The organism is Maribacter flavus (assembly GCF_008386635.1).
GTDB classification, from domain to species: domain Bacteria; phylum Bacteroidota; class Bacteroidia; order Flavobacteriales; family Flavobacteriaceae; genus Maribacter; species Maribacter flavus.
Genome location: NZ_VUOE01000002.1, coordinates 57,672 through 173,014, shown reverse-complemented (window position 1 = coordinate 173,014; position 115,343 = coordinate 57,672). Strand labels below are relative to the sequence as shown.

Annotated in this window: 95 protein-coding genes and 1 other RNA gene (2 of these 96 cut by a window edge); 35 read left to right on the top strand and 61 right to left on the bottom strand. The window is 42.7% G+C overall.

Annotated elements, in window-relative coordinates:
- The 18 genes from F0361_RS11075 to F0361_RS11000 all read right to left on the bottom strand — a co-directional run.
- Nucleotides 1-397, bottom strand: partial view of a hypothetical protein gene (locus F0361_RS11075; RefSeq protein WP_154918678.1) — the beginning only. 605 nt of this gene lie to the left of the window's left edge; the window shows 397 of its 1,002 coding nt (coding positions 1-397); the start codon lies at nucleotides 395-397; its stop codon lies beyond the left edge, outside the window.
- Between the two features lie 18 nt (nucleotides 398-415).
- Nucleotides 416-1,528, bottom strand: coding sequence for a polysaccharide deacetylase family protein (locus F0361_RS11070; RefSeq protein WP_154918677.1), 1,113 nt, complete (start codon nucleotides 1,526-1,528; stop codon nucleotides 416-418).
- A gap of 27 nt (nucleotides 1,529-1,555) precedes the next feature.
- Nucleotides 1,556-2,626 carry a glycosyltransferase family 4 protein gene (locus F0361_RS11065; RefSeq protein ID WP_161598232.1) on the bottom strand — a complete coding sequence of 357 codons (1,071 nt, stop codon included), beginning with the start codon at nucleotides 2,624-2,626 and terminating at the stop codon, nucleotides 1,556-1,558.
- Nucleotides 2,627-2,639: 13 nt separating this feature from the next.
- A complete protein-coding gene (locus F0361_RS11060; protein ID WP_154918675.1) occupies nucleotides 2,640-3,869 on the bottom strand; it encodes an O-antigen ligase family protein in 1,230 nt (409 codons plus the stop codon).
- 22 nt (nucleotides 3,870-3,891) lie between these two features.
- Entirely contained in the window at nucleotides 3,892-5,403 is a 1,512-nt protein-coding gene (locus F0361_RS11055) for an O-antigen translocase (protein ID WP_211361165.1), read from the bottom strand.
- Between the two features lie 70 nt (nucleotides 5,404-5,473).
- Nucleotides 5,474-6,832, bottom strand: coding sequence for an MraY family glycosyltransferase (locus tag F0361_RS11050; RefSeq protein ID WP_154918674.1), 1,359 nt, complete (start codon nucleotides 6,830-6,832; stop codon nucleotides 5,474-5,476).
- A gap of 6 nt (nucleotides 6,833-6,838) precedes the next feature.
- The gene (locus F0361_RS18715) at nucleotides 6,839-6,985 is read right to left on the bottom strand and encodes a hypothetical protein (protein WP_161598231.1); all 147 of its coding nucleotides are present in this window, start codon (nucleotides 6,983-6,985) and stop codon (nucleotides 6,839-6,841) included.
- A gap of 255 nt (nucleotides 6,986-7,240) precedes the next feature.
- Nucleotides 7,241-18,931 (bottom strand): BspA family leucine-rich repeat surface protein, encoded by an 11,691-nt coding sequence (locus tag F0361_RS11045; protein WP_154918673.1) that lies wholly within the window; start codon nucleotides 18,929-18,931, stop codon nucleotides 7,241-7,243.
- Between the two features lie 356 nt (nucleotides 18,932-19,287).
- Nucleotides 19,288-19,428: a lysophospholipid acyltransferase family protein gene (locus F0361_RS18710; RefSeq protein ID WP_161598230.1), complete on the bottom strand. Its 141-nt coding sequence runs from the start codon at nucleotides 19,426-19,428 to the stop codon at nucleotides 19,288-19,290.
- 225 nt (nucleotides 19,429-19,653) lie between these two features.
- Complete coding sequence (locus F0361_RS11040) at nucleotides 19,654-25,005, bottom strand: T9SS type A sorting domain-containing protein (protein WP_154918672.1); 5,352 nt, start codon at nucleotides 25,003-25,005, stop codon at nucleotides 19,654-19,656.
- 38 nt (nucleotides 25,006-25,043) lie between these two features.
- Nucleotides 25,044-25,556 carry a phage tail protein gene (locus F0361_RS11035; protein ID WP_154918671.1) on the bottom strand — a complete coding sequence of 171 codons (513 nt, stop codon included), beginning with the start codon at nucleotides 25,554-25,556 and terminating at the stop codon, nucleotides 25,044-25,046.
- A 12-nt stretch (nucleotides 25,557-25,568) separates the two neighbouring features.
- Nucleotides 25,569-26,108, bottom strand: a complete 540-nt coding sequence (locus F0361_RS11030) for a peptidase associated/transthyretin-like domain-containing protein (protein WP_154918670.1) — start codon at nucleotides 26,106-26,108, stop codon at nucleotides 25,569-25,571.
- Nucleotides 26,109-26,401: 293 nt separating this feature from the next.
- Nucleotides 26,402-26,932 carry a 1-acyl-sn-glycerol-3-phosphate acyltransferase gene (locus F0361_RS11025; protein ID WP_154918669.1) on the bottom strand — a complete coding sequence of 177 codons (531 nt, stop codon included), beginning with the start codon at nucleotides 26,930-26,932 and terminating at the stop codon, nucleotides 26,402-26,404.
- A gap of 20 nt (nucleotides 26,933-26,952) precedes the next feature.
- Nucleotides 26,953-28,080 carry an iron-containing alcohol dehydrogenase family protein gene (locus tag F0361_RS11020; protein WP_246160872.1) on the bottom strand — a complete coding sequence of 376 codons (1,128 nt, stop codon included), beginning with the start codon at nucleotides 28,078-28,080 and terminating at the stop codon, nucleotides 26,953-26,955.
- A gap of 9 nt (nucleotides 28,081-28,089) precedes the next feature.
- On the bottom strand, nucleotides 28,090-28,788 hold the full coding sequence (locus tag F0361_RS11015) for an HAD family hydrolase (RefSeq protein WP_154918668.1): 699 nt from the start codon (nucleotides 28,786-28,788) through the stop codon (nucleotides 28,090-28,092).
- Nucleotides 28,779-29,492: a 3-deoxy-manno-octulosonate cytidylyltransferase gene (gene kdsB, locus F0361_RS11010; RefSeq protein ID WP_211361181.1), complete on the bottom strand. Its 714-nt coding sequence runs from the start codon at nucleotides 29,490-29,492 to the stop codon at nucleotides 28,779-28,781. The genes F0361_RS11015 and kdsB overlap by 10 nt, the downstream gene beginning before the upstream one ends.
- 19 nt (nucleotides 29,493-29,511) lie before the next feature.
- Nucleotides 29,512-30,081 carry a DUF4126 domain-containing protein gene (locus tag F0361_RS11005; RefSeq protein ID WP_154918666.1) on the bottom strand — a complete coding sequence of 190 codons (570 nt, stop codon included), beginning with the start codon at nucleotides 30,079-30,081 and terminating at the stop codon, nucleotides 29,512-29,514.
- A gap of 71 nt (nucleotides 30,082-30,152) precedes the next feature.
- Nucleotides 30,153-31,586 (bottom strand): ATP-dependent DNA helicase, encoded by a 1,434-nt coding sequence (locus F0361_RS11000; RefSeq protein ID WP_154918665.1) that lies wholly within the window; start codon nucleotides 31,584-31,586, stop codon nucleotides 30,153-30,155.
- 100 nt (nucleotides 31,587-31,686) lie between these two features.
- Between F0361_RS11000 and F0361_RS10995 the strand changes: the two genes are divergently transcribed.
- From F0361_RS10995 to F0361_RS10980, 4 genes are all read left to right on the top strand, one after another.
- The gene (locus F0361_RS10995) at nucleotides 31,687-32,337 is read left to right on the top strand and encodes a hypothetical protein (RefSeq protein WP_138259155.1); all 651 of its coding nucleotides are present in this window, start codon (nucleotides 31,687-31,689) and stop codon (nucleotides 32,335-32,337) included.
- Nucleotides 32,315-33,151, top strand: coding sequence for a DUF3822 family protein (locus F0361_RS10990; RefSeq protein ID WP_154918664.1), 837 nt, complete (start codon nucleotides 32,315-32,317; stop codon nucleotides 33,149-33,151). The genes F0361_RS10995 and F0361_RS10990 overlap by 23 nt, the downstream gene beginning before the upstream one ends.
- On the top strand, nucleotides 33,151-33,687 hold the full coding sequence (locus tag F0361_RS10985; protein WP_154918663.1) for an RsmD family RNA methyltransferase: 537 nt from the start codon (nucleotides 33,151-33,153) through the stop codon (nucleotides 33,685-33,687). Before F0361_RS10990 ends, F0361_RS10985 begins: the two co-directional genes overlap by 1 nt.
- 93 nt (nucleotides 33,688-33,780) lie before the next feature.
- Nucleotides 33,781-34,896 (top strand): DUF2914 domain-containing protein, encoded by a 1,116-nt coding sequence (locus F0361_RS10980; protein WP_154918662.1) that lies wholly within the window; start codon nucleotides 33,781-33,783, stop codon nucleotides 34,894-34,896.
- Here the strand turns inward: F0361_RS10980 and rnpB are convergent.
- Nucleotides 34,895-35,200, bottom strand: an RNA gene (gene rnpB, locus F0361_RS10975) — RNase P RNA component class A. The genes F0361_RS10980 and rnpB overlap by 2 nt on opposite strands.
- A 108-nt stretch (nucleotides 35,201-35,308) precedes the next feature.
- On the opposite strand from rnpB, the gene F0361_RS10970 reads away from it, so the two are divergent.
- Nucleotides 35,309-37,138, top strand: coding sequence for a DNA polymerase III subunit gamma/tau (locus tag F0361_RS10970; protein ID WP_154918661.1), 1,830 nt, complete (start codon nucleotides 35,309-35,311; stop codon nucleotides 37,136-37,138).
- Here F0361_RS10970 and F0361_RS10965 read toward each other — a convergent pair.
- Genes F0361_RS10965 through F0361_RS10935 form a run of 7 tightly spaced genes read right to left on the bottom strand, consistent with a single transcriptional unit; the run spans nucleotide 37,127 to nucleotide 43,896 of the window.
- On the bottom strand, nucleotides 37,127-37,480 hold the full coding sequence (locus F0361_RS10965) for a transmembrane 220 family protein (protein WP_154918660.1): 354 nt from the start codon (nucleotides 37,478-37,480) through the stop codon (nucleotides 37,127-37,129). The two genes, F0361_RS10970 and F0361_RS10965, sit on opposite strands and share 12 nt — an antisense overlap.
- Before the next feature lie 6 nt (nucleotides 37,481-37,486).
- A complete protein-coding gene (locus F0361_RS10960; RefSeq protein WP_154918659.1) occupies nucleotides 37,487-38,860 on the bottom strand; it encodes an alkaline phosphatase family protein in 1,374 nt (457 codons plus the stop codon).
- Between the two features lies 1 nt (nucleotide 38,861).
- On the bottom strand, nucleotides 38,862-40,055 hold the full coding sequence (gene eboE, locus F0361_RS10955) for a metabolite traffic protein EboE (RefSeq protein WP_154918658.1): 1,194 nt from the start codon (nucleotides 40,053-40,055) through the stop codon (nucleotides 38,862-38,864).
- Between the two features lie 11 nt (nucleotides 40,056-40,066).
- A complete protein-coding gene (locus F0361_RS10950) occupies nucleotides 40,067-41,227 on the bottom strand; it encodes a 3-dehydroquinate synthase (RefSeq protein WP_154918657.1) in 1,161 nt (386 codons plus the stop codon).
- 4 nt (nucleotides 41,228-41,231) lie between these two features.
- A complete protein-coding gene (eboC, locus tag F0361_RS10945; protein ID WP_154918656.1) occupies nucleotides 41,232-42,131 on the bottom strand; it encodes a UbiA-like protein EboC in 900 nt (299 codons plus the stop codon).
- Between the two features lies 1 nt (nucleotide 42,132).
- A complete protein-coding gene (locus tag F0361_RS10940; protein ID WP_154918655.1) occupies nucleotides 42,133-43,041 on the bottom strand; it encodes a TatD family hydrolase in 909 nt (302 codons plus the stop codon).
- A 6-nt stretch (nucleotides 43,042-43,047) separates the two neighbouring features.
- On the bottom strand, nucleotides 43,048-43,896 hold the full coding sequence (locus F0361_RS10935; RefSeq protein ID WP_154918654.1) for an EboA domain-containing protein: 849 nt from the start codon (nucleotides 43,894-43,896) through the stop codon (nucleotides 43,048-43,050).
- Between the two features lie 98 nt (nucleotides 43,897-43,994).
- Between F0361_RS10935 and miaE the strand changes: the two genes are divergently transcribed.
- The gene (gene miaE, locus F0361_RS10930; protein ID WP_154920212.1) at nucleotides 43,995-44,576 is read left to right on the top strand and encodes a tRNA-(ms[2]io[6]A)-hydroxylase; all 582 of its coding nucleotides are present in this window, start codon (nucleotides 43,995-43,997) and stop codon (nucleotides 44,574-44,576) included.
- A 13-nt stretch (nucleotides 44,577-44,589) separates the two neighbouring features.
- Here miaE and ppk1 read toward each other — a convergent pair whose 3' ends face one another.
- The 8 genes from ppk1 to pyrR form a co-directional block, all read right to left on the bottom strand.
- Nucleotides 44,590-46,659 carry a polyphosphate kinase 1 gene (gene ppk1 / locus F0361_RS10925; protein ID WP_154918653.1) on the bottom strand — a complete coding sequence of 690 codons (2,070 nt, stop codon included), beginning with the start codon at nucleotides 46,657-46,659 and terminating at the stop codon, nucleotides 44,590-44,592.
- Nucleotides 46,659-47,144 (bottom strand): SixA phosphatase family protein, encoded by a 486-nt coding sequence (locus F0361_RS10920; RefSeq protein WP_154918652.1) that lies wholly within the window; start codon nucleotides 47,142-47,144, stop codon nucleotides 46,659-46,661. Before F0361_RS10920 ends, ppk1 begins: the two co-directional genes overlap by 1 nt.
- A 10-nt stretch (nucleotides 47,145-47,154) precedes the next feature.
- Nucleotides 47,155-47,802: a pyridoxamine 5'-phosphate oxidase gene (gene pdxH / locus F0361_RS10915; protein WP_154918651.1), complete on the bottom strand. Its 648-nt coding sequence runs from the start codon at nucleotides 47,800-47,802 to the stop codon at nucleotides 47,155-47,157.
- Between the two features lie 102 nt (nucleotides 47,803-47,904).
- Nucleotides 47,905-48,405, bottom strand: coding sequence for a hypothetical protein (locus F0361_RS10910; RefSeq protein WP_154918650.1), 501 nt, complete (start codon nucleotides 48,403-48,405; stop codon nucleotides 47,905-47,907).
- A gap of 52 nt (nucleotides 48,406-48,457) precedes the next feature.
- Nucleotides 48,458-49,366 (bottom strand): ribonuclease Z, encoded by a 909-nt coding sequence (locus F0361_RS10905; protein ID WP_154918649.1) that lies wholly within the window; start codon nucleotides 49,364-49,366, stop codon nucleotides 48,458-48,460.
- Nucleotides 49,363-49,695: a ribonuclease Z gene (locus F0361_RS10900; RefSeq protein WP_154918648.1), complete on the bottom strand. Its 333-nt coding sequence runs from the start codon at nucleotides 49,693-49,695 to the stop codon at nucleotides 49,363-49,365. Before F0361_RS10900 ends, F0361_RS10905 begins: the two co-directional genes overlap by 4 nt.
- Before the next feature lie 8 nt (nucleotides 49,696-49,703).
- Nucleotides 49,704-50,630 carry an aspartate carbamoyltransferase catalytic subunit gene (locus tag F0361_RS10895; protein ID WP_154918647.1) on the bottom strand — a complete coding sequence of 309 codons (927 nt, stop codon included), beginning with the start codon at nucleotides 50,628-50,630 and terminating at the stop codon, nucleotides 49,704-49,706.
- 5 nt (nucleotides 50,631-50,635) lie between these two features.
- Nucleotides 50,636-51,175 (bottom strand): bifunctional pyr operon transcriptional regulator/uracil phosphoribosyltransferase PyrR, encoded by a 540-nt coding sequence (pyrR, locus tag F0361_RS10890; RefSeq protein ID WP_154918646.1) that lies wholly within the window; start codon nucleotides 51,173-51,175, stop codon nucleotides 50,636-50,638.
- Nucleotides 51,176-51,559: 384 nt separating this feature from the next.
- Between pyrR and F0361_RS10885 the strand changes: the two genes are divergently transcribed.
- A complete protein-coding gene (locus F0361_RS10885) occupies nucleotides 51,560-54,079 on the top strand; it encodes a TonB-dependent receptor plug domain-containing protein (RefSeq protein WP_154918645.1) in 2,520 nt (839 codons plus the stop codon).
- A gap of 105 nt (nucleotides 54,080-54,184) precedes the next feature.
- Here F0361_RS10885 and rpsA read toward each other — a convergent pair whose 3' ends face one another.
- Nucleotides 54,185-56,029, bottom strand: a complete 1,845-nt coding sequence (gene rpsA, locus F0361_RS10880) for a 30S ribosomal protein S1 (RefSeq protein WP_154918644.1) — start codon at nucleotides 56,027-56,029, stop codon at nucleotides 54,185-54,187.
- A gap of 265 nt (nucleotides 56,030-56,294) precedes the next feature.
- Between rpsA and F0361_RS10875 the strand changes: the two genes are divergently transcribed.
- Nucleotides 56,295-56,675, top strand: a complete 381-nt coding sequence (locus F0361_RS10875) for a LysM peptidoglycan-binding domain-containing protein (RefSeq protein ID WP_138259176.1) — start codon at nucleotides 56,295-56,297, stop codon at nucleotides 56,673-56,675.
- A gap of 45 nt (nucleotides 56,676-56,720) precedes the next feature.
- Here F0361_RS10875 and cmk read toward each other — a convergent pair whose 3' ends face one another.
- From cmk to F0361_RS10860, 3 genes are all read right to left on the bottom strand, one after another.
- Entirely contained in the window at nucleotides 56,721-57,416 is a 696-nt protein-coding gene (gene cmk / locus F0361_RS10870) for a (d)CMP kinase (protein ID WP_154918643.1), read from the bottom strand.
- Nucleotides 57,417-57,465: 49 nt separating this feature from the next.
- The gene (lon, locus tag F0361_RS10865; RefSeq protein WP_138259178.1) at nucleotides 57,466-59,916 is read right to left on the bottom strand and encodes an endopeptidase La; all 2,451 of its coding nucleotides are present in this window, start codon (nucleotides 59,914-59,916) and stop codon (nucleotides 57,466-57,468) included.
- A 185-nt stretch (nucleotides 59,917-60,101) separates the two neighbouring features.
- Nucleotides 60,102-60,674, bottom strand: coding sequence for a sugar O-acetyltransferase (locus tag F0361_RS10860; RefSeq protein ID WP_154918642.1), 573 nt, complete (start codon nucleotides 60,672-60,674; stop codon nucleotides 60,102-60,104).
- A 108-nt stretch (nucleotides 60,675-60,782) separates the two neighbouring features.
- On the opposite strand from F0361_RS10860, the gene F0361_RS10855 reads away from it, so the two are divergent.
- From F0361_RS10855 to F0361_RS10840, 4 genes are read left to right on the top strand one after another with little or no spacing between them, the layout of a single operon-like run.
- The gene (locus F0361_RS10855) at nucleotides 60,783-61,337 is read left to right on the top strand and encodes an RNA polymerase sigma factor (RefSeq protein WP_154918641.1); all 555 of its coding nucleotides are present in this window, start codon (nucleotides 60,783-60,785) and stop codon (nucleotides 61,335-61,337) included.
- Nucleotides 61,337-61,897 carry a hypothetical protein gene (locus tag F0361_RS10850; protein ID WP_154918640.1) on the top strand — a complete coding sequence of 187 codons (561 nt, stop codon included), beginning with the start codon at nucleotides 61,337-61,339 and terminating at the stop codon, nucleotides 61,895-61,897. Before F0361_RS10855 ends, F0361_RS10850 begins: the two co-directional genes overlap by 1 nt.
- Complete coding sequence (locus F0361_RS10845; RefSeq protein WP_154920210.1) at nucleotides 61,878-62,972, top strand: DUF4097 family beta strand repeat-containing protein; 1,095 nt, start codon at nucleotides 61,878-61,880, stop codon at nucleotides 62,970-62,972. The genes F0361_RS10850 and F0361_RS10845 overlap by 20 nt, the downstream gene beginning before the upstream one ends.
- 46 nt (nucleotides 62,973-63,018) lie before the next feature.
- A complete protein-coding gene (locus tag F0361_RS10840) occupies nucleotides 63,019-63,744 on the top strand; it encodes a head GIN domain-containing protein (protein ID WP_154918639.1) in 726 nt (241 codons plus the stop codon).
- A gap of 42 nt (nucleotides 63,745-63,786) precedes the next feature.
- On the opposite strand, the gene F0361_RS10835 is transcribed toward F0361_RS10840, so the two are convergent.
- The 4 genes from F0361_RS10835 to glgB all read right to left on the bottom strand — a co-directional run bounded on the left by F0361_RS10835 (nucleotide 63,787) and on the right by glgB (nucleotide 70,520).
- Nucleotides 63,787-65,118, bottom strand: coding sequence for an MFS transporter (locus F0361_RS10835; RefSeq protein ID WP_154918638.1), 1,332 nt, complete (start codon nucleotides 65,116-65,118; stop codon nucleotides 63,787-63,789).
- 151 nt (nucleotides 65,119-65,269) lie between these two features.
- Complete coding sequence (locus F0361_RS10830; protein ID WP_154918637.1) at nucleotides 65,270-66,079, bottom strand: M48 family metallopeptidase; 810 nt, start codon at nucleotides 66,077-66,079, stop codon at nucleotides 65,270-65,272.
- A 40-nt stretch (nucleotides 66,080-66,119) separates the two neighbouring features.
- Entirely contained in the window at nucleotides 66,120-68,519 is a 2,400-nt protein-coding gene (locus F0361_RS10825) for a glycoside hydrolase family 31 protein (protein ID WP_154918636.1), read from the bottom strand.
- A 102-nt stretch (nucleotides 68,520-68,621) separates the two neighbouring features.
- Complete coding sequence (glgB, locus tag F0361_RS10820; protein WP_154918635.1) at nucleotides 68,622-70,520, bottom strand: 1,4-alpha-glucan branching protein GlgB; 1,899 nt, start codon at nucleotides 70,518-70,520, stop codon at nucleotides 68,622-68,624.
- Between the two features lie 247 nt (nucleotides 70,521-70,767).
- On the opposite strand from glgB, the gene F0361_RS10815 reads away from it, so the two are divergent.
- The 4 genes from F0361_RS10815 (at nucleotide 70,768) to F0361_RS10800 (ending at nucleotide 74,090) form a co-directional block, all read left to right on the top strand.
- Entirely contained in the window at nucleotides 70,768-71,343 is a 576-nt protein-coding gene (locus F0361_RS10815) for a collagen-like protein (RefSeq protein WP_154918634.1), read from the top strand.
- A gap of 194 nt (nucleotides 71,344-71,537) precedes the next feature.
- The gene (gene msrB / locus F0361_RS10810) at nucleotides 71,538-72,035 is read left to right on the top strand and encodes a peptide-methionine (R)-S-oxide reductase MsrB (protein WP_154918633.1); all 498 of its coding nucleotides are present in this window, start codon (nucleotides 71,538-71,540) and stop codon (nucleotides 72,033-72,035) included.
- 332 nt (nucleotides 72,036-72,367) lie between these two features.
- A complete protein-coding gene (lpdA, locus tag F0361_RS10805; protein ID WP_154918632.1) occupies nucleotides 72,368-73,759 on the top strand; it encodes a dihydrolipoyl dehydrogenase in 1,392 nt (463 codons plus the stop codon).
- 58 nt (nucleotides 73,760-73,817) lie between these two features.
- Nucleotides 73,818-74,090, top strand: coding sequence for a DUF3817 domain-containing protein (locus F0361_RS10800; protein WP_138259190.1), 273 nt, complete (start codon nucleotides 73,818-73,820; stop codon nucleotides 74,088-74,090).
- On the opposite strand, the gene F0361_RS10795 is transcribed toward F0361_RS10800, so the two are convergent.
- The 4 genes from F0361_RS10795 to F0361_RS10780 all read right to left on the bottom strand — a co-directional run bounded on the left by F0361_RS10795 (nucleotide 74,082) and on the right by F0361_RS10780 (nucleotide 77,096).
- A complete protein-coding gene (locus tag F0361_RS10795) occupies nucleotides 74,082-75,257 on the bottom strand; it encodes a PQQ-dependent sugar dehydrogenase (protein WP_154918631.1) in 1,176 nt (391 codons plus the stop codon). The two genes, F0361_RS10800 and F0361_RS10795, sit on opposite strands and share 9 nt — an antisense overlap.
- 63 nt (nucleotides 75,258-75,320) lie before the next feature.
- Nucleotides 75,321-75,734, bottom strand: a complete 414-nt coding sequence (gene aroQ, locus F0361_RS10790) for a type II 3-dehydroquinate dehydratase (protein WP_154918630.1) — start codon at nucleotides 75,732-75,734, stop codon at nucleotides 75,321-75,323.
- 82 nt (nucleotides 75,735-75,816) lie between these two features.
- Nucleotides 75,817-76,335, bottom strand: coding sequence for a hypothetical protein (locus F0361_RS10785; RefSeq protein WP_154918629.1), 519 nt, complete (start codon nucleotides 76,333-76,335; stop codon nucleotides 75,817-75,819).
- A gap of 200 nt (nucleotides 76,336-76,535) precedes the next feature.
- Entirely contained in the window at nucleotides 76,536-77,096 is a 561-nt protein-coding gene (locus tag F0361_RS10780; protein WP_154918628.1) for a porin family protein, read from the bottom strand.
- A gap of 124 nt (nucleotides 77,097-77,220) precedes the next feature.
- Here F0361_RS10780 and xerD point away from each other — a divergent pair, with 124 nt between their 5' ends.
- Complete coding sequence (xerD, locus tag F0361_RS10775) at nucleotides 77,221-78,117, top strand: site-specific tyrosine recombinase XerD (protein WP_154918627.1); 897 nt, start codon at nucleotides 77,221-77,223, stop codon at nucleotides 78,115-78,117.
- Nucleotide 78,118: 1 nt separating this feature from the next.
- Here xerD and F0361_RS10770 read toward each other — a convergent pair whose 3' ends face one another.
- Together F0361_RS10770 and F0361_RS10765 are read right to left on the bottom strand one after the other, a co-directional pair.
- Nucleotides 78,119-78,637 (bottom strand): hypothetical protein, encoded by a 519-nt coding sequence (locus F0361_RS10770; protein WP_154918626.1) that lies wholly within the window; start codon nucleotides 78,635-78,637, stop codon nucleotides 78,119-78,121.
- Between the two features lie 84 nt (nucleotides 78,638-78,721).
- The gene (locus tag F0361_RS10765) at nucleotides 78,722-80,014 is read right to left on the bottom strand and encodes an NAD(P)/FAD-dependent oxidoreductase (protein WP_154918625.1); all 1,293 of its coding nucleotides are present in this window, start codon (nucleotides 80,012-80,014) and stop codon (nucleotides 78,722-78,724) included.
- 102 nt (nucleotides 80,015-80,116) lie between these two features.
- Between F0361_RS10765 and F0361_RS10760 the strand changes: the two genes are divergently transcribed.
- The 3 genes from F0361_RS10760 (at nucleotide 80,117) to F0361_RS10750 (ending at nucleotide 82,920) form a co-directional block, all read left to right on the top strand.
- Nucleotides 80,117-81,544, top strand: a complete 1,428-nt coding sequence (locus F0361_RS10760; RefSeq protein WP_154918624.1) for an amidohydrolase — start codon at nucleotides 80,117-80,119, stop codon at nucleotides 81,542-81,544.
- A 227-nt stretch (nucleotides 81,545-81,771) separates the two neighbouring features.
- Nucleotides 81,772-82,266, top strand: a complete 495-nt coding sequence (locus F0361_RS10755; protein WP_138259199.1) for an RNA polymerase sigma factor — start codon at nucleotides 81,772-81,774, stop codon at nucleotides 82,264-82,266.
- Between the two features lie 3 nt (nucleotides 82,267-82,269).
- Nucleotides 82,270-82,920 (top strand): hypothetical protein, encoded by a 651-nt coding sequence (locus F0361_RS10750; protein ID WP_154918623.1) that lies wholly within the window; start codon nucleotides 82,270-82,272, stop codon nucleotides 82,918-82,920.
- Here the strand turns inward: F0361_RS10750 and F0361_RS10745 are convergent.
- Complete coding sequence (locus F0361_RS10745) at nucleotides 82,917-83,726, bottom strand: lysophospholipid acyltransferase family protein (RefSeq protein ID WP_138259201.1); 810 nt, start codon at nucleotides 83,724-83,726, stop codon at nucleotides 82,917-82,919. The two genes, F0361_RS10750 and F0361_RS10745, sit on opposite strands and share 4 nt — an antisense overlap.
- Before the next feature lie 23 nt (nucleotides 83,727-83,749).
- Complete coding sequence (locus F0361_RS10740) at nucleotides 83,750-84,391, bottom strand: NUDIX hydrolase (RefSeq protein WP_154918622.1); 642 nt, start codon at nucleotides 84,389-84,391, stop codon at nucleotides 83,750-83,752.
- Here F0361_RS10740 and F0361_RS10735 point away from each other — a divergent pair.
- On the top strand, nucleotides 84,390-85,106 hold the full coding sequence (locus tag F0361_RS10735) for a peptidylprolyl isomerase (RefSeq protein WP_154918621.1): 717 nt from the start codon (nucleotides 84,390-84,392) through the stop codon (nucleotides 85,104-85,106). The genes F0361_RS10740 and F0361_RS10735 overlap by 2 nt on opposite strands.
- Before the next feature lie 4 nt (nucleotides 85,107-85,110).
- On the opposite strand, the gene F0361_RS10730 is transcribed toward F0361_RS10735, so the two are convergent.
- Nucleotides 85,111-85,716, bottom strand: a complete 606-nt coding sequence (locus F0361_RS10730; protein WP_154918620.1) for a trimeric intracellular cation channel family protein — start codon at nucleotides 85,714-85,716, stop codon at nucleotides 85,111-85,113.
- 7 nt (nucleotides 85,717-85,723) lie between these two features.
- The gene (locus tag F0361_RS10725) at nucleotides 85,724-86,440 is read right to left on the bottom strand and encodes an RDD family protein (RefSeq protein ID WP_154918619.1); all 717 of its coding nucleotides are present in this window, start codon (nucleotides 86,438-86,440) and stop codon (nucleotides 85,724-85,726) included.
- 33 nt (nucleotides 86,441-86,473) lie between these two features.
- Here F0361_RS10725 and F0361_RS10720 point away from each other — a divergent pair, with 33 nt between their 5' ends.
- Genes F0361_RS10720 through F0361_RS10695 form a run of 6 tightly spaced genes read left to right on the top strand, consistent with a single transcriptional unit; the run spans nucleotide 86,474 to nucleotide 92,585 of the window.
- Nucleotides 86,474-87,451, top strand: coding sequence for a stage II sporulation protein M (locus tag F0361_RS10720; protein WP_154918618.1), 978 nt, complete (start codon nucleotides 86,474-86,476; stop codon nucleotides 87,449-87,451).
- Entirely contained in the window at nucleotides 87,432-88,313 is an 882-nt protein-coding gene (locus F0361_RS10715; protein ID WP_154918617.1) for a hypothetical protein, read from the top strand. Before F0361_RS10720 ends, F0361_RS10715 begins: the two co-directional genes overlap by 20 nt.
- Nucleotide 88,314: 1 nt before the next feature.
- Nucleotides 88,315-89,052, top strand: coding sequence for a DUF4129 domain-containing protein (locus F0361_RS10710; protein ID WP_154918616.1), 738 nt, complete (start codon nucleotides 88,315-88,317; stop codon nucleotides 89,050-89,052).
- A complete protein-coding gene (locus F0361_RS10705) occupies nucleotides 89,045-90,265 on the top strand; it encodes a DUF4350 domain-containing protein (RefSeq protein ID WP_154918615.1) in 1,221 nt (406 codons plus the stop codon). The genes F0361_RS10710 and F0361_RS10705 overlap by 8 nt, the downstream gene beginning before the upstream one ends.
- Complete coding sequence (locus F0361_RS10700; RefSeq protein WP_154920208.1) at nucleotides 90,255-91,253, top strand: AAA family ATPase; 999 nt, start codon at nucleotides 90,255-90,257, stop codon at nucleotides 91,251-91,253. The genes F0361_RS10705 and F0361_RS10700 overlap by 11 nt, the downstream gene beginning before the upstream one ends.
- A complete protein-coding gene (locus F0361_RS10695) occupies nucleotides 91,254-92,585 on the top strand; it encodes a DUF58 domain-containing protein (RefSeq protein ID WP_154918614.1) in 1,332 nt (443 codons plus the stop codon). It begins immediately after the preceding gene.
- A 3-nt stretch (nucleotides 92,586-92,588) separates the two neighbouring features.
- Here F0361_RS10695 and F0361_RS10690 read toward each other — a convergent pair whose 3' ends face one another.
- A complete protein-coding gene (locus F0361_RS10690; protein WP_154918613.1) occupies nucleotides 92,589-93,056 on the bottom strand; it encodes a hypothetical protein in 468 nt (155 codons plus the stop codon).
- Between the two features lie 330 nt (nucleotides 93,057-93,386).
- Between F0361_RS10690 and F0361_RS10685 the strand changes: the two genes are divergently transcribed.
- From F0361_RS10685 to F0361_RS10670, 4 genes are all read left to right on the top strand, one after another.
- Nucleotides 93,387-94,100 (top strand): pirin family protein, encoded by a 714-nt coding sequence (locus F0361_RS10685; protein ID WP_154918612.1) that lies wholly within the window; start codon nucleotides 93,387-93,389, stop codon nucleotides 94,098-94,100.
- Nucleotides 94,101-94,229: 129 nt separating this feature from the next.
- Nucleotides 94,230-95,327, top strand: a complete 1,098-nt coding sequence (locus tag F0361_RS10680; protein ID WP_154918611.1) for a Gfo/Idh/MocA family protein — start codon at nucleotides 94,230-94,232, stop codon at nucleotides 95,325-95,327.
- 168 nt (nucleotides 95,328-95,495) lie between these two features.
- Nucleotides 95,496-97,691, top strand: a complete 2,196-nt coding sequence (locus tag F0361_RS10675; RefSeq protein ID WP_154918610.1) for a transferrin receptor-like dimerization domain-containing protein — start codon at nucleotides 95,496-95,498, stop codon at nucleotides 97,689-97,691.
- A gap of 57 nt (nucleotides 97,692-97,748) precedes the next feature.
- A complete protein-coding gene (locus tag F0361_RS10670; RefSeq protein ID WP_154918609.1) occupies nucleotides 97,749-97,976 on the top strand; it encodes a putative signal transducing protein in 228 nt (75 codons plus the stop codon).
- Nucleotides 97,977-98,013: 37 nt separating this feature from the next.
- Here the strand turns inward: F0361_RS10670 and F0361_RS10665 are convergent, their stop codons facing one another.
- Complete coding sequence (locus F0361_RS10665) at nucleotides 98,014-98,943, bottom strand: 3-keto-disaccharide hydrolase (RefSeq protein WP_154918608.1); 930 nt, start codon at nucleotides 98,941-98,943, stop codon at nucleotides 98,014-98,016.
- A gap of 332 nt (nucleotides 98,944-99,275) precedes the next feature.
- Here F0361_RS10665 and F0361_RS10660 point away from each other — a divergent pair, with 332 nt between their 5' ends.
- Complete coding sequence (locus F0361_RS10660) at nucleotides 99,276-102,683, top strand: HEAT repeat domain-containing protein (protein WP_154918607.1); 3,408 nt, start codon at nucleotides 99,276-99,278, stop codon at nucleotides 102,681-102,683.
- A 78-nt stretch (nucleotides 102,684-102,761) separates the two neighbouring features.
- On the top strand, nucleotides 102,762-103,283 hold the full coding sequence (locus tag F0361_RS10655; protein ID WP_154918606.1) for a DUF5004 domain-containing protein: 522 nt from the start codon (nucleotides 102,762-102,764) through the stop codon (nucleotides 103,281-103,283).
- Nucleotides 103,284-103,309: 26 nt separating this feature from the next.
- Here F0361_RS10655 and F0361_RS10650 read toward each other — a convergent pair whose 3' ends face one another.
- Both F0361_RS10650 and mnmA read right to left on the bottom strand, forming a co-directional pair.
- Complete coding sequence (locus tag F0361_RS10650; protein WP_154918605.1) at nucleotides 103,310-104,254, bottom strand: NAD(P)H-dependent flavin oxidoreductase; 945 nt, start codon at nucleotides 104,252-104,254, stop codon at nucleotides 103,310-103,312.
- A gap of 38 nt (nucleotides 104,255-104,292) precedes the next feature.
- Entirely contained in the window at nucleotides 104,293-105,483 is a 1,191-nt protein-coding gene (gene mnmA, locus F0361_RS10645; protein WP_154918604.1) for a tRNA 2-thiouridine(34) synthase MnmA, read from the bottom strand.
- Nucleotides 105,484-105,837: 354 nt separating this feature from the next.
- Here mnmA and F0361_RS10640 point away from each other — a divergent pair, with 354 nt between their 5' ends.
- The gene (locus tag F0361_RS10640; protein WP_154918603.1) at nucleotides 105,838-107,859 is read left to right on the top strand and encodes a fasciclin domain-containing protein; all 2,022 of its coding nucleotides are present in this window, start codon (nucleotides 105,838-105,840) and stop codon (nucleotides 107,857-107,859) included.
- Between the two features lie 415 nt (nucleotides 107,860-108,274).
- Here the strand turns inward: F0361_RS10640 and yidC are convergent, their stop codons facing one another.
- The 3 genes from yidC to F0361_RS10625 all read right to left on the bottom strand — a co-directional run bounded on the left by yidC (nucleotide 108,275) and on the right by F0361_RS10625 (nucleotide 112,125).
- Nucleotides 108,275-110,128 carry a membrane protein insertase YidC gene (yidC, locus tag F0361_RS10635; RefSeq protein WP_154918602.1) on the bottom strand — a complete coding sequence of 618 codons (1,854 nt, stop codon included), beginning with the start codon at nucleotides 110,126-110,128 and terminating at the stop codon, nucleotides 108,275-108,277.
- Between the two features lie 66 nt (nucleotides 110,129-110,194).
- Nucleotides 110,195-111,832, bottom strand: a complete 1,638-nt coding sequence (locus F0361_RS10630; RefSeq protein ID WP_154918601.1) for a CTP synthase — start codon at nucleotides 111,830-111,832, stop codon at nucleotides 110,195-110,197.
- A 59-nt stretch (nucleotides 111,833-111,891) separates the two neighbouring features.
- Complete coding sequence (locus tag F0361_RS10625; protein ID WP_138259226.1) at nucleotides 111,892-112,125, bottom strand: DUF3820 family protein; 234 nt, start codon at nucleotides 112,123-112,125, stop codon at nucleotides 111,892-111,894.
- Nucleotides 112,126-112,175: 50 nt separating this feature from the next.
- On the opposite strand from F0361_RS10625, the gene F0361_RS10620 reads away from it, so the two are divergent.
- Nucleotides 112,176-113,045 carry a hydroxypyruvate isomerase family protein gene (locus F0361_RS10620; protein ID WP_138259227.1) on the top strand — a complete coding sequence of 290 codons (870 nt, stop codon included), beginning with the start codon at nucleotides 112,176-112,178 and terminating at the stop codon, nucleotides 113,043-113,045.
- An 89-nt stretch (nucleotides 113,046-113,134) separates the two neighbouring features.
- Here the strand turns inward: F0361_RS10620 and F0361_RS10615 are convergent, their stop codons facing one another.
- A complete protein-coding gene (locus F0361_RS10615; RefSeq protein WP_246160871.1) occupies nucleotides 113,135-113,632 on the bottom strand; it encodes a DUF922 domain-containing protein in 498 nt (165 codons plus the stop codon).
- A gap of 96 nt (nucleotides 113,633-113,728) precedes the next feature.
- Nucleotides 113,729-115,343 carry the 3' portion of a LysM peptidoglycan-binding domain-containing protein gene (locus tag F0361_RS10610; RefSeq protein WP_246160870.1) on the bottom strand. Its footprint extends 608 nt past the window's final position, so the window shows 1,615 of its 2,223 coding nt (coding positions 609-2,223); its start codon lies beyond the right edge, outside the window — the gene reads right to left on this strand; the stop codon is at nucleotides 113,729-113,731.

Genomic DNA, 115,343 nt, shown 5'->3' with positions numbered 1-115,343 from the left:
AAAAAAAGTGAAAGGGACTACCTATCAAGGCTATGTATTTGTCTTTGAAATCCTCCTTACTGACCTGAGCCAGATCACTATCCAAGCTTAGGCAATACTTTAGATTTTGATCATAACAATACGAGTAATGTCCACTTTTGTCCAGATTATTGTAAAAATAATCGCTTGCCCTTTCTGATAGTTCACCGGAACCTATGACCCATAGATACTCATTGAAAAAACGAACATCCTTCAATGCCAGAAAAGTTTCCAGCAAATACGTTGTGCAAAAATCAGGTAATTTTCCCCTTAACCTTCCCAAATGAATCGTTCTCAAAATCAGGTCGTCCGAAACGGAAGAGCTAAGTTTAAAATGTTCAATTACCTTTTTCCTTACTAATTTATATTTCGAATTCAAAAATTGCACCCAATTCTATTATTGATTTTTAACTAAAGGTTTTACTGTTTGTTTTTCGATTGCGTCCCATAAACTATTGGCAGTTATAAATTCCAACCCATCATAAGCATTGTTGAGATGGTCAAAAAACCTTTCAATAGCATCAAAATTGTTCTTAAAATCCTTACTGTGTGTTTCAACTACAATCAATTTAAACCCATTGTCATTCCCCATGACGTAATCAAAGGACCTTTTAAAAGTCTTTTTGAGAAGCCAAAAAGGTTGGGCATTCATTTTTAAATGGGTTTTAAAGGGCCTTAGGGAGAGGGTAATTCTATCTTTGCCCTCAGTGGGATCTATATATTTTGTGTTCAATACTTTTTTGTTAAGGTCCAAGTCCTTATCATACGTTTTCTTAATGCTTTTAAACTTGCTGTGGAGATAATAACGTCCCAAATCAATCCAATTTAAAAAGGTAGGTGTCATGGGTACCACAATGGCGCCTTTTTCAATTCCTATTTTATTACAGTCCGTTTTGTCACAATAATAGGGAACCGTATCACTTTCCATATTGGAATAGTCAATTGCCAACCTAGGTATTTTTAAGCCTTTAACAGGGCCCAAAACGGTCTTTATGCCTACCTCATTGAACGTTTCAAATAGGTTTTGGAAGGGTTGAATACCCCAAGAACCAGTCCTAAAGGAAGTAATTGGATTGGTTATATTGGTCTTTTCTATGACGTCATTAAGATATGAAAGTGATTTCCTTACCAATTCTGTTTGGTCATTTTCACTTAATTGGCCAATATTCCATTCATCGGCAACCTTGATTTCATCGTTCTCCATACGGGCATTGACCCATTGAGGATGCAAGTGAAGTTGTACTTCCATATTGCATTGAAGCAGATGTTCTATAGTTTTTTCAATATAATCTGCTTGAAGGCCAAAATCCTTTATGGCCGCGTTTTTTCGTAAAAAAAGAAGATGGGCCATATCTACATAAAAGCTTGATTTTATTCTGTATTTTTTCAACAGCTCAACGTATTGGAGAATGGGCAAATATTGTCTATAAAACACATGACCCTGTCCGTTCCCTAAAATTTCTATATCGTCCTCGAACAATACGTAAACCTTGTCCGTTTTACCATCCATGAACTTGAAATTGTTAAAATGGTTCTACTATTTTTTGTTTAAATTCTCGTGCCCGGCATTTAAATATCGACCAACTCGTTTCGCAATATGCTCGGCCGTAAGGTTTTCATTCGCAAACTTACGGTTGTAAATACCCATTTCTTCAATCAGACTTTTATTGGACAACAACTTTTGGAACTTTCCCGCGATTTCATCGGAACTCCTTGAATTGACAAAGTATCCCATTTTCCCATCCTTGAAAAAATCCTTTAATCCTCCTACGGGCGAGGTAATGACTGTAAGGCCAAAAGCCATAGCCTCAAGAACCGTGGTAGGCAGTCCTTCCGTATAACTTGGCAGGCAATAAATATCGCTATTCCTTAGTATTCTCGCTTTTTCACTTCCAATTACATGCCCCTTAACTATGATATCCTTATCATCCTTTACCATTTCCTTTATATCATAAAGCTCCGTACCATCCCCTGCTATAATCAATTCAATATCATGGCTTTCTCTAATAGCCTTAAATGCGGCAATTGTTTCATAAATACCCTTTTCCTTTACCATTCTGGACATAAAGAGGATTGTGGTTTTTTGCTTTTCTTTTACATTTTTAAAGGAATCGATGTGCATTAGCAATGTATTGTCAACAGCGGTAGTTTCTATAATGACTTCACCGGTGTATCCCCAATGGAGCAATTTTGCTTTAAACTCCTCCGCAAGCACAATAATTTTTGTGGATTTGCCATAGCTCCAAAGAAAAAATTTTACAAATTTTTGCGAAACCTTTTTTTCAAATTCAAGGTCCCAGCCATGAAAAAAGGTAATGAACTCCTTTTTTCTTTTAAATAGCATTCTGGCAAAAAAGGCATCCCTGAAGAAACTTTTAAATCCAAGGGATGGATTCAATATCACAAGTTCTATATCGGCATCAACGGTTTTATAAAATCGCCATAGTTCGATAAATGGAGCTATTATGTTTTTGCCATATCCGCCAACTTCCATTGTCTTTATTGAAATATTGCCACTGGCCTTCAAATAAGGCAACAATGCATCCCAATAAAAATTTACACCGCCTGGAGCGCTTAGGTTGGGTATGGTTACAATTACATTCCTCATGAGCTTTACATGTTTATCCCACATAATTCAACTTACCTTTGGACTTTATCTCTAAATACTTTACTTGCCTAAAATAATTTCCTTCCAATTGCAGCTTGGCGAACACTAAAATCATAAACACATCCAGTTCGAACCACATGCCACCTTGTGTTAGCATTAAGGATAGATAAATAAAATAAACGGATAATGCCAACCTATAGGATGGCAGGTTTTTTCTTCTCCATATAAACTTTAATAGTGATACCAGGAATCCGAAAAAAAAGAAGATACCCAATAACCCGTTCTGGCCCAGTTGGGTAAAAATCTCATTATGGGCATACACTCTAAGGCCCGTATCTTCTTGAATCTTGTCCACAAGGGCATCAAACCCAAATCCAAATACCATTTCAAAAAGATTACCGCTATACCAAAGTTCAACGGCGGCCTGCCAGAAAATGAGTCTACCGGATCCAGCGGCAGTCTGTCTGCCATTACGGATGTCAAAAATCCGATTATAGAATGTTTCGCTAGTTTCCAACAAATAAAAAAAACCTGCCACGAATAGGCTAATGGCAAGGGTAGCCGTTATTACTTGCTTAAAAGAAAGTTTCTTGGGAAGGTATAGGAATACCAGACCTATGGCGAACATCGCATAACCTGTTCTCACAAATGTTAAGTAAATTAAATACACACCAAAAAGCGATAAGGCATAATTCAGTTTTCGATACTTGATTATGCTTGAATTCATCTTTAAAAAAGCCAATAATATAAGCACCGCCGCGGAGAAGGTTATGGAGGCACCATGGGTATTCTGAAACATGCCCGCAAAACTTTCCGATACATCATTTGCCATCGTATCTTTGGCTTTACTTTCTAAAATACCCAGTACAAATGGTAGGCCCGAAATAATAATAAACTGGGCAAAACCAAGTAAAGTCTTATCCAAGCTTCTCAAATCCTTAATTTTAAAAGAGACATACTCAAACATTAAGGGAAACATCATGTATCGAAAAAAATCTAAGCTGCCTACAAGGTAACTTACTGAAAAATTGGCCGTGACCAGGTTTTTTGCCGCTCTGGCATAGGACCACTTTATAAAATTTGGCTTCCTTCTATTACGAATGATCAAAACCTGCCAAACCAAAAAAAGAAAAAGGGGAATCTTCCAGAATTGGGAAAACGTAGTTGGGCCCACAGGTACAGGTCCTAAATAGATTAGAACGAACAAAACCCCATAAAGTGCCAGTTTTTTAATATCGCTCATTGTAATTAGTTCTGCCGATTGCTTATTTCTTACCCAAAAACCCCGAAATGAGTTGCATCAGACCTAGGCGTTTATCCAATTCCAAAAAGGAAAAATATCCGGATAAAAGGATAAGAAGGACGCCCAAGATATACATCCAAAGTGTATTCGACATAGTAATACCGACCAAGCACAGCACTCCAAAGATGAATTGCAAACCAAAAATCCTTGAGAATCCCTTTTGGAAGGAAAACTGATATTTTCTACTTGCTATAAAATAAACCTGCCCTAGGTAAACCACGTACGACACCAAAAAGGAAATCCCCAAACCTTCCAGCCCCCAATAATAATAACCTAGAATGTTGAATAGCAAGAGATAGAGATTGGAAATCAACTCGTTCCAAAAGAACAGTTTACTTTTTCCCTTCGCAATAAATATAAAGCCTATCACCCATGCGGGAACCTTAAAGAAGAGTCCTAAAAAGGCCCAATAAATCATTACGTTGGCTGCTAAGAATTCTGAAGAATACAGAATGATAATGACCCAATCGATAAATACCATTAACCCCACCAATACCGGTGCCAAAATCAACAAGGCTATTTCGGTTTGTTGGTTAATTAGTTCATTTGCCTTTGAATTATTTAAGGCCACGGAAGCAAGCCTAGGGTAATAGTCAGTTTCCATCGCTGTAAAAAGCAATCCAACATACGTAGTTATCAGGGCAATTCCTGCATTGTAAAGCCCTACTTCCTCCACGCCTCCGGAATAATTGATAAAAACCCTTAAAATATAGGATTCGCCCAATACCATAATTCCGCTGAGGCTCAATATAAAACCCATGGTCATCATGCCCTTTCCTTCCGCCTTCAATTCTTTGAAAGGTAAAGGAACCCGTTCTTTTTTAATGCTTTTACCAAAATAAAGTGCAACGATAAAAGTTGCTAGAGCGGTTATCACCAAACCTGGCACTATCCCTTCCAGACCCAAATAGTAGTAAAAAGGTATCGACAATGCAAGGCCAATGGCGGAACCGATCATATTGGCTTTTGCCAAGTCCTTAAGTTTCCGTAATCCTTGTAAAATCACAAAATGGCCACTGGCCAATTGCTTTAGAAGTACGGTTATGGACAACCAGATAAAGGCGATGGTATATTCTGTATTTCCAAAAGCCATTTGACTCAGCCATTTCGCCCCAAAGAGTGTAATCAAGGAACCTGCAACTCCTGTTAGCCAAATTAATCGGTTAAGTACGCTTATCGTTTTGGCCAAGCGGAATTCATCATTGGAATCTTTCGCCGTGGCAATGTCCTTTACGCCACTGATTCCAAGGCCAAAATTCGTCAACGAACTGATTAATAATATTGTAGTATTGAGCAATCCCAAAATACCAACGCCGGCAGGACCTAGTAGCACCGCCATAATTTTGGATCGCAAAATAGAAATTAGGATATTAAAGACCTGTACCCCTCCAAAAATGGAGGTAGCCTTCATGATCTGTCTATAACTGCTTCCTTTTTGCTTTTCTACTTTAGTAAGTTCTATGGATTTTTCCAACGCCTGCGTTTTATATTGACCGGCTCACGGAGCAATTTCTATTTGGTTTTATATGGCTAATGCCCTTCTATTAAAGGACACTGTCCTTATCCAATGCCTTGTCCTTTCTGTTCCTCAATTTTCCCTTTAACGAATTAAAGGTTTTGGTTCTGTCCTTTATAAATTCCTTCCCAATGGATTGACCCTTTACTTTATTGGGCATATCATTCAGATCAGATTTGAAAGTTTTGCTTTGGTCCGATGCAACCGAATCCTTTAAAGAAGCGACATCATGGGCATCACTTCCATTTACAAGTACCGACACAGTACTGGAAGCGTTTGATTGGGTACCATTTTTAATATCAAACACTTTCAAAAATGGTAGTAAATAAACACATGCACCAAACAACACCGATGCTACCAAATGAATATGAATATTCAGTTGCATCGTTAGGAACGCAAAGGCGATTACCAATGAATTAGCGATTACCAAGGTAAACGTGGCCCTTTTATGCGACAATCCCAACCGTAAAAGCCGATGATGTATATGGTTGGAATCGGCACTAAAGGGACTCCTTCCCTCGCGAATCCGTATTGCAAAGACCCGCAAAAGGTCAAACAGTGGATACGAAAGTATGGCCAACAAAATTACGGGGGAATTAGTAAAGTTATTGGTTGTTCCTATTTCCATATTGAGGTTTAGAAAATAAATACCTTGATAGGCCAAAAGGAACCCGGTTAAAAGAGATCCACAATCTCCCATGAAAATCTTTTTGTCCCTCGATAGATTATACTTTAAGAAGCCCAAGACCGACCCCACGAATATGGTAGCTACCAAAGACATCAGATAATTGCCTTTGATGGAAAAAAGTACGCCGAATGTAATGCTTCCAAGTATGGAAAGTGAACCTGCAAGACCATCAATACCATCCACAAGGTTAAAGGCGTTGATGACCAACATGAAAACAAAAATCGAAAATAACACGGAGGCAACGTAAGGCAACTCGTTTATCCCAAAAATACCTCCAAAATGCAATATTCTAATATCCGTAAGCACCACTACGTTTAAGACGGCAATCAACTGGCCAAGCAATTTCTTTTTAGGCGCCATTCCGGTCAAGTCATCCTTGATTCCCAAAAAGACCAAAATTATGGACGAGCCCATGATTGCCAGAAGTTTCGCTAAATCTGTAGGAACAAGATCGGTCAAAATTCCAAATACGATCATTGAAAGCGAAAAGGCCAGAAATATACCCAATCCACCCAAGTTTGGGGTTTTGGAAACGTGCATCTTTCGATGATCGGGATCATCCATCAAACCCTTTAATTTCGATACATTTATTATTACTGGATATAGATAAATACTAGTAGATAAAAAGAAAGCGGCAAAACCGGCAATCAAGGAAAGGTAAAAATAATTGGATAAAAAGTCTATCATACTATTGGGCATTCCTTTCTAATTTTCGTAACCATGATGAACATTTACTTTCTCATTGGCATTTACTCCCCAAATGAGCGCACCATTTTGCATAAATTCCTCTCTAGGGAGGTAATTCCAATAATAGTTCAAGGTGGAAAGAAGTTGGGTCAGTTTGGTTTTCAAGTTTATTTGTGGGATAAAAGTAAAGGGAAAGTAAATGGTTCAGAACAATAATCGTTATTATACCGTGTTCATCGGCAATCCGCTAAGCCCTATTTATAAAGGGATGTTCGACAAGAGGTATTGTAATCTTCATCTTACAAGCCCAAGTTGAAAACTAGCAATTGGAGGTGCCCCACCGTTATTCTAAGAAGTGTTGAAATGAAAAAAGCCCTTTAGGATTAATCCTAAAGGGCTTTTGGTCAAGTATTGATTTAATTACCTTTTTATGAATTTTTTTATTATATTGTTTGAACTGCCTCCGTTAGCCCTTATAATATAGACACCTGATTCTAAACTCCTAACGTCAATTTGTTGTAAGTTCCAAGAATTACCAGGAACACTTTTGACCAACTTACCAGAAATATCATAAAGGTCAAATCTGATTATACCTGAGGCCTTTGGAACCTCCAGGTTTAAGATTTCAACCGTAGGATTAGGCCATAACTCCATTTGAAAAGTTCGTGCCGTTGTTAGCAGATATGGGTTCACCATTCCAAATGTTGGTCCCTCTAAGTTACCACTGAACGAACTAAACGTATAGGGATTTGAGTCTAAATCATAGACCATACCGTCAGTATGGTCATTAATAGCATACCATGCATTTGTATTACTGTCTCTAAAAACCAACATAGGTTCAGCACCTGTAAACTTGAAGTCATCACCTCCCAGTTGTGTGCCAAATAAGAAATTTTCATCGCCTGTTGCGTCAGGAACGCCTATCGCATCCAAAACATTACCAAGATTTGAAATATCTGAATCCAATTGGCCGTCGTTATCACTATCAAAATCGTCAATACCATCTTGATAGTTATCGGTAAGGATTAACGTAAAACTTGGATTCTCAACATCAGGAATCGAAACAGTTAAAAGCCCATTTGCATCAAAGGTCCCAGAAATTTGCTTTACATCATTGACCCCTCCGGAGGCGTTTCCAGAATCAGAATCCAGGATTACTATCCATCCTGCAAACGATTGACCCGCAGGGCCTTTTAGTTCAATCATTTGTGTCGATGGATCGTTACCTGATGGATTTGGCTGAAATTCATTGATTAGTACCGTAAAAGGAACTGCTTCAAGAACGTTGACTACATCTGTCGCAGAATTGGAACAACCATTACCGTTTGTATAGATATAGGTCAATGTATGTTCCCCAAGTCCCGCAGCCACTGGGTCAAAAGTATAGGTGCCATCCCCATTATCGGTTACTCCAGGTCCGCTGTAAATCCCCCCATCCGGGCTACCCCCAGAAAGGTTGTATTGAATACCTGCATCTATACGTATTTCTCCAAAGGCGACAAACTCAACCGTTGGCAATATAACATCTTCATCGATGTCACCATCGCCATCATTGTCTACACCATCGCACTCCTCAACATCGCATCCATCCGGAATACCATCTCCATCAGAGTCTAGGCTATCGTCATATCCAGGACATTTATCCAAACAATCCGGCACGCCATCTGCATCCGTATCCATAGAAACCCCATTGGCATCAACATTATCCGGACAAGGTGAATCCATTTCTTGATCATCGCAATCAACAATACCATCACCGTCTGTGTCAACGGTATCGTCACAGTCGTCCATACAATCCGGGGTCCCATCTCCATCAGAATCAAGGTTGTCATCGTACCCGGGACATTTGTCAGAACAATCCGGCACGCCGTCCTGATCGGAATCCAAATTATCATCACAATCATCGAAGCAATCTGCAATACCGTCCATATCGGCATCGAAGCCCTCATCCACTTTGCCATCACCGTCGTTATCAAGACCATCACACTCCTCAACATCGCAGGTATCGGGCACTCCGTCACCATCGGAATCCTTGGTATCATCCCCATTGGGACATATATCCAAACAATCGGGGACACCGTCCTGGTCGGAATCAAGTCTATCATCGCAATCATCGAAGCAATCTGCAATACCGTCCCCATCAGCATCAAATCCCTCATCCACTCTACCATCACCATCGTTATCCACACCATCACATATTTCTTGTCCAGGTTGGGTTATGGTAATGCTGCATTGCGAGGTCGCCCCCTTGGCATCGGTGATGGTGACCGTATACATGCCTGCCGTTAGCGAACGGTTGGTCGCTTCCGTGGACCCATCATCCCATTTGAAGGTAAAAGGCCTGTACCCTCCATTGCCGCTCACTCGCGCCGCACCGTCCTGTCCGCCATATTCCGATACATTCTGTATCAGGTTCACCCAACAATAGAGTTCCTTGGCTATATCTATATACGACACGGATTCACAACCATTGGCGTCCGTAACGGTAACCGAATGCATCCCATAGGGCAAGGTGGTGGCCGTTTGGGTGGTCTCACCATTGTCCCAATAGTAGGTATAAGGTGCCGTTCCACCATACGGCGTTACCGTGGCAACACCGTCCTCCGTCAAGTGGTCTGTAGTAAGCTTAACCTGCTCCACATCACTTGTAAACTTGTCACACACACTTCCGGTAGGCTCCATTATAGTGATACTGCACTGCGAGGTCGCCCCCTTGGCATCCGTAATGGTCACAGTATGTATACCTGCCGTTAATGAATTGTTCGTCTGTTCGGTAGAACCATCGTCCCATTTGAACGTAAAGGGCCTGTACCCGCCATTTCCGCTCACTCGCGCGGCACCGTCCTGTCCGCCATACTCCGATACATTCTGTATCAGGTTCACCCAACAATAGAGTTCCTTGGCTATATCTATTTGACACATCGTTGCGCAACCGTTGGCATCCGTAATGGTAACGGAATGCATCCCATAGGTCAAGGTAGTGGCCGTTTGGGTCGTCTCTCCATTATCCCATAAATAGGTAAAAGGCGCTTTACCCCCGATTGGGGTCACGGTTGCCACCCCGTCCTCGGTCAAATGGTCCGTGGTAAGTATGTCCTGCTCTATGCTGCAGGTCAAAGGCTCGTTGTTGGTGACGATGAAGGCTTCAGACGTGGACTCGCACCCGAACTCGTTGGTCACAGTTACCGTATAGCTTCCCTCAAGGGCCGTAATGGTCCGCGTGGTCTGCCCGCCTGGTGACCAAAGATAGCTGGTAAAGCCGGCACCGGCATCCAACTCGACACCGTTCCCGTCATGGCAATAGCTGTCCTTGCCCGTTATCTCTACTTCTGGGGCCGGGTTCACCGTTAAGGTCGCCACTTCGCTGGTCACCGAGCAGTTGTCCGTTTCGTCGCCAGGGGTTTCGTTATCTGAGGTTACGATTACCCTATATTGGTTACCGTCCTGGTCCATGGATATATCGTTTAGGGTGACCGAATTGGAATTTTGCACCATCATTAGTGTCCAAGTAGCCCCATCGTCCATAGAAACCTCCCACTGGTAGCGTAAGCTTGCAGTACCGGTAGCGGAAACCTCAAAATTGATGTTTTCCCCCTCACATGAAGCAACGTCCTCAAGCTGGGTATTGATGGTCACCTCGCAAGCACTTTCTACCGTAACCTTGGCCGTGCAGATCGATACGTTCCCGGCCGCGTCCACCACCGTGAGCAATACCGTGTTGGCCCCTAGGTCGGCCTCCGTGAAGTCGATGCTTTGGGGCAGGGCACCTACTCCGCCGCCGTTGCCCACGATTACAGTGATTTGGGTCTCGCCCACCACGGCACCGGTGGCGTCCATCGCCTTAAGATAGATGTCATACGTGCCGTCCACCGTGGGGTCAAAGGCCTTGCCAGCAAGCTCGTTGAAGAAGTCCAGGTTCCATGAGTTCTGGGCCACGTTGTTCCCAGCCAGCAGCGCGGCATAGCCCGCAGCGTCCGTGGCCACCGTGCCACCGCCGTTCGCCGTGGCGTTGTCGCCGATGGCGTGGTCCGCAACCGGTTGGTTGATAGGGTCGAAGACAAAGTAGTCCGAACCGATGCTCGGGTCGAAGTCCATCCCCATCTCATAGGTGAGTCCGTCCAGCTTCGTGCCGGTGCTCCCCATGGGGTCCGTGTTCACGCTCCACTCGAAGTTCCAGAGTGCCCTGCTCGCAGGGCTGCCAGCACCAGCCAAGTGGCCGTACGTGCCGTCGCCGTTGCTGTTGAACGTGTTCTGGGGAACTGGGTAGCGCACCTTCGCCCGTAGGCCAAGTTCTACCGTGCCTGCTTGGTTCACCGTAAAGCCGCCGTTGGCGTTGCCCGAGCCGAAGATGGCATCCGGCACCACGTTCTGGTCGTAATCACGTACAACGTTCCTTGTAATACCGATCGCCGCGATGGCCACGTTGTCCGAGGAGCCGTTGTCGACATCCGATACGCTCACCGTTGCCGTTCCGTTGCCGTCCAGCTCCACCGTGATGTCCTGGCAAACGGCTGTAGGCGGGGTGGTGTCCATAACTTCAGGTAGACCTGGCGAACCTACATCGGCACCACTATTGCCTCCTGCCAATATACTTGTATACCCACCAAAAAGAGGAGTAACACCACCATCAGAGCTTAACGCCCAATTACTCCCTACAGTATTGTCAGCAGTTAAATCCGTTAAATACACAGAAGAAGAATTATTATCCGCAGGCCAGCCAGTTGTCTTATATGTTACCTGCTCAATTACATTGGCCTGTGTCACATTATTACCGGAATAACTGGCGAAACTATCCCATATTCCTATGGTATCACCCGTATTGTTCAATGACATTGCTGACCAATTTGTAACGGGAACAAGGTCAACATTGCCCCATGCAGCTAGGAATTCCGATTCAGAGATATCGTCGCTGTTGTATAGTATAACCGATTTACCGGCAGGAACGATTCCAGAAGCTATATTCGCGGATGAATGAGCAGAACCATTATTATCATCGATCACAAAACCGGAAATATCCAAATCCGTTGTTCCTGAATTATAAATTTCCATCCATTCCCAATCGTCCTCGGGACTACTTGGGTTGTACATAATTTCTGTGATGATTAGCGGAATCAAATTTGATGAGGCGCTTTTTAAAGAAATATCATTGCCATCACCACCGGCATAGGAGATGATACCATTAAAATCACCAAAGGATACGCTTGCCCCTTCGGCGAAATTATCAAAAGTGCCATTTATGGGATCCGTACCGTCATTTTGAATCAAAACGATTTCAGCATTGGCCCCGTTGGCATAACCATTCAGTAGGTTCAGGGTGGTGCCCGTTACAATGGTTACCGTACCGGTGACCACTATTTGGTCATGTTCTGTGCCCGGTGTTGGCCCGTCTACTTCAAAATTGTTGTTGTTATTATCCAATGTAAGGTCGCCCGTGTTCAAAATACCCGGACTCACCCCGGGAGCCAGATTAGAATCCACATTCATATTGACCACCCCAACGATGGTTCCTGTTCCACTTAAAGTAGAAGCTGCATCAAAATTCGCTGAAGTATCTATGGTTATGACCGATCCCGTGGTATCAAAACTGCCATTATTCACTTGTAGGGCGTTCAACTGTATATCTGTGCCATCGGCGAACGTGACATCAATATTGCTCAAGGTGAGCCCATTATCGGGCCCTGTAAGGTTGAATGCGGAATCTATGAGCAAGGTGTTCGCCCCTGCAGCCCCATCCAAAGAAATGCCATTGGTGATACTGGCTAAGGGAATCTCCACCGTATTGGGATCAATTTGCACAACACCACTTCCTGATATATTGATCGAAGCGGAATTACTGATCCGTAGATTGCCACCATTTAAGGACAATGTAAAATTATCATTGGTATCCCCGCCATTGGTGTCCAAAATGGTCAAGGCCCCATTGGCATTTAGGGCGATCTGTGTCTCCACCAATGCGCCAGTATATTCATAAATTACCACTTTCCCCTTTTGGCTATCAGCTTCAGGTCCTCCCAAGATAATCACATCACCCTCCTTATTCATGGCCACATCTTGCCCTGCTTGAACATAAATTGGCTGTCCTAATCGTTGCCATTGATTGTTGGACCATTGGAATACCCTAGTTGGTTGAAAGAAATCGCCAATCAATACCAAATCCCCAAATCCATTGATATCTACTTGATAACCTGGTTGTTCAAAGTCGTTAGATTCTGCAGGAATAGTATTCCCCAATTGAGACCACGCATCATTTTCAAATTCGAATACTTTGGCATAATCGCCAGCATTTGCGCCAACCACCAGTCTCTTTCCAGTGTCATTCAAACTGACGGATATACCGAAAAAATCATCGATATTATCACCAACAATATCACTGCCTAGCTGCGACCAACTACCATTTACCAAATTAAAAGTTCTCACAAGACCCTCTCGTCCCGGAGTAGTTGTGGTTTGTAACTGATAAGCACCCACCGCAAGTATATTTCCATCGCTATTTAGGCTAACATCCCTGCCAAAATAGTCATCTGTATTGCCAGTTAAGGATTGGCCCAACTGCAGCCATTGCCCACCTTGCAATTCATATACAACGGCTAAACCATTTTCATCATTAGCGCCGGCATAACCCACTGCCAAGCGATTTCCAGCGCTGTCAAAATCCACTTTTTGAACAAAAGCAGTACCGGCCGCTGGTATTTCAGCACCCAATTGTTGCCAATTTGAACCAGTAAACTCGTAAACTTTAACTTTGCCCAAATCTTGACTAGCCGCCAAACGGTTTCCGGCATCGTTTAAATCAACACCGCTAGAGAAACGGCCATTTTGACCACCCAAAACGGTATTTCCCTTGGGAACCCAAGTATTACCGGACCTTTCAAGAATGGTGACTTCTCCGACATTACCAGAGCCATTGGCATTGGGACTGACATAAGCAGCCACTGTACCGTCTGAATTGATACTCACTCCAGATCCCACATTATCAACAGCATTCTGACCTGTAATTTCAGGTCCTATATCAAACCAACAATCGCCCGTACCGGTAATGGATACGTTTTGGGTACAGGCCTCAGACACATTACCTGCTTCGTCTGTAGCCGTCCAGGTAATGGTGGTCTCACCAACAAAGAAGGGATCGGATAGCGCTAAGCCGTCACTTCGTACCCCCGCATAGGTAAAAGAGGTCGCGACATTGTCTGTGGCGGTAGGGTCTGTAAGGGTCACGTTTACCGTACAATTAGCGCCTGCATCTGCAACAATATCTGTCGGACAGGTAATTACTGGAGGCTCTGCATCAATAGAGGCATCAATACAGAATTGGAAGGAAAGCTCCGTGAGGAAATGGGCACCGCTAAAAAGTTCGATACCATTTTTTGATACGGTAAAAGATCCTTGTCCGGCACCACAACAGATACCGTCTCCAAATTGATCAAAAATGGTAAAGGTGTAGATGCCATCAGCTAAATTGGTGAACTGCTCCACTACCGTACTTCCCACCTGCTGGCTGGAATAATCTGGTGATTCATCTACCAGATTTCCTGCTTGATCCCTTAGTTCCCAAGATGTTTCATTGGGCCAGTCATCAAAGGTGATCTCCAAATCCACATTACCGGAGGTACATGGCGTATCGCCCAATGCGGTTGTTACTTGCCACGTTGAACCAAACCCCGAAATACCGCCCCATGGATTGCCTGCCAAATCCTCGAACAACCCAGATGGGATATCAAACGTAAGCACTTTATTGCCCGGAAGGTTTTCTGTAGGGGTCAATGTCAATGTGGAAACCGACCCATCATCTGTGAATTGAATTCCGCCATTGGCAACGGTAAGCACATCAACCGTAACAGTACCGCCATTGGGTAATAGATTAAAAATTGTAATTGCACCATTGGTATCGGTTATTTGTATCAATTCATCAAAGGTCAACGTAAACACCTGATCTACCGGAAGAAGACTGGTTTGGCTGGCTGGGTTAAATGTAATTGCGGCGGGAGCAGTACCATCTAAAGTGCCTATTAAGGAGACATCATTACCATCGCCCCCCACGTAACTTATAGTACCATTAAATCCACCAAAATTAGCTGCAGCACCTTCAGGAAAGCCCGAAAAGGTACCGGTTACAGCATCCGTACCATCATTATCAATTAAAATAATCTCATCCCCATTGGTATTGACATAGCCCCCTATGAGATTCAAAGTAGTTCCCGAAGCAATGGTCACCGTACCCGTTACCACTATTTGGTCATGTTCCGTGCCAGGGGTTGGACCATTGACTTCAAAATTGTTGTTGTTATTGTCCAATGTTAAATCTCCAAAATTGAGAATACCGGGACTTGTACCAGGGGCCAGGTTGGAATCTACGTTCATGTTCACCACACCATTGATGGTCCCCGTACCACTCAAGGTAGCGTCCCCAAAGAAATTGGCTTCAGTGGTTACAACGGTTGTGAGACCGTTGGTGTCAAAATCACCACCAGTAACGTTTAAGGCGTTCAATTGAAGATCTCCGCTACCCGTCAGTTGTACGTTAAGATTGTTCAGGGTCAACCCGTTACCCACTCCGAGGAGCGCCAACGAAGTATCCAGGTTTAGGGTGTTGGCACCCCCGCCCCCATCCAGTGTTAGGCCATTGGTAATTCCAGATAAGGGAATCTGCACCGTATTGGCATTTACTTGTACCACCCCAGGTCCTGATATAGCGATAGTACTATTGCTGCTAAAGACCAGATTATCGCCGTTGATACTCAAACTGTACTCATCATCCGAATCCCCCCCATTACTATCAGTAATGGAAAGGGTACCGTCTGGTTCCAGTATGGCTTCACTTTCAGGACAAGCCTCACCACCATCCCAAACAATCCATGAAAAATTGTCAATTAAATTCTGTCGAACGGTTGCACTGACACAATACGTTGTGCTTCCTCCGTTTAAAGAAATGTCAAACGGTATTTGGGTTTCCCCCGAATCGGTATCAAGCGTTCCCCAACCAAGCAATAATGCATCATAATTTTCAGAAGACAAACCAGAACCAATAAACATCTCAGCTGCTGAACCTAAGTCTGGCGCTCCCGGATCAATTTCTCTTGGCACGGCATAATCTGAAGCTAAACTGCTGATATCCCAATTAGCCAAATTTTGGTTGAAAGCACTGGCATTGGCGAACATACCGTTCATAGAGGTCACGTTTCTAACATCCCAGCTATCCAAAGGTTGATTGAATGAAGTTGCTCTTGCAAAGGCTTTTGTCATGTTAGTTACTAGACCTACGTTCCAATTGTTCAGGGGTTGGTTAAAGGCTTCGGCACTTCTAAAGATTTCGCTCATATTCCTAACCTGGCCAACATTCCAATTATTTAAATTTTGGTTGAAAAGCCTTGCATCATAGAACATACCCTCCATACTTTGAATGTTGGACACATCCCAATTTCCGAATGCCGAGGTACCTTGCAAGTTTTGACAAAAAGCAAACATGTTGGAAACGTTCGTAACCCCAGATAAATCTGGAACATCGGTGGCCACGACATCAAGATTGGAGCAATTTCTATAGGAACTGTCCATTCTTGACCACTGGATATTGCCCCACTGATTAACCTCAATAATCTTAAGTCGGAAAGCGCCAAAAGGTGCCAGATTGATTCCCGGAAATGTTCCTATAATAGATACCCTATGGTTTCCAGGAGTTGCATAGGTATGAAAGGCCTGCCCTGTCAGGTTTTGTTCAATGGTTCCGTCGCCCCAATCTATACTATAGTTATACGTTTGATTCGGATATACAGGTATACTGATCTCTTCATTGGCTGCCGTTGTCTGCCAGGTGGTGATAAATGCATTGGTGAAATCAATGGTCACGCAGTCCAAGGATTTACCACCATCCATAATTGTCCACCCAAAATTGTCTATCAATTCTTGCCGTTGGGACTCACTAGCGCAAAACTGGCTGTTGCCAGCATTTAAGGTAATATTTTGTGGTATCTGGGTTTCCCCAGCATCGGTATCCAGCGTACTCCAACCTAGTAACAGGGCATCATAATTGGCTACCGAAAGCCCGGCGTTTATGAACATGTCGGCCGCAGATCCTTGGTCTGGTCCATCTGGTAAACCTGTGAAGGGATCAAAATCAAACTCAGGTGTCAATCGGCCAATATTCCAGCTACTTATATCTTGGTCAAAAGCTATTGCCCCTTCGAACATATTATTCATTTTTTCAACATTGCCCACATCCCAGTTTCCTATGGGTTGGTTAAATGATGTGGCCCCAGAAAACATCGCGTTCATATTAAACACGCCAGAAACGTTCCAATTATCCAATGGTTGATTAAATGAAAACGCATTGAAGAACATTAAATCCATGCCAACCACTTGCCCTACATTCCAATTATTCAATGGTTGATTGAAAGCTGATGCCCCGGCGAACATCCTGTCCATCACCCTAACTTTATCAATAACCCAATTCCCTATGGGCTGGTTAAAGGAAGAAGCCCCAGAGAACATCCTGGCCATACTGATAACTTCACTGACATTCCATGCCCCAATATTTTGGTTAAATGATTCTGCCCCATCAAACATTCCCCTTGTGTATTTTATATTGCTGACATCCCATGAATTAAAAGCCGGGTTGCCAATCAAATTCTTACAGAGCTGAAACATATTCGTCAAGTCTGTTACTTGGGATAAATTAGGTGCGTCGGTTGCGGAAACATCCAAAAATTCACAACCTATAAAAGCTCTTTCAAAGGATGTCCACTCAGTAGCACCCCATTGTTTTACATCTCTAATATTAAATCTATTTGGATTGAATACAGTCGTATTAAAGAATATCCTTGGAAATTGACCTGTAATGGAGACATCATAGGTGCGAGATAAATCAGTATAGGTATGACTCGCATCACCAGTAAAACCATACTCAACAGTGCCATCTCCCCAGTCTACAGAATAATTATAAGTTTCATTACCCGCTGTGGGAATTGTGATTACACCAGTACCCGGAGAGGGCTGCCATGTTGTGATAAAGGCATTGGCATAATCTATAGTCACACAGTCCGGCAATTTACCGCCATCGGTTATTGTCCACCCAAAATTATCGATCAACTCTTGACGTTTGGCCTCACTGCCACAATATTGGGCATCTCCTCCGTGAAAAATAATGTTGGAAGGTATTTGGGTTTCACCTAAATCTAATTTGCCCCAGCCCATCAAAATTTTATCGTAATTATCGTCACCCAAACCAGAAGTTTCAAACATCAAGTCCATACTTGTGGCCGAGCTGATATCCCATTTGCTCAAATCTTGATCGAATGCCCCAATAGCTTGGAACATTCCTGAGAAATTACCTATGTTGGAAACATCCCAAGAACTAATATCTTGATTGAAAGACGAGATTTGAAAAGTTTCAATTGCAGTGGTTACCTTGGAAACATCCCAGTTATCCAACGGTTGATTAAATGAATATGCCGATCCAAATGTAGCATTCAAATTTTCTACCTTAGAAACGTCCCAAGCATTTAATGGTTGATTAAAAGTAAATGCGCCCGCAAACGTACGCTCTAGTGTTGTAACATTAGAAACATTCCAATTTTCGATATTTATATTAAATACGTGAGCATTTCCAAAAAGAAAGGATATGTTTGTTATGTTAGTAATATCCCAGAGTCCGAATGATGGATTACCCACCAGCTGAGTGCAGCTCCTGAACATGGCCTCCAAACTAGTTACAAACTCTAGATTTGGTGTGTCAGTCGCGGTCACATCCAAAAGATCGCAACCATAAAATGCATTTTCCATTGAGGTCCAGCTTATGTCTCCCCATTGATTAACTTCCAGAATTTTTCGCCTATCTCCTTCCCTGTTGAAATAAATTCTTGGGAATTCCCCTGTAATACTGATGGTCTGTGTTCCCGGAACGGCATAGCTATGCGTTGCATCCCCTGTTTGATTGGTTTCCACCATGCCATCTCCCCAGTCTATTGAATAATCATAGGTCTCACCGGGAAATGTAGGTACTGTGATACTTTCGTTTGAAGTGGTAGTTTGCCATGTTGTAATAAATGCATCTTGTGAGCAGACAGGCAAAAAACAAAAAGTAAAAAATAATAAGGTTAAAAAATGTAGTTGTTTTTTCATTTAAATGTACATTTTGGTTGACTATTTGTACCAAAGCACATTCATTTTTATGGCAAAGGAGCACCTATGAAAGGTCGGGGGAAGAAGCCTTTACTTTTTTGATTAAAGAGAAGTTAATGGCAGATTTTGAGGAATCTTTAACAAACATAGCCAACTAAGGTTTTAAATACAATACCCATTAATGGGTATTGTATGAATTACCAGTGTGTTTCATCGCTTAAGTGTGCATTTCATCGAAAAATTGTATATGCCTGAAATTTTGAGTTGCTTTCCAACTCAAGGATATCTAATCACAAACAACCCGTATGCACTGAAATTACAATCTAACCCCATGAATTAGCTATGGAATATTATTATTAATGCTTCTCCACAACACCCTTAAAATAAGAAGTGTACTTTTCTATATCGGCAACTTGATTGTCAGTTGGCATTTTAGGCTCGGAAAACTTCACTTTTTTCTGGCCATAATCAAAGGCGACCATGACGATGGGAACCATTGCTTGCTTAGCAATGTGGTAAAAGCTCTTATATAGAGGAATGATATGTGAATCATTATATCATTTTTATCTTACAAAATCATTGTGAGTATACCAATGCTTTCCCAAAAAGATATTTATCCAGTTTCGTACTTAGGGCAATATTGAACTTTCCAGTTCTATGGTAACTAAAAAATTTGAATACACAAGAACCCTTTCTTATGGAAAATTATTAATAAAAATACCTTATGGCCTGCGAAGCACCTTTAAAATCTGTTTGCCGCTACCTGTGGTAACATATACATAATACATTCCCGCGGGCAGTTCGTTCGTCCTTAGTCCGATCTCATTTCTACCTTTTTTCAGGTAGTAGTTTCCAAAAGTCTGGACTCTTTTACCGATGCCATCATATAGGGACAATTCGCTCTTCATCTCACTAGGGGAAATCACCACGAGCGTAAAGTCCTCCTTGAATGGTACGGGATACCCTGATAATTCCAAGGTTGGTGCCTGATATTTGGACACATCGTCCATAGGGCAGACCTCTGCATGAAGAATAACGTAAAATATGTCAGCATCCCCTGTACCTATGTCCTTGAAGGTATAGTTCGTGAAATCGGACCCGGGCTCATACTTGTGAGCATACTGCCCCGGAGCCACAGTGAGGTTGCCGTTGTTCGGATTTGTCGGTATTGGGTCCGTGCCTACATGCAACTGGGCCTCGGTCATTTTATAGCCGTTCAGAACCGATACCGTAACCTCTACGCTACCGTTGGAGTATACCACTTCCACGCTTCCCACCAGGGCCCCTTTGGAGATATCGCATTGGCCGGCCGCAGCATAAAGCTCCATTTCGTACGCACCGTTAATCGATGGAAACTCGTTGGTCCACCCCCATCGAGGTGAATTGAAATTTGGAATATCCTCAAAACAGGTAGAAGAGCCACTGCTCCTTGCAAATGCAGTTTCACATTTATCGATAGAACCTCCGGCGCAGCTTGGGTCACCATCTTGGAGGATGTCCCATTCACAGGTGTCAGAATTCCATATCGCCGTTTCATAACAGAGGGTTTCCGGCATCTCCGGCTGTTCTCCCTCTATCTCCCATTCACAGGTGTCTGGGTTCCATGTTGCGGTCTGGTAACATTCTATCTCAGGTTCTAAAGGCTGCTCGCCTTCAACATCCCAGCTACAGGTGTCTGGGTTCCATGTTGCTGTATCGTAACATTCCGTTTCGGGCATTTCGGGCTGTTCGCCGACAATGTCCCAGCTACAGGTCTGAGCGTTCCACTCAGCCGTTTCGTAGCATTCCGTTACGGGCATTTCGGGCTGTTCGCCAACAATGTCCCAGCTACAGGTCTGAGCGTTCCACACAGCCGTTTCGTAGCATTCCGTTACGGGCATCTCCGGCTGGCCGTCCACAATGTCCCAGCTACAGGTCTGAGCGTTCCATACCGCTGTTTCGTAGCATTCCGTTACGGGCATTTCGGGCTGTTCGCCAACAATGTCCCAGCTACAGGTCTGAGCGTTCCACACAGCCGTTTCGTAGCATTCCGTTACGGGCGTCTCCGGCTGGCCGTCAACGATGTCCCAGCTACAGGTCTGAGCGTTCCATACCGCTGTTTCGTAGCATTCCGTTACGGGCATTTCGGGCTGTTCGCCAACAATGTCCCAGCGACAATTATCGGGGTTCCAAATAGCGGTCTCGTAACAGGCCGTCTGTGGCATTTCCGGTTTTATACATACTACATCATCACAGGCATCGGGTATGCCATCACCATCCTTGTCGACACTATCATCACCATTAGGGCATTTATCATAACAGTCGGCAATACCGTCCCCATCAGCATCAAATCCCTCATCCACTTTACCATCACCATCGTTATCCACACCATCACATATTTCTTCATTGGGTTCCGTAACGGTGATACTGCATCGGGAGGTCGACCCCGTGGCGTCCGTGATGGTGACGTAATGTGTTCCCGCTTTTAAATTCGTATTCAACTGACTGGTAGTACCATCGTCCCATTGGAAGGTAAAGGGTCTATAACCCCCGTTTCCATGGACCATGGCCGAACCGTCGTTCCCGCCCTTCACGCTTACGTTGCCATAAAGGTTTATCCAACAATACAATTCCTTGGCTATATCTATATAGGACATGGATTCACAACCATTGGCGTCCGTAACGGTAACCGAATGCATGCCATAGGTCAAGGTGGTGGCCGTTTGGGTGGTCTCACCATTGTCCCAATAGTAGGTATAAGGTGCCGTTCCACCATACGGCGTTACCGTGGCAACACCGTCCTCCGTCAAGTGGTCTGTAGTAAGCTTAACCTGCTCCACATCACTTGTAAACTTGTCACACACACTTCCGGTAGGCTCCATTATAGTGATACTGCACTGCGAGGTCGCCCCCTTGGCATCCGTAATGGTCACAGTATGTATACCTGCCGTTAATGAATTGTTCGTCTGTTCGGTAGAACCATCGTCCCATTTGAACGTAAAGGGCCTGTACCCGCCATTACCGCTCACTCGCGCGGCACCGTCCTGTCCGCCATACTCCGATACATTCTGTATCAGGTTCACCCAACAATAGAGTTCCTTGGCTATATCTATTTGACACATCGTTGCGCAACCGTTGGCATCGGTCACCGTTACTGAATTCAGACCGTAAGTCAACGAAGTCGCCGTTTGGGTCGTCTCCCCATTGTCCCATAAATAGGTAAAAGGCGCTTTACCCCCGATTGGGGTCACGGTTGCCACCCCGTCCTCGGTCAAATGGTCCGTGGTAAGTATGTCCTGCTCTATGCTGCAGGTCAAAGGCTCGTTGTTGGTGACGATGAAGGCTTCAGACGTGGACTCGCACCCGAACTCGTTGGTCACCGTTACCGTATAGCTTCCCTCAAGGGCCGTAATGGTCCGCGTGGTCTGCCCGCCTGGTGACCAAAGATAGCTGGAAAAGCCGGCACCGGCATCCAACTCGACACCGTTCCCGTCATGGCAATAGCTGTCCCTGCCCGTTATCTCCACTTCGGGTAAAGGGTTCACCGTCAAGGTCACCACATCACTGGTAACCGAACAATCGTCATTTTCGTTGTCCGGAGTGCCATTATCTGAGGTTACAATAACCCTGTATATCCATCCATCTGCATTTTCAACCGCTCCTTGTGGGACAATAAAAATTGGTGTTTCTACTTGTGGAAACCATTGGAGCCCTTCATTTGGTGAAAATTCCCATTGATACGAAAGAGTTCCCGTACCGGAGGCTTCAACTTCAAATTTGAAAGGTTGAATCTCACAAACGGTGACATCTTGAGGTTGGATGTTAATTGATACTTCACATGGAATAATTACATTTACTTTTGCTCCATCCCCATCATCTTCATCGTCCGGGTCATCTACTACATTGCCGTCCCCATCCGTATCCACGCCATTTGCGGGAGAACTATCCACATCCGTTTCGTTAGCGGCTGTAATTTCAGCAAGATTAAGGTATTCTCCGGAAGCATTTACAGTTACCTCCAAAACCAAGGTTTCTGAATCTCCTGGGAGTATTGGGGCAAAACTATGCCATCTGCCAGGTCCAAAATCATACGTACCATTTGTGACACTTCCTGCTCCAGTAGCCGTATATCCGCTGGGTATCTTATCTATTACTTCAACTCCGGTCGCTATACCAGGTCCATTGTTTGTAATAGTCACGGTAAAGTTTATAACATCGCCAATATTTGGATTAAGATTGTCAATGGATTTTTCAAGTTCCAAATCTATAATGGGAGTTACCGGACACATGTATTTACTTCTGTCAACTTGAATATATGTCTCACAATAATCACTATTACCATTCACATCTTCTGCCCAAATCCGAACCAGAGTATTTTCTTCATCCTCACAACTCAGGGTTAGGCTCGTTGACTTTACGTCCGAACCGACACGAGATATCAAATACGTAACAGGACCACAAGCATCAACTGTTGGTGACGCAATAAAATCCGAAGCGAAAATTGTCCCAAGTCCTGTTGTAGCATCCAATTCCACCGTTAGACCATTGATACATATAGGCGTAGGAGCTTTATTATCCTCAATGGTAAGACCCATGTTACATGTGACTGAATTTCCTGCATCATCTGTAGCCGTAAAGACAATTACCGTAGTACCTGCACCATTGAACGTGGACCCAGCTGGTGGACTTTGTGTAATGATCGGTGAAGCCGTAACATTATCCGTTGCCGTAACCAAACCCGTATAATCTGGAACCAATACATTGCAATTGGAGTCTGCAATCAATATCTGGTCAGGAGGGCACGTTATTTCTGGTGGAGTGGTGTCACCTACTGGTTCAACTGTAAATGGTATTCGTAGTATGTTAATACAACTATTATTATCAGAATCAACATAGGTAAATTGAATATTGTAATCACCAGCATCTCCTATTGCTGGGGTGTAGGTTGCTATTGCTGTAACCGCACTACCTGAAAAACTTCCGCTAGGTGGAGATGGTATCATGGCCACAACCCCTGAGGTCGCCGCCCCACCCAGTAGACCTTGAAAGTTTACGGGTGCTCCATCTTCGGCAACCGAAGATGGTCCCGTTATGCTAATATCGGCCTCTGGATAGACCACAATGGTTTCTTGTGCCTCTGCAACACAACCAGTTGAATTCGTATGGGTATATACCAAAATATAGGTGCCTGCCCCTGCCGCTATCGGATTGAAAGTACCCGTTCCATTCCCATTATCAACCAATGTGTTGGTAGCTGGAATATCAGAACCAACACCCAAACTAAAGGTTCCACTACCTGTTGGATCAGGCGTTGAGCTACCCGTTAAATCTATGGTGTCAGGTGGTGAGAACGACAAACAAACCTCGGTTACAGAGGCTGTTAGCGTTGCTGCACATTCAGAAACAGTTGGCGTACCCAAACTAGCATCAACGGTACCTGGGTAAACATTATCATTATCACTGACCCAATTGGCAAGATTATGCACAATGGCCCTAATTTCTTCAGGCGTGCCGGACAAGGGGCAGCCCGCTATACCACAACTAAATTGAAAGTTATCCTGTTCAATTCCACCAGGACCGCTCAATCGAACCGCGGTGTCGCCCGTGGTCAAGGCATCCGGAAGCGCTGACGTAGTGTTGCTCGTAGCATCACCGTCCCAATTGGCATCGTCCGTGACCCCCGAAACCACATTAAAATGTAATCCAGCTATAAAGGTTGGGCTGGCAATACTGCCTTGTATGGCAAATAATTGATCGCCCAAGACCGTAAAGGAAGCCGCAGGTGGGGACAAATTACTAAAGTCCAACACCACTACCTCACCGGCCGTTCTTGCAGCACCCGAAATCCAGGTAAATTCACCATCACCGGCATAGGAAGAGAATCCCGTGGCATCGCTCCAGCCACGGTCCGTAAAAATGATCTGGGTCGCGGCATCGATATCCTTTAAAAGAATAAAGGCAAAGTTATCGTCCGAGTCCGTCGCCCCATCGGTATTTAGACCAACAAAGGCAATATCGCCGGCGCCTAGCGTGGTCTGTGCAAAAGCGGTACATAAAGTGAACAGTAATGTGCACAACAGCGTAATTTTTCTCATATCCCGACGGTTTTGATTGGTTTATGTCTATTTAGGTATTAATTTCTAGAAGGGTATATCCCTTGCAAAGCGATGATATAACTTACGCATAAGTAAGGTTGCATATTGTTTACGGACTGGCCACCTCCTGTATTCAAGGTCTGAAATGTCTTCATATTGGAGTCTGTAGTGGTACCGAAACTATCAAGACCGGCACCGGCAACATAATTATCGGCGGGTACATCTGCATTACCTTCTTCCTTGGAGGGTATGGAAACACCATGGGTATGCGGTGGTAGATGATTTACATTCAACGTATTGGTCTCCGTACCACTTCTTTGTCCTATAGGCCTTGGAGTTAATCCAGGACCACTGCCGGCATGCATAGGCACGCGGCCACGTAAATCCGGAAGGGCAAACGTTGTTCGGCCATCACCACCGTAGATTGTTCCTATAAGTGAAAAAAGTGCAGTATTGCTTGAAATGGGCAATAATGACCCATCACAAAACGCCCAGCCCCTGGGTGCAAAATTACCACCAAACATCATTATCTGTCCTATAAATGGTTCCATAGTTATCTAGTTTTATTGGTTGATTGAAAAATTAAAATTGATTTTAGTCTTGTAAATTGATTTTTCCAGTTGTGGAAAAAGAAGGTCGTTGTCTAATTCTTGATTGGATTCCCAATGCTTATCAGTAATGAAGGCGCCGAAATCTGAAAATTTTAGTTCCGTAACCAATTCCTCATTTTCCATTGAGACCCTAAAGTGGATGGTCGTGTGCTTACCCATTTCTCTAGACGGGTAATCAGTCCTTAAAAGGTATTTTCCTTCGGAATCCGTTATCAATAAGCCCTTGTGTCCAATTTGTTTCGAATTAGGGGAAAGGTGCCAGAATTCAACCTTCGCATTTTGAAGGGGATTCTTTCCTGAAACGTCGAATACCTGTCCAGAAATCTCCACTTGCTTGCCAAATAGCTTGGTCCGTATATCTGCCGTTGAAATTGAAGGGTAAGAAGATGATGATTCTTTTGCGAATAAATCGGTCGTAGGCAAAAGCATGGCACCTGTGGATGCCAATACGGAACCTTTAAGAAAGTTCCTTCTTTTTTGGTTGTTTTTCATTTTTCCTTTGGTGATTGGTTACAATGACCATAGGAAGCGGTTTGGTTCTTTGTATTGTGGGGTTACAAAAACCAGCTAGATTCTCCAGCTAATAATTATGTTAATGAAAGTTAAAGGTTTGTGAACCTAAATAGTCCCTTATGGGATGAACGGTACAAAATAATGGATGAAATGCAAGAAAATACATAAATCTATGTTTATTTAACAACATAAATAAAGTAAACAAGTAGATTAAAAAATATTCGTTTTTCTAAGTAAAAAAATAACTTGATAAGTTATTTATAACAAATTAATTATGAATGCTTCCCCCTCACACCCATAAAAAAGGACTCATATTTTTCCAAATCAGCTGATTGATTTTCGGTAGGTATTTGAGGCTTGGAAAACTTCACCTCCTTTTTTCCATAATCAAAGGCGACCATTACAATGGGCACATTGGCCTGTTTGGCAATGTGGTAAAAGCCCGTTTTCCATTTATCCACTTTTTTGCGCGTACCTTCCGGGGAGAGGGCCAATCTGAATTTATCCCTGTTTTCAAAAATTCGTACAATGGCACTTACGGTGTCGTTACTTTTGCTCCGGTCTATAGGGGCGCCGCCTGTCCAGCGAAAAAACCAGCCAAACGGGGAATCAAAAAGGCTTTTCTTACCAATGTAGTTGATTTCCTCATTCAATATTTTTCTCACCAATAGCCCCAAGAGAAAATCCCACCAACTGGTGTGGGGCACGACGATTATGACAAACTTATCCAAATGGGAAGGAAACGTACCTGTCATTTTCCAACCTAAAAGCTTGAAGTAAATAAAACGCGAAAGTCTCTGCATCTGGGTTTGGGAAGGATTTCCTATATTTTTCTATAGATGGATTTCAATTTGGCTGGAGTAATGACCGATTTCCAATTTGGCCCCAAGGCATTTTCCCATAAGGGTTCCATTCCCATGGCGATGTATATCATTGCATCCAAGTCATTTTCGGTCAAACCGGCACAAACACCTTTTGGAAGATCGATTTGGTGTTTTTTTCGCATCTCGTTGAATATTGACACCCCCTCCGGATAAAATTCCTCCAAGTACTGAAACACCAAACAATTGCCCAAACCGTGTTTGATGCCCAATTGATACCCCAAGCCGTAACTCATGGCATGCGCCACGCCTACCTGCGAATAGGCAATGCTCATACCCCCATGCCATGACGCCATCATCAACTTGTTTCGGGATTCTTCCTCAGCAATCGTGTCCAAAAAGACTTCCTTGCAGAGGTCCAACGCCTTTTCCCCATAGCTTTGGCTGAAGGCATTCAGATAGGTCCCGTTCAGGCTTTCTATACAATGGATAAAACAATCCATACCCGTGTAGAACCATTGTTCCTTGGGCACCCCTTTGGTAAGTTCCGGATCTAAAATCACTTGGTCAAAAGTGGTATAGTCCGAATTGATGCCCAACTTTTTTTCAGGTCCCAAAAGCACCGTGGTTCGGGAGACTTCGGCCCCGGTACCGCTGATGGTAGGGATTCCGACATGGTAGACCGATTCCCTATGTACCAAATCCCAACCCTGATAATCGGCCGCACTTCCAGAATTATTCAGCAATATGGCTACGGCCTTGGCAAGATCAAGTAAAGTACCTCCGCCAATACCCACAATCCCGGACGGCATTTCCTGAAAGGATTCCTTGATTTGCCTCACCAAGGCATCTACCTGCTGGGTCTTGGGTTCTTCATCCGCAGAAATGAAAATAATTTGATCCGAAAAAATCCGGGGTATCCTGGCATGCAGTTCTGAGTCCTCAAATACATCGTCCACCAAGAAAATAATGGGCGCGTCCGAATTTTTGCGTTTCGGTAACAAAATATCCCCCAATTGGTCAAAACTGCCATTTCCAAAGACCACTCTGGGTACCATGGGAAAGTTTCGAAACTTTTGGGATGCCCTTGTAGGTATATTTTTTATTTCCATTTCCTTGCTTGTCTCCATCCGTTCTATTTAAAGGTAATTCAAAACATCCGTAAGTTTCGATACCGTTATATATCCTTTTTTTTCCCTGGGCTCCGCCACCTCTTCATGCTGCCATGTGGTATGGAAGGGCACGTGAACCGCCTTTGCACCGATATTCACAAGCGGTAGAACATCTGATTTTAAGGAATTTCCGATCATCAAAAAATTCTTCACATCGATTTCCAAGTGGTCCAAAAGGTCCTGATAGTTTTTCTCCTTCTTATCGCTCAACACCTCAACATGATGAAAGTATTCCGATAGGTTGGAGCGTTCCAACTTTCTTTCCTGATCTAAGAGGTCGCCCTTAGTCAATACGATCAACCTGTATTTACCTTGTAGTTTTTCCAGCACTTCCACCACACCATCTAATATTTCCACCGGATGCGAAATCATACGTTTGCCCAAATCCAGAATTTTAGAAAGTGTTTCTTGCGTTACCTCATTATTGGACAGTTCCAAGGCCGACTCAATCATGGACAACATGAAGCCTTTTATACCGTATCCGTACAAATCCAAGTTCTTGATTTCCATCTTAAAGAGCTCTTGGTCTATCTTGTTCTTGGTCTCATAGGTTTCCAAAAGGTCCGCAAAGGCTTCCTCCGCCTCGCGGAAATAGGTTTCGTTCACCCAAAGGGTATCGTCCGCATCAAAACCTACGACCTGTATGTCCTTAAAATTTATTTCCATGCCGCCTTTGCCCTTTCCAAATCCTCCGGGGTATCTATCTCGATACCGGTTACGGTAGTCTCTACCATTTTTATTTTTTTTCCGTATTCCAAATAGCGTATAGCCTCTATTTTCTCCGTGGCTTCCAATGGCAACATAGGCAATCGTTGAAAATCCATCAAGGCGCTTTTTCGAAAGGCATAGATTCCTTTGTGCTTATAATACCGTGTGTAATCGCCTGTGGCCCGTGGGTACGGGATGGGTGACCTGGAAAAATAGAGGGCAAAATTTCGATTGTCAACAATCACCTTTACCGTATTGGGGTTTTTGATTTCATCTTCATCCGTTATCCTGACCATTAAGGATGCCAAATCGATTTCCTTTTCAAAATCTTGCTTGAATACCTCAAGGACTCCGTGTAGGCTCTCCCGATCCGTAAAAGGCTCATCACCTTGTACATTTACGATGATATCAACGTCCATATCCGTGACCGCCTCGGCAATTCTGTCACTACCACATTCGTGCTCCTTTTGGCTCATGAGCACATTCCCGCCTTCGGCAAGAATCGTTTGATAAATGATATCGCTATCCGTTACCACATACACGGCATCAAAAAGTCCCGTATTCACCGCCGCTTGATAGGTCCTTACTATGACGGGCTTGCCCGATAGATCCTGCATCAGTTTTGCCGGAAACCTTGAGGCCGCATAGCGCGCCGGAATCATTGCAATTATCTTCACCTTCTTATGTTTTTGCCTTGGGCCTTAGACTTCTATAAATTCTAAAAATTACTATTAAAATGATGATGACCAGTACCGCGGCCAAAATGGGGGCGAATATGGATGCGATACTCACCACCGTAGCGGTTCCCGTTTCCACGGTCGCCAAAATGGGATTGGCCAGACCTCCCGTTGTCGTAGAGGATGCCAACCTGCCCGTGGCGCCCGCCCCCCTGATGGCAGTAGCCGTTCCCCCGCCGGCAATAATGGCCAAGGACCACGTTACCACAGGGTCTAAATCGGCCACCGTGGAGACCATTACGGCCGTACCCGCGATGGCAGCCAAAGGCACTGCAAAACTATCCAATAAATTGTCCACCCAAGGAATAAAATAGGCGAATATCTCCACCAAGGTAGCTACTCCCAAGGTAATCAAGGCGGCCAAACTTCCGATCCATTGCCAGTTATCGTTCAATTCCCACACATTAAAATAAGCAGCCAAACTCAAAGCGAACAATGGCAAAAATACCCGGAAACCAACGGAAGCGGCGAGCCCAATACCGAGAAAAATACTTATGATGGTTTCTGATGTCATATTGTTCCTTTCTTAAACCGGACTTTGAAAATCTTCGGTCTATTATATTCCAATACTAAAGTAACGGTTTCCTATTCAAGAAAAAAATCACTTTTAAAGCCGATAAGGTATAGCTTTTCCTTGGCCCTGGTTACGGCGGTATACAGCCACCTTAGGTATTCTTTGTCCGGACCGTTTGGCAGATAGGGCTGCTCCACAAATACGGTGTTCCATTGCCCTCCTTGGGACTTATGGCAGGTAATCGCATATGAGAATTTTACCTGAAGTCCATTGAAATATTTGTTGTTTTTTACGCCGAGAAACTTTTTGTACTTGGATTTCTCATGGGCATAATCCTTCATCACTTCTTGATATAGCCTATTGCCATCCTCATAAGAAAGGGACGGGGATTCCGCCTTTATGGTATCCAACAGTAAAACCGTCTCAAAAGGTTTCATATTGGGGTAATCGACCATTTGAACCTTGACTTCGGCAAACTTGAATCCGTAAAGATCCTTGAAGGCAAAAATTTCCAATACCTCTATGATATCACCATTGGCTATGAAGCCTGCTTCAGAATTGGGTTTAAGCCAGAAATAGTTGTTCTTTACGACCATCATAAAATCACCTGCTGCCAACTCGTGCTCCAAGAACAGGATTCGCTCCCTAATATTGAGGTTATAAAGGTTCGCCCTTTTATTGGAACGTACGATAATCGCCGTTTCCTCTTTTCCGTTTTTGGAATAGGATTCGTCAATGGCTTCCTGAATGTCATGCCCGTCTATCAATCGGACAATATCGGAATACGGGCCCACATCAAACTGAAAGCTGTCAAAATAACTTCCATTCAACTGCTCCCTTAACATGGTGGCGTTCACCAAGATTCCTGAATCTTCGGCTTGCCTCACAACTTCATCCAATTCCAATCGGACTATCTCCTTATTATAATTTAGGGCGAGTTTGTCCTCGTCCAAGGCGGGACTCAATTCCAAATGGACGGGCGGTAACTGTGCGGTATCCCCGATCAAAAGTAATTTGCAGTTATGACCGGAATAAACGAACATGAGGAGATCATCCAATAGGGAACCATTTTCGAACAGTTTGGAATCTGCCGGGGTATCGGGAATCATAGAGGCCTCATCCACTATAAATACGGTGTCCCTATGTTTATTGGGTGCCATCACAAATTGAACCCCGCCCCCACTTTGCTTTTTGGGGTAGTATATCTTTCGATGGATGGTGAATGCCTGTGTTTTCGAATAGTTGGACATGACCTTGGCCGCCCTGCCCGTGGGTGCCATCAAAACCGATTTCATCCCGGTCTTCCATAGGCTATTGACCAAGGTACCAACCAAAGTAGTCTTTCCTGTACCTGCAAAACCCTTTAAAACAAAAACCTCGTCCTTCTTTTTGGAAAGGATAAAGTTGGACAGTTTTTCAAGGGCTATTCGTTGTTTTAGGGTCGGCTCATGTGGAAACTTGGTTTCCAACTCTTTAAAAAAAATAGCAGGTGTCTGTAACTTCATGGAGCCCCAAATATAAAAGGATTTTTAGGGCAAAAACTTTTGCGATTAAAAAAAAATTGTAGATTTGTGACAACCACTAAATTAAATTAACACTTAAGAAATGAAGACCATAATACAGATTGTACTTTGGATTGCATGTATCGGTTTAGGCTATTTGATTTACAAATCGGTAACAGGGCCAATCGAGTTTAACGAGGTTAAAGTTGAACGTTTTGGCAAAGTTATAGCGAAACTAAAAGATATTAAAAATTCTCAGGAAGCCTATAAAAGTGCCAATGGTAAGTATGCCAACGATTTCCCTAGCTTGATTAAATTCATAGACACTGGTAGTTATGTGATAACACAGCAAAGGGATTCTTCTTTCATGCGATACGATAAAACGTATCAAATTGACCTTCAGCAAGATACTGTTATTGTGGATACTTTAGACTTTGTATCTGTTAAGGATTCACTCTTCAAAAGTGACACAAGGTATAAGGATTTAGCAACCGTACCTACTGCTCCAAATGGCGAAACATTCACAATGAAAGCTGATATTATCGAAAAGAGTGGTTATAGGGCACCTGTATATGAAGTGAAAGTTGCCAAAAGTGTTGTTTTATATGACCAACCAAAGGATTTATTGGCAAAGGAGAATTCTTTAATGAGTGTGGAAGAAGTGAGTGGATCCGAAATAAAGGTGGGTTCCTTGACAGAAGTTAGTACCAGTGGAAACTGGCCTCCTATCTATGACAAAAAAGGCGATCAATAAGGATATTGACATAGCAGATAAAAACTTTAAGAAATTGTCCATTCAAGTGAGCTTGAATGGACTTTCTTTTTGTATTGCGGATACCGTTTCGCACAGGGTACTATTATCCGATAGTATTTTATTTTCCGAAGAACAGCACCCCGAAGCATTACTTAAGGAGGTAAAAACACTTTTGGGAAAGCATACATTGACGGGCAAACAATTCGATGAGGTAGTCGTTGTTCATTCCAATACGCTGTTTTCATTGGTACCGAAGCCCCTTTTTAATGAAGAATCCCTTTCAGAATACCTGAAGTTCAATACCAAATTATTGGCTACGGATGCGCCTGCCTTTGACATGTTGGAGGGTTTTGATATTGTCAATATTTATGTTCCCTTTACGAATGTAAACAACTATATCTACGAGCTTTTTGGCGAGTTTACATTTCTGCACAATGGTTCCGTACTGATCCAATCCTTATTGGATAACTATGGCAATCAAGGAGAGAGTGTCTGTTATGTCCATGTGGGTCAAAGACAAATGGATATTACCGTTTTAAAACAAAAAAGTCTAAGCTTCTATAATAGTTTCCCTTACCAGACCAAGGAGGATTTTGCCTACTATCTCCTTTTTGTGCTGGAGCAATTGGATTTGGACACGGAAACCACGGCGGTCAGATTTTTCGGTACTATTGAAGAGGACGATGAAATATTTCAATTGTGTTACTCCTATATAAATGATTTGACCATATTTGCGCCCTCCTCCCCCAATCATTTGAATTTGGGAATACCGGAAACTTCGTCCATAGACTTTACCGTTATCAGCACCCTATAATGCGAATAATCTCAGGGAAACATAAAGGCAGGCAGTTATTGGCACCAAAAAACCTACCGGTCAGACCTACCAAGGACATGGCCAAGGAAGGGCTATTTAACATCCTAAACAACCGATACTATTTTCCAGACCTTAAAGTGCTGGACCTATTTGCGGGAACGGGCAACATTAGTTTTGAATTTGCCTCACGGGGCGTAGACGATATTCTGGCCGTGGACATGCACTCCGGTTGTATCAATTACATCTCAAAAATAGCCAACGAACTTGAAATGGATATCAAAACCGTTAAGAGTGATGTCTTTTCCTTCCTTAGTCGCAATACGGAGAAATTCGATGTCATTTTTGCCGACCCATTTTACGATATGGAACTTGGTGAATTCCAAAAACTACCCTCTTTAATCTTTGAAAACGAACTTTTGTTGGAAGATGGCGTACTTGTTATCGAGCATTCAAAACAGACCAATTTGGAATCAATTCCCCATTTTGATAATTCAAGAAAATATGGGAATAGCGTATTTAGTTTCTTCAAAACCTAGAATTGAAGAAACACATGAAGCAAGCCAAAATACATATTTTCTGAGCCTAAAAGGAATTACGAATCGACCTATATTTAAGTTTTCAAAATACCCATGAAAAGGTTCCTGGTACGGTATCGTAATAGTAAATTTCGGAGATTTATCCGTAAGCATGGAAAGTATGCCCCTTTACTGTTTTTTATAGGAGGGTTCCTATTTGATGTGCTTACCCTTGGACGCATAGACCGTACCTACGATTTGGTAATGCTATGTCTTCACATGACCAACCTTAGTATTACTTTATATCTCTATAATTTAGCCGATGATGGCACGTGGAAAAATACCTTTCTGGAAAGTTGCGAGGAATACTTCCCATTGGCCATCCAATTTTTCTTTGGGGCATTATCAAGCGCCTATGTGATTTATTTTTCAAGAAGCGTATCCCTGTCAAAGACCGTTTCATTCTTTTTGATCCTCATGGTCCTATTGGTTGCCAATGAATTTCTAAAACAAAGGATATCCAACAAATACTTACAGTTCAGCGTCTACTTTTTCTTGAGCTTTACTTTCTTCGCCTTCATGATTCCGGTAGTTACAACAAAAATGAGTCCCCAAGTATTCTTTATTTCTGGATTCATAAGTCTTTGCTGTACGCTAGCCTTGATAATTTTGATTTATGTTATGAGTCCCAGCACACGAAGGGAAATACATATAGGCAAGTTGCTTTCAATCATTATATCCATATACGCCTTTATCAACCTGTTTTATTATTTTAGATTAATTCCACCGGTTCCCCTTGCACTCGATGAAGGTATTGTAGCCCATTATGTTGAAAAAATTGGAGATACCTATACAGTTGCCTATGAGAAAAACGACACGTTTATTTTTTGGCGGGATCATAGAACAAAATTTATCTTTAAGCCGAACGAAAATGTGTATATTTTTTCTTCCGTTTTCGCCCCGACGGATTTGAAAAAATCCATTCTTCACCGATGGAAATGGTTCAATGAAGAATCTTTGGAGTGGGAACTGGTAGAGGATATCGGGTACGAGATAAAAGGCGGTAGGGACGATGGTTTCAGGGGCTATACTTATAAAAACAATATTTGGCCGGGCCAATGGAAGGTAGAGGTCATCACGACGGAAGAATTGGTATTGGGCGTTATTGATTTTGAAATATCCATCGATGAGAATCTTGAACCTGTAAATCTGGTGGAACGCAAATTCTAAAAAAAGCAGGCCATAAGCCGGATTCTGTTTTCGTTGAACGAAACCTTATCATTTATCTAGACCATGGGTTACCCCATGGTTCCAACCGCCTACCCTTCGGCTCGAGCGTGCAGCCCTCAAACACCGATTTACATGACGTTTCACCGTATAGAGTTTACCTGATTTCACTACAGCCTAACTGTACTTGCTTTCTGTTGCACTTGTCCTCACCTTACGGCGGACGGGCGTTACCCGCTATACCGCACTATGGTGTCCGGACTTTCCTCCCCCGATATAAATCGGGAGCGATAAGGTGGCCTGCTCAGCGCAAATGTACTCCAATTGTTGATAACTAAAGATGATCTACGATGTAAATCCACCATCAAATAAACCGCTATTTCTATATTTGTAAGCATACAAACTTGTCTATATTTTGGAACCGTTCATAGTTTCTGCCCGCAAGTACAGACCCCAGACCTTTAAGGATGTTGTGGGGCAGCAGGCTATTACAAATACGCTCCAGAATGCCATAGACAACAATCACTTGGCACAGGCCCTTTTATTCTGTGGTCCAAGGGGCGTAGGAAAAACGACGTGCGCCCGTATTTTGGCCAAACAGATAAATTCTGATGGCAGCGAACGCGAAGATGAGGATTTTGCATTCAATATTTTTGAACTGGATGCAGCTTCCAACAACTCCGTGGATGATATTAGAAACCTAATCGATCAAGTGCGTATCCCGCCCCAGGTTGGAAAGTATAAAGTTTATATCATCGATGAGGTCCATATGCTTTCCCAATCGGCTTTCAATGCCTTTTTGAAGACCTTGGAAGAACCGCCAAAGCATGCCATTTTTATACTTGCCACCACGGAGAAGCATAAAATAATACCTACCATACTTTCCAGATGCCAAATATTTGATTTTAAAAGAATTACGGTAAACGATGCCGCAGAGTATTTAAAATACATTGCGGAAAACCAAGGAATAGAAGCTGAGGAAGACGCCCTACATATCATTGCACAAAAGGCGGACGGTGCCATGCGGGATGCCCTCTCCATTTTTGACAGGGTCGTTAGTTTTTCCGGTAAGGAACTCACCAGGAAAGCGGTGACGGAAAACCTGAACGTGCTGGACTACGACACTTATTTTGAAGCGACGGACCTCATCCTGGACCATGATATTCCCCGCTTATTGATTCTATTCAATAAGACACTTTCCCTGGGCTTTGACGGTCACCATTTCATAGCCGGTCTTGCCTCCCACTTTAGGGATTTAATGGTGTGTCAACATAAGGATACCATTTCACTTTTGGAAGTTGGAGAGAACGCCCAAGAAAAATACCGGGAACAATCCAAGAAGGCCTCCCCAGGTTTTCTCTTACAGGGACTTGATATTGCCAATGACTGCGACCTAAAATATAAGTCGAGCAAAAATCAGCGACTTCTCGTAGAACTAACTTTAATGAAATTGGCCTCCATCGACTTTGATGGAGAAAAAAAAAATCCTGAATCCCTAGCCCTTCAAAACAGGACAATCGATTTTATCGCACCGGCCGAGTTTTACAAAAATTTCCAAAGAAATCCGGAAGAAAGAAAACCGATAGCCGTTTCTGTCTCCACCAATATCGCAGGCAAAAAGGAAGAATCCCCATCCTTACCTTTAGAAAATGTATCGGATGAAAAAGAAAATCGGCCCACCTTATATGATACCATTAAAGAAGAAATAAAAGAGGTTGAAACCGATGTAACGCAAGCTGTTCAAGAACCGGTATCGCAAAAAATCCAAATTAATCCCTCTAAAAAAAGAGTTTCTGGATTATCGCTATCCAGTTTAAAGGCCAAGAAGGAGCACGAACTCAACAAAATTGAAGTGGTCATCGATGAGGAGGATTTACCCAAGGATGATTTTACCGAGGCCGATCTACAAAGACATTGGTCCGATTTTACGGAACAAATAGACAAAAAAGGGCAAAAGATTCTGGCATCCAATCTAAATACGGACGTTCCCAAACTTGGAAAGGACTTTACCATACATATTGAGCTTCCCAACGGTACGATGAAGAAGGAAATAGAGCGTGAAAGTTTTGAGCTCATGGGCTACCTGAGAACCAAACTTAACAATCACTTCATCCAATTGATTATAAAGGTAAATGAATCCAGTGCCAAGAAATTCGCCTTTACACCTGAGGAAAAATACGAGAAACTACGGGAGAAAAATCCAGCAATCGACCTATTGAGAAAAGAGTTTGACTTAGATCTTTAACATCCTTCGTAACCTCACGGTATAGAAGAACATCACCAGGGCAATTATCAACAATCCAAAGGCTTCACGGCCCAATTCAACGGTTTCAATGGGACCGTCCTCCAATCCAAAACCTTGGAAATCGGTCGGGTATAGATACATAAAGCCTATAAAACAAGCTGTTCCCAATACCAATGGAACCACGGCTCTCAATCGGTTGAGGGAAAAAAGTACGGATATGATAGCCGCCAACGCATAAATCAAAATCCAAAGGAAAGAATCAGGGTCATTATATTGGACAATGGCACCTACCGCAAAAAGTATCGCAAATACATATCCTATCGTCTTAAAAAATAAATTCATTACAAATCAGCTTAATACATGGTTTTTAATTAAGTCATAGACCTCCACGGCCGCTACTTCAGGGGTATCGATTTTAGTTGCCCGATTGGTTATGAATATGGGGTAATCCTCCTTATCCTCAGGGAGTCTACCATGGGAGCCCTTAATCAAGGAAGCGTCCAGGGGAATGATATCCAAAACGGTTCTAAAGCCTAATCTCTTTTTCAAAAGTTTCCAAGCCACTTTTACCATAACAAGTTTATCCTTGGGGTCGGTCATCATTTCTACAGGGTCGTACCCTGGTTTTTTATGGATATCCACCATTCTGGAATAATCCGGAGCTACGGCATCATCCAACCAAAAATAATAGGTAAACCAAGAGTCGGCATCCGCAACGGCAACCAAATCCCCACATCTTTCATGATCTAAATGCTCGACAGCTATTTCACTATTTGAAAGTACCCTTTCAACACCGGGAACTTTGGCGATCAAGCTTTTGATGTTTTCCAACTTGTTTTTATCCTTTACGTAAATATGGGCGACTTGATGGTCCGCCACGGCAAAGGCATCACTGGCGCCGGCATCCAATAGTTCCAAGCCCCTCTCTATTCTCACATTTACAAAGCCTTCACGTCTCAAAACTCGGTTTAGGTGAATGGGGTTTTTTACATTGGTAATTCCGTATTCAGACAATAATATAATGTGGGCACCCAGTTTTTCGTAATGATGTACCAATTGTTCGACCACCCCATCGATTTCATTTAAATCCCTTGAAATTTTGCCGAAATCCAAACCATGACGCTGCAAGTTATAATCCAAATGCGGAAGATAGATCAGGGTCAAGGTGGGATCGTATTTTTCATCGGTTTTTATGGCGCCGTTCGCAATCCATTGGGAGGAGTTAATGGTCGTGCGAGGTCCCCAAAACTCGAACAGCGGAAATTTACCAAATTCCTTTTGAAGTTCATCTCGCAATTCAGCCGGATAGGAATAAATATCGGGGATTTTACGTCCATCCGCCAAATAATTGGGTCTTGGCGTGATGCTATAATCCACATTGGAATACATATTGTACCACCAAAAATGATTGGCACACGTAAAGGTAGTATCCTTTTCCTTTAACGCATCCCAAATTTTGGGTTGTTGTACCAACCTATTGGATTGTCGCCAAAATTTTACTTCCAACTCGTCCTTAAAATACCAACCGTTTCCCACGATTCCGTGTTCCGATGGCCATTTTCCTGTTACATACGTAGACTGAACGGAACAGGTTACGGCAGGCAACATGGGTTTTATAAACGTATGTCCACCATTTTCCAAAAACGATTTTATGAAGGGTGTATACTCACCTATAAGGCGTTTGGTCAATCCAACAACATTGATGACAACTGTCTTTTGCATGTTATATGTGCGCTTTTAACCATTCTATTTCACGGACGATGGAATGCGATAGATTTTCCTTTAACCCTTCCGGCAGTACATCCCACGTATAGGTTTCAATTTCCAAATGCTCCGTCAACGAATCCTTTTTTAAATAATCCAAGGTATCCAAAATTTGATCTTGGGTAGAGTCCAACGCCCCAAATCGCTCCAAAAAGATAGGCACATGATAGTGGGCCCGTAGTTCGTCCACCTCCTTTTTTGCCTCCAATACGATGGGAAGATCGTTATAGGTTTTTACCCGCTCCCCTATTTTTTCAGTTACCTGATGCAAATAGACCGGTTCGTTGAATTTTTCCAGAACCTTCCATACCTCCTCCCGATTCTTTCCTGTGAACAGAATCTTCAGTGCGGCACTCACCTGGATTTTCCCAACTTGGATACCCGCTTCCTTAAACTTGGCAAAGGTTTCACTGGGATGCTCATACGCCAGGGAAAAATGGCAAATGTCATAACAAATGGTAATATATCGTTTTACCAATTCTTCCAACTGGGAGGCATCCTTATCCAAAGTTCGGGACAATTCCTGTTGGGCGATGGGAATTAGATAGTCCGAATAAAATGAAAGGACCTCCTCCGTATTTTCCAAAAATCCATCAGGTTCCGGTTCAATGTCCAAATGGAGATAGGTACCTGTCCTTTGTTCCAGTTCATAGAGTTGAATTGCGATTTGGACCATGTGCTTGGCACCTTTTTTAAGAGCGATATCCTTTTCCCTTTCCGAAGCAAACCAATGCTTATAACTAATGGGCGATGTGGATATTCCGCCATTGATTCCTTTTGGAAGCAATGCCGCCAATTGTTCAAACAATCGTTGGGTATATGTCAAACGTTCCTTGGTGGTCCAATCCGGCGTGTGGACATCGTCCTTTACACGTTCATTGTGAAAATTTCCATAGGGAAACCCGTTCATGGTGAAAATATACACTTCCTCCTCCTGCAACCAATTCATGAATTCCGTCATATGGTTTCCCAATGCCAGTTCCTCACTAGCCTTGTTTGAAAGTCGTAAACCGAGACCAAAGGGGCTATCCGGTGAAACCGACTTCTTAATACCTGGAACATGTTCCTTTATACTGGAAAAGGTGCTTTCCCAATCCTGACCAGGATGTATGTTCGTACAATAAGAAAGGTGGTATTTGTTTTTTATAAACATAAGGGGATTCGCTATTTAAGGGCCATCTGATGATTAAGCTGCTCAATGGACCGTTTCATTATCGACCTGTCAATTTCATTGACATCATGTTTCTTTCCCAATCCTGAAATTAATGTGATGGTCAATCTACCGCCCAAATGCTCCCTAAATTCCTCGATACCGGCCAAAAGCTGGTCCACTTCCTTTTCAGAGTACAGTGGTAAGGATAAATCGAAACCGATTTTCTTCATTACATCAAGAATGGTCCTCAATTCTTCCTCAGAAATCAACCCGATCAACTGTGCATAGGTAACGTCCAATGCTATTCCCTTGGCTACGGCCTCGCCATGTCTTAACTCGTAATTGGTCATAAACTCCAATTTGTGGGCCGCCCAATGACCAAAATCCAGCGGCCTGGAGGAACCGGACTCAAAGGGGTCACCTCCCTGCGAAATGTGTTGCATGTGCATTTCGGCACATTTATAAATTACATATTGCATAGGTTCCAAACGCCTTTCCTTAAGGGCAATGGCATGCTTTGCAATATATCCGAAGAATTCCTCGTCCTTGATCAAGGCAACTTTTATGGCCTCGGCGATTCCGGCTATCCAATCCCGCTGCTCCAAGGTCGCCAAGAAATCACTATCGTTGATAATGGCATATGGCGGAGCGAATGTCCCCAGAAAATTTTTCTTCTTAAAGATGTTCACACTGTTCTTTACGCCTACGGCGGAATCGTTCTGTGAGAGCACCGTGGTTGGAATCCGAATCAATTTTACGCCCCTATGGGCAATGGCCGCAGCATAGCCTACCATATCGATTACCGCACCGCCTCCGATCACCACCACAAAGGAGTGCCTGCAGATAGCATTTTCATTAATTCCTTTCAGCACAAAGTCAATATATTCTGCATGATTTTTGGACTGTTCCCCTCCGTCGATCACCAAAGTATCGGTACAGTTCAGGTTCACGGAATACAAACTGCAATAGACAGAAATTTTGTTCAATAGATTTGGGTGGCTGTCCGCCACTCCTTTGTCGACTACAAAAAACAACTTTACAGGCTCGTAGTCCTTGTATCCTTTTATAATATTGACGAACAGCGGGTTATCAACATGAAACAAATCCTTTGTAAAGTGGAGTTGGTACTCATATTGAACTGAAAACGACTGCTTGATAGGTTTTAATTCCATAGCACTAGGTAACGGCAAAAATTCTTGAAAGTAACAAAGATAAAGGCAAAAGTAATAAAACCAGCAGTCCCACATACCAGTGGCTAAAACCGGCTACCCAACAGGCATCCATAACAATGAGGGACAAAACCCCGGCCATGACCGCCTTTTTAATATTCCTTGGGGAGTTTTCCCTGTAGGCTCTTAATAAAGGCCTAATCACCAAAAACCCAAATAGGACAATAAAAGGTAGGGAAATAAGTATTCTATCGGTATTCAAAGTAATGGTAATCGCAATAAAAGCCAATACCAACATATATAAAAAACCGGCGATCGCAATATGGTTTTTGTTATCGCCATGGACCTCGCCCCTACTGATCAGCGTGATGGCGAAAATATAGATCATGGGTACCACGGAAACCCACCATACCTCCAACTGTCCCAAGATGGACATCCCCAACAATAGGTTCAATCCCCTGCATATTCCCATGACCAAGGGCCCAAAAAAGGAATGCTTTTTGGCCAAGGCATCGTAGACAAGGATTGAAAATATCAAAATACCTGCAATACTGCCACTTACCTGATGCACCGAAAATGCCAAGTAAAGCCCGATGAAAAATAAAAACACACCCCATAAGGCAGCCTGGTTTTTAGGTATGAGTCCGCTGGGAATAGGCCTTTCCGGACGCTCAACGGCATCCAATTTGGCATCGAAGACATCGTTGAAAACCACACCTCCGGCGTACAAAAACACCGATGCAAAAACCAAGGAAAGAACAGCAGTCCCGTTCGCCGAAAAAAAATCAGGAATTGCTATACCGGAAGAAAAAAGTGCCAAACTTATACCGGCAAAGATATCCGCTGCCGCCGTAGGTAAATTGGCAGGCCTTGCCAGTCTGGCAAAACCCATGATTTTTTTCATCATTCTAAGAGATTTGTTCGGAATCTATCCGAGGTGTCTGCCCTCTTAAAACGCTGTTATCATTAAAAAGTTGTGATTGGTCGATGCCTTTTGGCTTTAACCAGTGTTCCTCCTTCATGCGTCCATTTTTGCTAAACGCATCCAATGCGTTTTGGTAACAGGTTTTCACTACATCTTCACGTGAAATCCCCCGTTTAAGCATTAAGGAAGCAGTTTTTGGCACGGCCAACGGATCACTTACACCCCAATCCGCGGAGCTGTCAACTATGATATTATCGCTACCAAACTTTCGAACCACCTCAACCATACGTTCGTTGCCCATTTTTGTCTTGGGATAAATGGTAAATGCGGCGATAAAACCCCTATCCAAAACCTCTTTTACGGTCTCCTCGTTATTATGGTCGATAATTACATTGGCGGGGTCCAAACCATGTTCCAGACATACTTCCATGCTCTTGATGGTGCCCGCTTTTTTATCCCTATGCGGTGTATGCACCTGTACGGTCATATCCAATTCCTTGGCCAGTTCCAATTGCATCCTAAAATATTTGTCCTCTGCGGGAGTTTGATCATCATACCCTATCTCTCCAATGGCGACCACATTCTCCTTATGCAAATACAACGGCAGAAGTTCCACCACCTGTTCCGCCAAGGCCTCATTATTGGCTTCTTTTGAATTTAGGCCAATGGTACAATAGTGCTTGATCCCAAACTGGCTGGCCCTGAAGGGTTCCCAGCCTACCAGGCTACTGAAATAGTCCTGAAAGGACCCGACCTGAGTTCTGGGTTGGCCCAACCAAAAAGAAGGTTCTATTATAGCTACCACGCCCGCTTGCTGCATGGCCTCATAGTCATCGGTCGTTCTGGATGACATGTGAACGTGTGGGTCGATTATCATCAATTTATCCTGCATATTTCTTTAATTCTTTAAGTTATTCCAAGTTAGTTTTCCTGCTGCTATCTGCTGTTTCAAGTCGGGTCTACGATTCAAAATTTCCATGGCTTCGGTAGTACCGGCATAATAACAGCACAAAGCCCCGGCCATATTCTCCAGGGCATCATCGGTCTCCATCAAATGTTCCATATCCTGAAGCAACACCGGATTCAAAAAGCCCGAAACCGGCCTCCAGAACATAGGGTCTATTTTTCGTGAAGCAGCCCAACGCTCGTGGGCATAATCCGATATGATCCTTGCCAAATCCACGTTGGCACGTTCCGCTACCGATGGTATTTTCGAGAGATCTCGTTCCATAAACGCAGCTTTTAGATACATCTGGTTCCACTGCTGGTCGTTGAAGTATTTGGCTGGATATGGATTGTTCAAGGTAATGGCATCAAAAATAACGGATATGTTCGTTCTCAAGGCTTCTACGGCCGTAAATAGGAACATTTCCGGGTTTGGCAATAGGTCCAGAAACTTTAAGAAGGTCTCCAATTCCGTTATATCGGCCACCTGGATGATGTTGGCCACTTTGGGCCCATAAAATTCGGTGTCGATTTCCAAAACCTTGATAAGCAGGTAAATTCTGGCTACCTCCAACAAGTTTGCATCTCGGGAGGTTAAAAATTCGAGTGTTCCTTCATCGGCATTTGCTACCTTGAATGTAGTGCTCTTGTCAAATTTTGAAGCCAAGAGGCTGTACGTCATGAACAGGTCCCGTACGGATTTATCCGATTCCAGTTTTTGGGTTTTTTCCGTCAGCCATTGCATTGAACCTGAATCCGCTTGGACTCCTAGCGCTTCCTTTATCCGTTCGCTTACCTGCATTGTACGTGTATTCTAATTTCTCTCCTCCCAAAAATAATTATTAAAACCCACAAAGCCTTATTTTTACATAGTAAACAAGGTAAATAAGCGTTAAAATGATGTTAGGTTTAAAATTACCCACCGATCCAAGATGGGTAAATATTGTGGAAAAGAATATCGATGAAATCTTGACGGACCATGCCTATTGCGAACAAAAGGCCGCCAGTACGGCCATCTCCCTGATTGTCTCATTTCCAGAATACACGGAATTGGTTGAGGAAATGGTGGCATTGTCCCGTGAGGAAATGGGGCATTTTAAAATGGTGCACGACCTGATTTTGGAACGAGGTCAAAAATTGGGCAGGGACCGAAAGGACGAATATGTGTTGGAACTGCTTAAATTTTTTCCCAAGGGCGGAAGCAGAACCACCCAATTGGTACACCGACTCTTATATGCGGCGTTAATTGAAGCCCGAAGCTGCGAGCGCTTTCGACTTTTATCCGAAGAACTTCCAGATAAAAAATTGGCCGATTTCTATCATAAACTCATGATCAGCGAAGCGGGTCATTATACCATGTTCCTAAAATTCGCCCGCAAATATGGGGACCGAAAAGAGGTGGATTCAAAATGGCAGGCCCTGTTGGAATACGAAGCGGATATCATGAAAAACCTAAGCAAAACAGAAAAGGTACATGGGTAAAGCTAGGTGGCCTTTACTTCTCCTTTAACTTCTTTACGTAGTAATCGTACGTTTCAAACTGCGAACGGTGTTTGGGCGTTTTGGCCTTTATGTACGCGTTGTCCTGTTTCTCGGAGAAAACCCTTGCTTTTAGGTTATCCCGCCAGCAAATTTCAAAAGTATCCATCAGTTCCTGCTTGATATCCTCATCATAGATGGGGCAACCAACCTCAACCCTATAATCGAGGTTTCGGGTCATCCAATCCGCAGAGGAGATATAGACTTTTGGATTTCCGGCATTGGCGAACACGAACAGCCTGGTATGCTCCAAGAATTTATCGACAATACTGATGGCCTCAATGTTCTCGCTCATTCCCTTTACGCCGGGAACCAAACAACAGATTCCACGAACGATCAATTGGATCTTAACCCCTGCCCTACTTGCTTCGTACAGTTTATCCACCATCTCGTAGGAAGTGAAACTGTTCATCTTTATTTTGATGTAGGCCTCTTTTCCCACGATAGCATTGGCGATTTCCTGTTCAATAAGCCTATGAAATACCTTTTTTGTATAATGTGGCGAAACGATCAAATGCTTGTACTTATTTATCTTGTAGGTCGTTTCAAAGAAATCAAAGACCTTGTTCAACTCCTTAAGAATTGGTGCATGGGAGGTAAACAAGGTATAATCGGTATAAATACGCGCAGTGGACTCGTTAAAGTTTCCGGTACTGATAAATCCGTATCGTTTTAGACCTTCGTCCTCTTCGCGTTCTATCAGGCAGATCTTGCTATGGACTTTTAGTCCAGGAACCCCAAATATCAATTTTACACCTTCCGCCTGCAACTGCTCTGCATACTCAATATTTGCCTGCTCATCAAACCTAGCCTGCAACTCAATTTGTACCGTCACCTGTTTTCCGTTCTTTACGGCATTGATAAGCGACGCGGCCACCTGGGAGTTGTTCGCCAACCGGTATACCGTGATTTTAATGGTGCGCACTTTTGGGTCCAAGGCAGCTTCCCGCAGAAACTTAAGGATATAGGTAAAGGTATGGTATGGTGTGTATTGTAGGTAATCCTTATGGGTTAGACTTTCCAAAATACTCCCCTCAATGCTCAGTCCCTTTACGGGCAGTGCCTTTATTTTATCATACAGTAAATCGTTCCTGTCCAAACTTGGAAAACCCATATAATCCCTTTTGTTGTGGTACCTACCACCGGGAATCACACTATCCGTATCCTCAATTTGCATTTTCTCCTTCAGAAAGGCCAAGGTGTCCTTCGCGATACTTTTATCATAAACAAAACGTACAGGGTCGCTTATTTTTCTATGCTCCACACTGGAAGAAATCTTCTCTATAAAACTTTTGCTCAAGTCATTGTCCATATCCAGTTCCGCATCCCTTGTAATCTTGATCATGTGGGCGGAAATGGATTCATATTCGAACATGGTAAAAATATTGCCCAGGCAATACCTGATCAAATCGTCCAGGATTATGATGTAATTTTTATCGCCTTCCTTTGGCAGTACCACAAATCTGTCCACTCCTTTTGGAATCTCAATTAGCGCGAAGCGCTTTTCCTTTTTTCCGTTGTCCCCCTTGATTATCATTTTTACGGCCAAATAAGCGGCCGTATCCTTTAAAGTAGGAAAACGTGTAAGGTCGTTGAGGATGATGGTCATTAGCTGCGGACTCACATTCTGAAGAAAATACTCCTTTACAAATTCCTTCTGGTTTTTGTTCAAGGCGGTTTCCCGAATGATAAAAATGTTCTCCCGCTCCAACTCTTCCTCTATATGTTTTAGGATAACCAAACTTTTACTTTGCTGACGTATAACAATCTCTGTAATCTCTTCGAGTAGGTCCTTTGCCTTTTCACCTCCCAAAACACTTTTACCGGTCTTGCCCGCTTCCACGATTCTTTTCACAGTGGCATATCGTACCTTGAAGAATTCGTCCAAATTGTTCGAAAAAATCCCCAAGAATCTTAAACGCTCAATGAGCGGGACATTTTTATCCGCACTTTCCTGCAGTACGCGTTCATTGAACCATAACCAACTTATCTCTCTATTTACGTACTGATTGTTGAATTTCACCATTATTTTATGTGCTTAGGAAAAATCGTTTCTACTATTTTGCCCTGGGAAATGTTCGCCCAAGAATCTTGCTTGAACCGTATGTGGACATAACCACTTGTTGGAACGTTGTCAATATAGGAATCTCCAAGGGAATTTACCAAATGGGTAAAGGCATGATTATGTCCAAAAATCATGACCGTACCCAAAGAATCATCCATTTTTTTCACAAAATCAAGTACTTGGTTCCCTGAAAAATCATAAAGATCCATTGCAATTTGAAACTTGGTCATGGGAAATTTCAGGTTCCGCAAACATATCATGGCCGTATGCAAGGCTCTATTTGCGGGACTTGAAAATACGAAGTCCGGATTCAGATTCGCTTTTGAAAGGTTATTTCCCACCCTATGGGCATCCGTAATGCCCCTTTGTGACAAAGGCCTGTCCTGGTCGCCAACATCAAGGTCCCATGAAGATTTGCCATGGCGCATAAAAAGTAGATTCTTCATTCTTTATTGCTTAAGGTGCCAAGCGTTCCATTTTCCAATCCCAATCCTCTTGCAAGGTAAACCGGATCCTATCGTGTAACCGATTAGGTCTTCCCTGCCAAAATTCAATGGATATGGGCCTCACCAAATAGCCGCCCCAATGATCTGGTCGTGGCACTTCCTTATTTTTGTAGGTAGCCTCAAGTGTTTTAAGTTCCTGTTCCAGGACATCCCTAGAGGCGATAACACTGCTTTGGTTGGATACCAAGGCTCCCAATTGGCTTCCTTTTGGCCGGGATTCAAAGTATCCATCGGATAGATTCTCGGCAACCTTTTCCGCTTTTCCCTTTATGATAACCTGACGTTCCATATTGGGCCAAAAAAAAGATATACAAATGTTGGGATTCGCCGCGATGGCCTTACCCTTTTCACTGGTATAATTTGTGTAGAAAATAAAGCCCTCATGGTTGAACCGCTTCAACAAAACCACCCTGCTTTTGGGAAAGCCATCCAATCCAATGGTAGAAACGGTCATCGCGTTGGGTTCATCGACACCATCTGACTGCTCCACTTCATGGAACCATGTTTTAAAAAGCTGCATGGGATTATTGGATATACTATCCTCCATCAAGGCACTTTTCTCATACGATTTCCGATAATTCCCTAGGTCTTTCTGCATGCTAAAAACTAAAAAAATCAAGATACTCAAAGATCACTAAAAATAACAAGACCCCAAAAGCTTTAATCACCTTTGGGGTCTTATTAAACAATTAATTTTAACCTATTCCAACCTTTTAAAACTCATTTGGGTCTGTACTGGTGCATCGGCAGGATATGAAATATAATACAAGGTCAATGTTTCGTTCTTTATGGTAAACCGATTCCCATAAGCCTCTCCATTCAATAAGATGGTCTCGGGCTTCGGCTTAAATCCTTTTTCCCAAGAAGTATTTTCAAAAACCCTAATAAATACACTATCATTGTTAACTTCAAAAGTTCCTTTATTTTCAGATTGCCCCATTAGTTCATTTGGGTTCTCATCCTTAAAACCATAGTAATTCACTTTATAGGTGTAGGTTCCATCCAACTCAAAGGTGTGCAAAGTCTCTTCATCGAAATACCGATATTCCTCTCGTATACCGCCACTAGGTATTTCATCGAAACGGTTCCAAGTACCGATGATGGAACTACCTCGTAACTCAGCGTTTATTCCATCTTCTTTTTCACAAGAAATTGATAGAATAAGCACAAAAAATAAACTAGGTAAAAATGAATTTTTCATGATAGGCTTTACTTAAGGATATTCGAGCTGCCTAAAGGTTGCGTAGAAAGATTTAACCTATGTGGAAAGATTTACCATCATCTGCTAATTCAACTGGTTCGAATACCACAGATGCTTCCTTTCTAAATAACTCCAAGGAACTATATCGTGTTGAATAATGGCCCAATATCAATTTACCAACGGAAGCTTGTTTTGCTATTTCGGCGGCCTCTTTGGCCGTTGCGTGTTTTGTCTTTTTGGCCAAATGAACTTCGGATTCCAAAAAAGTAGCCTCGTGGTACAAACAGTCCACCTCCTTTATCAGGGGAACAATACTAGGATGATAAGCCGTGTCGCTGCAAAAAGCATAGGAAGTCGGTTTAGGTGGATCGAAAGTCAATTCCCTGTTGGGAATGATTTCGCCTATTTCGGTAACAATATCCTTTCCCTTTTTGATAGTATTGAAATATGCCTTGTCTATTTCATAATATCGAACGGCCTCAATGTTCAAGGTGCGTTCCCTCTCCTTTTCCCTGAATAAAAATCCATTGGTATAGACCCTGTGATTTAAGGGTATCGTTTGTACGGTTACTTTTGCATCCTCAAAAATAACCTCGCTATCCAAGGAGGTCAATTCATGAAAACGCAAGGGATAATTTGTCCAGGAATCACCCAATTTTAACAACATGGTAATAACTTCCTTTATCCCTTTAGGGCCATAAATATGGAGTTCCTTTTCCCTTCCCAATAACCTAAAGGTGGAAACCAGGCCCGGTAGTCCAAAAAAATGATCGCCGTGTAGATGCGAAATAAAAATGTGGTTGATGCGGGAAAATTTGATTCCGTGTTTCCTAAGCTGGACTTGGGTACCTTCCCCACAGTCGATTAGAAACATATGATTTTTGACTTCCAGTACCTGGGAGGTTGGGTTGGTCAAAGTTCTGGGCGTGGCGGCATAACACCCTAGGATGGTCAACTTCAAAGCTCCAAATCCCTTTCAATTTCCTCCATTTCAATGATATCCTTTGCTTCCTGTAAGGTAGGTGCCACAATAATTTCATCGGGGACGTCGTCATACGAAACCTTATTCGTAACGATTACAAAGGATTTGCCCGACTTACGATGTCTGTTGGAAATGTCCAAAAACTCCATGACATCCCCAGAGGTCAATGTATCAAACGAAAAAAGATTGATTATGAGGTTGTCATTTTTGACTTCCGAATATTTTTCATCCAAGTTTTTCAAAAAGATGGATAGTGATTTTTTTTCCTGATATATTAGGGTCGTAGTTCCGTCCTTATCAAAAATCATACTTACAATTATTTAATTTTTGAAGCTAACAAATAAATGACCGCCATGCGAACGGCCACACCATTTTCTACTTGATTGAGTATGATGGACTGTTTGGAATCTGCCACATCACTTGTTATTTCCACGCCGCGGTTGATGGGACCGGGGTGCATTATTACGATTTCCTTGTCCAAACTGTCCAGCAATTTCTTATTTACCCCAAATTGTTGGGTGTACTCCCTGGTTGTTGGGAAGTAGCTTATATCAAGTCGTTCGTTCTGTATACGCAACATATTGGCAACATCGCACCATTCCAAGGCCCTTCTTAAATCCATCTCAACCCCTACCCCTAAGGATTCTATATATTTGGGCATCAAAGTTTTTGGTCCGCATACCTTTACATTTGCGCCTTGCAGTTTTAGCGCAAAAATATTGGAAAGTGCTACCCTGGAATGCAAAATATCCCCAACGATGACCACGTTCTTTCCCACAACATCACCCAACTTTTCCCTAATGGAATAGGAGTCCAACAAGGCTTGGGTAGGATGTTCATGGGCTCCGTCCCCGGCATTTATTATAGAAGCCTTGACATGTTTGGCCAAAAAAATACCGGCCCCAGGATTGGGATGTCGCATGACCACCATATCCACTTTCATGGAGAGGATATTGTTTACGGTATCGATAAGTGTTTCGCCTTTTTTAACCGAAGACTGGCTTGCCGAAAAGTTCAGGACATCGGCGGAAAGTCTTTTTTCGGCCAATTCGAAGGAAAGCTTTGTACGGGTACTGTTTTCAAAAAAAATATTGGCGATGGTAATATCGCGCAAGGAAGGAACTTTTTTAATGGACCGATTGATTACTTCCTTAAAATGATCCGCAGTTTCAAAAATGAGCTGAATATCCGATTCTTTCAAATATTTGATTCCCAACAAGTGATTTACACTCAGTTCGCTCATTTGTACTATCTATTTATCAAATAAATTATGTCTTCCCCATCATTTTCCTCCCACATCACTTTTACCTTTTCGTTGTCTATGGCATCCACCTGTCTACCTCTGTAATTGGGCTGTATGGGCAGATGTCTGCTGAATCTTCTGTCAATCAGGGTCAACAGCTCAACTTCCTTGGGCCGACCGAAGGATTGTAAGGCCGTTAAGGCTGCATTGATACTACGCCCTGTATACAGCACATCGTCAATTAGAACCACCTTTTTGTCCTCCACCAAAAAATTGATTTTCGTCTTGGTCGCCTCCAGTGTTTTTTCCCCTCTTCTAAAGTCGTCCCTATAAAAAGTAATGTCCAAAAAACCGAGGTCTATATGTTTAACCTTGTATTCTTCCAATAAAATTTTGGTAAGCCTTTGGGCTACATATATTCCTCTGGGCTGTATTCCGATTAACACGGTGTTTTTGAAATCCTCATGGTTTTCAAGCAGTTGACAGGCCAAACGGTGAAGGATAATATTGATTTCCTTTTTGGAAAGTAGGACTTTTTGACCCATAATTCGTCACACATGCTTTAAGCAAAGCAAAAATAGGGAATTAACTTCAAATAGATCGAGATCAATTTCTATTCGATTTTAGATAAAGGTGTTCGGATTAAGTAAGAAGAAACTTACTTATCAGAAAAAACAATAAAATTTAGTAGCGGTAAATCTAAATGTTCAATGAGGATTTTTGATTCTGTGTTGAGAATTAAAATTAAAAGTATTTACCGAAAAAATTGTTAAATAGGTAAAAATATTATCGATTAATTATTAATTTCCTACAAATCAACAGGTCTTACTGTAAAACTTAAAATACTAATAAAGATACCTTTAAAGAATACCTTTGGAAGGTATCGTATTTTAATAGTTTGAAGACAACGCACTTAAAAAAACAACGATATGAAAAAAATCCTTGCTTCCATCATTTTAGGCTTGGTCACAATTTTCATGGTGCTGTCATACTCCAAGATTTCCCAGGAATACGTATTGTTGGAAAAAGTAAAGACCAAGCTCATCGATTACCGGCAAAGACTCGCTCCTGAAAAAACCTACCTGCATACTGACAAGGACGTATACACCAATGGCGATACCATTTGGTTCAAGACCTATCTTGTGGATGGAATTACCCATGAGGTTTCCAATAAAAGCAAAGTTGTCTATGTCGATTTGGTAAATGACCGGGATAGTGTTGTGGCCCAGCGCAAGTTGTTCGTGAACGACAAGAGCGTTGCAGGGGATATTGAAATAGCCTATAAAATCCCACAAGGAACTTACACCCTACGTACATATACGAAATATATGCTCAATGATAAGGAACCTGTGATATACCAGAAGCAGATTCCCATAATCGTCCAAAAGTTGGAACAAGGCCCAAGTTTGGATAACCCTATGTCAAATAGAACCTTGGAAGGGTTTGGAGTCACTGCATCCAAATCAGTTTCAGGTATCCCCAAAATCAAATTCTATCCTGAAGGTGGCGATTTGGTCACAGAACTTCCAGGAACTATTGGTATCGAGGTTTTGGACGGTAACGGAAACGGTGTAGCCCTGAAAGGCGACATCATAAGTTCCGAAGATGAAATAGTAACAAGCTTTGAGTCCCATGAATTCGGTTTGGGAAGGGTTCGGTTCATCCCAAGGGAAGGCAGAAAATACCGCGCCAGTTTTACCGTGGATGGCAAGGAATATGCCTACCCTTTGCCTGAGTCGGTTTCCTCCGGGTATCTATTAAATCTCCAAAACAGGGAGGACCACATCTTGGTCCAAGTGGCCAGTAGTCCTGACCGTACTTTGGAAGGCACCCTATTGGTAGGACATCTGCGTGGAGATCTCATTTTCAAGAGAATTGGGGAGCCTTCGGACAAATCGTCCTATGCCACAAAGATTTTTACGAGTGAGTTGAAGGATGGCGTTGCACATTTTACCTTGTTCGCTTCCAATGGGGAACCACTGGCGGAACGCTTGGTATTCATTGATCATCCTAACAACGATGCTGAGATTTCTTTCTCAGCTCCGGGCAAAGTTTATGGGAAAAGGGAAAAGGTGAATCTGGACGTGGTACTGACCGATGCAAATGGCAGCCCCTTAAAAGGGGATTTCTCCGTGGGGGTCGTTTCCAAAAATGGCATTGACCAAGGCCATGTCAACTCATTTAAAAGTTGGCTGCTTCTAAATTCTGACCTGGGGGGAAGGATAGGCGATCCCGACTTTTTCTTCAAAGACGGTTCCAAGCACCGTAAGTTTCTATTGGATGCCTTGATGCTCACCCATGGCTGGCGTAGGTTTGTCTGGAAAAATATGCTCTCCGACACTTTAGTCAAAATGCCGAAAATATCCCCGGAAAAAGGTATCATGGTACGTGGAAAGACCACTAAGTTTAAACTACCGAATAGGCCAAAGGAGACATTCGTTATCCTGAATTTATACGGAGTTGATCTAATCAATTCAAAGCAAAAAACCAATGAGCAAGGCAAATTTTCCTTCGGCCCCTTTTATTTTACCGATACCTTGGAAGCAACCGTGGAGGCCTATGATTCCCTTGCTAAATGGGATTCGAAAAAAAGTAATTTTTCCATTGCCCTAGATGAACAATGGCCAAGGATGGCCACAACGATAAAGGGGCAACAGGTCCAAAACACAATTCAAATATCAAAGGAATATGCCAAGGAAGAATACCAAAGAAAGGTTACGGACTATTTATACGATCCGGTAGGTGTGACCCAATTGGAAGAAGTAACGGTCACCGATAAGGACAAAAGGTTGACCAGACACGAAATGGCGACCAATTCGAATCCTACCGCTAGAATGACCACAGGGCCATTTTCAAGTCGGCTTTTCAGGGAAGATGTACTAGGGAACGAAGCAATGAGTGCTATGGATTTGTTGGCCAGAACACCAGGTGTAAGAGTTACTGGGACTTTTCCCAATCAAAGACTAGTAATATTTCAATCAATTGGAAATGGCGACCCATTAATTCTTGTAAATGGTACTACGGCAACAGTAGATTTTCTCCAACAATTAAGGGCGATTGAAGTCGAATTTATAGACGTAGTTAAAGGTCCTGATCTAACTATCTTTGGTTCCAGAGGTGCGGGAGGAGTAATCGGCATTTACACGAACAAATCCTATGAAGAGCTAGTCGCTCAGGAACAATACCCTGGTGTAGTTTCGTTTAAAGTTCAAGGCTTTTACAAAACGAGGGAATTCTATACACCTGACTATTATGAAGAAGACCCAAAAAAACCTGATTATCGTACGACCCTGTATTGGAATCCGGATTTGGCCTTTAGCGATGCAGGGCTATCCCAAATCGATTTCTTTACAGGTGACAAAACCGGAATGTTCCAGGTAAGGGTGGAAGGCATCACAGAGGATGGAAGGCCCATGGCCGGTCTATATGATATTGAAGTGGTCGATTAGGAATCAAAACACTTATATAGAATAAATTTGGCTAAAAAAGACGAAACAAAAAAACCTTGACCAAATGGTCAAGGTTTTTTTCCTGTTAACCTCTGAAGAAAATAGTTACTTCTTCTTTTTGGAATCTGCTTCCATTTTATCTTTTAACGCTTGTAGAGCATCATTGGCATCCCCTAATGTTGGTTTTGCCTCTTCTGACGCTGCAGACTGCCTTTGGGCCGCTGCTTTTACATTGCGTTGTTCCTCTTCCCTGAAGATAGCAGTGTGGCTAGCCACAACGCGTTTGAAGTCTTTATTGAACTCAATAATCTTGAATTCCGCCTCATCGCCTCGGCCTAGTTTTTTACCATCTTCCTTTTCAAGATGACGCTGTGGAACAAAGGCCGTAATATCCTCGTTAAAGTCTATAGTAGCTCCTTTATCCACTACATCGGTTATGGCAGCTTTGTGAACCGTACCAACAGCAAATTCCTCCTCGTACTTATCCCAAGGGTTTTCAGTGGTCTGCTTGTGACCCAAGCTCAACTTACGTCCTTCCACATCCAATTCCAATACCTCTACCTCTAAAGTATCACCGACATTGGTGAACTCCGAAGGATGTTTGATTTTCTTGGTCCAAGAAAGATCGGAAATATAAATAAGTCCGTCAATACCTTCTTCCAACTCAACAAAAACGCCAAAGTTGGTAAAGTTACGTACGATACCTTTGTGTCTGGAACCTACAGGATATTTAGAAGTGATATCTGTCCATGGGTCCGGAGTCAATTGCTTGATGCCCAAAGACATCTTACGATCTTCCCGATCCAAAGTCAATACAACCGCTTCAACCTCATCCCCTACTTTCACGAAATCCTGAGCGGAACGCAAGTGGGTGGACCAGGACATTTCAGAAACGTGGATCAAACCTTCTACACCTTCAACAACCTCAATAAAGGCGCCGTAATCTGCTATAACGACAACTTTACCTTTTACTTTATCACCAACCTTGATTTCATCGCTTAGTGCTTCCCAAGGATGTTTCTCCAATTGTTTAAGACCTAGTTGGATCCTGGATTTGTTTTCATCAAAATCAAGAATAACAACGTTCAATTTTTGGTCAAGCTCAACAACCTCGTTCGGGTGGTTGATTCTGCTCCAGGAAAGGTCTGTAATATGAACAAGTCCGTCAACACCACCAAGGTCGATAAAGACACCGTAGGAAGTAATGTTCTTGACTACACCTTCCAATACCTGTCCTTTCTCCAACTGGCTGATGATCTCTTTTTTCTGTTCTTCGATATCCGCTTCAATAAGCGCTTTGTGCGAAACAACAACGTTCTTGAACTCGTGGTTGATCTTGACCACCTTGAACTCCATTGTTTTGTTCACATATTGATCGTAGTCCCTGATAGGCTTAACGTCAATCTGAGAACCTGGTAAGAACGCCTCGATACCAAAAACATCGACAATCATACCTCCCTTGGTTCTACACTTCACATAACCGGATACGATTTCCTCCTTGTCATGAGCGGCATTCACCCTATCCCAAGCTTTGATGGTACGCGCCTTCCTGTGAGACAATACCAACTGTCCGCTTTTGTCTTCACGGATATCAATCAATACCTCTACCTTGTCACCTACCTTTAAATTAGGATTATATCGAAATTCGTTCAATGAGATGACACCTTCTGACTTGGCATTTATATCAATAATTGCCTCCCTATCGGTCAAATACACTACCGTTCCTTCCACTACTTCCTCATCGGCAGTATCAACGAAATTTTCGGCAACCAATTCTTCGAATTCCTTTAGCTTGGAATCGTCTACTCTTTCGATTCCTTGCTCGTACTTTTCCCAGTTAAAATTTTCCAAAAACTCCTGTGGGTCCTGCTTTGGGGTCTCCTTTGCAGTTTCTTGTGTAGTAGCTTCCATAGTTTCTTCTACTTCAGCCGTTGTTTTTTCTTCAGCCATGTGCTGATATAAAATTTGTATTCCATAACCCAATCAAGATGTAAGCAATGATTATGAAAGTTATTATTGATCTATTTTCTGTCCCTTTTCCATCTTGATTCGCTTGCTAAAAAAGGAGTGCAAAACTACAACTAAATTCCTTAATACACAACTTGTTGAAATCCTTGCTATGCGCTGATTACAGTATTTTGTGAATTTGGAAAGGTTTTGAACAATAATTAGTACCTTAACCGCATAAATATTAACCGTTAAATTGAAATTAATTATGAGCGTAAAGGCAAAGTATCAACCCGTTTTGGACCTGGGGGAACAACTTGGTATCAAAGATGGAAATGTGACCGTTGAGGGCGATGTCCTTAAGGTTAAAGGAATGGCGAAGACCCAGTATGAGAAAAACATCATTTGGGACAAAATAAAGGAAATAGGTGGCGAAAGTCCGTCCGATATAAAAGCGAACATTACCGTAGAAGATGACTCCGTGTATCACAGGCATACCGTTAAAAGTGGAGAATCGCTTAGCAAAATCGCCAAGCACTACTATGGAGATCCTATGAAATACAAGCAAATTTTTGAGGCCAATACTGGCATTTTGAAGAATCCGGATCTAATCCATCCAGATCAGGTTTTGGTCATTCCAAATTTGTAAAATCAAAGAATCAAAAAAAACCGTCAGTAAATCTGACGGTTTTTTTTATTTATTTTTTTCAATGACCCTAAGCGCATGTTCATAAATTCGCTCAAATTGTTGTACCAATCCCATATCACTGTTATCGAATTCAATGGCACCTCCCGCCTTTTTTAAAGGGGAATTTTCCCTGTGCGAGTCTATATAATCCCTTTTTTGAACATTTTCCAGGATATCCTCATATTTTACATCCTCGCCCCGATCTAGCAATTCCTTGTAACGCCTTACCGCCCTTTTTTCGGGGCTTGCAGTCATAAAGATTTTGAGTTCGGCATCGGGAAAAACAACGGTTCCAATATCCCTACCGTCCATGACCACACCCTTATCCTTGCCCATATTCTGCTGTAGGGCGACCAGTCTGGTCCTTACTTCCTTGATTTCGGCGATCTGACTCACATAATTGGAAACTTCCAATGTCCGAATTTGTCTTTCCACATTTTCACCATTCAAATACATTTCGGCAAAACCCAAATCCTGATTAAATACAAATTTCAACTCAATACTATCCAAATCCTCAATAAGACCTGCTGTATCAATTTCACCATCTACTACAAAGCCATTATTCATAGCATATAACGTTACCGCCCTGTACATGGCACCGGTATCTACATATATATACTCCAATTTTTTGGCCAGTTGCTTTGCCAAGGTACTTTTACCCGTGGAGGAAAATCCATCGATGGCTATGGTAATCTTATTCATTGAATGTTTTTATTGCCGATTCCATTTTCTAAGAGGATACAGAAATAGATTATAATTTTTTGGCATTTTTTACTTTCTGATTTGTCAACGCTATGTCGATTACTTCAGACATTTCAGTGACATAATGGAATGTCAACCCTTTTAGATAGGATTCCTTGATTTCCTTTACATCCCGTTCATTATCGGCACAAAGTATAATTTCCTTGATCCTTGCACGCTTTGCCGCCAATATTTTCTCCTTGATACCGCCAACGGGCAAAACCTTGCCCCGAAGCGTAATCTCCCCAGTCATAGCCAAACTTTTCTTAATGCGCTTTTGCGTGAAGAGCGATACTAAGGATGTCAACATTGTGATTCCGGCACTAGGCCCGTCCTTCGGAGTAGCTCCCTCCGGAACATGGATATGTACATTGTACTTCTCAAAAATCGAAGCGTCCAAACCAAACCTATCGGCATTGGATTTAATATACTCCATGGCAATTGTGGCCGATTCCTTCATCACCTTGCCAAGGTTTCCCGTAATACTCAGGTTCCCCTTACCCTGAGACAGAATGGATTCAATGAATAGGATATCCCCACCAACACTGGTCCAAGCCAATCCCGTAACCACGCCGGCAACTTCATTATTCTCATATTTGCTGCGTTCCATTTTTGGAGGCCCCAGCACTTCCTCAATATCCGCGGTGCTAATCTTTACATTATAGTCTTCCTCCGTTGCGATTGATTTGGCCGCATAACGCACCATTTTGGCAATTTGTTTCTCCAGCGATCGTACCCCGGATTCCCTAGTGTACCCCTCAACGATTTTCTCCATTTGGGGTTTACCGATCTTCAAATGACCGGAATTCAAACCATGTTCCTCCAGTTGCTTGGGTAGTAAATGCCTTTTGGCAATTTCAACCTTTTCCTCTATGGTATACCCGCTTACATTGATGATTTCCATACGGTCCCGCAACGCTGGCTGTATATTCCCAAGATTGTTCGCGGTAGCAACGAACATGACCTTAGAAAGGTCGTAGCCCATTTCTAAGAAATTATCATAAAAATCATTGTTCTGTTCAGGGTCCAACACTTCCAACATCGCCGATGATGGATCGCCTTGATGACTGTTGGACAATTTATCAATTTCATCCAATATAAAAACAGGATTCGAAGTACCCGCCTTTTTGAGGTTCTGAACGATCCTGCCCGGCATGGCACCAATGTAGGTCTTTCTATGACCACGAATTTCCGCTTCGTCCCGCAGGCCTCCCAAGGACATGCGGACATACTTTCTACCCAAGGCCTCCGCAATGGATTTTCCCAAAGAGGTCTTACCTACCCCTGGAGGTCCATAGAGGCAGAGAATGGGGGATTTCATATCGTTACGCAATTTTAAAACTGCCAGATATTCTATAATACGTCGCTTAACATCTTCCAATCCGTAATGGTCACGGTCTAAAATACGTTGGGCCCTTTTTAAATCGAACTTATCCTTGGAGAATTCGTTCCATGGCAAATCCAAAAGCAGGTCCAAGTAGTTTCTCTGAATGGAATATTCCGCTACTTGGGGGTTCATACGTTGCATTTTGGCAAGTTCCTTTTCAAAATGCTCCTTTACTTTTTTGTTCCATTTTTTCTTCTTGGCACGTTCGCGCATTTCCTCAAATTCTTCATCATAGGAAACACCACCCAATTCCTCTTGGATGGTCTTCATTTGTTGATGAAGAAAATATTCGCGCTGCTGTTGATCCAAATCGCTCCGCACCTTGGACTGAATATCATTCTTCAGCTCCAGTTTTTGAAGCTCAATGTTCATGTATTTTAAGGTAGCCAAGGCCCTGTCCTGCAAACTCCCGATTTCCAATAACTCTTGTTTCTCCTTTACCGCAAGATTAAGGTTGGAGGAAACAAAATTTATCAAGAAGGAATCGCTCTGAATATTTTTGATGGCAAAAGAAGCTTCACTTGGAATATTTGGATTGTCCCTAATAATTCTCAAGGCCAGATCCTTGATGGAATCTATGATGGCCATGAACTCACTATTGCCCTTTTCTGGCCTAAGTTCCTCGGTTTCGCGAACAGTAGCGGTTATGTAGGGCTTTTTGGTAAGCACTTCGGCTATTTCAAATCGCTTTTTTCCTTGAATGATTACCGTGGTATTTCCGTCGGGCATTTGCAATACCCTTAAAATACGGGCCACGGTACCCAAAGTGTTGATATCCTTTATATCCGGGTTCTCCGTTTCCTCGTCCTTTTGGGACACCACCCCGATCACTTTACTACCATTGTTCGCATCTTTTATCAATTGGATGGACTTGTCCCTCCCGGCGGTAATGGGAATTACCACGCCTGGAAAAAGGACCGTATTCCTAAGGGGTAGGATTGGTAAGGTTTCCGGCAATTCCTCACTGTTCATTTGCTCCTCGTCCTCCGCGGTAAGCAATGGTATCAACTCGGAATCCTGATCGATGCCCTGTAAGGACATATTGTCAAAATTTGAAAATTTAGAATCTCCCATACTCATATATCGGTCATTCTGTCATTAAATTGGACAGCAATTTTTTTATCGTTCAAATTTATAAACCCTTGAAAGACCTTGCTAACAGGGTTTTTATCGTTTTTTAGTCTTTACTTCACCTCTATATTTCAATTCCTATGCCATACCTATAACAAATAACGATAGAAGTTTGGGATTAGAAAACATTATAGCTCCCTCAGAACCTTGCACGGATTACCAACGGCAACCGCATTGTTTGGAATACTCTTGGTAACTACACTTCCTGCACCAATGGTAACATTATGGCCAATTTCAACCCCGGGACAGATAACACTATTACCGCCTATCCATACATTGTCCCCTATAGTAACGGGCATACTTGAAGTAACGTACGAAGCACCATCCGAATTTTCAACTATCCTGTCCGAAGCCTTCAACGGGTGTGACGCAGTATAAATCTGCACATAAGGCGCGATGAGCACATTCTGACCGATACTGATGGCATTATCGTCCAAAAAGGTACAGTTCATGTTCACAAAAGTGCCATCGCCAATGGATATGTTGTTGCCATAATCGCAGAAAAAAGGAGATTCTATCCATACTCCCTTGCCGATACTCTTAAAAAGTTTAGACAACACCCGATATTTTTCCTCGGTCAATTCAGCATCCAAATTGTTGAATTCCTTCAAAAATCTTCGGGCACGGAAATACATTTCCAATAATTCCGGATCCCGGGAATTATAAAGCAGGCCCTGAAGCATTTTTTCTCTTTCAGTCATAAACTAAAAATTGATGAAGCATAAATACCGCTCAATTTAGAAAAACTTTTCGGCCAAAACTGTAACAATGGGTAAATTGGATCATCTCTTAGACAAACCAATCACTTTTTGAGCCAAAGTAAGGTACATATTGATGATTTATTGCAATCGTGCAAGGAAGGTAAACAAAGTGCGCAACTAGAGGTTTACAATCGGTATTACAAAGCCATGTACAACACGGCTTTACGGATCGTAAAACACAGTGCGGAGGCCGAAGACATTATGCAGGAATCGTTTTTGAACGCGTTTACGAAACTGGATACATTTAGAGGCGAGGTTACTTTTGGGGCATGGCTGAAAAGAATCGTTGTGAACAACAGTATTTACCATTACAAAAAGCAACTGAAAAAGAATGAAGTTGCGCTGGAAGATTTAATGTACAAGGTCGAAGATAATGACGGAATTGCTTCGGATCATGTGTTTGCCGAACAAAAGGCTCAAAAAGTAATGGAAACCATGAAACGCTTAAAGGACAATTACAGAATTTCTTTGACCTTACATTTGATCGAGGGGTACGACTACGAGGAAATTAGCTCCATAATGAATTTGAGCTATGCCAATTGTAGGACCACCATTTCCAGGGCAAAGGAAAGTCTTAGAAAAGAATTATTAATTGCGAACTGATGGAAAAAGATAATCTAGAGGATCTGTTCAAAACACTTCAAGGCCGTTTTGATACGGAAGAACCAGCTTTGGGACACCAAGAACGTTTTTTGGCCAAACTGAACCAATCTAATGGCACCGTTTCAACGGCCAAAACTAAATTCAACTGGTGGAAGCCCTTGTCCATAGCGGCCTCCTTGGCCCTTATGGTCGCTTTGGTGTACCCCCGGTTAGACCTGAACAAATCCATAGAGGAACAAGTTGCCGAGATTTCACCCGAGGTTGCCAATACCCAGTTTTACTTTGCAAGTCTCATCGAGCAGCAAGTAAAGGAGTTGGAAGCTGAGGAAACCCCTGAAACAAGAAAAATAATTTCAGACACCATGGACCAGCTTAAAAAACTGGAACAGGACTATAAAATGTTGGAGAATGAGTTGTTAAACGGGGGTAACAGCAAATTGATCCTCAGTGCTATGATAACCAATTTCCAAACAAGAATCGATTTATTGAACGATGTTCTAAATCAAATTGAAACAATTAAAAATTTAAAAAATTACGATGATGCGAACTATACTATTTAAATACGGCCTAGTTATACTTTTGCTTTGCCCGGCTTTTTTATTGGCCGATAACGGTGGAAAACTAAACGGAAAGTACACAAAGGAAAAGACCATAAAAAAGGAGTTTAATGTAAATGCCGATGCTCTTTTAAAGGTAGACAACAGCTACGGCAATCTCAATATTACCTCGTGGAACGAAAATAGGGTCATGATCGAAGTCCATATTAAGACCAACGGTAACAACGAGGAAAAAGTGCAACAAAAACTGGATGAGATATCTGTTTCTTTCGATGCAAGCAGTTCCATGGTCTCAGCAAAAACGGAATTCAACGATAATAAAAATGGTTGGGGCTGGAACTGGGGCAGAAACAACAATGTAAACATGCAGATCAATTACACCATTAAGCTTCCCGTCAAAAACAGTATAAATCTTGACAATGACTACGGATCCATAATATTGGACAGAATAGACGGCCATGCAAAGATTAGTTGTGATTATGGAAGGCTGGAAATTGGGGAACTACGGGGTAGAAACAATCAGTTGAATTTTGATTACACCTCTAATTCCACCATAGGATTTATGAACAGTGGCGAAATCAGGGCGGACTATTCTGGATTTACCGTTGAAAAGGCCGGAAACCTAAAAGTAATCGCGGATTATACCAACACCAAAATAGACCAGATGGAAAATTTGGATTATAGCAGTGATTATGGAAAAATGGAAGTTGGAAACGTGCGGAATATTCAAGGAAACGGTGACTACATTACCGTAAAATTGGGAAGTGTGCACGGTAATGTGGATATAGCATCAGACTATGGTTCCATACGTATTGAGGAATTGTCCGAAGATGCAGGGAATGTCAATATACGATCAGATTATACAGGGGTAAAAATTGGTTACAACGCCAATTATCATTTCGATTTCGATATTACCACTAGCTATGCAGGTGTGAGCGGAAAAGACGATTTTGTTATCAATATCAGTGAGGAAAAATCAACCTCCAAGCACTATAAAGGGTATTATGGAAGTAAGGGAAGTGGAAATATGATTACTTTAAATAGCGATTACGGCAGCATCAGTTTTACCAAAAATTAATATCAATCAAAAGCTGAACGATGTTCAGTTCAAAATCAATTAAAAAATGAAAAAAATCACAACACTAGCCATTGTTTTGGCCATGACAGTTTCCTGCTCTGCACAATGGGGCAAAAGAATTAACGGTAACGGAGACCAGGTTACTATCGATAGAACTACCAGCGACTATGATGCCATTGGTGTATCGGGTTGGTTCGATGTACATTTGGTAGAGGGAAATGAAGGTAAATTGACACTTACGGGAGAATCGAATTTATTGGAATACATTATTACAGAAGTGAAAAACGGAAAATTGGAAATTAAGACCGAAAAAGGGGTCAACTTAAAGCCTTCTTCTTGGAAAAATGGTATAACAATAACCGTACCCGTTGAAAGTATTGATGCCATTGCACTCTCCGGTTCTGGGGATATTGAAGGGAAGACCACAATAAAAACGGACAATTTGGAAACGACCATGTCAGGTTCTGGTGACATTACTTTGGATGTGGATGCCAACTCCGTACGCGCAAGTATGTCGGGATCAGGGGATATCACATTGAGCGGTAGCACTAAGGATTTTCAGGCAACCATTTCTGGGAGCGGAGATATCAAGGCATTTGATATGGATGCCGATAATGTGGATGCTACCGTTTCAGGTTCGGCTGACATAAAGGTAACGGCCAATAAGATGTTAAAAGCAAGGGTTTCCGGTTCAGGGGATATTACCTACCGCGGAAATCCTGAGAAAATAGACACGAAAACTTCCGGTTCCGGGGACGTTTCAAAAGGATAAAATCAAATAGCGAACAATCAACAACTCTGAAAAGGCCTCTAATCAAAGGGGTCTTTTTAGTTGTTTCACCCTTGTAAGTAGCAACATACCCACCAGGAAAAATATTCCCAAGAAAAAAATGGCATTACGCATACTGCCGGTAAATTGGGCGATAAAACCATAAAGGAAAGTTCCTATGATAATACCTATTTTTTCGGCAACATCGTAAAAACTAAAAAAGGAAGTGGTATCCTTGGTTTCAGGAATGAACTTGGAATAGGTGGAACGGGACAGGGCCTGAATGCCGCCCATAACCAATCCTACGCATCCGGCAGCAATATAAAAATCGGTCGGTGTAATCAAAAAATACGCATATACACATATGACGACCCAAAGTGCGTTTACCACGATAAGCGTTTTTATATTTCCAAAATTCTTTGAGGCCCATGCCGTTACCGAGGCCCCAAGAATGGCCACGAGTTGAATGACCAGAATACTCACGATCAAACCTGTGGTGCGTTCAGCATCCGAACCCCAACCTATTTCCTCCTCGCCAAAATAGGTCGCGATCAACATAACGGTCTGTACGGCCATACTGTATACAAAGAAAGCCCCTAAATATCTTTTTAATCGGGTTTGGTTTCCCAATTCGTGCCAGACGCCCTTCAACTCCCTAAATCCGTTCAGGATAACATTGGTTCGAGCCCCTTCACGTTTATTACCTTTGGGTAAATAGTAAAAACTATATTGTGCGAAAAGTATCCACCAGAACCCAACCGAGACAAAAGAATATTTCATGGCCTTGATTTCGGCTACTCCACCATCATCGGAAGTGATTCCAAAAACTTCTGGTTTCATCACCATGGCGAGGTTCACCAACAAAAGAAGAACGCTCCCAATATATCCTAGGGAAAACCCTTTCGCACTAACGGCATCCTGTTGTTCCGGATAGGCCACATCAGGCAAATACGAATTGTTGATGGCAAAGCTTACCCAAAATCCTACAAGTCCAAAAAAGTAACAAAGCAATCCAAAATAGATGTTCTCTAGGGAAAACCAGTTGAGGCCAATGCAGGATAGACCACCCATATAGCAAAAGAACTTCATGAATATTTTCTTGTTACCAATATAATCCGCAATGCCCGAAATCAAAGGGGTGATTATTGCTATAAATACAAAGGCCAGGGATGTGGTATAACTAATTAGTGGAGCCCTTGCGATTTCTACTCCAAAGACGGTCACCTTTTCTATCTCGGCCACCCTAAAAAGTGCTCCGTAGAATATGGGGAAAACGGCTGATGAGATGACCAAACTATAAACGGAATTGGCCCAATCATAGAACGCCCAAGCGTTCAACAGTTTTTTGCTTCCCTTTAAGACCAAGGTTCTTGCCATTCTTGTAAACTAACTCGGGCCAAGCCCATGATGCATTTATTGGAATAAGTATAAATTTCTCGGCAAGCATCGGGGCATTATACCCTTTGGCGGTGCCCATAAATAAAAGCCGTTCAAAAGAACGGCCTGAATATACAATAAAAAGTATGTATTATTTGAAACTGGTCACCCCAAATTTAGCGGCTTCTGCCGCTGCTTCAGGAGCCCAAGCCGTTAGGTTGTTAATTCTGGTATCGTTAGACGGATGGGTACTCATAAATTCCGGTGGCGCCTGTCCCCCGCTCTGTGCCTTCATTCGTTTCCAAAGCTCAGCGGCTTCATAGGGGTCATACCCTGCAATGGCCATAATCTGTAATCCGATACGATCTGCTTCGGTTTCATGGCTTCGGCTAAAGGGCAACATAGCTCCCAATTGGGAACCTATACCGTATGCCTGGTTGAACATATTTCTTTTTTGGGGATCCTGAATGGCTATATTTCCAGCGACCGCACCCAATTGCTGCAAAGTACCCGCACTCATTCTCTGGGCTCCATGGTCTGCCAAGGCGTGTGCAACCTCATGTCCCATAACCACCGCTACACCGGTTTCCCCATCACAAATGGGCAATATTCCCGTATAAAATACAATTTTACCACCGGGCATACACCAGGCGTTTACGGTTTCGTCCTTAACCAGGTTGTACTCCCATTTATAATCGTTCAAATACCCTGGGTATCCGTTGGCCGACAACCATCGCTCCGCGGCCGAGGAAATTCTTTGTCCCACCCTGGTAATCATGTGTGCCTCGGAAGTTCCCTTAACTACATTGTTTTCACCCAAAAACTGGTCGTACTGGGCAAAGGCCATTGGAAAAATTTGACTATTGGGATAAAAATTCAATGTTTTCTGACCCGTAAAAGGATTGACCTTGCAGGCAGAGACTGCCAGAAACAGGGTCAATATCAAAAGTATTCTATTCATGGTTTTAGTGTTTTACTATGTTGCGAAAATTACAAAATTATTATTTCGAGGTTATGTGCAAAAGCGTAAAGTTTTTGTCGATGAGCATGGAATTGTCCCCATTGGAACGTACAGTTTTCAAATTTACTTCCTCATTGTCCACCTGCACTTTACCAATTTTAAAAGGCAGTCCGTAGATATTGAACCTAAATTTTTCATATCCAGTTACAAAGCTACCGTCCTTGAATTGTTGGATGGTCAAAGACTTTTCCTTTCCCGTCAATTTAAAGTTCCGCAATGAATACCTACCCTTTTTATAATCGTATCCATCCTGTGCATCCTCATAAACCTCAGAAGTCTCTACCCCAACAGTAAAATAGGTTTCCAATACTAATTCCTTTAATTTTAACTGACCAACATATTGTTGAACGGGATACTTTGGTATTACGGCACCGGCCTTAACATAGATGGGGATCATATCCAGTTCTGCGGTCACCCAACGTTCCTTACCTCCATTCAAACATTCTTGGGTCCAAAAATCATACCACTTTCCTTTTGGAAAATACATTCTCCTACCTTGGGCATTGGGTTCCTGAATAGGACATACCAATATTTGGTTTCCAAAGATAAACTCATCCGTTCTAAAATGTGTCTGGGTATCCTCTTGGTCGTAATACACCAAGGGCTTAAGCATGGGTATATGATCTTTGCTATACTTGTAAAACATCGTATATAGATAGGGCAATAGCTGATATCGTATCTCCACAAATTTTCGAACGATATCCGTAATATCACTACCAAAGGACCAAGGTTCCTGATCTCCATGGTCACCACTGGAATGCACCCTACAGAAGGGATGAAAAACGCCCAATTGGATCCATCGTGCAAAAAGCTCCCCATTGGGTTGCTCTGCAAATCCACCAATATCCGAACCCACAAACGAATAGCCGCTCATACACATACGCTGCACCTGAACGTTGGCAATCCATAAATGCTCCCAAGTAGCAACATTATCCCCTGTCCAGGTTGAAGAATATCTTTGAGTCCCTGCAAAAGCTGCCCTGGTTATTACAAAAGGTCTTTTGGGATATACATACTTTTTGACACCCTCGTAGGTAGCCCTTACCATCTGCATTCCATACACATTGTGAGCCTTTCTGTGGGTACAGGGATATCCATCGTAATCATGACGAGTGTCCAATGGAGCGGTTTTGCTGGGAACCTCCATAACGGCGGGTTCGTTCATGTCATTCCACACGGCATGAACCCCAATGTCCGACATAAATTCCCTATAAAGTTCTGCCCACCATTCACGGACTTCAGGATTTGTAAAATCCGGGAAATTACATTCCCCTGGCCAGACTTTCCCGTGCATCAAGGGACCGTCTCCACGTTTGCAGAAATAGTCGTTTTCCAAGGCCTCTTGATACACCCAATAATCGCGATCGATCTTGATACCTGGATCTATCATCACAACGGTCTTGAAGCCGTCCTGCTCCAATTCGGAAATCATTCTTTTTGGGTCGGGAAAATGGTTCTTGTCCCATGTAAAACATCTGAAACCATCCATATAATCGATATCCAGATAAATGGCGTCACAAGGGATTTTGTGCTCCCTAAATTGATTTGCAATTTCCTTCACATTACTTTCCGGGTAATAGCTCCATTTGGATTGATGAAAGCCCAAGGCCCACAGAGGCGGCAGCTCCGGGGTACCCGTTAAATTGGAATAGGCCGAAACGACCGTGGACATATCCGGACCATAAAAGAAATAATAGTCCATGGCGCCCCCATCCGCCCAAAAACTCGTAACGGTTCTTTTCTCATAGGCAAAGTCAAAATGCGTCTTGAAGCTATTGTCAAAAAAGATGCCATAGGCCCTTCCCCTATTTAATCCAATGTAAAAAGGTATTGCTTTATAAAGAGGGTCCTGATCCTTCCCGTAAGCATAGGAATCCGTCACCCAATTCTCCACCCGTTTTCCTTTTAAATTGCTATGGGTGGATTTATCGCCCATACCGTAGTAGCTTTCACCGGTAGGGGTCATTTTACTCATCTTTACGGTATTGCCCCCATACTCATAGTTTTCCTCCCAGTGGAAGCCTGCTTCGTCCTCATTGATGATAGTTCCATCGAGGTCTGAGATCTGGGTGCGTAGGGACATTTTATCCACCAAAAGCTGTAACCTGGCGGTCTTTACCAAATACTCGGTATCGTTTTCGGTCACTTCCAGGACACTATATCCCAACGATGCCTCTTCGTCTATGGCATAGGAGAAATCGGGCTCAAAGACATGGTTTGTTGCGTATCTGAACCGCAGTACGCTGCCGCGTAAAATAGTTACTTGAAGGATTACTCCGTTTTCCGTGGTAAAATATAGCTTGTCGTTGTCCTGTTTAAATTCGACTATATGATTGGGATATAAATTTCCTTTATATTCCAGTTCCGTATTCGTAATCATATCATTTTGGTTATTGATATCCGCAAAAGAAAAACAATATCGGATAACTTAAAAAACTTTATTTTAAAAATATACCGAAAAGATTGCCTCCTTTAATCGGCGTTATTTCATGATTACTACACCCAAGGGAGGAATTGTAATCTCCACCGATTTTTTATGACCGTGCCACGGTTTATTCGAAGTCTTAATGTTGGGATTTACTTTGCCCGTTCCACCGTATTTAACATCATCACTGTTCAATACCTCTTTCAACTTCCCTTTTTTTGGCATACCGATTCTGTAATTCTCCCTGACCACCGGGGTAAAATTACAGGCGATAACAAGGTCGTTTTCAGCATCATGACCCTTTCTGATGTAGGTAAGCACGGAGTTCTCATGGTCCCCATAGTCTATCCATTGAAAGCCTTCCGGACTAAACTGCTTTTCGTACAAGGCCGGGGAGCTCTTATACAGTGCGTTCAGGTCCTTTACAAATTGCTGTACGCCCACGTGCACCTGGTATTGTAACAAGTGCCAATCCAGACTGTTCTGAAAGTTCCATTCCGCTGTCTGGCCAAATTCCCCGCCCATAAACATCAATTTGGTCCCCGGATGCGTAAACATATATCCAAACAACAGTCTTAAGTTGGCAAAGCGTTGCCATTCATCCCCAGGCATACGATAAACTAGGGACTGTTTGCCATAGACCACCTCATCATGTGAAAATGGTAGCATAAAGTTCTCGGTAAACGCATAGGTCATACTAAAGGTAAGGTCGTTCTGATGGTGCCTTCTGTAAATTGGCTCTTTCTTGAAATACTCAAGGGTATCGTGCATCCAGCCCATCATCCATTTCATCCCAAAACCAAGCCCCCCGTATTCCACCGGCCTGGATACACCGGAAAACGCCGTTGATTCTTCCGCTATGGTCTGGACCGCTCCCTGAAAACTTGCCTGCACTTCCTGATTGAGTTCCCTTATGAAGGACATGGCCTCCAGATTCTCGTTGTTGCCATACATATTGGGTTCCCATTCGCCGTCCTCCCTGGAATAATCCAGGTACAACATGGAGGCAACGGCATCTACCCGTAAGCCATCCACATGGTATTGATCCAGCCAAAAAAGTGCATTGCTGATCAAAAAGGCACGTACTTCATTTCGGCCATAGTTAAAGATCAAACTTTTCCAATCTGGGTGGTAGCCCTTTCTTCTGTCCGGATGCTCGTACAGGTGAGAACCATCAAAGAAGCCCAATCCATGGGCATCTTCGGGAAAATGGGAAGGTACCCAATCCAAAATGACCCCAATATCGTTTTGATGGAAAGCATCGACCAGAAACTTAAATTCCTCAGGGGTGCCAAACCTGGAAGTTGGGGCAAAGTAACCCGTTAATTGATATCCCCAAGAGGGGTCGTACGGATATTCCATCACTGGCATAAACTCCACATGGGTATAGCCCATTTCCTTTACATAGGAGACCAGTTCCTTGGCCAATTCCTTATAGCTAAGCACATTATTGCTTGCATCCCTTTTCCATGAACCAATATGTACTTCGTAAACAGAATAGGGCCTGTCCAATCCGTTTTTGTCCTTCCTGTAGCCCATCCAAGCGGAATCCATCCACTTGTAATCGGCAGACCAAACGATGGAGGCCGTTTTTGGGGGATGCTCGCACAAACGGGCAAATGGGTCGGCCTTCTCTGTCCAGATGTCATTATTGTGCGACTGGATTTTATACTTATAGATAGCTCCTTTTCCAACCTTTGGGATAAAACCTTCCCAAATACCGCTGGAATCCCATCGTACGTTCAATCTATGTGCATCTGCATTCCAATAATTAAAATCCCCAACGACCGATACGGATTTCGCGGAAGGGGCCCAAACGGCAAAATAGGTACCCTCAATACCGTCCAATTCTATGATATGGGATCCCAATTTATCATATAACCTATAGTGCTTACCGCCTTTAAAAAGGTTTATATCAAAATCCGTAAATAGCGAATGTGGTATTACTTTGGACATATGCGAGCTTTTGGTTTTCCTGTAAATCTAATCAACTTTACGTTAAAATCTAACGAGAAATGTTTTGAAGACAAATCCAGAAACAAAATTTAACTCCTTTGGTTTGATATTATAGAGGACTACGGACTGTCAATCAAGCGAAAAAATTTGGTTCTATCAAAAGGATATTTATGTAAACACCAAAAATGGAACGCTTTTTGAATATCTTGGTTAAATTAATAATGGTGAACCAATAAAATTAAATATCATGAAAAAAGCAACAATTTTATTCAGTACAATATTGGCATTTTTATTTATGGCCTGTGAAGGACCCCAAGGCCCTCCGGGTTTCGATGGTTTGGACGGTCGTGACGGTCGTGACGGTGTCGATGGCCAAGACGGAATAAACATCTTGGGCAAAGTAATCGACATTGAAGGTACTTTTGATGCTGGAAACGACTATTCCATATTCTATGAGTTTCCGCAATCCATAGAGGTTTTTGAAACCGATGTTGTTTTGGTGTACCTGTTATGGGACCAAACCGAGGATGGCAATGGCGATCCTGTAGACATATGGAGGTTAATGCCGCAAACCAGAATCATCGACCAAGGCCTACTACAGTACAATTATGATTATACGTTTTTTGACGTGAGTATCTTCTTAGAGGCCGATTTTGATTTGGCAACCCTACTGCCCGGCGATACAGACAACCAAGTATTTAGGATAGCCGTTTTACCTGCCGAAGCTGCACAGAGCGGAAAATTGGATTTTAGCAACATACATTCCGTAATGGGCAGACTTGGCGTCACCGAAAAGGATGTGCAAAAAGTGATTTTAAAATAAATGCCAATATTATAGATATAAACCCCGAATTATCGGGGTTTTTTATTTTAATATATTTAGAAAAACTTAACGAACCTGTAATTATTTGTATCCTATCTTTGTAAGGAATCCTTCCAATTAGCGACCCAATGTAGGTGCAAGCAAATTCTTGCGAACAGTAAATAGACACGATTATTCACCAAAAAAATAATGAAATGAAATTTACAGTTTTAATAGGGGTCCTAGTGGTAATGACAAGCTGCAAAGGCATTTCACAGGAAAAAGATACGGCCAGAGATAAGGGCCAAGAAAAAACGAAGGAATTTAAGGTCCAAAAAACGGAGGCGGAATGGAAGGCAGAACTCACCGATGCCGAATTTTACGTGCTACGGAAAGCGGCCACCGAAAATCCCTTTACCAGTGAGCTTCTGGATAACAAGAAAAAGGGGACCTATGTCTGTGCAGGGTGCGGCACACCACTTTTCAAAAGCGAGACAAAATTCGATTCAGGCACTGGATGGCCCAGTTTTTATCAAGAGATTGAGGGAAATGTTGGGTACGATGTCGATTACAAGATTGGATACAAAAGAACCGAGGAACACTGTGCCACTTGTGGTGGGCACTTGGGCCATGTATTTGAGGACGGCCCTGCCCCAACGGGTCTAAGACATTGCATTAACGGAGTGGCCTTAAATTTTGTAGAGAACAAATAATTTTAAAGAATACCAAATTACCAAAAATGCGGCACCTTACATATGTCTTTTTCTAGATAAAATAATAGTATCCGAAAATTAATCAGCAAGGTCCAAATACCACAATGGAATAATTCTTCGAGGCGCTGACAAAGGCTTTGGAATTGAATAAATGGGAAGATACCCTTTAGGTTTTTTAGTCCTTACAATAACCTATAAATTTCGAAATACCCTAATGACTACTACTTTAAACAAGTAGGCTTTTAGAATTTCTTTATTTCTCTTCAAGGTCAGAATTCCGATTTGGTTTTGTATTTTTGCACCTCAATTTTCAACCTCAAAAAGAAATTTATATGAGCACTTTTGATGTCATTGTTCTGGGTAGTGGACCAGGTGGTTATGTTACCGCAATTAGAGCTTCCCAATTAGGTTTTAAGACCGCCATTATTGAAAAGGAAAACCTAGGAGGTGTCTGTCTAAATTGGGGATGTATACCAACCAAGGCATTGTTGAAGTCGGCTCAAGTATTCGAATACCTACAGCACGCCGGGGACTACGGTCTCAAAGCAGAAGGTGTGGATAAGGATTTTGGAGCCGTTATCAAAAGAAGTAGAGGTGTTGCCGATGGAATGAGCAAAGGGGTTCAATTCTTGATGAAAAAGAATAAAATAGAGGTTATAAACGGTTTTGGTACCTTGAAACCGGGTAAAAAAGTTTCGGTAACATCCGAAGATGGTAAGGAAACTGAATATAGTGCGGACCATATCATAATTGCAACTGGGGCCCGTAGCAGGGAATTGCCCAGTCTGCCACAAGATGGAAAGAAGATAATCGGTTATAGGGAAGCCATGACCCTTTCAGAGCAGCCAAAGAAAATGATCGTTGTGGGAAGTGGGGCCATTGGTATCGAGTTCGCCTATTTCTACAATTCCATGGGCACCGAAGTTACCGTTGTCGAATACTTGCCCAACATAGTGCCCGTTGAGGACGAAGACGTTTCCAAACAATTGGAGCGCAGTTTCAAAAAGGCGGGAGTAAAAATTATGACTTCTGCGGAAGTAACATCCGTGGATACCTCCGGTAATGGTGTAAAAGCGACCGTAAAGACATCTAAAGGTGAAGAGGTTTTGGAAGCGGACATCGTCCTTTCCGCCGTTGGAATCAAAACAAACATAGAAAATATAGGTCTGGAGACGGTTGGTATTGCTACGGACCGGGACAAGATTTTGGTAAACGATTATTATCAGACCAATATCCCTGGATATTATGCCATTGGGGACGTTACCCCTGGACAGGCCTTGGCGCATGTCGCATCGGCAGAAGGCATACTGTGTGTTGAAAAAATCGCTGGAATGCATGTAGAACCCTTGGATTATGGAAACATCCCCGGATGTACCTATTGCAGCCCTGAAATTGCTTCCGTAGGACTTACGGAAAAACAGGCCAAGGAAAAAGGGTTTGACATCAAGGTTGGCAAATTCCCCTTCTCCGCAAGCGGAAAAGCAAAAGCCTCAGGAGCTTCAGACGGTTTTGTGAAAGTTATTTTTGATGCCAAATATGGTGAATGGCTAGGTTGTCATATGATCGGGGCAGGTGTGACCGACATGATTGCGGAGGCGGTAGTGGCCAGAAAACTGGAAACCACCGGTCACGAAGTCTTAAAAGCGGTACACCCACACCCAACCATGAGCGAAGCGGTCATGGAGGCGGTGGCGGATGCCTACGACGAGGTAATTCACTTATAAATAACTTGAAATGCGAAGTGCCCTGGCACTTTGCTTCTCTTTAATTTTTTCTTTTGGTATGCTCAAAGCCTTTAGAATCACTGCCATTTTAGAAGGAATATCCTATTTGGCCCTATTTGGAGTAACCATGCCCTTGAAATATTGGGCGGAAATCCCGGAACCGAACAAATGGGTGGGGTATGCGCATGGCTTTTTGTTCATCGCCTTTATACTATTGGCCATAGGTGTTTGTTACACCAAAAAATGGGGCTTTAAACGATTGGCAATTTTTGGAATCGCCTCACTTCTTCCTTTTGCCACTTTTTATGTGGAGGAAAAATATTTACGGTAGACGTTGTTCTACGATCTTGTAAATTTTACCATCGAAACTACAAATATATAGTTCGTTGTCCTGGTCCGTTCCAAAGGAGGCTATGGGCAAATTGGTTTCAAACAATAACTTGTTTGTGGGCGTAGTGCTGGATACATTGTCCAAAGCCCATATCCTGCCCGAAATAAAATCCCCATATATATAATAACCGTTCAGAGAGGGATTTAAGCTTCCCCTGTACACATATCCACCGGTTACGGAACGGTCATTGTTTCCATGACCATATTCAAAAACAGGTGCGATAGTTCCGGCCGAATCACAATCCTGGGCATTATAACAAGATGTCCCTTCCAGGATATTCCATCCGTAATTACCTCCCTTTTCTATAATATTGATTTCCTCCTTTTCGCCTTGACCTACGTCACCGGACCATAAATTACCGTTTTGGGTATCAAAAGAAAAGCGCCATGGATTTCTAAGGCCATAGGCATAAATTTCAGGTCGGGCATTTTGAGTAGCAACGAAGGGGTTGTCGTTTGGTACGGAATAGTTCAAATTGGTATCCGTATTATCAACATCGATACGCAGGATTGCACCCAAAAGGTTTTCCAAATTTTGTGCATTCCCATCCGGGTCTCCGCCAGAACCTCCATCCCCGGATGCAATGTACAGATACCCGTCAGGACCAAATCCAAGCTGGCCCCCATTATGGTTTGTATAAGGTTGGGGAATTTGTAATAACAAGGTCTCGCTATTTGGGTCGGCGATATTTGGGTTGTTATCCATCGCTTTAAAACGGGAAACCACGCTTAAACTGCTCGATGGCGTATAACAAACATAAAAGAAGCCGTTCTCCTCAAAATTAGGGTGAAAGGCAAGGCCCAACAACCCCAGTTCATCGGAACTGGTGACACTGCCACTTATACCGAAAAAGGTGGTGGCATCAGCAACATCGGTATCATTTTCAAAAACTTTTATGGTACCCCTTTGTTCCACCACAAAAATCCTATTGGTATCATCATTGGGACTTTGTAAATCCAAGGGCCTTGAAAAGGAAAGATTGGGAAAGGCATTTACTATTGATATGCTTTCGTCCTCGATCGGTGCAAGATTTATATCATCGGAATTACTGCAGGATGAAAGGAGAACTATAAGAATAAGGGTTAAATGGGGAAATAAATTTTTCATAGCATAATTTTTAATTATGTACGAAAAACTAGGTGCTCTTGGATCGACTTTACGGATTTGATTTTATAAAAAACTGCGGATGGCCAAATCGTAACTTTGAAGTCCGAAGCCCAATATCACCCCTTTTGCCCCAGGGGAAATGTAGGAAACATGCCGATAATCCTCCCGATTGTACGTGTTGGAAATATGCACCTCAACAACAGGTGTAATTATGGCCTTTACGGCGTCGCCCAATCCAACCGAAGTGTGCGTATAGGCCGCGGCGTTTAAAACGATGCCATCGTATTCAAAACCTACCTCCTGTAACTTGGTAATCAACTCCCCTTCAATATTGGATTGAAAATACTCCAATTCCACTTCCTTGAAGCGAAATTGCAGTTCTGAAAAGTAATCCTCGAAGGTTTTATGACCGTATACTTCGGGTTCCCTTTTCCCTAGAAGGTTTAGATTGGGACCATTGATAATTATTAGCTTCATGCCGCTAAAAGTACTAATTATTTGAACAAAAAAAGTGGCATTCCGTGAATACCACTTTCACATATATACTTTTTAAACGCCATTAAAACAGGAACAAATATCCCAAAAGTACGGTCCCAAAAGTTACATCGTCCGTAACGGCCATATAGGATATATTCAATTCTGAGGACCCCCCGCTTAAATCGATACCAATGGACGGTCTGTAGTAAAATCCGCCGTCATTTCCATCGTTTAAGCCGATAGCATAGCCCGCATCCGCGCCAAATTTGAACCCGGAGGTCGGGTAAATACGTACCGAAGCACCCGCTGGAATAAATTGATAATTATCAAATTCCGTTTCTACTGAAATACTGCCATTGGTAATGGTTTGTTTTTCTCCAAAGGCATTCATAAATCCTGTAGTAAGACCTAGGTCTATCTCCCGGGAAACACCCCAGTGGTGGTAAATATCCAAACCTAGGTTTAGGCTATAGGCTTCAGAAAAGTCGCCTACCACGATACCACCAACCAGACCTGCCCTAAAGTTTGTTCTGTCTACATACTGCGCACTACCATAGTAACCTATTCCCAGTAGAAACAAAATCGTAAGCAATCCTTTCATTTTTGTTGTTTGTTGATTAAGCGTTAAACTTAACCCCATTTTAACAATTGACTAATTTTAAGTTGTGACGGATAAAATAATGGTGGTAAAAAAGAGAATAATAAAGGTTATGAATGGAACTGGATACCTAAAAACTTCTTTTTTCTTGAAACAAAAAAGGCGAAGGAAATCCTTCGCCTTTTATTACGTATGAATTCTCGCTATAGAAAGTACACCGCGGAAATCGCAAATACCCTGTTCTTGGAATTCACATTTTCTATTACGTTTATAAAACCGGCAGAGTATCTTGCCTGAAAATAAAAGTTTTCGTCCAATCTATAGCCTGCTCCAATCCCTAAACCAATGTCAATTCCGTTTGTTGCATCAAAACTTGCACCGGTTCCGGATATATTACGATCTACATTGTTGGACAACAACAACCCCAAATAGGGACCAGCCTCAACATAAAGTTCATCCCAAACATTGTATTTGGCCATGACAGGAACGTTCAAGTACCAAAAGTTTAAATCATCTTGGAAAAATCCGCCACTACCTTGATATGATATTAAAGCTTCCGGTTGAATAATTAATTCATCACTAAAAGGTATCTCTAAAACTCCTCCAATGTGGAAACCCGTTTTTGCATCATAACTTAAATTTGCATCGCCGCCCAAAGAGGATACATTCAATCCAGCTTTTGCTCCAAACCTCGTAATATCCTGTGCGTTCGTCGCGTAGCATCCCATGAGTACGAAGGACACCATAAAAACTACTTTTTTCATGTTCAATTTGTTTAATGGTTGCTCTCAAAGATATGAATCTTTAATAATTTAGTTATCTACTATATTTAAAGGAGAGGACGTAATTATAAAGAAACCTATTCTAGGATTAAATGTATCTTTAGGTATGAAGTGGGAAAAGGCCTTAAAAGACTATGGACATTACTTAAAATTGGAGCGTGGATTGGCCCATAATTCCATTAAAAATTACATAATGGACGTGGAAAAGCTTATTGCTTTTCTTGAAGATTATCAAATAAAGGAATCCCCAATAAACATTTCAAAGGATATCCTACAACAGTTCATTTACGAGGTTGCCAAAGTGGTAAATCCCAGATCGCAGGCACGTATCATATCCGGATTAAAAAGTTTTTTCAATTATTTGGTATTTGAGGATTATAGGCAGGACAATCCGCTGGATTTGATAGAATCTCCCAAAGTAGGAAGAAAATTGCCGGACACCCTTTCCGAAGCGGAAATTAACAAGCTTATAGAGCATATCGATTTGAGCAAACCCGAGGGCGAACGTAACAGGGCCATGCTCGAAACGTTGTACGGTTGTGGCCTTCGCGTATCGGAACTTATCGGTTTAAAATTATCCGACCTTTTTTTTGATGAGGATTTTATTAAAGTTACGGGGAAAGGAGAAAAACAACGCTTTGTACCCATAAGCGATATCAACAAAAAATACATTGATATTTACCGTAATGAGATTCGTGTACACCAAGAAATAAAGAAAGGATTCGAAGACACTCTATTCCTGAATAGAAGGGGAAGGCAATTGACACGGGCCATGGTCTTTACCATTGTTAAAAACCTTGCCGAGAAAATAGGCCTGCATAAAAATATTAGCCCGCATACCTTTCGCCATTCCTTTGCCACCCATTTATTGGAAAATGGTGCCGATTTAAGGGCCATCCAACAGATGTTGGGTCATGAAAGCATCACGACGACGGAGGTATACATGCACGTTGATAGAAGTCATTTGGCAGAAGTACTAAATAAATTTCATCCAAGAAAGTAACTTAAAATTTGAGCTTTCCTTTTAGCGTATATACTTGGGGTATTGGTATCAATGGTTCCCCAAAGGCACCCACGGAAGAACTGTTTATTTGGAAGTTGCCCCTTGCCTCCACTTGAAAATTTTTATTGACCTCATACCCAATTCCGGAGACCACACCAATTCTTGGAGGAACCTGCTTTTGGGATTCTAACCCTGGATACTTTTTAATGCTGTATTCTGCTTCCATTCCAGAAAACAAATACCAGTTTTCATCCAAATAGTGCTTAAGTAGTATGTTGGACCTAAATCGATTGGAGAGCATGTAAGTGTCGTAAAAAGCACTGAGATCTGCCGAAAAGGTGTTCGTAATCGGATAGCTTAAACGAAAGGACGCATGTTGCTCTCCACCCAGAAAAACAGGGTACCCAAATGATTCCAACTTCAAGCCATCTGTTGGTTTGGGCTCGTTTGCCAATCCAATTGTCTGTGAAGAACCTAGGGAGCAAATAAAAAGGAAAATTATAAAAAGATAGCTCTTCATAGGATTCGCCTTTTCTTTAAAGGAAAAGAAAAATCCCGTTTAGAGTTCCCAACTTATGAAAAATTTAACGCAGCCCGTTGAAAATCAATCCCTGAACTGATCGTAGTTTCTCTTAAAAGGTCGGATAATGAGTCGGGCCTCCCGGTCAAATCGGATATAATTATACACCCAATTCACGAACACCACTACCCTATTCCTAAAGCCTATCAAAAAGAACAAATGCACAAACATCCACACGAACCAGGCAAAGACACCTTGAAATCGAATATTTTTTAAATCACAGACCGCTTTGTTACGCCCAACCGTTGCCATACTACCTTTGTCTTTGTAAATAAAGGGTTCGAGCGATTTTCCGTTTATGAGTCGGACCAAATTTTCGCCCAGTTTCCTGCCCTGTTGAATGGCAGGTTGCGCCATCATGGGATGCCCTCTAGGTGCCTCTTCGCTCTGCATACATGCAATGTCGCCTATGGCAAAAATATTTGGGAATCCAATCACCTGGTTGAACTCATTGACCGAAAGCCTATTACCACCAGCAATCAGTTCCTTGGCATCCAGACCCTTTATGGTGGCCCCTTTTACGCCGGCGGCCCAAATTAAGGTGGCGGTCTCGAAGACTAAATCGGTTTTGGTCCGAACGGTTTTGCCGTCATATCCGGTTACCCTCACATTTTTCCAAACCTGTACGCCCAGATCTTCCAAAAATTTCTCGGCCTTCTCGGACGCCTTTTCGCTCATCGCATCTAGAAGTCGGTCTCCACCTTGAACCAAATTTATCTGTGCCCTACGTGTATCCAGATCGGGATAGTCTTTGGGCAGGATACCTTTTTTTATTTCGGCCAAGGCACCCGCCAGTTCCACCCCGGTAGGCCCGCCTCCTACTATGACGAAGTTCATGAGCGCATCACGTTCGTGGTATTCATCCGTGAGCAGTGCCTGTTCAAAGTTCTCCAAAATGAGGCTTCTTAGATTCAAGGATTGCGGGATGGACTTCATGGCCATGGCATGCTGCTCCAATTCCGTATTGCCAAAGAAATTGGTCTCTGAACCCGTAGCGACCACCAAATAATCGTATGAAATCTCGCCAATGGTGGTTTTTAACAACTGTTTATCAGGAAGTATTTCTGTTACCTCGGCGAGCCTAAAAAAGAAATTATCATATCCAATCAACACCTTACGCAGGGGATAGGCAATGGAATCCGGCTCCAATCCGCCTGTGGATACCTGATACAACAAAGGTTGAAAGGTATGGTAGTTGTTCTTGTCCAAAAGTACCACCTGTACTTCTTGCTTCCGAAGTTTTTGGGCCAGGGAAATTCCACCGAAGCCCCCACCAATGATGACAACTCTAGGATTATTGGAACGAGGTATGTTCATATTCAAAAAGTAAGTTGCAAAATTAAACAAACGGGTTTCGAATAGAAAAGAATATAGCGTTTTTAGTAACTTTAAGGACTAATTCAACTAAATCACTCCAGCATGCAAAAAATTACGATTATGCTCATCGTTCTGTGTACCTCCGTACTCACATTGAGCGCCCAAAAAACCAAAAAGGAAGTATTGAAATCCTTGGATCAGAAAAGCGAAACCTACGGAGAAATATCGCAGGAAATATGGAACCTGGCAGAGATGGGATACCAGGAAGTAAAAAGTTCCGCATTACTACAAAAAACCTTGGAAGAAGCAGGTTTCACAATTGAAACCGGCGTAGCGGGCATTCCAACGGCCTTTATTGCCGAGTATGGCAGCGGTAGCCCTATCGTGGCCATTATGGGCGAGTATGATGCACTCCCCGGTCTATCGCAAGAGGCCGTGGCCGAGAAAAAATCGGCCGGAGGTGCAGCAGGTCATGCATGTGGGCACCACCTGTTCGGCACCGCTTCCACCGCTGCAGCTATTGCTACAAAGGACTGGATGGTGGCCAACAATAAACAGGGTACGATACGCTTTTATGGAACCCCGGCCGAAGAGGGGGGATCCGGAAAAGTGTACATGGTTAGGGCCGGACTTTTTGACGATGTAGACATTGCGCTTCATTGGCATCCTGGCGCACAAAATGCATCGAACGCAGGGGCCGCTTTGGCCAATAAATCGGCCAAATTTCGTTTCCATGGATTTTCTGCACACGCAGCGGCCGCTCCGGAGCAGGGTCGTTCCGCTTTGGACGGTGTAGAGGCCATGAACATGATGGTCAATATGATGCGCGAGCATGTACCATCTGATGCGCGAATTCACTATGTTATAACCTCTGGTGGTAAGGCGCCCAACGTAGTTCCAGATTTTGCCGAAGTCTATTACTATGCGCGCCATGCAAAAAGGGATGTGGTCATCGATATTTTTGACAGGATCGTGAAAGCTGCCGAAGGAGCTGCTTTGGGAACGGGAACTACCATGGACTATGAAATGATCGGGGGTACCCATGAATTGTTGCCCAACCTAACCTTACAGAAAGTAATGTTCGACAATTTGACCGAAGTGGGTGGTTTTGATTATACCCCCGAGGAAAGGGAATTTGCCGATAAAATTGCAAAATCCCTAGGCAAGGATCAGGCCGATATCAGTGTTGCCCAAAATATCCAACCCTACAAAACCGAAGCAAAACCGGGAGGTTCCACGGATGTTGGCGACGTAAGCTTTACCGTGCCAACCGTAGGAATGAGCGCCGCCACGTGGGTGCCCGGAACACCGGCGCATAGCTGGCAGGCCGTGGCCGCGGGCGGTACTTCCATTGGAAAAAAAGGCATGATGGTCGCCGCAAAGACCCTGACCTTGACCGCTATCGATATTTTTTCCGATAAAAAATTAGTGGACGCCGCCAAGGCCGAATTTCAGGAAAAACGGGGAGCCGACTTCAAATACATCCCACTTTTGGGCGATAGGGAGCCTGCTCTGGATTATAGAAAGTAGTATCAATGGGTTATTAAAAGAGGCTGTCTAAAAAGTTTTATTTGCCTTATTGTCAGAGTGAGCCTGTCGAAACCGATTGTTGATTTCAGTAGGTTAGAATATTTCGACAAGCTAATTGTGACAAGCGGGAGTACTTTTTTAGACGGTCTCTGTTATTTTATTTTCAACCCAAACTGTAACAAAAGCTGATTACATATTACTAATAGCTTAACAACAGCCAACCATTTGTGAATAAAGAACTGGAACATAGTTTTGTGACAGAGCTTGAGGCCAATCAAAATATTGTCCACAAGGTTTGTACGCTATACACAAATGACAGGGAGTCGCACAACGACCTGTTTCAGGAAATTACTATTCAACTATGGAAGGCCTACCCCAAATTTAGGGGAGAATCCAAGTTCAGTACTTGGATGTACCGGGTAGCGTTGAACACCGCGATTACCCTTTACAGGAAATCCAAAAGAAGAATAGATACACAGGATTATGAATCGGTCTTATTCAAGATAAAGGCCGATGAATATGATGAAACGGAAGAACAGCAGTTAAAACTGATGTACAAGGCCGTACGGCAATTGGGCGATATTGAAAAAGCCTTGGTATTTATGTACCTGGAAGATAAAAATTATACGGAAATAGCGGAAACACTCGGTATCACGGAAGTAAATGCCCGCGTAAAGATGAACCGTATCAAAACAAAATTAAGAACCATTTTGAACCCCTAGGTTATGACGGATGAGTTGGAATTATTAAAGAGGGATTGGCAGAAAAAGGAAGTAAACCTGCCCAAACTTTCCTATGAGGATATTCATAAAATGATTTGGAAGAAATCCTCTTCCATAGTCAAGTGGATATTGATTATCAGTATTTTGGAGTTTGCCGTACCCCATTTGCTCTATCTCTTACCTTCAATGCAAGATGGAATGGAAGTTTATAAAAAGATTGGAGTGTCCAAATATTTATTTTGGGCCTCTGCTTTGACTTATGCGGTTATTTTCTATTTCATCTTCCAGTTTTACAAGCGTTTTAAAGAGATTTCAGTTTTGGACAGTTCCAAAAATTTGATGCGTAAAATCATTCGAACCAGAAGAACGGTGAAGCATTATGTCATATTTTCACTTTCCATGGTGTTGGTAAACGTATTGATTATGGTTGTGGGTATCGCCCTAAGCGATAATGTGCTAAGTGCATTTCCAGATTTGAAGTATAAACTTGACAACATTTCTCCGGAAAAATTAAAACTTACCCTAATGTTTTCTGTTGGGATTTTTGGTATAGTTCTTACCCTATTCATGGGAGGAGTGTACTTTCTTTTATACGGTCTGTTGCTAAGAAAACTCAACAAAAACTATCGGGAACTTAAACAGCTGGAAATTTAATTGGTCTTTCGCCAACGACGTTGTTTATTCTCTTCTTCGTAGGCCAGCAACTCCTCCTTGGGAATGACCTTTAAGAAAGAAGGATGTTGCTCTATGGCATATTCCAATTTTTCTATGATGGATTCCGTGGTTTCGTTATCGTAATCGATTTCCAAGGGCTCTTTGATGACCATGGACTGTAAAATGCCTTTCTTTTTAACCCGAAGTCCCTTTTTATCAAAAGAGCGTCTGAATCCGTCAATGACGACCGGTACTACAATGGGCTTGAACTTTTTAATGATATGGGCCGTGCCCTTTCTAAGGGGTTTCCAAGGAGTGGTCGTACCCTGCGGAAAGGTAATTACCCAACCATCCTTCAAGGCAATGCCAATATTGGAAATATCGCTCATTTTTACCTGCCTGTTTACTTCCTTTCCCTCGGAACGCCAAGTTCTTTCCACGCTAATGGAGCCTGCATAGGCCAAAATCTTGGTCAATAGGCTTTTTTTCATTGTTTCGGCCGCGGCCACGTAATACATGTTAAGCTTTGGCTGCCAAATGTATCCTACGTTCTTGATGGAATCCTCCCTACCGCTCAAACTGGCATTGAACACATGGAACATGGCCACTACATCGGCAAAGTAGGTCTGGTGGTTGCTCACAAAAAGTACATTGGTATCTGGCAAGCTTCGAATAATTTCGGAGCCGTCGATTTCCAACTTGTTAAATCGCTTATACCTTTGATGGGACATTAGACCTAATATCCGTATCAGCCATTTTTTTAGAAAAAGGTTATGCCCAAAAGGGTTTTTCTTAAACAATCCCATAGTTGCTAAAATACTAAATACACTTATAACACCTGCTTCAAAAGATCTTTAATCTCGCTCAACATCATGGCCGTTGCCCCCCAAATAATATAATCGTTTAGTTTAAAGGCCGGTACGGCAATTTCATCAGCGTAGGAGGTCTTCATTTTTTTTGTGGTCAGGTTGATATCCTCCAAAAAATCGGCCAGGGAAATTTCCAAAATTGAGGCCACTTCAGATTCCTGTATCTTGAAAGGCTTTGGTTTTTTGTACAGACCAATGAAAGGCTGCACCTCAAAATTACTGGGCGGTATATACACTTCAGATAGTGTTCTTACCACCTCCACATCCTTTGGGTTCACCCCAACTTCCTCATAGGTTTCTCGTAGGGCGGTAATCTTTAGGTTCCCATCTTCCTTCTCGGCCTTCCCTCCAGGAAATGCCACTTGGTTGGAATGGACACCCTCGTAGGTCTTGCGTAAGATGCACAAAAACTGCGTCCGGTTTCCCAAACCCGGATAGAAAAGTGCCAAGACCGCCGCTTTCCTTGGATTTTTTCTCGGAAGCCTACCTTCCATAAGTTCCTTTATCCTTTCCTGGGGCGCCATTTTATAATGGGAAATTTCGCCTGGGAGCGGTAAATCCTTTATTTTTGAAATCCGTTGTTCAAAAAAGTTGAAATCCATGCGTTTAAAGACTTTCTACTATTTTTTTATAATTCTTACGGTTCAATTTATAGGGTGTAAAGATACGCCCCAAAAGCCTGAAACCCCATCGAAAAAAGAAATAAAAGATGTGGATTCATCCGAAGTCGTTACCCAAGAAACTGAAAAAGCAGATGAAGATACTTTTGAACTTACCGAAGAAAATGCCATCGATTTTTTCTTCGATTATCAAAAAGACCTAAAAGCCAACAAGGTAAAAATGACCACAAAGTTTGGAAGCTTCATAATCCAACTCTATGACGATGTTCCCTATCACAAAGCCAACTTTATTTATTTGACCCGAAAAGGTTATTTTGACTATACCCAATTCCACAGGGTCGTCAAGGATTTTATAATACAAGGGGGCAGTTCAGACGATCAAAAAACGGCCGACAAACGATGGGACATTGGCCGATACCTCCTTCCGCCAGACACCAAAAAAGGGTACAGCCATCACAGGGGCACCGTCTCCATGCCCAGTAGCGAAATGGACAACCCGCACAAACTGGCTTCGCCTTACGAGTTCTTTATCGTGGTAACGGACCCAGGTTCCTATCATTTGGATGGAGATTTCACACCATTTGGAAAAGTAATCGAGGGAATGGACGTAGTGGACAAAATCAATGCCCAACCCGTTGGCAAGGGTGATTGGCCACAACAGAATATTTACATCACCAAAGCGGAGGTTATCGAATAAACGCTCATTTCCTATAAATACTGGGTAAGGCTATCTTAAATTTCACTGCCAAAAGGCGCAAAACTATGATGCAGATAATTCCCGTGATGTAGGGAATATCTGGATTCACGGGAAACTGAAGGATTAAAAAATAGATACCGCCACCAAGAATACATACGGTCGCATAAATTTCCCGCCTGAAAATAACGGGGATTTCATTGCACAAAATATCCCTAATAACCCCTCCAAAACAAGCGGTCATGGTCCCCAATGCGATGCACATGATGGGCAACAACCCGGCGTCCAGTCCTTTTTGTATTCCGATCATTGTGTAAAGACCTATTCCTATGGTATCAAAAAGAAACAGGGATTTTCTAAAGTATTTCAACCTTCCTGCAAAAAGAATCGAAAAGACCACGGTAACGATGATAATAATAGTATAATTGGGTTGGGTCATCCAGCCTACAGGCGTATTCCCAATCAATACATCCCTTAGGGTTCCTCCTCCCACTGCGGTCACAAATGCGATGATAAAGACCCCAAAGACATCCAAGCGCTTCTCCATGGCCACCAGTACTCCTGAAATGGCAAAGGCGATGGTTCCTAGAATGTCTATAAGGGAGTAGAGCATGGGTCAACTACAATTGCTGCGTATAATAACTGTAATCCTTGATAACGATGTCCACAAACTCCATGGGCTGTAAATCACTGGTTATATCCGTGACTTTTTTTATTCGGTTGTTCAGGGATAAAATTACCTTGTGGTTTCCATTTCTTCGGGCGTTATCGTATAGATTTTTGATGGTCTGCATTTCATTGTCCTTAAAGACCGTAACCTGAGGAAATTTTGGGGTATAATTAGAGGGCAAGTCCCGTAAAAGCGTATCCCTCAAGAACACCCTTCGCTTTTCACTGATTACGGTAGTTCCCGCCGCAATGTCCCCCACGCGTTGTCCCTTACCGCGTATTAAAATGGTAAAAACGGCAATACCGCCGGAGGTCAAGGTAATGTCCAACATCCGTAGTATCCATCGGATAAAATAACTGGAAAACCCGGGTTTGGTTCCATCCAGTTTGACCACCCGTATACCCATAAAATGCTTTCCTATGGTCTTCCCATCCATAAAGGTCTCCATCAAAAAATAATATAGGAAGGCGGGAAGGCTCATGAGCAAATAAATGGCCCAAGAATCGCCCGGTTCCACATCCAAGGCCAATAGCAGCCAAAACATCAGCACGTAATAAATAACGATGATAAGGGTATCAATAATGTAGGCCAAGATGCGGTCGCCAAGGTGTGCCGTATTTTGGGCAATGCTTATATTTTGGGCTGTTTCTATTTGAAATTGTTCCATTCTTTTGTTTCTTTGGTATAAACCAAGTAGTCAATGCGCGAAGCCGCCTTTGTAAAGCAAAATAAGGACAAATGGTCAACTTTTGAAAGCGCCTTGGTTAACAAAACGAATCTGGACCCAAATGTATTGTCCGATTTATATATAGAGGTTACAGACCATCTGAGCTACGCCAAAACCTTCTACCCAAAGAGCAATACCGAGTTTTACCTCAATTCCCTCGCCTCACAGGCACATCAAAAAATATACAAGACAAAGAGGGAGTCCAAAAGCCGCATCATCACCTTCTGGAAAACGGAATTCCCCCTAATGTTCAAAAACCATCACCGGGAGCTGCTCATCGCTTTTCTGGTGTTCCTGTTCTTTTCCTTTGTAGGTGCCTATTCGGCTGCCAATGAAGGGGATTTTGTCCGTTCCATATTGGGAGATGCCTATGTGAACATGACCCTTGAAAACATCGAAAAGGGCGACCCCATGGCGGTTTATAAGCAAATGGGGGAGTTCAATATGTTCTTGGGAATCACCATCAACAACATACGGGTAGCCTTGATGGCCTTTGTGTATGGCATTACTCTGGGAGTGGGAACCCTGATGGTCATGTTACAGAATGGAATCATGCTCGGCAGCTTTCAATATTTTTTCTACGAAAAAGGATTGCTGTGGGAGTCGGTGCGTACCATTTGGATCCACGGCACCATTGAGATATCGGTCATAATAATCGCCGGCTGTGCGGGCTTGGTCCTGGCCAACGGTATGTTGTTCCCCGGCACCTTTACCCGCTTGGAATCCTTTAAAAGAGGGGTCAAAAACGGGCTTAAAATAATGGTAAGCACCATTCCCTTTTTTGTGGTCGCGGGTTTCCTGGAAGGTTTTGTAACCAGACACACGGAAATGCCGGACTGGCTGGCCATCTTGATTATTTTAGGGTCCCTTGCACTAATTATTTTTTACTACGTTATATACCCATACCAAATAAACAAAAGACACAGATTACATGAAGCCAAATTACATTGAGTTCAAAAAGCAGCGGGATCTTGGGGAGATTATCTCGGACACCTTTGCTTTTCTTAGGGCCGAGTTCAAACCCTTTTTCAGTACTTTTTTCAAAATTGTAGGCCCCTTCCTTGCTGCGATGATCGTTGCCCTGGTAGCCTACCTATATTTTATTGGGAATGGTTTCACTTTTATGCTTCAAAATGAAAGCGGCGCGGCAAGCATTGCCACCATTTTCGTGGTTGGGCTTGTATATGTCCTATCGATTATTGTGCTGTACACCATGTCACAATCTACGGTACTGCACTACATAAAATCCTACACCAATGGTAAGGGCACCACAGATTTCAATACCATTCGAAAAGAGGTTTACGGAAGCTTCTGGAGTTTTATAGGATTGGGCATCATGGTTAGCCTTTCCATACTAGTAGGCCTCATGATCTGTATTTTACCAGGAGTCTATCTTTACGTACCCTTGGCACTGTCCTTCAGCATCATGGTCTTTGATAAAATGGGCGCATCGGATTCCTATAGCTACAGTTTTAAGTTGGTAAAGGACGAATGGTGGATATCCTTTGCCACCATCTTCGTCATCGGGATCATCCTATATATAGCGGCCTTGGCCTTCTCCCTGCCCGCGGTGGTGTATCAATGGGCAAAAATGGGCATTCTTTCCGGGGAGGTGGACGCCGAAAACGTCTTTGAAATGACCACGGACCCTATATATATACTTTTTAATATCATAGGTACCGTAGCCCAATTTTTGTTGAACCTTATAAGCATCATTTCCCTGGCCCTTATTTATTTCAACCTCAACGAGAAAAAGAATTTCACCGGAACCTTTGAACAAATAGAAAATCTAGGAAAAACAGCCGAAGAATAATATGCCGAAACGGGTCCTATTGGTACTATTTTTATTTCTGACCGATTTTCTATTGGCCCAGCAGGATTCTTTGGTCGTACAATATGACACTTTGGAAATCGCTCCAGTAACCATAACAGATTCCGATTTGGAGTCCTTTCGGAACGATCCAAAGTTCGATTATGAAGTCGTGGAAAAAAGCGCTCCGGATTGGTGGATTTCTTTCAAGAATTGGTTAGATAGGATATTCATGAGGTTATTCGAGTGGATTTTCGGTATCGAAAAGGCCACCGGGGCCTTCAATGCCTTTCTTCAAATCCTCCCATATCTCCTTTTGGGAATCCTGATTTTTATCCTGATCAAGTTTTTCCTGAACGTACATGCACGCTCCTTGATGCATCCTAAAAACAATAACTCCTTGGTGCATCTGTCTGAAGAGGAGCAAATCATCAAGAACGAGAACATAGAGTCCTTGATCGAAAAAGCCTTGGCCGAAAAGAATTACAGACTTGCGATACGCTATTATTATCTATGGATACTACGGTTGATGACCGATAAGGAAATCATTCAATGGGAGTTGCAGAAAACCAACGAGGATTACCTTTCCGAAATAAACTCAACGGGTTTAAAGGATGCCTTCAAAACCACCACAAATTTTTACAATTACATTTGGTACGGTGATTTTCCATTGGACGAAACCAAATACAACCGTGTGGCCAATGCCTTTATTGCGCTAAAAAAACAGGTCTCCAATGCGTAAAAAAGGGATTTCCTACATAGTGACCGCCATAATACTGATTGCCGGGTTGCTGCTTTTGCAGTACAACAAACCAAAGACCATCAATTGGTTTGAGTCCTATGTGAGTACCCACAAAATTCCGTACGGTACTTTTGTTGTAAATGATTTGATGGAAAACTTGGTTTTCAAGGAAAAAGTACAACAGGTACATGTCCCCCCTTTTGAGTTTTTGGCGGATATGCCATCCAAAAAAGGCATCTATGCATTTGTGAACAATGGCGTATTTTTTGAGGAAGCCGAGCTGAACCGACTCTTGGAATGGACCGCAGAAGGCAATACCTTGTTCATTGCTTCTGAAGGTTTTGAGGAAACCCTTAGGGACACGTTAGGATTTGAACTCGGAACCCGATATGCCGGTTTTGAGGTGACCCAGGATCAGGAACATCGATTGGAAAATTCTAACTTAAAAAGTGGTAAAACCTATGCGTATAAAAAGGAAAGCTTTGTGACCGTCTTTGAAGCAATCGACACCATTAACTCCGTCGCATTGGCCACTGTGGAACTACTCGAGGAGGGAAATGACAAAAAATCCAGGGATGTAACGGCCATAAAAAGTCCGTTCGGTAAAGGTGAAATTATACTATCCACCTTTCCCAAGGCCTTTACAAATTACTTTATTCTGGAGGATGACAACAGGGAGTACACGGCCGGTTTACTTTCCTATTTTGGACAAGAGAAGCATGTCTATATGGACAACTATTACAAAAGTGGAAAGTCCTTCTACACCTCGCCCATGTACATATTTCTGAACACCAAAGAATTGAAATGGGCCTATTATCTCGTACTTATTGGAGGGCTGATCTACATCATATTTGAGGGAAAAAGAAAGCAACGCCCCATACCCGTTGTGAAACCGCTTCAAAACCAGACGCTTGCATTCACCCGAACCATTTCGGACATGTATTTTGAAAAAGGGGACAGAAAATCCATTGCGGAGCATAATATCAATTATTTCCTCCACGATATCAGGAGTCGGTACTATCTTGGAAACGTTACCAAGGAGGAGGAATTTTACAAAAGTGTATCGGCGCGAAGCGGAAACTCCCTTGCCGATACCCAGTCACTTTTTAAGCTGATGGACGAGCTAAGATCGAGCGACCAAGTATCGGAACATCAACTCAAACAACTCAATAATCTGATTCAGAAATTTAAATCTAAAAATGATGGAAAATAACGAGGAGCAAAAAGAAGAACTTGGTTTTGACAGCCGGATTCCCTTGGCCGAGCTGCAAAAGGCGGTAGCCGACATCAAACAGGAACTCTCCAAAGTAATCGTAGGTCAGGAAAACTTTATTGAACTCTTGATCGTGTCACTCTTGGTGGATGGCCATGTCTTGATCGAAGGTGTTCCCGGGGTTGCCAAGACCATTACGGCAAAGCTCTTTGCAAAGACCTTGAAAACAGAATTTAGTCGGATTCAATTCACGCCAGACCTTATGCCCAGTGATATCCTGGGGACATCCGTATTCAATGCAAAAACTACCGACTTTGAGTTTAAAAAAGGTCCAATATTTTCGAATATTATCCTGATCGACGAAATAAACAGGGCGCCCGCAAAGACCCAAGCGGCCATGTTCGAGACCATGGAGGAACGGCAGGTGACCATGGACGGCACTACCTATCCCATGGCCGCCCCGTTCATGGTGTTGGCCACTCAAAATCCCATTGAACAAGAGGGAACCTATGCCCTGCCCGAAGCGCAACTGGACCGTTTCCTTTTTAAAATTAAAATAGACTACCCAAAAACAGAGGAGGAAATCTTGATTTTAAAGACCCACCACGAACGCAAGGGGTCACAACCCCAAACGTTGATAAAGGATATTCTCGACCCAAAACAATTGGCGATTTTCAAGGGACAGATTCAGGAAGTGGTTGTGGAGGAAAAGATTTTCAAGTACATCGCCGAGGTCGTTGCCAAAACCCGAAACCACCCACATCTATATCTGGGCGGTTCACCAAGGGCCTCGATTGCCGCCTTGAACAGCGCCAAGGCATTTGCGGCCATTAACGGTAGGGATTTTGTTACCCCGGAGGATGTAAAAAAAGCCATGGTTCCGGTTTTGAACCATAGGGTCATCCTAACCCCGGAACGGGAAATGGAAGGCATGTCCACGGAGAATGTCGTGCAAATGATCATGGAAAGCGTGGAAATACCTAGGTAAATGAACTTTATAAGGTCCTTTTACATACATAACATCTTTTTTAGGTACCTCGCGATCCTTTCGGGCTGTTTTGTGCTTTCCTATTGGGTCAAACCACTCTACCCCATCGCATGGCTTTTGACGCTACTGCTTATTGGTCTATTTCTTTTTGATATTTTTTTATTGTATGCACCGGGTCAGAACATAAAAGCCGAAAGAAAACTTCCCAAAAAACTCTCCAACAGTGACATAAACCCAATAAAAATCACCTTCGAAACGAGGTATGGATTTAGGACCTATGTTTCCATTATTGACGAACTGCCCGTTCAGTTTCAAAAGCGGGATTTCGACTTTAAAACGTCTCTTATCAAGGGTGAAAAAAAACAGTTCGAGTATGAGGTGCGACCAGTGGACCGAGGAGAATATATTTTTGGAAACCTGATCGTTTTTGCTTCCTCGCCTTTGCGCATCATCAAAAGAAAATACAGTTTTCAAAAAGACCAAATGGTGCCTGTGTATCCCTCCATCATACAGATGCAGCAATATGATTTTTTGGCCATCAGCAAAAGACTTACGACCATCGGCCTAAAAAAGATTCGGAGAATAGGGCATACCCAAGAATTTGAGCAGATAAAGGAATATGTACAAGGGGACGATATTAGAACCTTGAACTGGAAAGCAACGGCGAAACAACATCAATTGATGGTAAACCAGTATCAGGACGAAAAATCGCAGCCCATCTATTCCATCATTGATACGGGAAGGGTGATGAAGATGCCGTTTAACGAATTAAAACTCTTGGACTACTCCATTAATAGCTGTCTGGCCTTTTCCAATGTGACCCTCAAACGAAATGATAAAACCGGGTTGATCGCGTTTTCAAAAAATATTGAAACCTATGTACCGGCCGTTCAAAAGATTACCCACCTCAACACGATACTGGAAAAACTGTACAACATTGGCACCGCATTTACGGATTCCGATTTTGGATTGCTCTACGGACACATAAAACGAAAGATAACCCACCGAAGCCTTTTGTTGCTGTATACCAATTTTGAGCATATTTCAGCGCTAAGGAGACAACTGCCCTACCTCTTGGCGATGGCAAAAAAACATGTACTGGTGGTCATCTTCTTTGAAAACTCCGAATTGGAAAAACTTATCCATACCGATGCCGAGGATATGCAGGCCATTTACCATAAAACCATTGCAGAAAAGTTCTCCCTGGATAAAAAATTGATGCAAAAGGAACTGGAAAAGTATGGTATACAGACCATTTTGACCAAACCTGAAGAACTGACCATAAAGGCTATCAACAAATATCTCGAAATCAAGGCGAGGGGAATTTTATAAAACTTATTCCAAAAAGAAGGATACTTGAATTTGGGATTGAATATCTCCCGAACCTTTTTCCGTAACAACAGGCATAAAAATAGGGGTCGCATTGTTTGAACCATCAGCAACAAGACAACCACATCCCTTTTCGGAGCGACCATTTCTGCGATATGTATTTTTAAACAAGAGTTCCAAGGCCAGTCCGGATATTACCCCGCCCAGTGTGGTATACAACACATCATCTGTTTGCCATAAACCGGAATTGGACTTGTCATACGTTTCCTTGGCAAGACCGGCGGCCAAACTCGAGCCAACGGCACCCGCCCAGGTCCAGCCCCGTTGACCAGGAAATATTTTATTGGCGGCATAGCCACCTACTCCACCAATGACCACTCCGGCACCAACATGTTTTGCGGCATTATTAAAATCTTGTCCAAAGGAAACGGAAAGGTTTAAGCAAAAAAACAAAAGAAAAAATTTAAATTTCATAGCCTAAATTCTTGTTTGTACTTTACAATCCCCAAACGAAAAAATCAATCATTAATTTTATCGTGAAATCAATCTTCAATAAGAAAACAATCTAATTTGTGGTCACCCTACTTAAAAACACAAATTTTTGACCAGAAGCAAAAAAAGCGGCCGAACGGAGATATCAAGAAGTAATGGACTTTGTAAAAAAAACGATATTTTTTCGACTAAGGTGAAAAATAACTACACATAAAATGAGCCATAACAAGCCTTGATACCTACCGACATGTCCCAAAAGTTATTGGGATGGCGAATTACATGTGACCTATAAAAAACAATAAAAATTAACACATGAAAACGATATTACATAAAGCGGACAGCAGGGGCCATGCCGATCATGGCTGGTTAAATTCGTATCACAGTTTTAGTTTTGCCAATTATTTTGACCCCAATCGCATGAATTTTGGAGCATTGAGGGTCTTAAACGACGATACCGTGGCTGCAGGTCGCGGATTTGGGAGGCACCCACATAGCAATATGGAAATCATCTCCATACCCTTGCAAGGCGATTTGAAGCACATGGATATCATGGGCAATTCCACGGTAATTAGGGAAGGTGATATTCAGGTCATGAGCGCAGGTACCGGCGTGGAACACAGTGAATTCAACAACAATATGGATTCGCTGGTCAAATTCCTGCAAATTTGGATCATCCCGAATAAAGAAAACGTGCAACCCAGATATGACCAGATTTCGCTATCTGACCTAAAAGTAAAAAATAAGCTTTATCAAGTACTCTCCCCAAATCCGGAGGACCAAGGTGTATGGATACATCAAAATGCATGGTTCCATATGGGCGATTTTGACAAAGGGCAATCGGAAACCTACGCTTTAAAATCCGAAGAAAACGGGGCCTATATTTTTGTTTTGGAAGGCGAGGTGAGTGTCGAGGGCACAACCTTAAATGCTAGGGACGGATTTGGGATTTGGGACGTGGACTCTATAACGTTCCAGGCATTGAACGATGCCAAATTCCTGATTATGGAAGTACCGATGGAGTTTTAATTTTGATAGGATTTCAAAAACCATCATGAATGTTAGACCTGACAGGTTTACGAAACCTGTCAGGTCTGTTAATTTAATTATCATAAGCTCAATTTAAGTTTGGTATCTTTGGGGAAAAGCCATACCGATATGAAAACTGCATTTGTGATAATTATTTCTATGCTTCTATACGTTTCTTTATCCGCCCAAGAAGAACCTTTAAAATTAGGTATCGCTGGTCTTACCCACGGACACGTCGGATGGATTTTGGGCAGGGAACATAAATCGGATATCAACATGGTGGGTATTTACGAGAAAAACAGGGAATTGGCCCAAAAACTTTCCGAACAATATGGCTTCTCCATGGACATCGTCTACAATAGTATGGATGAAATGCTAAAAGCTGCAAAACCGGATGCCGTAGCGGCCTTCGGCAACATAAAAGATCATCTTTCCGTAGTGGAAGCCTGTGCCTCAAAAGGGGTTCATGTAATGGTAGAAAAACCGTTGGCCGTTAGTCTCGAAGATGCAAAAAAAATGGAAGCTTTGGCAAACAAACATGGTATCCATTTGTTGACAAACTATGAAACCTCTTGGTACGAGACCAATTTCAAGGCAAAAAGTCTTATGGAGGAAGGTAAAATTGGTGGACTACGAAAAGCAATCATCAGGGACGGACACAAAGGCCCCAAGAAAATTGGGGTTTCCAAGGAATTTCTGGAATGGCTTACGGATCCCGATCTAAACGGTGGTGGTGCAATTATGGATTTTGGTTGCTACGGGGCTAATTTAATGACTTGGTTGATGAAAGGTAAAAAGCCGAATTCCGTGACTGCGGTTACCCAACAATTACAACCCGAAAATAATCCAAATGTAGACGATGATGCCACCATAATTCTTACCTATGATACTGCCATGGCAATCCTGGAACCCTCATGGAATTGGCCCATTGGAAGAAAGGATATGGAACTCTATGGCGAAAAGGGCGCCCTGTATTCTGAGAATGCCAATCAGTTGCGTATTAGACTTTCTACAGGCTACAGTTCTTATACTGAGGAAACACTGTTCTTCAAGGACAGGCCAGTTCCTTACGATGACCCTTTTTCTGTACTGGCTGCCGTAATCAATGGAAGTTTGGTATTGGAGAGATATGGTCCGTATACCTTGGAAAACAACATGATTGCCATGGAAATTTTACAGGCTTCGGTTGATAGCTCCAAGTCGGGAAAAACGATACATCTGGAGTAGTGCTCGCTTCTTCTTTGCAACCCTATTGAAAATTCTAAAATAATTAGGTAACTTTCTTGGAATATCTAGTCGCACTATTATGGAATGAGCTTTAACAAGTCTTGATACTTGCCTAGATAATTATTTGCGAATTATATCTGACCTATGAAAAACAATAAAAAAAAACAGATGAAATACACTTGTACCTTTTTGCTTTTATTCTTTGTTTTTGCCTTAGGAAATGCCCAAAATTCAATCCTGGGGTTTTCCGAAAAAAGTGCCAACGAACAACAGGCACTTGAAAAAGCCTTTGAAGAAAAACTCAAGGCCACCAACATTGACAATTGGATACAGAAAATGAGTGCCGAACCCCATTGGGTAGGCACCAAATTTGGTGAGGAAAATGCCAAATGGATGCGGGACCAATTCAAGTCTTGGGGATACGACGCCAAAATAGAAACCTACCATGTCCTGTTCCCTTATCCCACGGAAAGGGTTTTGGAGTTGACCGAACCTACGCAGTATAAAGCAAAACTGACAGCGGTTCCTGTGGAGGGCGACCCCTACACTGCCCAAGGTGATGCCCTACTGCCCAGCTACAATGCCTTTTCAACGGATGGTGACGTGGAAGGCGAACTCGTTTTCGTAAACTACGGTATTCCCAAGGATTATGAGGAACTTGAAAAACTGGGTATCAGCGTAAAGGGTAAAATTGTAATTGCAAAATACCAGGGAAGTTGGCGCGGAATTAAACCAAAACTGGCCGCCGAAAATGGGGCGATTGGATGTATCATTTATTCGGACCCACAAGATGATGGCTATGGACGTGGGGATGTATATCCAAAGGGTGCCTTCAAAAATAAGACGGGAGTACAGCGTGGTTCCGTAATGGACATGCCCACATATCCGGGAGATGTTCTGACCCCTGGTTATGGCGCTACCAAAGACGCAAAAAGGCTAACGAAGGAGGAGGCTCCCACGATTACCAAAATTCCGGTGTTGCCCATTTCCTATGAAGACGCACAACCTTTATTGGAAGCTCTGGAGGGGCCCATTGCCCCGGAATCTTGGCGTGGTGGTTTGCCCATCACCTACCACATTGGGCCTGGAAAGGCAAAAGTACATTTGAAGCTGAAGTTTGACTGGCAACTGGTACCCGCGCACAACGTTATTGCAACCATGAAGGGAACTGAATTCCCAGATCAATGGGTGGTACGGGGAAATCATCATGATGCCTGGGTGCACGGTGCCAATGACCCCGTAAGCGGTATGGTAGCCCTTATGGAAGAAGCCCGTGCCGTAGGGGAAATGGCAAAAAAAGGACAAAAACCTAAGAGAACCTTGGTGTATTGTGCTTGGGATGCGGAGGAACCTGGACTTATAGGTTCTACGGAATGGGTAGAGGATCACAAAAAGGAACTTCAGGAAAAAGTGGTTGCGTATATAAATACCGATGGCAATGGCCGCGGCTTTTTGGGCGTGGGAGGTTCACATTCCCTGCAATCTATGGTAAGCGAGGTTGCCGGAGCGGTTACGGATCCTCAAACAAAGGTTTCCGTCAAGGAACGGAGGATAGCCAGGGATATGGTAAATGGTGGCAACGATACTTTTGAACTCTATGCCCTAGGTTCTGGGTCAGATTATACGCCCTTTATACAACATGCCGGTATCGCTTCGTTGAATCTAGGTTTTGGTGGGGAAAACGAAGGAGGAGAATACCATACCATTTACGACACCTATCCCCATTACAAAAGATTTAAAGATCCCGAGTTTGCCTATGGGGTTGCCCTCGCCAACACCGCCGGAAGGATTACCTTACGATTGGCCAATGCGGATATTATTCCCTTGGATTTTTCCGCATGGTACAAAACAGTATCCGGTTATTTGGAGGAAATCATGGAAGAAACCGCAAAAATGCGTACATCTGTAGAAAAACATAATAAACTCATCGACAGAAATGCGTTCGAATTGGCATTGGATCCTAGGGAGAACATTAAAGCCCCTGAGCGAAAGGAACCTGTTCCCTATTTGGACTTTTCTCCGCTACAAAATGTGCTGAGCGAACTAAAATCTACCATTGATGCGTATAGTTCCATTGATTTACATAAGGTTTCCAAGGCGGAAAAGGAGAAACTCAATGCACTGTTGATGGATGCCGAGCACAAACTTACTTCTGAGGACGGATTGCCCAGAAGACCCTGGTTCAAACATCAAATATATGCCCCAGGATTTTATACGGGGTACGGGGTGAAAACCCTGCCAGGGGTGAGGGAAGCGATAGAACAGAAGAATTGGTCCGAAGCCAAGGAGCAGATATCGGTTCTTAGTGGAACTTTAAGTAACTTTAATGAACACTTGAAGGCTATAATCGGTACTGTAAAATAATTGTTATGAGCGCCTTTGGGGGACAAGTTTGATTAAAATTTTAAAGCAAATAAGAATATGGAATCGGATTATATAAAAGTATTTGGAGGAAATGTCAACGAAAGTAACCGTGTGGAACAATTATTACAGGAAAATGATATAAGCCCGATTGTCAAAAGTGAAAGTGAGTCGGCCAGACTAGCGGGTTTTGGCACACCTTTGCCCCATATCTCGGAAATATATGTACATAAGGACGAAGAAGCAAAAGCATTGAAAATAATATCCCAGTTGGATTGGGAAGCATAAAAAAAGCCTCCTTTAGTTGGAGGCTTTTTACTTTTACCTATTTCGCTGTTATCGGTGTAATTTCGATAGCTTTAAATTCTATGGGACCGTGATCACCCTGTATCATAATGGGGCCTGCTTCGGCTTCATGATTGTCCAAAGCGCCACCGGTCATTCCCAGGATATTCTGTCCGTCAATGACCGTTTTGCCATTGGCAACTATTGTCACCCTTCTGCCAATTAACGTGATATCAAAACTTTGCCACTCCCCTGCTTTCATGGCGACGTTTTCATTGGGTGTGAGTAGTCCATATACGCCCCCAAAATAAATCGACGCCGGGGACATTCCAATATTGTCCGCAATCTGGACCTCATACCTTCCTCTTAAATAAAGTCCACTGTTACTACCTTTTGGATATTTGAACTCCACATGTATTTTAAAATCCTTGAATTTTTCCTTCGATACTAAATTCACCCCAGATGCATTGCTCGTCAAGATACCATCAATCACTTTCCATTGATTACCTTCTTTAATCTCCCAACCATCTAGATTTTTTCCATTGAACAGGTCTATTTTCTTGCCCATTTTTTGGTCATCATAATAAGGCAACTCTGGTGCTCTTTGTCCTGTCCAAGAATAGGTTTTACCATTGGTATATACCATGGTTCCTTCCAATCCTTCACCTATCATTTCAAATTGAAATTCCATATCGGCCGCTCCAGGTTCCCATTGTGGCGGAATCTGAAATTGGAATACATCCCCAAATTTTTTGACTTCGGCTACCGGTCTCGCACTTCCAAAAGCATAGGTAAACCTACCAATTAAAGTGTTGTTTCCAGAATGCATGACCTCCAACCAGCTTGGCAAATAAGTACCTTCTTGAGAGATGGTGAGGTTCCACCTACCTTCCAACGGATGACCTTCTTGGCTCCGGACCACAAAAAAACAACTAAAAAGAATCGGGAAAAGTAATACTCTTAATTTCATAAAGCAGTTCATTAATATATCAATTTATAAGTAAACTACCTCGGGGCAAGCCCTCGAGGCATTCTTTGAAAAAGAATTTTTAATTTCGAGTCCAGCCTTGGTGTATTAAACCCTTTGGCGGTGCGAATAAATGCAGTCTCAAATATAATCGATGCCCAGCGTTTTGTACTTATGGAAAATGGGGAAAATTCATGTATTTAGGCAATAATCGGTACATAAAATTATAAATTTCAAATTTTCGCATAGGTTAATTTATAAATCCACATACTTTTTCCGTTAGTTTGAATTTGATAATTACTATTTTTAGAGCTTCTAAATCTGTAAAGAATATCATGCGATTCCTTTTTAAAGCCCCATTAATTCTCGTTGTATTAGTAGCGATTAATTCCTGTCAAAATAACAAACCTGTTGAAACTCCGGTAGTGATCTATGAAGACAGTACGGCCATAGCAGAAAAAATAGAATCAGCAAGGGCAGGGGTTTCCGCCATCGTAGCCGATGGCCTAAAATTAAGTCTTTGGGCCACCGATTCCCTAGCTCCGGACCCTATCGCCATGGATGTAGATAACGAAGGTAGGATATACATTACCCGATCCAATAGAAATAAAAATTCCGAATTCGATATTCGTGGGCATCGGGATTGGATGACCGCATCCATAGGCCTGCAATCCGTTGAAGATAGAAGGGCTTTTCTTAGGGAGACCTTCGCACCGGAAAAAAGTAAGGAGAATCAATGGTTTCCAGATCTTAATAATGATTCCATTCATGATTGGCAGGACTTGGCGGTTCAAAAGGATGAAGTATGGATGTTGGAAGATTCCGACGGAGATGGTATTGCCGATGTATCGACCCAAATCCTCAACGACTTTAATGACGAAATCAATGATGTTGCCGGTGCGCTTTTGGTACGCGACGAGGATGTATTTGTGGGCATTGGACCGGACATGTATCGCCTAAAGGATACCAATGGGGATAAAATCTTGGATGAGAAAACAAGCATAGCCACCGGTTTTGCGGTACATATCGGTTTTGGCGGACACGGCATGTCCGGGGCAACCCAAGGACCTGACGGCAAGATTTATTGGGGCATTGGAGATATTGGTGCGAACATTACCACGGTTGATGGTGTCAACCATAAATACCCCAATCAAGGGGTCATCGTACGTAGTAATCCGGACGGAAGCAACTTTGAAATATTTGCCCGTGGGCTACGAAATACCCATGAATTTGTATTCGATGCCTATGGAAATATTATTTCCTCCGATAATGACGGGGACCACAAGGGCGAGAGCGAGCGATTGGTCCATATTGTGGAAGGCTCAGATGCCGGGTGGCGTGCCAACTGGCAATATGGCAAGTATACGGACCCAAACAATAATGGATATAATGTTTGGATGGACGAAAAACTATATGTGCCAAGATGGGAAGGACAAGCCGCTTATATCATTCCCCCGATCCAGAATTTTCACAATGGCCCAACCGGAATGCTCTATAACCCGGGAACGGCCCTGGGAAAAAAATGGTTGGACAAATTCTTTTTGGTGGAGTTCGTGGGCGATCCCAGCAGGTCACATATTTGGTCCTTTGACCTAAAACCGAAAGGAGCATCTTTTGAACTGGGTTCGGACCAATCCATTTTAACAGGAGTTCTGCCCACGGGTATCGCCTTTGGACCTGACGGAGCCTTGTATCTAGCCGATTGGATCAATGGATGGGGATCCAAGGATTTTGGTCGGGTTTGGAAATTGGACGTTACGGAGGCGGAAAACGATTTGGAACAACAACGTTTGCAGACCCAAAGGCTTATGACCCATAATTATAGGGATGATGACACGGAAAACCTCATCAAGTTATTAAGTTATGAGGATATGCGTATCAGGTTAAAGGCCCAGTTTGAACTTGCCAATAGGACATTTTGGGGATATCGGGCCTTGGAAAAGGCCATAGTGGAAGAAGAAAATCAATTCGCTAGGATACATGCCATTTGGGGCATCGGCCAAATTGCCTCCGATAATCCAAAAAAAGCGGAACCTTTGGTACCTTTGTTATCGGATAACGATCCTGAGATTATTGCCCAAGTGGCCAAAGTTTTGGGCGACGTTCGGTACCCCGATGCATCGGATACATTGCTATCCTTACTTACCCATGAGAACGACCGGGTAAAATTTTACGCCGCGCAGGCCATGGGACGATTAGGCTATGAACCTGCGGTTGAGCCATTGATCCAAATGCTTGCTGCCAATGATGATCGAGACCTCTATTTGAGACATGCTGCGGTTCTTGCCCTTTCAAGAATAGGGAAGGTAGAACCCATGGTCGCCTTGGCACGGCATGAAGATAGAAGTCTCCGTTTGGCCGCCGTACTGGTGCTGAGAAGACTTGAGAGTCCGGAAATAAGCGTATTCCTATCAGATCCGGACACCAATATTGTTACGGAAGCGGCCAGGGCCATCAACGATGATTGGTCCATAGAAGCTGCCTTGCCAAATCTTGCCGCACTACTGAGAAACGAAAAGTACAAATCTGAACCCTTGTTGAGAAGGGCCATCAATGCGGCGTTGCGTGTGGGAAGTGACGAGGCCTTACAGGACCTGATCGATTTTGCAAAAAAGGAGAGCGTTTCCAATGTTTTGAGGGGCGAGGCGCTATCGGCCTTAAGCACATGGAACAAACCATCTGTTTTGGACCGGGTCGATGGTAGGTATAGGGGCGAAATCATCAGGGACAGCAGTCAATTAAAAGACCGGTTGGAGAAGGAAATCCCCATTTTTCTGGAGCAAAGAAATCCGGAAATCCTCATTGGGGTAGCAAAGGCTTTAAGTGCTGTGGGTATCGATAGCTACAATGACAAACTCTTCAACATTTTCAGGAATAGTAAAAACCATGATGTTAGGGCCGCTATGCTATCGGCATTGGGAAATCTGAACTACGGAAGAATGGAGGTAGCCATGTCCTTGGGCATGAAAGATGCCAACGAGGAAGTGAGAACTGCGGCGGTGGGATTATTGGCCCAATTGAACCTACCCAAAGAAAAGCTTCCCACCTTGGTCGACCCCATTTTTAAAAATGGGTCTACAAGGGAACAACAAAGTATGTTAAATGTATTGGGCGATTTGCCCAAGGATAAAACCAATGCCATCCTGAACAGTCTCATTGACAAAGCCAGTAAAAATAGGTTGGGACAGGATATCATCCTCGATTTGATGGAATCCGTATCGGCAACCGAAGATTCGGTTTTAATTGCAAAAATGGACAAGTTGAATGACGCGGGCTACACGGCCGATTCGTATCTGGAGACCTTGTACGGCGGAAATCGATGGAACGGAAGGGATGTTTTCAATAGCAATCCAACGGCCCAGTGTGTACGCTGTCATGCAGTGAACGGTTCGGGAGGAGAGGTAGGTCCCCCGCTGGATAATATTGCGAATATTTTAACCCGTGAGCAGATTTTGGAGGCCCTTATTGAACCCAGTGCCAGATTGGCGCCCGGATATGGAACCGTAAACCTCACCCTAACCGATGGGCAGATGGTCTCCGGCGTACCTTTGGAAGAAAATAACAAAGAACTGTTGTTACGTACGTCTGAAGCGGAACCTATGCGCGTTCCAAAAGGAAGAATAAAAAAGAGGGAGAACTCGGTATCCTCCATGCCCGCCATGGGCCGTCTCATTACCAGAAGGGAGCTACGGGACCTTATGGAGTACTTGGGTAGTTTGAAGCAACAGGATAAAGGAGCTTAAAGAAAATACTCCATTTAAAAAGTCAAACATCTTAGGCAACCTTTTTCAATAAGCGCATCTTTTCAAAAAAGAAGCCTTATGAACTTACATGTTTTTAAAAATTTGGGAGTTGTCGTACTATGCATGCTATTCGTTAATTGTGATTTAAACGAGGACCCTGTAGAATGTCCATCGCCTTTAACCGGAGATTTGTTGGAAACGGAAGTTACGCTGGTAGGAACCTGGAAAATCATTGGAATAACGGCGGATACGGAGGTGGATATAAGCAATGATTCCGAAGACAATCCAAGCACGGATATTTACAACCAGTCCAGCGATTGTTCCAAGGATGCATTTTACACGTTCAACGAAAATAGGACCTATACCTATAACACGGGTACACAAACGGATGGCTGCACGAAGAATACCACATCAGGGACTTGGCAATTGAATCAAAAGGATCTTTTATTGGTAGTGTCCTGTGGCTCCAATGTTTATGATGTCTCCTTTAACGAGGATGATTCACAATTTTCATATACCCTTTCCCTAGACGTTCAGGAAGTAAATGGCGTGTTGACCAGTGCAAGGATAACGTTCACTTTTTCAAAGGAAGAAAATTAACTTAAGATTCGTTTCAATGAGGATTTCTATTTCCCGTTGCAAAGTAGATTAAGACATCCATTGTATTGATCGATGATTTCCTCCATGATTTCCTTGGCAGGTTTTATATCATGGATAATGGATGAGACCTGACCTATTTCGAGTTCGCCCTCTTCCAGGTCACCCTCGAACATACCTTTTTTTGCTCTGCCCCTTCCTAAAAGAATCTTGAGTTCTTCTGGTTTGGCATCCCTAGCATAAGCGGCCTGCACATCAGAATAAAACTTATTCTTTAATAGACGTACCGGGGTCAACTCCTTCAAGGTCAATAGCGTGTCCCCTTCTTGTGCCTTAACCACCTGATGCTTGAAATTTATATGACTGGACGCTTCATTAGTGGCCACGAACCTACTTCCAATTTGTACGCCATCGGCACCAAGAACCATGGCAGCAAGCATACCAGCCCCAGTGGCGATTCCGCCAGCAGCTATAATAGGAATTTGGATTTTCTCCTTCACCAAGGGTATAAGGACAAAGGTAGTTGTCTCGTCCCTTCCGTTGTGTCCACCCGCTTCAAAGCCTTCGGTCACAATGGCATCCACCCGGGCCTCTTGGGCCTTTATTGCAAATTTTAGACTGCTCACAACATGTACAACGGTTATTCCACGTTCCTTTAAATACCCCGTCCAGGTTTTAGGATTTCCTGCTGAAGTGAAAACGATGCGTACTTCTTCTTCTTCGATGATCTCAAAAATCTCTTTAACATTCGGATAGAGCATTGGAACATTTACCCCAAAAGGTTTATCGGTAGCATTTTTGCATTTTTGGATATGTTCCCTAAGTACCTCCGGATACATGCTTCCTGCACCTAAAAGGCCCAATCCGCCTGCGTTCGAAACGGCGGATGCCAATTTCCAGCCACTGGCCCAGACCATCCCTGCCTGAATGATGGGATATTTTATTTGAAATAATTCGGTTATCCTGTTTTGCATCCCTTATTTACCAATTTAATGCTTGACGGAAAGTTCACCTACGAAATTACCCCAGAACCTACGAGCTCCTCACCAAGATACCAGGCAACGAACTGGCCTTCCGTGATGGCCGATTGTTTTTCCTCAAAATCGACATACATGCCACCTTCTAATTTATATAGAGTGGCTTCCTGAAGTTCTTGTCGATATCTTATCCGGGCCTTAACCTTAAGGCTTTCATCGGTATGCAAGGTTAGGTCCGGTCGGACCCAGTGAATTTCGGGTTCCTGCACGAACAAAGTTCTTCTATAGAGTCCAGGATGCGACTTTCCCTGCCCAGTGTAAATGATATTCTGTTCAACATCCGTTTCAATTACAAATAATGGCTCCTTTGTCCCTCCCACATTGAGACCCTTACGCTGTCCTTTGGTGAAATAGTGGGCCCCTTGGTGCTCTCCTACTATTTTTCCGTCTTCAAGCGAGTACTGAGGTTTTCTGGCAAAAAAGGCAAGTTCCGATACTTTGTCGTCAAAATTGGGAACTGTAAGCTCAAATTTATTTTCACTTGAAGGAACCTCAACAATTTTACCTTTTTTGGGTTTGAGTTGCTGTTGCAGGAATTCTGGCAATCGTACCTTACCAATAAAACAAAGACCTTGAGAATCCTTCTTATCGGCCGTAATCAAATGCATCTTTGCGGCAATCTGCCTGACTTCAGGTTTGGTCAATTCCCCAATGGGAAATAAGGTCTTGGACAGCTGTTCCTGTGAAAGTTGGCACAAAAAGTAAGACTGGTCCTTATTTGTATCCTTACCGGCCAACAACTGATAGGTTTCAGTTCCATCCGCATTTGTAATGGTCCCTTTTCTACAATAATGCCCGGTTGCAACAAAATCCGCACCTAGCTGCAAGGCGATCTTAAGAAAAACATCGAATTTTATTTCCCGGTTACACAGCACATCTGGGTTTGGCGTACGCCCCATTTCGTATTCACGGAACATGTAGTCCACGATGCGCTCCTTGTACTCAACGCTCAGGTCCACTGTTTGAAAGGGAATACCCAACTTTTCCGCAACGATAAGGGCATCATTGCTGTCCTCCAGCCAAGGGCACTCTTCAGAAATTGTTACGGAGTCGTCATGCCAATTCTTCATAAAGAGTCCAATGACATCGTAACCCTGTTCTTTTAAAAGATAGGCTGCCACACTGGAATCCACTCCGCCAGAAAGTCCAATTACAACTTTTTTCATGTTGACTACTTTGTCGCTACAAAAGTACAAAATTACGATACCGGTACATCAACAACTACATTTTTGAAAAGTTGGCCAATCCAAATTAATAATTGTCATCCAAAGCGGGATAACGATTTGTATTACAACTACCAATCTGAATCATCTTAAAAACAATCAATTATGTTAAAGTTTGATAAAATTTTCGATATGGAAATGGTCCTTGCTTTAATTAATATCAACAGATTTTATTACACTTCATCGATGAATGGCATATAAAAACCCATCCTCTCAGACCCTAAATTTTAACAAAGCTTTAAATACGAACATTTAATATTGTTTAACTTTATTTAAAATTACTTAAACAAAAATAATATGAAAACAATTACTACCTATTTTAAACCTATTCTGACACTATTGGTGTTGGCTTTTGCCTTTTCCTGTAGCGAGGACGAGAATGAAGAACCCATAGTTGTGGATTCAGCTACCATTGTTGACATTGCCCAAGATGAAGATGCTCTGACATCCCTCGTGAGCGCACTAACTACTGCAGATATTAATGAGGGAACCGATTTGGTTGGAACATTGAGCTCCGATGGCCCTTTTACCGTATTTGCTCCTACCAACGATGCCTTCGCAGCGCTGTTAGGGCAATTGGAGGGTTTTGATTCCTTGGAAGATTTTGATACGGATGAAGAACGTGCCCTACTTGCCAAAATTCTAACTTATCATGTGGTAGCAGGTACGGCCGCCGCCTCTACAGACTTGACAGATGGTATGATGGTCACGACCGTTCAAGGAGAGGAGCTTACCATTAGTTTGGAAGGTGGCGTTTTTATTGATGATGCTACTGACATGAATGCCCAAGTAATTATTCCTGATGTGACAGCTAGCAATGGAATCGTTCACGTTATTGATAAAGTATTGCTGCCCCAAGAAATTATCGATGCCTTGAATGCTGGCGAAATGGAAAATGAAACTGGTACCTTGGTAGATATTGTGGTGGATACCGAAGCACTTTCCATTTTGGAAGCTGCAGTAATCAAAGCCGATTTGGTCGCTACTTTAAGTTCTGATGGCCCCTTTACCGTTTTTGCACCTACGGATGATGCTTTCGTGGCTTTGTTGGAGCTTCTTGGGGACGACTACAATAGTTTGGATGACTTTGACACTATGGAAGAAATGGCCCTCTTAAAGGACATCTTGTTATACCATGTAATAGCTGCTGAGGTTAAGTCGACCGATTTAGCCCCCGGGGAAGTACCAACTGCCCTTCCAGATAACAGCATAGAGGTTATCGCTTCAGGGGATACCTTTGTAATTGGGGATGCTTCCGGTACGGACGCCAATATTACCGGGGTCGATATAATGGCATCCAATGGTGTTGCACATACGATTGATAAGGTATTACTGCCTCAAAGTGCTATTGATTTCGTAACCCAAATGCAATTAAAGTCCATAGTGGATATTGCTGTGGAAACAGACAATTTAAGCCTTTTGGTTGGGGCTCTAACCCAGGCGAATGCCGGTCTGGTGGAAACTTTGAACGGCGATGGTCCTTTTACCGTTTTTGCGCCAACAAACGAAGCTTTTGCCGCGTTGTTGGATACCTTAGGGGATGATTATAATGGTCTGTCCGATTTTGATACCGATGCCGAAAAGGATTTACTGGTAACCATTCTGACCTACCATGTCGTTGCCGGAACGGCTGCTTTTTCAACAGCATTGAGCGATGGACAGGAAATTGAGACATTTCAAGGAGAAAACGTGGCCATTAATATAAAGGATGGCACCGTTCACGTAGCCGATGCCACTGGAGAAAACGCGACGGTAACAATACCTGATGTTGAGGCAAGCAATGGCGTTGTACATATTATCAACAAAGTATTGTTACCACAGGCAGCTCTGGACGCGTTGGTACCTCCCGTACCCAATATTGTTGAAGCTGCCCAAGCTACAGAAAGCTTGAGTTCCCTAGTAGCTGCATTGATTCAGGCCGATGCTGGTTTGGTAGCTACCTTAAGTGGCGAAGGTCCATTTACGGTATTCGCACCAACAAACGAAGCATTTGCGGCCCTGTTGGATAGTCTGGGTGAAAACTTCAATAGCCTGGAAGATTTTGATACCGATGAGGAGAAGGCGCTGTTGGCCCAATTGCTTACCTACCATGTAGTTGCAGGAGCCGCAGTGGCCTCTACTGACCTATCCGACCATCAGGAGATTGTAACCGTACAAGGGGAATCCCTATTCGCTATTTTAAACCACGGTGTACAGATTAGGGATAAAACACACGTGGATGCCAACGTAACAATGCCAGATGTAATGACCAGCAACGGTATTGTACATATTATAGATAAAGTACTTTTGCCACAGGAAATTATTGATGCCCTACATTAATTTTTGAAACGTAACTTTGATAAAAAGCCTTCCTTATTCTAGGGAGGCTTTTCTTGTATGTTCTCAAACATCATATAAACAACATTTAGCATACAACTAAAGACCCTTTGCAACTAAGTTTTTTTTTATCTGTGAACAAGTCGCAATTTTACATTCCCAAATCTTACCAAACCAAACCTTAATCAATGGCAAAAGCCTCTACGAACTACGTAGAGGCTTTTCATTTTATAGTCTTAAACCCGGTATTTGCATTAGGGAACCTCGTGAAGGTGAAAAGCGCAAAAAAATAAAGTGGTTTGGAAATTTTAGCATAGCACCGCTATGGTGAAATTGAAAACGCAGCGCAGCGATTTATTTTGAAGCGATATTTAGCTGTAACAGCTTTTCTAATGTATAATCCGGGTTAAAAAAAGGGTTATTTCTTTTTCTGTGCTTCCGCTTGCTCCATCATTTCACGCATTTTACGCTGAAACTTGTTTTCCTTTTTAGGCTTCTTTTTATTCTCCTGTATCTGGGCATGGATCTTATCATTATCCAGAATGAAATTCTTGATAACGAGCATAATTCCAATGGTGATCAAGTTGGAAATAAAGTAATACAAACTAAGACCACTGGCATAGTTGTTAAAGAAGAACAACATCATAAAAGGCATCAAGTACATGATAAACTTCATGTTGGGCATCCCAGGTTGGGTGGGCATATTTTGTCCCGTGGTCATCATCATGTAAAAGAAGATGGCAATGGAGGCCAAAATTGGAAAAAGGCTCACATGGTCGCCATAGAATGGTATGGAGAAGCCTTCCGGAAATTGATAAATGGTATCAAAGGAGGAAAGGTCGTCCGCCCATAAAAACGACTTTTGGCGTAACGCAAAGGACGTGGGAAAAAACATAAATAGGGCATAGAAAATAGGCATCTGTAAAAATGCCGGTACACAACCGCTCATAGGACTAACACCTGCCTTACCATACAATTTCATGGTCTCCTGCTGCTTTTTCATGGCATTGTCCTTGTACTTTTCGTTCAATTCATTGATTTCCGGCCGTAGTACCTTCATTTTTGCCTGGGACAAATACGACTTATAGGTCACGGGAGACATGGCCAAACGCACCAGAATGGTCATGATGATGATGGCGATTCCATACGGGAAGTAGGTACTCAAAAATCCATAAAAAGGAGTAAAAACATATCTGTTTATCCATCCAAAAATTCCCCATCCAAAGGGTATGGAGTCTGCGAGGCCAGCCTCCTTGTATTGGGAAAGTACTTCCAAGTCCGTGGGACCATAATAGAGGTACAAATTTTTGGCAATTTCCCCTCCCTTAATTTCCAACGGGAGTTTGGATGCATAATTTTTGGTAAAGCCAAAGGTCCTACTTTCCTCCTCTACCAAATCTTGGGATTTCAACTCCCCTGTTTTAAAGGGTTCATCGGTACCTAAAATGGAGCTAAAGAAATGCTGTCTGTAGGAAATCCATTTGATGTCCTCCTCGGTTTCCTCATCATCGCCTCCGGCGGAAAGTTTACTTAATTTGCCATCCTCATGATGGTAGGTTAAACGGGTATATCTATTTTCATATTCGATACTCTTGGAATGCCGGATACCTTTCATCTTCCAATCCAGTGTAACAGGCTTGCTACTGTTGAGGATTCTGTCCAGCCTTTGGGTACGCACTGTGAAATCCACCAAATATTCACCGGGCTTCATTTCATATCGATATTCCAAAAACTGGTTGTTGGAGGTTTTGGCTTTCATGGAAAGCACTTGGTTGTCCCCAGATTTGGTCAATGTAGGTTCAAAGAATAGGTCCTTTGTATTCAAGACCCTGTTATCCGTGGTGGAAAAATCAATGGAATAGGCTGAGTTGCCATCCTTTACCAGATAAACGGGGACCGAATCATAGGTTACAAAATTTTTCATTTTTGCCTCTACCACATGACCTCCTTTGTTACTTATCTCCAAATAAAGCACATCATTCTCCAAGACCGTGGTTCCCCCTTTTGGCGTGGTAAATCCAAATGCACCTATTTGACTCTTGTAGCCTGCAACGGCTGTAGAATCATTTAGGTTTACGGCCGGCGTATCGTCGATTACAATATCCTCAGGAGATGACTCTTCCGCGGCCGCTGCATCCATTTGTTCCTGTTTCGCCTTCTGTGCCTCCAATTCTTCCGGGGTAGGTTTGTTTTGATAGAACATAAAAATCAAGATTCCAAAAATCAAGACAAACCCAATGATAGACTTTACATCTAATTTCTTCTCTTCCATTTAAGTATACTATGTGATAGTAAATGTTTGGTTCTCAAGGAGCAAATATATGCCCAAATACGTAGTTTATGCCATACTGGCATTAGTTTGTGACTTTTTGTGTACCAAGGCGGCCTTTACAAAACCAACGAACAACGGGTGCGGATTGGCCACGGTGCTCTTATATTCCGGGTGATATTGTACTCCAATAAACCAAGGGTGGTCCTTCAATTCTACGATTTCTACCAAATTAGTTTTGGAGTTGATTCCCGATGCAACCAAACCGGCGGCATCCAGATCCGCTTTATATTTATTGTTGAATTCGTATCTATGTCGATGTCTTTCGGATATTTCCGTGGCACCGCCATAGACCTCCTGTACCAAACTTCCTTCATTAAGGAGACAATCCCAGGCACCCAATCGCATGGTACCTCCTTTGTTGGTAATGGATTTTTGCTCCTCCATAAGACTGATTACCGGGTCCGGGGTATCCAAATTCATTTCGGTGGAACTTGCTTCCTTAAGTCCCAATACATTTCTTGCATATTCTATAACGGCCATTTGCATTCCCAAGCATATCCCCAGAAATGGGATTTCGTTGGTTCTGGCATAGTTAACGGCCTTTATTTTCCCTTCGATACCACGTTCCCCAAAACCCGGGGCTACCAAAATGCCATCCAATCCTTTCAGCTTGCTTTCCAGGTTACCGTCCGTAATGTATTCCGAATGTACGGAACGCACATTGACCTTTACCTCATTTTTGGCACCTGCATGTATAAAGGCCTCCAAAATTGATTTGTAGGAGTCCTGAAGTTCTACGTATTTACCCACCAAACCGATCGTTACTTCGTTCTTTGGGTTTTTATGCCGTTCCAAGAATTCCTTCCAATTGGTAAGATCGGGTTCATTGGTATCGGGTAAGGCCAATTTTTGAAGGGTTACGGTGTCCAATCCCTCCTCTTGCATCAGAATGGGGACATCGTAAATGGTGGACGCATCGATACTTTGAATGACCGCCTCCCTTTTTACATTGCAAAAGAGGGCCAATTTATCCTTTATATCATCGGAGATTTTATGTTCCGTCCTGCATACCAAAATATCGGCCTTTATACCACTTTCCATTAAGGTCTTTACGGAATGCTGGGTAGGTTTGGTCTTTAATTCACCTGCGGCGGATAAATAAGGTACCAAGGTCAAATGCACCACAATAGCATTATTGTCTCCCAATTCCCAAAGCAATTGACGCACGGCCTCTATGTAGGGCAGGGATTCGATATCCCCAACGGTTCCGCCAATTTCGGTTATGACAATGTCGTATTCACCACTGTTGCCCAATACCTGTACACGTTCCTTGATTTCATTGGTGATGTGGGGAACTACCTGAACGGTCTTTCCCAAAAACTCGCCTCTTCGTTCCTTATCGATGACACTTTGATAAATCCTGCCCGTGGTCACATTGTTCGCTTGGGAGGTACGGACGTTTAAAAAACGTTCATAGTGGCCAAGGTCCAAATCGGTTTCCGCACCATCATCGGTAACATAACATTCACCATGTTCGTAAGGGTTGAGTGTACCAGGGTCTACATTGATGTAGGGATCTAATTTTTGTATGGTAGTCTTGTAACCTCTTGACTGAAGTAATTTTGCCAAAGATGCGGCAATGATACCCTTTCCAAGGGATGAAGTAACGCCTCCCGTAACGAAGATGTATTTGGTTTGTGCCATTTTTCGATTTCTATGTTACGGGACACAAAGGTACAAATTGAGAACAGAACTAACCGACTTTACTTTGGAAAATGTTTTTGAATTCCCCGAATTAGGGATTCCAAATTATTTGTCTTTATTTCAAGCATAGAACGCAATAATTCACCCAATTTTCCATTTGGAAAACCCTTTTGCTGGAACCAGACCAAATAAGCCTCTGGCAAATCCACCAAATAGCGGCCCTTGTATTTTCCAAAAGGCATCCTGTAATGGGCCAATTCTATTAATTTTCGGTTATCGGGCTTTAATTCCATTTTTAAATCTAAAAAAATTATCTTTAGGAAATCAACAATTTAAAACCATTATGAAACGACGGGACTTTATAGGTACTTCTGCGGTGGCATCCGTAGGTTTTATGGCTTCCGCTAGTACAGGTACGGGCGCAAACCTTACTGAAAAACCATTTAAATTAAAGCATAATATCAACCATAGCGCTTGTTATTGGTGTTATGGTTCCATTCCCTTTGAAACCTTTTTGCAGGAACTGAATAAATTGGACATTAGGGCCATCGATTTGGTGGACGCGGAACAGTTTCCCCTGTTAAAAAAATATAACATACACGCCTCCATGTGTTGGGGAGCCGGTCTTGGTATTGAAAAAGGGTGGAACGACCCACAATATCATAAAGAACTCATTGAAGATTACAAAAGGGTCATTCCTTTGGTAGCCGAAGGAGGATATACCAACCTGATTTGTTTTAGTGGGAATAGAAACGGTATGAACGACATGGTGGGCCTACGCAATTGCGCCAAAGGGCTTAAGGAAATAATACCGATGGCCGAAGAGCACGGCGTTGTCATTCAGATGGAGCTTTTGAACAGTAAGGTAAACCATAAGGATTACATGTGCGATACCACCCAATGGGGGGTATCCCTTTGCGAGACCATTGGTTCGGACAACTTTAAATTATTGTACGATATCTACCACATGCAAATCATGGAGGGTGATATAATTAGGAACATACAGGACTACCATCAATATTACGGTCACTATCACACGGGTGGAAACCCTGGCAGGCACGAGATTGACGAAACACAGGAGATATTCTATCCAGCGGTCATGAAAGCTATTTTGGAAACCGGATATACCGGACATGTAGCGCAGGAGTTTGTGCCAAGTTGGGAAGATAAAATAGCCGCTTTGAAACAAGGTGTGACCATCTGCGACGTTTAATATCTTTGGATCATTACTTAAAATCCCTTTTCATAAAAAAGGGATTTTTTATTTGGACCGATTTGACAACCATTAAAAGCCCGTATACTTCAAGAACTACTTTCCCCTTTTAAAAGACTGTTTATTTGCTTTTGCCATAGTTTTTGTTTCTCGATATTTCGGGAAAAATCGGTTTCCAAATCGTAGCGCCGCTGGAATACATCCAACTCCTTTAAAATACGTTTGTAAAGCACGCGTACTTCCTGTTTGATGTTTTTTGTAAATTTTGTTTCGGACATTTCACGATCCATTTTTCTGGCAAATACTTCGGAAATATCAAAATGCAACTGTTCGTGGAGCAGGGTTATATCGTTGCAAATTTGGGGCCTGTACCAAGATTTGGTGGGATAAAAAAATGCCTGCACTTGGTAATCCACTTTCATCTCGCCCTTTTCATAAAAAGTGGAAAAACTGTAACTGATCCCGCTAGCCGTAGTGGCCGCTGCTTTGGCGCCTAAGGGAACATCCCCTTTAAAGTCCTTCCATTCCAATTTACCTTGGGGAGACCATGGAACCTCTTCCTGAGCCCTAATAAGGGAGCATGACATTGTAAAAAGTAGTATGAATACCGATATGCATCTCATCCTAATTACTGGGATTTGGCGATTTATCTTGGTAAAATGACTAAGAATTGAAATGGTTTTTTACTCCAATTCCTTGATATACATATTGTCATACCCCATGATGTAGGAAGCCTTGTTGAAATATCCAGAAGAGATATCCTTTTCATAGTCAAATTTACTTCCACTATATTGGGTCTCCCCTATGAATTTTGAAACACCCAACAAATCGTTCTTATATGCCAGTTTTAATAGGAGATCAAAGGTAACATCGAAACCTCGCACCGCGAATCTGTCCGGCACGACCCCGTATTTTGCCTTATATCTTCGCTCAAAGGCATCTGAAGGGGCTTCCCTGTAGACGGATGGATATGTAAATCGTAGATTGGACAAATGGGTACTTGAGATTACGTCGTTGTCAAAGGCATTGTTTTTATCGGTCGTAAACATGCGAACACGGATTTTTTTCGCCTTGGGGTCCTCCATCTCCAAAACGGAATTATGGAAGGAATTCAAAATAGAAACCACACTGGAAATCAGTTTAAAATTATCCGACTCCACAAAAACCCAGTTCTCTGTTTCATTGGACAATTGCTGTTCCAATTTATCACGGTTGATACCGATGTTTTCCTCCTCTTCCTTTACGGTGACCAATTTCGCCGATGGAAATTTGCTTAAAATAGAATCCTTTACAATCCTGTTTTTGGCATCTGCGATAATGATAATATTCTCGTCCTCCCGTTTATCCGATATAAATTTCAACAGGTGCTCCCGTAAGGTCTCCTCTGGCGTATAGGAGAAAAATACATTGCCTAGACTTATATCGCTTTTTGCGGGTACAGGTGCGATAACGGGCAAATTGTAACTGGCCGCCTGCGTTGAGGCCTCTTTTAGGGACAGAACATCCAAAGGCCCAAAAATGGCATTGTAGGACCCTAAATTTTCGCGCTGTAGAATTTCCTTGGTCCTTTGAAGGTCCAGCCGATTGTCAAAGGTCTTCACATCAACTGATACTCCTAGTGATTTTATGGAATCCAGCGCCACCAAAGCACCTGAATAGAGACCAAGACTGTATTTTAGACTATTCCTGTTTTGTATGGTCCACTCAACTGTTTCGGCATCGTTTAAATCCAATTTATCCAATCTAAATGGCAACAGGAACATGATTTTGGGCCTGTTTTCCACATTGATACTATCCAGAAGATTTATCTTATCCAATACAAGGGAGTTTCGTACCTCAAAATCGCCCACTTGGTTTTTGGGCAATTTGAGTACCATTCCGGCCTTTAGCCCATCCCTAAGTTCTGGGTTCAGCTGAATCAACTCTTCCCAGCTCATTCCAAACTTTCGGGTCAATCGAAATTCGTTCTGCTTGGGTTTAACTTCGTAAAAAATATAATTATCCGTATTAATTTCCCCTGGATCCAATCTTCTTTCTGGCAAACGGATTACCATACCTTCTTTAAGCCCTCCACGCTCCGTAATCTCGGGATTTAGGCGCACGACTTCATCGGATTTGACCCCAAATTCCTTTTCAAGCCTGTAAAAGTTCATTTTTGGTGGTACCGTGTAGGAAGTAAACAGTTGTGTCTCCTGATTCTCCACTGTGGAGCCGGCTATTCGAGGTAGCAACAGTTCGTAACCTTCCTGTAAGTAGTTGGATGTTTTGGACAGCGAGGGGTTCAGCACCAACATACTA

What these genes read in the sequence shown, in the direction of transcription:
- F0361_RS11070 (WP_154918677.1), bottom strand. Translation starts at nt 1,528, where the DNA reads ATGGATGGTAAAACGGACAAGGTTTACGTATTGTTCGAGGACGATATA.
- F0361_RS11065 (WP_161598232.1), bottom strand. Translation starts at nt 2,626, where the DNA reads ATGAGGAATGTAATTGTAACCATACCCAACCTAAGCGCTCCAGGCGGT.
- F0361_RS11060 (WP_154918675.1), bottom strand. Translation starts at nt 3,869, where the DNA reads ATGAGCGATATTAAAAAACTGGCACTTTATGGGGTTTTGTTCGTTCTA.
- F0361_RS11050 (WP_154918674.1), bottom strand. Translation starts at nt 6,832, where the DNA reads ATGCCCAATAGTATGATAGACTTTTTATCCAATTATTTTTACCTTTCC.
- F0361_RS11045 (WP_154918673.1), bottom strand. Translation starts at nt 18,931, where the DNA reads ATGAAAAAACAACTACATTTTTTAACCTTATTATTTTTTACTTTTTGT.
- F0361_RS18710 (WP_161598230.1), bottom strand. Translation starts at nt 19,428, where the DNA reads ATGGTTCCCATCGTCATGGTCGCCTTTGATTATGGCCAGAAAAAAGTG.
- F0361_RS11040 (WP_154918672.1), bottom strand. Translation starts at nt 25,005, where the DNA reads ATGAGAAAAATTACGCTGTTGTGCACATTACTGTTCACTTTATGTACC.
- F0361_RS11035 (WP_154918671.1), bottom strand. Translation starts at nt 25,556, where the DNA reads ATGGAACCATTTATAGGACAGATAATGATGTTTGGTGGTAATTTTGCA.
- F0361_RS11030 (WP_154918670.1), bottom strand. Translation starts at nt 26,108, where the DNA reads ATGAAAAACAACCAAAAAAGAAGGAACTTTCTTAAAGGTTCCGTATTG.
- F0361_RS11025 (WP_154918669.1), bottom strand. Translation starts at nt 26,932, where the DNA reads ATGCAGAGACTTTCGCGTTTTATTTACTTCAAGCTTTTAGGTTGGAAA.
- F0361_RS11020 (WP_246160872.1), bottom strand. Translation starts at nt 28,080, where the DNA reads ATGGAGACAAGCAAGGAAATGGAAATAAAAAATATACCTACAAGGGCA.
- F0361_RS11015 (WP_154918668.1), bottom strand. Translation starts at nt 28,788, where the DNA reads ATGGAAATAAATTTTAAGGACATACAGGTCGTAGGTTTTGATGCGGAC.
- kdsB (WP_211361181.1), bottom strand. Translation starts at nt 29,492, where the DNA reads ATGATTCCGGCGCGCTATGCGGCCTCAAGGTTTCCGGCAAAACTGATG.
- F0361_RS11005 (WP_154918666.1), bottom strand. Translation starts at nt 30,081, where the DNA reads ATGACATCAGAAACCATCATAAGTATTTTTCTCGGTATTGGGCTCGCC.
- F0361_RS11000 (WP_154918665.1), bottom strand. Translation starts at nt 31,586, where the DNA reads ATGAAGTTACAGACACCTGCTATTTTTTTTAAAGAGTTGGAAACCAAG.
- F0361_RS10995 (WP_138259155.1), top strand. Translation starts at nt 31,687, where the DNA reads ATGAAGACCATAATACAGATTGTACTTTGGATTGCATGTATCGGTTTA.
- F0361_RS10990 (WP_154918664.1), top strand. Translation starts at nt 32,315, where the DNA reads ATGACAAAAAAGGCGATCAATAAGGATATTGACATAGCAGATAAAAAC.
- F0361_RS10985 (WP_154918663.1), top strand. Translation starts at nt 33,151, where the DNA reads ATGCGAATAATCTCAGGGAAACATAAAGGCAGGCAGTTATTGGCACCA.
- F0361_RS10980 (WP_154918662.1), top strand. Translation starts at nt 33,781, where the DNA reads ATGAAAAGGTTCCTGGTACGGTATCGTAATAGTAAATTTCGGAGATTT.
- F0361_RS10965 (WP_154918660.1), bottom strand. Translation starts at nt 37,480, where the DNA reads ATGAATTTATTTTTTAAGACGATAGGATATGTATTTGCGATACTTTTT.
- F0361_RS10960 (WP_154918659.1), bottom strand. Translation starts at nt 38,860, where the DNA reads ATGCAAAAGACAGTTGTCATCAATGTTGTTGGATTGACCAAACGCCTT.
- eboE (WP_154918658.1), bottom strand. Translation starts at nt 40,055, where the DNA reads ATGTTTATAAAAAACAAATACCACCTTTCTTATTGTACGAACATACAT.
- F0361_RS10950 (WP_154918657.1), bottom strand. Translation starts at nt 41,227, where the DNA reads ATGGAATTAAAACCTATCAAGCAGTCGTTTTCAGTTCAATATGAGTAC.
- eboC (WP_154918656.1), bottom strand. Translation starts at nt 42,131, where the DNA reads ATGATGAAAAAAATCATGGGTTTTGCCAGACTGGCAAGGCCTGCCAAT.
- F0361_RS10940 (WP_154918655.1), bottom strand. Translation starts at nt 43,041, where the DNA reads ATGCAGGATAAATTGATGATAATCGACCCACACGTTCACATGTCATCC.
- F0361_RS10935 (WP_154918654.1), bottom strand. Translation starts at nt 43,896, where the DNA reads ATGCAGGTAAGCGAACGGATAAAGGAAGCGCTAGGAGTCCAAGCGGAT.
- miaE (WP_154920212.1), top strand. Translation starts at nt 43,995, where the DNA reads ATGTTAGGTTTAAAATTACCCACCGATCCAAGATGGGTAAATATTGTG.
- ppk1 (WP_154918653.1), bottom strand. Translation starts at nt 46,659, where the DNA reads ATGGTGAAATTCAACAATCAGTACGTAAATAGAGAGATAAGTTGGTTA.
- F0361_RS10920 (WP_154918652.1), bottom strand. Translation starts at nt 47,144, where the DNA reads ATGAAGAATCTACTTTTTATGCGCCATGGCAAATCTTCATGGGACCTT.
- pdxH (WP_154918651.1), bottom strand. Translation starts at nt 47,802, where the DNA reads ATGCAGAAAGACCTAGGGAATTATCGGAAATCGTATGAGAAAAGTGCC.
- F0361_RS10910 (WP_154918650.1), bottom strand. Translation starts at nt 48,405, where the DNA reads ATGAAAAATTCATTTTTACCTAGTTTATTTTTTGTGCTTATTCTATCA.
- F0361_RS10900 (WP_154918648.1), bottom strand. Translation starts at nt 49,695, where the DNA reads ATGATTTTTGATAAGGACGGAACTACGACCCTAATATATCAGGAAAAA.
- F0361_RS10895 (WP_154918647.1), bottom strand. Translation starts at nt 50,630, where the DNA reads ATGAGCGAACTGAGTGTAAATCACTTGTTGGGAATCAAATATTTGAAA.
- pyrR (WP_154918646.1), bottom strand. Translation starts at nt 51,175, where the DNA reads ATGGGTCAAAAAGTCCTACTTTCCAAAAAGGAAATCAATATTATCCTT.
- F0361_RS10885 (WP_154918645.1), top strand. Translation starts at nt 51,560, where the DNA reads ATGAAAAAAATCCTTGCTTCCATCATTTTAGGCTTGGTCACAATTTTC.
- rpsA (WP_154918644.1), bottom strand. Translation starts at nt 56,029, where the DNA reads ATGGCTGAAGAAAAAACAACGGCTGAAGTAGAAGAAACTATGGAAGCT.
- F0361_RS10875 (WP_138259176.1), top strand. Translation starts at nt 56,295, where the DNA reads ATGAGCGTAAAGGCAAAGTATCAACCCGTTTTGGACCTGGGGGAACAA.
- cmk (WP_154918643.1), bottom strand. Translation starts at nt 57,416, where the DNA reads ATGAATAAGATTACCATAGCCATCGATGGATTTTCCTCCACGGGTAAA.
- lon (WP_138259178.1), bottom strand. Translation starts at nt 59,916, where the DNA reads ATGGGAGATTCTAAATTTTCAAATTTTGACAATATGTCCTTACAGGGC.
- F0361_RS10860 (WP_154918642.1), bottom strand. Translation starts at nt 60,674, where the DNA reads ATGACTGAAAGAGAAAAAATGCTTCAGGGCCTGCTTTATAATTCCCGG.
- F0361_RS10850 (WP_154918640.1), top strand. Translation starts at nt 61,337, where the DNA reads ATGGAAAAAGATAATCTAGAGGATCTGTTCAAAACACTTCAAGGCCGT.
- F0361_RS10845 (WP_154920210.1), top strand. Translation starts at nt 61,878, where the DNA reads ATGCGAACTATACTATTTAAATACGGCCTAGTTATACTTTTGCTTTGC.
- F0361_RS10840 (WP_154918639.1), top strand. Translation starts at nt 63,019, where the DNA reads ATGAAAAAAATCACAACACTAGCCATTGTTTTGGCCATGACAGTTTCC.
- F0361_RS10835 (WP_154918638.1), bottom strand. Translation starts at nt 65,118, where the DNA reads ATGGCAAGAACCTTGGTCTTAAAGGGAAGCAAAAAACTGTTGAACGCT.
- F0361_RS10830 (WP_154918637.1), bottom strand. Translation starts at nt 66,079, where the DNA reads ATGAATAGAATACTTTTGATATTGACCCTGTTTCTGGCAGTCTCTGCC.
- F0361_RS10825 (WP_154918636.1), bottom strand. Translation starts at nt 68,519, where the DNA reads ATGATTACGAATACGGAACTGGAATATAAAGGAAATTTATATCCCAAT.
- glgB (WP_154918635.1), bottom strand. Translation starts at nt 70,520, where the DNA reads ATGTCCAAAGTAATACCACATTCGCTATTTACGGATTTTGATATAAAC.
- F0361_RS10815 (WP_154918634.1), top strand. Translation starts at nt 70,768, where the DNA reads ATGAAAAAAGCAACAATTTTATTCAGTACAATATTGGCATTTTTATTT.
- msrB (WP_154918633.1), top strand. Translation starts at nt 71,538, where the DNA reads ATGAAATTTACAGTTTTAATAGGGGTCCTAGTGGTAATGACAAGCTGC.
- lpdA (WP_154918632.1), top strand. Translation starts at nt 72,368, where the DNA reads ATGAGCACTTTTGATGTCATTGTTCTGGGTAGTGGACCAGGTGGTTAT.
- F0361_RS10800 (WP_138259190.1), top strand. Translation starts at nt 73,818, where the DNA reads ATGCTCAAAGCCTTTAGAATCACTGCCATTTTAGAAGGAATATCCTAT.
- F0361_RS10795 (WP_154918631.1), bottom strand. Translation starts at nt 75,257, where the DNA reads ATGAAAAATTTATTTCCCCATTTAACCCTTATTCTTATAGTTCTCCTT.
- aroQ (WP_154918630.1), bottom strand. Translation starts at nt 75,734, where the DNA reads ATGAAGCTAATAATTATCAATGGTCCCAATCTAAACCTTCTAGGGAAA.
- F0361_RS10785 (WP_154918629.1), bottom strand. Translation starts at nt 76,335, where the DNA reads ATGAAAGGATTGCTTACGATTTTGTTTCTACTGGGAATAGGTTACTAT.
- F0361_RS10780 (WP_154918628.1), bottom strand. Translation starts at nt 77,096, where the DNA reads ATGAAAAAAGTAGTTTTTATGGTGTCCTTCGTACTCATGGGATGCTAC.
- xerD (WP_154918627.1), top strand. Translation starts at nt 77,221, where the DNA reads ATGAAGTGGGAAAAGGCCTTAAAAGACTATGGACATTACTTAAAATTG.
- F0361_RS10770 (WP_154918626.1), bottom strand. Translation starts at nt 78,637, where the DNA reads ATGAAGAGCTATCTTTTTATAATTTTCCTTTTTATTTGCTCCCTAGGT.
- F0361_RS10765 (WP_154918625.1), bottom strand. Translation starts at nt 80,014, where the DNA reads ATGAACATACCTCGTTCCAATAATCCTAGAGTTGTCATCATTGGTGGG.
- F0361_RS10760 (WP_154918624.1), top strand. Translation starts at nt 80,117, where the DNA reads ATGCAAAAAATTACGATTATGCTCATCGTTCTGTGTACCTCCGTACTC.
- F0361_RS10750 (WP_154918623.1), top strand. Translation starts at nt 82,270, where the DNA reads ATGACGGATGAGTTGGAATTATTAAAGAGGGATTGGCAGAAAAAGGAA.
- F0361_RS10745 (WP_138259201.1), bottom strand. Translation starts at nt 83,726, where the DNA reads ATGGGATTGTTTAAGAAAAACCCTTTTGGGCATAACCTTTTTCTAAAA.
- F0361_RS10735 (WP_154918621.1), top strand. Translation starts at nt 84,390, where the DNA reads ATGCGTTTAAAGACTTTCTACTATTTTTTTATAATTCTTACGGTTCAA.
- F0361_RS10740 (WP_154918622.1), bottom strand. Translation starts at nt 84,391, where the DNA reads ATGGATTTCAACTTTTTTGAACAACGGATTTCAAAAATAAAGGATTTA.
- F0361_RS10730 (WP_154918620.1), bottom strand. Translation starts at nt 85,716, where the DNA reads ATGCTCTACTCCCTTATAGACATTCTAGGAACCATCGCCTTTGCCATT.
- F0361_RS10725 (WP_154918619.1), bottom strand. Translation starts at nt 86,440, where the DNA reads ATGGAACAATTTCAAATAGAAACAGCCCAAAATATAAGCATTGCCCAA.
- F0361_RS10720 (WP_154918618.1), top strand. Translation starts at nt 86,474, where the DNA reads ATGCGCGAAGCCGCCTTTGTAAAGCAAAATAAGGACAAATGGTCAACT.
- F0361_RS10715 (WP_154918617.1), top strand. Translation starts at nt 87,432, where the DNA reads ATGAAGCCAAATTACATTGAGTTCAAAAAGCAGCGGGATCTTGGGGAG.
- F0361_RS10710 (WP_154918616.1), top strand. Translation starts at nt 88,315, where the DNA reads ATGCCGAAACGGGTCCTATTGGTACTATTTTTATTTCTGACCGATTTT.
- F0361_RS10705 (WP_154918615.1), top strand. Translation starts at nt 89,045, where the DNA reads ATGCGTAAAAAAGGGATTTCCTACATAGTGACCGCCATAATACTGATT.
- F0361_RS10700 (WP_154920208.1), top strand. Translation starts at nt 90,255, where the DNA reads ATGGAAAATAACGAGGAGCAAAAAGAAGAACTTGGTTTTGACAGCCGG.
- F0361_RS10695 (WP_154918614.1), top strand. Translation starts at nt 91,254, where the DNA reads ATGAACTTTATAAGGTCCTTTTACATACATAACATCTTTTTTAGGTAC.
- F0361_RS10690 (WP_154918613.1), bottom strand. Translation starts at nt 93,056, where the DNA reads ATGAAATTTAAATTTTTTCTTTTGTTTTTTTGCTTAAACCTTTCCGTT.
- F0361_RS10685 (WP_154918612.1), top strand. Translation starts at nt 93,387, where the DNA reads ATGAAAACGATATTACATAAAGCGGACAGCAGGGGCCATGCCGATCAT.
- F0361_RS10680 (WP_154918611.1), top strand. Translation starts at nt 94,230, where the DNA reads ATGAAAACTGCATTTGTGATAATTATTTCTATGCTTCTATACGTTTCT.
- F0361_RS10675 (WP_154918610.1), top strand. Translation starts at nt 95,496, where the DNA reads ATGAAATACACTTGTACCTTTTTGCTTTTATTCTTTGTTTTTGCCTTA.
- F0361_RS10670 (WP_154918609.1), top strand. Translation starts at nt 97,749, where the DNA reads ATGGAATCGGATTATATAAAAGTATTTGGAGGAAATGTCAACGAAAGT.
- F0361_RS10665 (WP_154918608.1), bottom strand. Translation starts at nt 98,943, where the DNA reads ATGAAATTAAGAGTATTACTTTTCCCGATTCTTTTTAGTTGTTTTTTT.
- F0361_RS10660 (WP_154918607.1), top strand. Translation starts at nt 99,276, where the DNA reads ATGCGATTCCTTTTTAAAGCCCCATTAATTCTCGTTGTATTAGTAGCG.
- F0361_RS10655 (WP_154918606.1), top strand. Translation starts at nt 102,762, where the DNA reads ATGAACTTACATGTTTTTAAAAATTTGGGAGTTGTCGTACTATGCATG.
- F0361_RS10650 (WP_154918605.1), bottom strand. Translation starts at nt 104,254, where the DNA reads ATGCAAAACAGGATAACCGAATTATTTCAAATAAAATATCCCATCATT.
- mnmA (WP_154918604.1), bottom strand. Translation starts at nt 105,483, where the DNA reads ATGAAAAAAGTTGTAATTGGACTTTCTGGCGGAGTGGATTCCAGTGTG.
- F0361_RS10640 (WP_154918603.1), top strand. Translation starts at nt 105,838, where the DNA reads ATGAAAACAATTACTACCTATTTTAAACCTATTCTGACACTATTGGTG.
- yidC (WP_154918602.1), bottom strand. Translation starts at nt 110,128, where the DNA reads ATGGAAGAGAAGAAATTAGATGTAAAGTCTATCATTGGGTTTGTCTTG.
- F0361_RS10630 (WP_154918601.1), bottom strand. Translation starts at nt 111,832, where the DNA reads ATGGCACAAACCAAATACATCTTCGTTACGGGAGGCGTTACTTCATCC.
- F0361_RS10625 (WP_138259226.1), bottom strand. Translation starts at nt 112,125, where the DNA reads ATGGAATTAAAGCCCGATAACCGAAAATTAATAGAATTGGCCCATTAC.
- F0361_RS10620 (WP_138259227.1), top strand. Translation starts at nt 112,176, where the DNA reads ATGAAACGACGGGACTTTATAGGTACTTCTGCGGTGGCATCCGTAGGT.
- F0361_RS10615 (WP_246160871.1), bottom strand. Translation starts at nt 113,632, where the DNA reads ATGTCATGCTCCCTTATTAGGGCTCAGGAAGAGGTTCCATGGTCTCCC.